The organism is Pseudanabaena yagii GIHE-NHR1 (assembly GCF_012863495.1).
In the GTDB taxonomy this organism is placed as follows: Bacteria; Cyanobacteriota; Cyanobacteriia; order Pseudanabaenales; family Pseudanabaenaceae; genus Pseudanabaena; species Pseudanabaena yagii.
Genome location: NZ_JAAVJL010000001.1, coordinates 2847501 through 2962843, shown reverse-complemented (window position 1 = coordinate 2962843; position 115343 = coordinate 2847501). Strand labels below are relative to the sequence as shown.

Genomic DNA, 115343 nt, shown 5'->3' with positions numbered 1-115343 from the left:
TATTAGGCGATCGCGTTTTGCTTGAGGAAGTATTTATCAACCTCATTTCCAATGCCTTTAAATACAATGAGCAAGCTGATAAATGGGTAGAAGTTGGCTGGCTCGAGTCTAATTCACAAGATCCTAATTTTGTGACTATCTATATCCGCGATAATGGCATCGGTATTCGCGAGAAGCATTTAGACTCGGTGTTCCGCATCTTTAAACGATTACACGCTCCTAGCAAATATGGAGGTGGTACAGGTGCGGGATTAACCATTGTCAAAAAAATTATTGAACGTCATGGAGGGAAAATTCAAGTACAGTCAGTTTATGGACAGGGATCTGTATTCTCGTTTACTTTACCAATTGAATCAAATACATCAGTCATACCTGAAATAGCGACTGATATTACATCAAATCCTCACCCTTAGTCTCTATCCCAAAAGCGAATATGTACACACAAGTCTCACTGTCTATGTTTCAGGGTGTAGATCCCCCCCAGCCCCCCTTAAAAAGGGGGGAGAATTTTCTTCTCTTTTTAAGGGGGATTGAGGGGGATCATTAGCAACTAACTTAGCTGATAACTTGTGTGTACACCTTAGCTCTCACTAAGGGAGAGGTGAACAAGAAATAAGTCTTACTCCTCCTCTCCCTTAGCAGGGGAGTCTGGGAGGTGAGGGGCTTGACAACTTCAATGTAATATCAAGTTGTAACTTAAACTCATACTTATGCAAAAGCTATTGAATTCTCCTTGGGAAAATCTCACCGATCCTGTAATTGCCATTATCGAAGATAGTGACGAAGATTTCTATAGTTTTTGGCGAGCTACTCAAAAGCTCAATCTACTAGAGAGATTGACTTACAATTTCCTAAGATTTGAAGATGGGGATGAAGCCTTGGAATATCTATTACGACAAGGCGAATATCAAGATCTCAATGCAGCTTTTCCCGTTGCTATTTTGCTAGATCTCAATCTCCCCAACACCGATGGGCGAGAAGTAATCCGCACAGTTAAGCAAACTCCTATTCTGCAAATAATTCCAATTATTGTATTGACTACTTCCAATAGTCTGCAAGATATCCAAACCTGCTATCAGTACGGTGCAAACTGTTACATGCTTAAACCAATGGGGGTTAGTGAAATGCAGCAGACTGTTCAAATTCTATTTCAACATTGGTTTCAATTTACGGTTTTACCTAGTTATGGACAATTCACTACCTAACCCAACGATTAAGTCTTGGCAATCGTCTGTACAAAGCAGTTCCACGCTCAAAATTTTGATTGTGGATGATGCGGAAAGCGATCGCTTTAGTTTCAAGCGCTATCTCCAATCCGATCCAGAGCAGCAATATCACATTACCGAAGCAGAAACACTAGAGGAAGGTTTGGAACTGTGGCGATCGCAGCAACCAGATGTCGTACTGCTCGATATCAATCTGCCCGATGGCGATGGTTTGGAATTTTTGGAAGCTATTGGTACTGAGCAATTAATCAATAAATTGCCTGTGATCATGATGACGGGATCGGGCGATGAACGCATTGCAGTAAGGGCGATGAAGCTGGGGGCAGCCGACTATTTAGTAAAAAGCGATGTGACAGACATTTCGCTCCTCACCTGCATCAATCAGGTGCAAGAAAATAATTTACTTCTCCGCCAACTGCGGCGATCGCAACAGCAGCAAACAATAATTGCCTCAATGTCGCTCCACATCCGTAGGTCAGTTTCATTTGAGTATGTTTCTAATGCGATCGTCCAAGAAGTCCGCAGCTTTTTAGATGCGGATCGGGCGATTATTTACCGATTTAATCCTGATATGAGTGGGGCAATTGTTGCCGAGTCAGGACTTCCTGAATGGGAGACATGCTTGGATAGTCAGATTGAAGATACTTGCTTTCAGGAAAATCTTGGTGGGGAATACCAAAATGGCAAGATCTTTGTGGCGCACGACATTTACGAAGCTAATCTGACCGAGTGCCATATCCAACTTCTCGAAAGATTTCAGATCAGGGCAAATCTGGTAGTGCCGATCCTCCTGAATGGCACAAATGCTCTATGGGGCTTGTTAATCGTCCATCAATGCTCATCTCCACGCCAATGGCAGGAAGAAGATATTCAGCTATTGCATCAGCTATCTGTGCATTTGGCGATCGCCTTGCAACAGGCTGAGCTATATCAAAATCTGCAAACCATGAATTCCTTCCTAGAGGAGAAGGTACAGGAACGCACTCAAAAATTACAACTGCAATCTCAAGTTTTAGAAGAAATTCATGATGCCGTCGTGACGACCGACCTCGAAGGCGCAATTCTCAGTTGGAATCATGGAGCAGAGAGTCTTTATGGCTATACAGAGGCAGAGGTATTAGGGCAAAATGTCAACTTTATGTATGAAGATGCTGAAGCCCTACAAGCAGAGGTGCTTATACCTCTATTGACAAATGGGAAGCATACTGCGGAAGTTATTGTCATTTCTAAATCAGGACAACGCCTCTACGTTAGCTTGCGGCTTTCTGTGGTTAAAGATGAGCAAGGTCATATTACCCATTTGATTGGATGTGCGAATGATATTAGCGATCGCAAACTCGCTGAACTGGAACTCCAGCAACTTAACCAAGAACTAGAAGCTAAAGTAGAGCAACGCACTGCACAACTTAAGCAAATATCGGAACGGCTTGCCTTAGCCCTCAAATCTGGAGCATTTGGTTGTTGGCAATGGGATCTTGTTCACAAGACTAAAATTTGGGACGAGCGGATGTACGAGCTTTACGGAATCCCCAAACAAGCTGATGGCTCCATAGATTATGACGATTGGGCAAATAGACTCCATCCTGAAGATCGTGATTCTATCGAAAGCCTGCTCCAGCAAGCTATCTCAGGAGAAGTAGAATATGATACCGAATTTCGGGTTGTACATCCCGATGGTACTGTACACTTTATCAAAGCCTATGGGGTGGTAGTCAGAGACGAACAGGGCAATCCCCAAGATATGATCGGGATTAACTATGATATTAGCGATCGCAAGCGGATAGAATCTGCCTTAACGGAGAGCGAAGCAAAATTCCGTCGTTTAGTGGAAGGTGCTAATGACTTGACTTGGTCAACTGATGTTCATGGGATTTTTGACTATCTATCGCCCCAATTTCAAACAATCTTTGGCTTTGACCCCAATGACTGGATCGGAAAACCATTTGTTGATCTTGTCCATCCAGAAGATATCGATTGGATGACTAGCGGATATATACAGACTATTCAAGCTGGACAAACGGTTAAAAATGCTGAATTCCGCCATCTCCATCAAGATGGTCACTACATTTGGGCAAGCGTCAATACCACACCGATTATTAATGCTGACGGTATCCCCATTGGTGCTCAAGGAATTTTGGCAGACATTAACGATCGCAAAAAAGCAGAACAGGAAATTTTGGAAAATCATCGATTTATCACACAAATTGCTGATTCATCGCCAAATGTCCTCTATCTTTATGATCTCCAAGAACAACGAAATACCTATGTTAATCGCGAGATTTTAGCGACACTCGGTTACTCGGCGATCGAGATCCAAGAAATGGGAGCATCTTGGCTGCCTACTATAATCCACCCAGATGATCTCCTGCCAACCTTAGAACACTTTGAGAGATTGAAACTGGCTAATGATAGCGAAATCCTCTCCCATGAATATCGCCTTCGCCATGCCAATGGTGAATGGCGCTATTTACACAGTCGCGATTTAATCTTCAGTCGAGATGCAGAGGGACAAGTCAAGATCATTATTGGCACTGCTCAAGATATTACCGATCGCAAATATGCCGAAACCGCATTGAGAGAGAGCGATCAACGTTGGCAATTTGCCTTAGAAAGCGCTGGTGATGGTATTTGGGATTGGAATGTTCAAACCAATGAGGTCTTCTTCTCGCAGCAATGGAAAGCTTTGCTGGGATATGCAGATGATGAAATCGAAAATAGATTTGAGTCATGGGAAAATCTCGTTCACCCTGACGATATCGCCAAATGCTACGAGGATATCGACAAATGCCTTAATCATGAGGTTCTCCTCTATGAAAACGAACATCGACTACGTTGTAAAGATGGTAACTATAAATGGATTTTGGCGCGTGGCAAAGTGTTTGAGGTGAATGCCGATGGTCAAGCCTTGCGGATGATGGGTACGCATACCGATCTGAGCGATCGCAAACAAGCCGAAGCCCAACTCCAACAAATTAACAACGAACTACTTCGCGCCACCAAGCTCAAGGATGAATTTCTTGCCAATATGAGCCATGAACTGCGGACACCACTTAATGCAATTTTGGGTATGTCCGAAGCTCTCATCGATCAAGTTCTTGGTTCGATCAATGAACGGCAACAAAAAGCGATCGGCAATATCGAAAGAAGTGGACGACATCTATTAGATCTGATTAATGACATTCTCGATCTATCAAAAATCGCATCAGGCAAAATGGTACTGAATCGCACCTCCACTTCCATCACCAATCTATGCAGTTCTAGCGAGGTCTTTGTCCGTCAACAAGCATTTCAAAAGAATATTCAAATCATCAGCAATATCCCGCCCAATCTCAGGGATCTGAATGTAGATGAACGTCGCATCAAACAGGTACTAATCAATCTCCTCACCAATGCCGTAAAATTCACGCCGAATTATGGGCTGATTAACTTCTCCGTTGCTGTTGGCTATGGCAATACATGGCTAGGCGAAGCGCAAATCCCTAATCAAATCCGAGCTGAAAATGCGCCAATGATCCTATTTCAAGTCACAGATACGGGCATTGGCATTGCTGCCGAGAATTTACCACGACTCTTCCAACCCTTTGTGCAGGTGGACAGCAACCTCAATCGTCAATACGAAGGCACTGGCCTAGGGCTAGCGATGGTCAAGCAGATCGTCGAACTGCATGGTGGACAGGTTACGGTCGAGAGTCAACTTGGACAGGGAAGCTGCTTTACGGTGGCTCTACCCTACGAAACGTCAGCTCCATCCATCTTGCAACCAACAACGGAGTTAACCACTACTGTAATGGCATCTTCAGAAAATGCGATCGCCCCGCTTATTTTGCTTGCCGAAGACAATGAAGCTAATGTCTCCAACTTTACAATCTACCTTACGGCACTCAATTACCGCTTGATTGTGGCTAACAATGGACAGCAAGCGATCGCCCTTGCCAAATCCGAAAAACCCGATATTATCCTCATGGATATTCAAATGCCGATCATGGATGGACTAGAGGCAACCCGCTTAATTCGTGCTGATGCCGAGATAGCAAATATTCCGATTATTGCCTTGACAGCCCTAGCCATGCAAGGCGATCGCGAAAGATGTTTAGAGGCAGGGGCAAATCAATATATCAGTAAACCTGTTAGGCTAAAACAACTGGCTCTAAAAATTGCCGAATTATTGGGTGATTAACTTAGATTATTGCCGTTTAACATTGACTAATAGAATTTCACTCAACTGTCTAGCTATGTCGCCTTCTCCCCTTGGTTCTACAAACAATTCTTTGCCATCAACGATCGCTGTTTTGATCATTGATGACTCGGAGGGCGATCGCGATAGTTATAGGCGCTATCTCCAATCAGATAGGGATATCACCTATCGCTTTCTCGAAGCAGAAACCCTAGAAGAGGGTCTAGAACTATGGCGATCGCAGAAACCTGATATTGCCCTCGTCGATCTAAACTTACCCGATGGCGATGGCTTGGAATTTCTAGAAGCAATTAATGAAGTTGCTAGGAGTGAGCGTACTCCTGTGATCATGTTGACTGGGCAAGGGGACGAGAAAAAAGCCGTACAGTCGATGAAATCGGGAGCCTCAGATTACTTGGTTAAGGCAGATGTCACCACTAACTTGCTATCTAGCAGGGTCAAGCAAGTACTACGCGAAACCACTCTCAATCGTCAACTATGGCGATCGCAACAACAGCAAACAGTCATCGCCGAAATAGCATTACGGATTCGCGAATCTCTAGACTTAGCCGAGATCTCGAATGCGATCGTCAAAGAAGTACGTCAATTTATCAAAGCCGATCGCGCCGCTATTTATCAATTCAACCCCGACATGAGTGGTGCGATCGTTGCCGAAGATATCATTGCCCCTTGGCAGCCCTGCTTAAATGTCCAAGTTGAAGATACCTGCTTTCGAGACAATCTAGGCGGCGCATATCGCGATGGTAAGTTCTTTGTTGCCAATGATATTTATCAGGCAAATTTGACCGATTGCCATTTGCAACTGCTCGAAAGATTTCAAGTCCGCGCCAATCTCGTTGTCCCAATCCTATTGCCAAACGCAGACCAGCGTATTTTGTGGGGTTTGCTGATTGTGCATCAATGTTCGACTGCACGTATATGGCAAGATTCCGATATTCAGTTGCTTCAGCAGTTATCAGTACAGCTAGCGATCGGCATTCAGCAAGCACTGACCTATCAACAAGTCCAAACTGAGTTAGCAGAACGCAAACGTGCCGAAGCTTTACTCTTAACCAAGCAAGTAGAGATCGAAGAACGCAATGCTCTCCTAGAAAAAACAAGTGGCGACTTGGAATGTACGATCGAAGAACTGAGGGTCAGCACTGAAGACCTGATCTATCAGCAACGCCAACTAGAGTACGAACAGATTCGCTATCAAAATTTATTTAACTTTGCTCCTGATGGTTATCTGGTAACAGATCCAGTTGGCAGGATTTTAGAAGCAAATCAAGTCATCTTAGATCTGCTCGGAGTTAACCGTGAGTATATTGTAGAAAAATTTTTAGCGATCTTTGTTGCCGCTCGCGACCAAGAAATTTTCTTTAACCAACTCGGCTATATGTTATCCAATGACAATTCAGCCGTAACTTGGGAAATCACCTTAAACCCTTATCAGAGAAAGGCTTTTCCTGCGGAAATCATTCTCACCAAAAACATCAATCCTGCAAACAAGCAGATTCAACTGTTGTGGATCATTCGCAATATTAGCGATCGCAAACGAGCAGAGCAAGAACTGCTACAGCTCAATCAATCTCTAGAAGCAAAAGTCATAGAACGTACCCAAGAACTATGGCAAGTCAATAAACTGCAACGCGCCATTCTCGATGGCACAGACTACGCGATTATCTCCACTGACCTCAATGGCATCATTCAGACTTTTAATGCTGGTGCGGAAAAAATGTTGGGCTACACCAAGGAAGAAGTAGTTGGAAAGGTGACACCCGAAATTTTCCACGACCCTCAAGAGATCGTCAACAATATCACCAAGGCATCAAAAATATTGGGCAAAGATATTGGTGTGGGGTTTGAAGCGTTAATATCTATGGCGAGTCAAGGCTTGATTGATGAAGAGTGGATCAATATCCGTAAAGATGGCTCTCGCTTCCCAATATCCATATCGGTGACAGTCCTTAAGGATGACAACGATCAACCCATCGGTACTTTAAGTGTCAGACAAGATATTAGCGATCGCAAACTCGCCGAAGAAAGTCTCAGAGAGAGCGAAAAACGTTTTGCGAGTCTAGCGTCGGCGGCTCCTGTGGGGATTTTCCAAATTAATCCAAATAACGAATGCACCTACGTCAATGGGTTTTGGTCTCAAATTACAGGACAAGAACCCAGTATGGCTCTAGGCTATGGATGGCTTCAGACCATTCATCCCGATGATCGCGAACAGATCCATCAACAATGGATTCAAGCGATCGAGCAACAGGCACATTACCAAGGTGAAGGAAGATGTATCAAATCAGATGGAACAACTTGCTATTACTATTGCCAAGCTATACCTGAAGTAGATCAAGATGGCGTTTTTACGGGCTACATTGGCACATTAACCGATATTAGCGATCGTAAGCAGACGGAACTGCAACTGCAAGAAATCAATGACCAGCTCCTTCGTGCCACCAAGCTCAAGGATGAGTTTCTCGCCAACATGAGCCATGAACTCCGCACGCCGCTAAATTCGATCCTAGGACTCTCAGAATCTCTTCAAGAACAGATTTTAGGTTCACTGAATGAAAAGCAATTAAAGGCGATTCGCATAGTGGAGTCAAGCGGCGAACACCTCCTAGCCCTAATTAACGATATTCTCGATCTATCAAAAATCTCATCAGGGACGATGGTACTAGATATTGCATCAGTCTCAGTCCAAAATATCTGTAATGTCAGTCTGGTCTTCGTCAAACAGCAAGCATTACAAAAGAATATCCAAATTAATAGCTATATTCCTCCGTATATAAACAGCATCAATATCGATGAGCGTCGGATCAAGCAGGTATTAATTAATCTCCTCACTAATGCCGTCAAATTCACTCCCAGACAAGGGCAAGTCAGTCTGCTCGTATCTGTCGGTAGCGGTGATACATGGCAAGGAGAGGCAACCATTCCCCAGCAATTGAAACTCCAAAATGCTCCAATGATTGTCTTTCAAGTAGTAGATAATGGCATTGGCATTGCCGCCAAAAACTTATCACAACTCTTTCAACCCTTTGTCCAGATCGATAGCAGCCTCAATCGTCAATACGAAGGCACTGGACTAGGACTCGCTCTAGTCAAGCAAATCGTGGAGTTGCATGGCGGTCAAGTCATGGTTGAGAGCGAAATCGGCAAAGGCAGTGTCTTCACAGTTGCTTTGCCCTATGAAATGTCTGAGCCGATTGCGCCTGCCCCCTCCGAATCCACAAAGTTAGAATCCCTAGAAGTCAAATCTGAAGAAGCGATCGCTCCGCTCATTTTACTTGCCGAGGACAATGAAGCTAATATCTCCAACTTTAGTATCTACCTCACTGCACTCAATTACCGCTTGATCACCGCGAAAAATGGGGAAGAGGCGATCGCCCTTGCGAAATCTGAAAAGCCCGATATCATCCTCATGGATATTCAAATGCCGATCATGGACGGACTAGAGGCAACCCGCCTAATTCGTGCCGATGCCGAAATTGCCGATATCCCGATCATTGCCTTAACAGCCCTAGCAATGGAGGGCGATGAAACCCGATGTCTAGAAGCAGGCGCAAATGAATATCTCAGCAAACCAATCAAACTTAGGCAACTCGCCAACAAAATTGCCGAACTACTAGCTCCTCCCTAAGAATCGTATGGTTTGTGGAAGCACACCCCGAAGGAGTGCACTTCCACAAACCCAGAAATCTATCTATATTTAAAATTTATGCTTGCCATATATCCCCAAACCTGTTATAAGTTTTAGCGTTCTGAACTAAACAATCACTATCAATATTTAATCGTTAATATGTTTACATTCATGAGGGTTAAGTCAAATTTCTACATCAGTAAGTTTGAAAATCTTCTAATAAAACATTAAATTACAGTAGTTTTTGTAGCCTAGAACACTTAGCAGACAACCTAAACTTATAACAGCATAAAGTTAGCAATTATGTTTAGTTCTAAGCCAAAATTGCTAGACAATTCTATGTTATGTTTTTAATCTTTTGCGACGATTAATACAAATGACTCTCAAAGTTTGCCTATTTGAGCCAACCTAAATCGTGATGTCATATCCTCCTATTATCATCATTTAGACTCACATAGACACTCTTAATGCGAACCATTTTAATTGCGTGAATCCTTGATTAGTAACTAGGTTTACCCAATTATTAAAAACTTGTTAAGTATTAAAAGGATATCTTCATAGGTAAACACTTTACTGAAGTAGTTAAGTCCTATATACAACAAGGCTTTATGAACGAAAAGTCGTATTTTGTCGTATTTGAAAAATTTAACAAGTTTATCTATCTTTTTTCCCTGTTATCGGTTAAAGTTTGCGGGTAAACATTTTGTCAATACTGTTTTAGACAGTAAAAACAATCCAACATACCTAGACAAAGCAACTCTTTGCTTGATGAGATTGCTTTAAATAGATAGATTGCACTCCTCATCTAGTCTAGAAGTATGATGTTTCGGTTTCCGAACCAAAACTGAGGAGCAAACACTAGGAGTTAATTACGATGGGAATTTTTACAAAGCTCAAGGATTTTGTTGGTTTGAATGAAGCTCAAGAGTACGAATATGAGTACGATGAAGCATCTAGCAATGAATACCAAGGTTTGTACCAAGAAGAAAATGGTGCGATCGCAGCCCCAGAGCCAGAAGAGCCACAAACTCGCCGCACCCGTGAACGTCCTACAACATTAAGAGCTACTTCTGACGGTATGAGCAATGTAATTGGTATGCCTGGTGCAGCAAATGGTCTGTCCCAAGTAATGGTTATGGAGCCTCGCAGCTTTGAAGAAATGCCTCAAGCGATCCAAGCATTACGTGAGCGTAAATCAGTTGTACTGAACCTCACCATGATGGACCCCGATCAAGCACAGCGTGCTGTTGACTTCGTAGCAGGCGGAACCTATGCCCTCGATGGTCATCAAGAGCGTATTGGCGATAGCATTTTCCTCTTTGCACCTTCCTGCGTTCAGGTTACTTCACAGTCTTCCGTATTAAACGAATCTCCTATGTCTCAACCTCGTGTAGCACGTCAAACTGCTGCACCTGCTCCTGCATGGTCTGCTGAAGCACCTGTGAGCCGTTTCGCTCAATAATTAACTTAATTACAACAATCGCCGTTATGATTAAAAACAATCAAACACCAATAGGGTAGATGCGGCGCTTAGCGCTACATCTACCTTGTTGGTTTGTAGTTAGTTATTGGTGGATTCTTGAAATTTCAACTTGGTCTTGTCGGTGGCGGCGTGATGGGTGAGGCAATTTTGTCTCGTCTGATTGCCAGTAATGCTTACTTACCATCCGATATATGCGTTAGTGATCCGATGCCAGAGCGTCGCGATCTCCTTGCTAAAAAATATGGCGTGCAGGTTACGCCAAATAATTTAGTGGCTGCCGAAGCAGAGATAATGCTTTTAGCAGTAAAGCCTCAGTCGTTAAACGCGGCGGCGATTGGTCTAGCTGATTCTCCTGCACCTTGTGTTGTGTCAATTTTAGCTGGTGTAACTTTGGCTCAGTTAGAGGCGATGTTTCCCTCTAAGGCAATTATCCGAGCAATGCCAAATACACCCGCGCAGGTAGGTGCAGGAGTAACTGCGATCGCGGCAAACGCCTTGGCGACAAGTGAGCATCTAGGGTTAGCCCGAAAGATTTTTAGTGCGGTTGGCACGGTGGTAGAAGTTGCCGAATCGCTGATGAATGCTGTAACTGGACTATCAGGTTCAGGGCCTGCCTATGTAGCAGTAATGATTGAAGCTATGGCAGACGGTGGAGTTGCCGCAGGCTTGCCCAGAGCGATCGCGCTGCAACTCGCGACCCAAACCGTTTTAGGGACTGCCCAATTAATTACCGAAACAAAGCTCCATCCCGCGCAGTTAAAGGATCAAGTGACGAGTCCTGCGGGTACGACGATTGCGGCGATCGCCCAGTTAGAAAAAGCGGGCTTGCGTTCCGCTATGATAGAAGCCGTACTTGCGGCAACTCGTCGTGCTGATGAGTTAGGCAAATAGTAGTTTTTTAAGCCATTGCGTTGCAATGGCTTGGTCGTGAAATTTGGGAGTTAGAGGTTTTGGATTATCGTCAGGCGGGTGTAGATATTGAAGCAGGTCGCACCTTCGTGGAAAAAATTCGGGATTCAGTGGCAAGAACCCATCGTGCAGGTGTATTAGGCGATCTCGGTGGTTTTGGCGGCTGTTTTGAAATTCCTGCTGGCTATCGGCAACCCGTTCTGGTTTCAGGTACGGACGGTGTAGGTACAAAGCTCAAAATTGCTCAAGCTGCTAATAAGCACGACACCATTGGGATTGACTTAGTAGCCATGTGCGTGAACGATGTGCTGACCTCTGGAGCCGAGCCATTATTTTTCCTAGATTATTTAGCTACAGGCAAGCTCGAACCCGATCAACTTGCTGAGGTGGTGAAGGGGATCGCTGATGGTTGCCAGATGGCAGGTTGTGCCTTACTTGGTGGCGAAACTGCGGAAATGCCCGGATTTTATGGCGTGGGCGAATATGACGCAGCAGGTTTTTGTGTGGCGATCGCTGAAAAATCAGAAATGCTCAATGGCACACAGGTGAATATCGGTGATGTGGTCATCGGTCTAGCCAGTTCGGGCATCCATAGCAATGGTTACAGCCTTGTCCGTAAGATCATCGAAACTAAAGGTTACAGTTGGGGCGCGAAGTTAGCTATTTCTCCCGAAACCGCAGACTCAACCCTCGCCGAAGTATTTCTCACACCGACCCAGATTTACGTCAAACCCGTTTTGGCTGCCCTCAAAGCTGATTTAGGGATTCATGGGCTTGCTCACATCACAGGTGGCGGCTTACCCGAAAACTTGCCCCGTTGCCTCGGAGAAGGTCAAGCTGTGCAGATTACTCGCAATAGCTGGCAAATTCCGCCACTATTCCAATGGTTACAAGCACAAGGGGAAGTTCCAGAATCGGATATGTTCAATACCTTTAATATGGGTATTGGTATGGCGGTAGTCATTGATCCCCAAAAAGCAGATCAGGCGATCGCCTATTTTCAAGATCAAGGATTTACCACCAATCGCATCGGTGAAGTCATCGCGGGAGAGCGATCGCTGAGCTTTGTATAAAATGCAGTTAGATTGCTAAATTTGGTTCACCTCTTTAGCATTTATCTTGGGAATTAATTTAAGCGGCGATCGCCACTTTTTCGAGATGCCAACGCTTGGTAGCTTGAGCAATGCGTTGCCCGAAATATTCTGCGGTTAGGCGATCGCCTGAGTCTAGAACTGGATTTCCTCCAGACATATTCATAGGGGTTTGCCCCATAATGCCAAGGAAAGAGCCTAAGCGATTGACTCCATCGGTTTTGCCTTGGTAATGACTAGGCAACTCACCTGCACTTACCCATACCATGCCATGCTGTGCTGCATAGATTGATAGATACATCAGAGTTCCCTGCTTATCGCCACTGAGCGAACTAGAGTGGGTAAATCCCGCAGCGATTTTATCTTTCCATTGTTGAGTAAACCAAGCAGAGCTTGCTGCATCTAGAAATGCTTTGAATTGAGCAGCGACTCCGCCCATGTAGGTTGGGGAACCAAAGATGATCGCATCGGCACGATCAAGTTTTGCCATAATCTCGTCATTTTTCCAGCGTCCATTGGTAATTTGCTCTCCAGTAATGCGAAGCAAGTCCACTTGATTACCAACTTTGCGAACTCCCTCAGCGATCGCTTCGGCGGTTAAGTGAGTGTGACCAGAACCAGAAAAATAAACAATGGCGATCGTTGTCATAGCAACCTCTGTGAGTTGTTTATGTGGGTTATGATTTAGATACTAAAAGTAACTACCTACGAAAGTAAAGTAGGTACTCTTTCGTAACTAATAGGCACTTTCAGGTAACTAGTCATGGTGCAGCGATCGCGAGAACTTAATCCTTGTCCCGTGAGTACTTTGACGAACTTATTGTCAGGTCCTTGGACTATGTATATTTTGTGGGTGCTCTCAAATTCGGGACCAACAAGGTTTGGAGCCTTGAAACGCAAAATCGCAGGCATCTCCACAAAGATGCTAACCGAACGCCTGCGGATGTTAGAACAGGAAGAGATTTTATATCGTCACTACGAGCCCACGGTTCCACCCCAAGTAACCTATGGATTAACAGAAAAGGCAAAGGAACTTATTACTATTTTGGAGCAATTAGATGATTTAGCTCAGCGTTGGTATGGTTAGTAATTGCTCCCCAAACAGCAGAGCAGGCAAGCCCAAGGCTTGAGTAACAATCGCCTCACTGAGCTTCGTATAAAATGAAAATAAACTGTTGAATTTAGCGCATCCCTAAAGACGCTGACAAGAACTGAAGCGATCGAGGATTGATATATGTCGGCAATGAACTTTAATACATCCAATCAAACCTTGCGTCAGTTATTAGGTAATGGCTTACTCTATCGTGTGCCCCCATTTCAGCGCGATTACTCTTGGACAGACGAAGAATGGGATGACCTGTGGCAAGACATTCTCGGACTATTTGCCGAAGATGGCGAAACAGCTCATTACATGGGCTATCTAGTGCTGCAATCCTCTAATAATAAGCAATTTGACATCATCGATGGGCAACAGCGCTTAACCACAATTAGCATTCTTATTCTCGCAGCTCTCGATCATTTGCAAAAATTGGTTAACCTAGCGATCGAGCCTGAAAAAAATCAAAGACGTAAAGAAAACCTCCAAAATAGTTACATCGGTTATGTTGATCCTGTATCACTCGTACCGCGTTCCAAACTAGAACTAAACCGTCATAACAATCGTTTTTATCAGACCTATCTAGTACCGCTTGTCGCCATGCCTGTGCGTGGATTGAATGCTTCAGAGCATCAACTTCGGAAAGCATTCAATTGGTTTCGCGACAAAGTTGCTGCCCATAGTCAACAAAGCGGTGAAAATGTAGCGATCTTTGTGGACACGATTGTTGACAAACTTTTTTTCACAACTATCTCCGTTACCGATGAGCTAAATGCTTTCAAAGTATTTGAGACTCTAAATGCTCGCGGAGTCAGACTGTCCTCAACCGATCTACTCAAAAATTATCTTTTCTCGATTATTGCTGCAAGTAATACCCATGAAGCTGAACTAAAAGCACTAGAAGAACGTTGGCAGAGAATTGTAGAGGAACTGGGCAGCGAAAGCTTTCCCGACTTTTTGCGTGTGTATTGGAACAGTTGTCATCGATTGGTGCGTAAAGCGGATCTGTTTAAAACCATTCGTCGTCATGTTGTCACCAAGGAGCAAGCCTTTAGTTTACTGAGAGAACTCGATCGCTCAGCGTCAATCTATGCGGCGCTACGGAATCCCCATGAGTCAATCTGGCAACCAGAGGAAAGAAAAGCGCTAGAGCAACTGTTGATGTTTAATGTACGTCAGCCAATGTCAATGCTAATGGCTGGTTATCGCCAATTTGCCGATAGTCAACGGGCTGTATTTACGCAGCTACTTCAGGCGATCGCGGTTATCTCCTTTCGCTATAACGTGATCTGTAATCTCCAAACCCAAGAGCAGGAGAGAGTCTACAACATGGTTGCTTACAAGATCGATGACCAGACACTTAAAAACTTGCCAGAAATTTTAGGGGAACTCCAAGAGATCTATCCTGACGATAAAGTGTTTAAAGCTGCCTTTGCAGATAAGGAACTCAAAACCACCAACTCACGCAATAAGAAAATTGTTCGATATATCCTGTTCCAAATTGAAAAGCAAATTTCAGGTCAGGGATTTGACTTTGAAAGCGATACATATAATTTGGAGCATATACTCCCCGAAAATCCTTCCGAAGCTTGGTCATATATCGAAGAACAAAATCAAGATAAATTTATTTATCGTATCGGGAATATGACCCCGATCGAGAGGAAGGCTAATCGGAAGATTGGTAATGAGGGTTACTCAGAAAAAATTGAGACATTTAAGACAAGTTGCTTCAAAATTACCTCAGCTATTCCCGAACATTACGATCAATGGAATGAGGCAAAAATATCAGCAAGACAAACCCAATTTGCCAAGGTTGCCACAGCCATTTGGAAGATTGATTCTAATCTTTAAATCCTACTATCTTTGCAAGTGGCAGGTTTTTCGTGTATTTTGATTGGCATAATCACACACTTGTAATGTGCATTTTGTCCGTTGGTTAAGAGGATCTCCTGTATGCGGTGCAAGCCTAGTTTCTTCAGTGCGATCGCCACAAGCATGACGATTTTAGCGATCGCGCCTCCGATGTTGGCGCGACCAGAGCCGCTACCAATACAGGATCAGAGTTGGAAAATTAGCCAAACAGATAATAGCTTGCCCCAAACGGCAACACTAATTTATGTTGCCCCGCGTGCTAATGGTGATGGCTCCCCGAATAATCCCTATCCATCGATTACGGCTGCCCTTGCAACTAAACCTGCTGCTGGCACGGTAATTCAATTGCAACAGGGAGTCTATAGTGCTGCGACAGGAGAAGTATTTCCGATTAAACTGCCTACGGGCGTAACGCTCCGAGGAGAACCGACAGTGAGAGGGGTAAATACCTTTATTCAAGGTAGTGGCAAGTTTATTAGCCCCTCCTTTGCTAGTCAAAATATTACAGTGCTGGCGAATGATGATGTCAGAATTGAAGGACTGACTATTACTAATCCGAATACGAGAGGGACAGCAGTTTGGGTGGAATCTGGTAAACGAGTAGCGATCGCCAATAATACATTTATCAATAGCGATCGCGAGGGGCTATTTCTGACAGGAACGGCAAATGCGATCGTTACTGAAAATGTGTTTAGAAAAAATGGTGCGAATGGACTCTCGGCGGTAGGCAGTAGTACAGGAGAGATTCGCAATAATATTTTTGAGAGTACGGGGTTTGGCTTAGCGATCGGGCAAAAGTCAAGCGTTAATGTCAGTGATAACAATATTCTCAATAATGTGGATGGCATTGTGATTTCTAATCTGTCCGCACCTACATTACGCAATAACCTGATTGCCGATAATCAACGCAATGGAGTGGTAATTCTCAGGGATCGCAAGGGCTATCCCACTCCTGATCTCGGTACTTCAACTAACTTAGGGAAGAATACCTTTCGGAATAATCTAGGCAAAGACCTAAACAACAATTCAGGAGTGACTCAAGTTGCGGTAGGGAATACACTCGATCCAAAAAAAATTGCAGGCGATATTGCGTTTGTTGGAGAATCACCAACGACTCCCGCACCACAGATTGCGAGTAATCCTGTACCATCAATATCGCCAAAAATATCTCCAAATTTGAGATCACCTGTTCCGAACAATCCGCCTGTAAATTCCTCTACAAATACTATTCCTAACACCGTTGATAGCGTAGAAATTACGCGATCGCCACAGACTCGTTTTACGCCACCCGCGTCTCCGCCCAAGGCTTTACCACCTTCTAATAACAGCACCCTAATTGAGCCTTTGCCCGATGTCCCTCAGCCGATCTCCTCAAGTAAATTCGTGCCAAATGGAACACCTACTCAGCTATCCTCTGTACCACCCAATTCCAAACCCAAAACAACTCCTATCCGACCTTCTCAAAATATCAATAACGATATTCTGATTGATCGCGATCCTGTTCCTGTCATCCCCCCAACACCTGTTACGCCAACGCAATCTAAGTTTATTCCCACTACCCCACAAACTACGCCCTCAATCCCAAACAATACTAGTAATTACGCAACCTATATTCAACCTAGTCCTGTTCCTTACAATGCTAAGGTTGCAGCGCTCGTCCCACCCCCAGCCCGTGAAGCATTTCCCTATTTGGTGGTGATTCCATCGGCAGATAGTGATGTGCTTAGTCGAGTGCAGAGCGCTGTCCCTACCGCCAAAATTATTCCTTCGCGATTTGGGAATATCATTATGGTGCAGGGCTATCCCGATCGCAATCGCGCTGAAGTTTTAAAAACAATTATGCGATCGGAAATTGGTCTTGATGCCCGTGTTGTCCATCAAAATAACCTGTAGAAGATCAATCTGTTTATAAAGCCAACAATTATCTTCTCTTTAAATTAAGCCAAGGCAAGTAACCATCATGCAAGAAACATCAACCCCGAATCTGACTGAGCCGATGATTGTCGCGCAAAATGTGCATAAGTGGTATGGCAGCTTCCATGTGCTTAAGGGTGTCAGTCTGACTGTGAATCGTGGTGAGGTGGTTGTGATTATGGGACCTTCGGGTTCAGGTAAATCCACTTTTGCCCGTACTTTTAATGCCTTAGAAGAATATCAACAGGGTAAAATCTTTATTGATGGATTTGAGTTATCGCCTGAGAATCATCGCAATATTGATGCGATCCGTCGTGAAGTGGGAATGGTGTTTCAGCAGTTTAATCTCTTCCCTCACCTCACGGTTTTTCAGAATATTACCCTTGCACCATCATGGGTTCGCAAATGGTCAAAGACTAAGGCTTCAGAGGTGGCGACCCAGTTACTAGAACGTGTCGGTATTGCTCAGCAAGCTCATAAATATCCCTTACAACTATCGGGTGGGCAGCAGCAACGGGTAGCGATCGCCAGAGCTTTAGCGATGCAACCAAAAATCATGCTCTTTGATGAACCTACTTCTGCTCTCGATCCTGAAATGGTACGCGAGGTTTTAGATGTGATGCGATCGCTTGCTGATTCGGGAATGACGATGGTGGTAGTTACCCATGAGGTTGGCTTTGCCCGTGAGGTTGCCGATCGCATTGTGTTTATGGATGGCGGTGTGATCGTTGAGGAGGCAACTCCTGAAGAGTTTTTCCAAAATCCCAAAGAAGAACGCACTAAGAAGTTCTTGTCACAGATTTTGTAGCGATCATCCTGCTCATATAAGGTTTTTGCGAAAGTTCCTAATGTAGAACCTGATGAGTGCGATCGCTTGTACGCGATCGCCATGCAAGTAATCCTCTTCGAGATCCATAGATAAAGTGTCCCTACATTGCTATGCAGGGCTAAAGGGTTTTGGTTAAATTTTTTGTAATTACTGATTGGTTGGGGGAAGCCAGATTTATGCTTTGGAGTAGGCGATCGCAGATTGAGATGTCAGTGTGAGGATTTTGGTGATGAATAGGGTAATCGGTTTGGTGATGGTGGCTTTGTTGTCTGGTTTGCCTATGCCGATCATCGCTGAAAGCGTCCAAGCGCAAACAACGCAAGACCGCAAAGCAGAGGCGGTTCGACTCTTAGAACAAGGGAATCAGTTATATCAGGTTAGCCGATATCGAGAAGCTATGCAAGCTTGGGAAAAATCTTTAAAGATTTATCACGAGATTCAAGATCGCAAGGGTGAAGCAAATTCAATTAATAATCTAGGCATTGGCTACAAAAGTCTCGGACAATATCAGAAAGCGATTGAATATTATCAGCAATCTATTGCGATATTTCAGCAAATCGGCGATCGCAATGGTGAAGCAGATTCAATCAATAGTCTAGGACTTGCCTACAGAAACTTCGGACAATATCAGAAAGCAATTACATACTTTCAGCAATCTATTGCGATATTTCAGCAAATCGGTGATCACAATGGTAAAGCAAATGCAATCAATAATCTAGGACTTGCCTACGAAAATCTCGGACAGTACCAAAAAGCGATTGAATACTTTCAGCAATCCCTTGCGATCTCTCAGCAAATCGGCGATCGCAATGGTAAAGCAAATGCAATCAATAATCTAGGCATTACCTATGACAGGCTCGGACAGTACCAGAAAGCGATTGAATACTATCAGCAATCCCTTACGATCTTTCAGCAAATTGATAATCGTAATAATGCAGCAAATGTAATCAATAATCTAGGCTATGCCTACTACAGTCTCGGACAGTACCAGAAAGCGCTTGAATATCATCAGCAATCCCTTGCGATCAAGAAGGAAATCGGCGATCGCAATGGTGAAGCAGGTTTAATCATGAGTCTAGGACTTGACTATAACAGTCTCGGACATTACCAAAAATCAATTGCTTTCTATCAGCAATCTTTAGAGATCTTCAAGAAAATCGGCAATCGCAATGGTATAGGACGTTCAATCAGTAATCTAGGCAATGCCTATAACAGTCTTGGACAGTACCAGAAGGCGATTGAATACTATCAACAATCCCTTGCAATCCTTCAGCAAATCGGCGATCGCGCTGGAAAAGCATTAGTAATCGGTAATCTAGGCTATGCCTACAACAGTCTCGGACAGTACCAGAAAGCGATTGAATACTATCAGCAATCCCTTGCGCTCCTTCAGCAAATCGGAGATCGCGCTGGAGAAGGACGTACACTCAGTAATATGGGTGCAATTTTTAACAAGCTCAACCAAACTGAAATCGCCATTCTCTTCTATAAACAATCCGTCAACGTGCGCGAATCCATCCGCAAAGACATTAAAAAACTAAGCAAAGAAGAACAACAATCCTATCTCTCTACAGTTGAAAAAGATTACCGTAACCTCGCCGACCTGCTACTCCAACAAGACCGCATCATCGAAGCCCTACAAATCCTCGACCTTCTCAAAGTCCAAGAACTCGAAGACTATCTCAAAACCATCAAAGGTAGCGATAGATCGGCGCAAGGTGTTCAGCTTTTAGAACCAGAGAAAGCTCTTAGCAATAAGCTATTAGCCGTTAGCTTTGACAATAGCAAAGAAATCAGTAGCCAACTTGCTAATCAAATCCAACAACTTCCCAAAACAGAAATCAACAAAGTCCCCGACTATCTCAACCAAATCCCACAGGGAACCGTACTACTCTATCCATTTATTTTAGGCAACAGACTCGAAATCATTCTCTTCTCACCCAACAACCTCCCCATTCACCGCACTGTCAAAATTACTCAAGACAAATTAGAATCCCTCGTCACTGAATTTAAAGCAGGGCTAAGGGATGAAGGTTCTGAAGACTACAAGGAACCTGCTAAGGCAATGTATAACTTATTGATTAAACCCATCGAAGCCGAACTTGCCCAAACCAAAACACAGACAATTCTTTATGCTCCTGATGGCATCTTAAGATATATCCCACTTGCAGCACTCTATGACGGCAAACAATGGTTTGCGGAGAAATATCGGATTAGTAATCTCATTGCTTATACGCTGACAGATTTTTCACCTCAACCTAAATCTCAACCCAGTATTCTTGCAGGAGCATTTGGGGGTAAAGCTGGAGAAAGAAAATTCGGGCAAATTGCCTTACCTGCCACAATTAAAGAAGTCCAAGCGATCGCCAATTCTTTCGATAACTCTTTGGCTTTACTCGAAAATGACTTTAGCCGTGCGACTACTGAAGCAAAATTCAAAAACTACAATATCCTCCATTTTGCTACCCATGCTGAGTTTAATCTTGGTGTACCTGACAACTCTTTCATCATTTTTGGCAATGGCGATGAAATCCGTTTGAGTGAAATTACCGATTGGCAAATTCCTAATGTGGAGTTAATCGTACTCAGTGCTTGTCAAACTGGAGTAGGCAAACTGGGCAGTGGGGTAGAAATTTTGGGCTTTGGCTATCAAATCCAGAAGGCAGGGGCAAAACAGGCGATCGCCTCACTCTGGTCTGTCAATGACGAAGGCACTCAGGCTTTGATGGAAGCATTTTATCAGGAACTCAAAAAAGGCGATGTCACACCCACCGAGGCATTACATAGGGCGCAAGTTACTCTAATCAAGTCATCGGAGTTCAAGCATCCTAGTTACTGGTCGGCGTTCTTTGCGATCGGCAATGGCTTATAAGTGACTAAGCATAATGACGGAAAAATTTTTAAACGCGGGACGAAACCGCGCCTTTAAAAATCACCTAAAAGCCTCAAAATATGAGGATTGTGGGTCTTCGATTTGGCGGCTTTATATTTATTGCGCTGAGCCACTTAGAAAATGCTATATAACTTTTTTATAACTTTTTATAACTTTTAAATCGTGATTGCAACCTATAATCCAAAGTAATGGAGTTGAGAAGTTATGCAAGCGCAATATTCAACTTATCGCACATTGCTTGCCCAAGTATCTGGGCAGGGAATTTCTGAGGCGGAAGCACAAGATATCTTGCGTCAAATACTCTCTTGTCTAAACGACTTGCACGATCACCAGCAAGCTCATGGGGCAATCTCCTTAGATACAGTTGCCTATGATTACAAGCGGATGGAGATTATTCTGCTAACAGCAGATGCGGAAAATCATCCAATTTATCTAGCTCCAGAAATTTCACAAACACAACAAGTAACCCCCGCAGCCGATATTTACGCACTCGGCATATCGCTCATCGAGTTACTAACAGGCTTACCCCCAGAATCACTAAAAGCTGAAAATAATACATGGACTTGGCAAGAACATTGCAACGTCAGTGATCAATTACAGCAAATTCTTAATACGGCGCTCCTAGCTGAACCTGCCTTTCGCTTCGTCAATGCAGGACAAATGTTGCGATCGCTCCAACCAGAGATGAGCCATGCCCCATCAACCCTCACTCCTCTCACTAATCCAACACGCTCATTAATAGCCATTCCTGCCCAAACTTCAGCAGTACAAAAGTCTCTAGCCTCAGGTTCACCATCTGCGGAAACCCATTCCCTAGAAATATTAACTTTAGAACCGAACCATAACAAAACCCAAAAGCCTAAGGACAAAAAACTTAAGATCAATTTCCCCAATTCACAGATTTATAGAAAAGCAAGATTTGCCCAGAAAGCACCGCAAGCAGCAAATCCTAAACGGGGCATACCCATCTTAGTTGCGATCCTGTTAGGCTTTGGCACAACTATTAGCGGCGCTGTTGGCTCTTATTTTTATATGAAGCCCAAAATTGCTAATAATGCCAAGAGTGATGTAGAGCTTGCCAATGTGGTCAATCAATCAATGGATAAAGCAATTGCCCATGTGTATGAAGCAAAAAAAGCTGATGTCAACAAAGATCAACTAGTTGCCCTAAGCAAAGATAAGGATGCCAATATAGGTAGTTTGAGTAGCTCAAAAACGATCTTACAAACAATCCCGTTTGGTAGTCGGATGCGTGCCAAAGCTGAACAATTTTTAAACCAATCGACAGAAGCTAAGAAAGGCAGTGACCTTATCCAAAAATTAGGTGCAGCAGTCCAAACTGAGAAAGTACAATCCGCGCTCGATACTTTTAAAAGCATTTCCCCATCTCCTGATTGGCAGTCCCGTGGCAAGAATGTGATAGAAGAAGCCAAGCAAAAACTGCCTGAGCCAACAGTTGCACTATCAACCACATCTGCGACATCCTCCTCATTAACAACCACAGATATTCCTAGCAGTTCAACTACGGAAGCCTATGTCCCCCCCGCAGAGACATCTACCCCTCCCGTAGAAGCCTATGTACCTCCTGTAGAGACATCGTATAAGCCTACCGTAGAAAGATCGTCAGGCTTGCCGATACCACCAGCACCCCGTGTAGCTAATTAGCCTTAAACCCAGAGAGATTTTTGAAAGTGTGGCGATGCTACACTTTCAAAAATCTCTCTGGGTTTAACGGGCTTTACAAGGGTTAAGCAAAATCTTTGATACCCCATTTGAGTCTTTATTTGCTAAATTAACATCTTGAAATAGCCTATTGGCAAGGCTTTGATTTAAGGCTGTTAGAAACCTGTCGCAAGTCGGGATCGCATTATAATGCAGGTTCCCAGACTTTCGCGACACCTATAAGGCAACGTAGCGTTCAAACCAAAATGTACTCTTCTCCCAAAATAAAGATGATCAATGTTCAATCTTTAATTCTTAGGTCGTTCACTTATTACTTGCTTTTGTCAGGTTTCACCATAGAAATTTTTTTAATAGCCAGCAAAGATCAAGCTGCCTATAGTCAAACACAGGTTTGTAATATTGGCTCAAGTCCCAAGCATCCTGGTAATTACAAACTATTAGGCAATATTTTTTTGAAACAGAACCTTTTTCACGATGCTCTTGATTGCTTTGAACTAGCTTTAAAAGATGAACGCGGAATGAAAGATCCTGAACTGTGGAACAATCACGGTTTAGCTTTAGCTGGGTTAAAAAAGTTTGATCAAGCGATCGCTTCCTACGATAAAGCCTTGCAAATTAAGCCGGGGGCAACTTTTGTTGATCGCGTTGAACCTCCAGTAAAAGCCGAAGATTATTATCTATGGTGGTTTAATCGCGGGACTGCCTTAGTGGATCTCAAGCGCTATGAAGAGGCGATCGCTTCTTTAGATCAATCCATCAAGATTCAGCCTAACTACAGTTTTGTGTGGTTCTTTCGCGGACTCGCATTATTCCGATTGGAACGCTATGAAGAATCGAGAGCTGCTTATCGCCGCGCTATCTTACTATCTCCCAATACTCCCTATATCGCTTCTAAAGATCTACTCAGTGTTCAAGACTATGTAATTTACTATGGCGAAGCTGAGGCAAAATCCCGACTTGGTAGTTATAAAGATACTATTCAAGCCTTTGAGCGAGGTCAAAAAATTCGTAGCGAAAACCCTCAAGTTAAGTTCTTTGACGACAATAGCAGTGAAAATTTTTATGAGACTTACATTGATGGGATTCGACTGCTCGATCAAGGTGAAAACAAAAAGGCGTTAACTGTTTTTGAACAATTGATTGCCCAAAATCCAAGTTACACCAATGCTTGGTATGGCAAAGCAGATGCCCTAACTGCTTTAAAGCTTTATCCTGAAGCGATCGCTGCCTACGAGCGGGTTATTGCCCTTGAACCTGATGACTATCCCTCTTGGTACAAAAAGGGTAATGTACTGCGGAAGTTAGACCGCAAGGAAGAAGCCCTAAAAGCATATGAGAAGGCGATATATTGGTCAGGTGGTTTCTCTGAAGTCTGGCACAATCGTGGCGTGATTTTTTACGATCAGAATAAAGATGCAGAAGCGATCGATGCCTATACGCGCTCTCTCAAAGCAAATATATTATGGGGAGGCATTGCCAAGATTGATACCCAATATGCTTTGGCGGCAACACTATACCGTGCAAGACGTTATAGTGAATCGCTTTTGGCAGTGGAGAAAGTATTAAAAGAACAGCCTCAATACCAAGAAGCTTTGGAATTGCGTAAGTTAATTAAAAAAATCCTGAACAATGGTCGATAAAGCGATCGCTTGAACTGCTACAGAGTATTTCGCCCTGACAAAATCAGGTTATAAGCCCAAAAGAAAGGCTTTTGTTTTTGGACTTTGAGAGGATTTGTGTAGCAAAAAAACTCTCAAAGCCCATTTTCACTTGTATCAAACCCAAATAGTGTAAGGCGGCACGAAGTGCCGCCTTACACTATTTGGGTTTGATGTCCTAAGCAAAACTTACATTGCTATATATAAATGTGGTGTGTTACTTTGCCCCACACCACTAATCTTCTTTGAAAAGTGAATATGTGAGGGTATGGAAAGATCCAGCTAAAGAAATATCAAGTAAAAGTACTTAGTTGCGCTAACCTTAATGTAGTTTTGTAAAATCACCAATTAATCATTTTCCCTAAGCGCATTTTTTGATGACAACCTTAAACCTTTTGCAAGCTCCGAATGTTTCTCCTCGCAGTCAGCAACCTCTAAGGGTGACAGCTTTTGGCGACAGCATTATCTATGGCTACGGCGATCCTGTTAATGGTGGTTGGGTAGAACAACTGCGGCGGCAATGGATGGGAACAGCAACTGGTCATGTTCTCTATAACTTAGGAGTCAGAGGTGATACATCTGCCCATGTCAATCAACGCCTAGAGCGAGAATTTTTACTGCGTGGCGAACTTCGGAATAAAATTCCCGATTTAATGATTTTGTCCGTTGGGGTCAATGATTCGGCACGGGTGGCTAAGCGTGACGGCAAAAGCATTACGGATTACGATCGCTTTACCCTAGAAATCGGTAACTTACTCGACAAATCTCAGAGCCTCTGTCCCGTCATCTTTGTGGGCATGGTTCCCGTAAATGAATCAAAAATGCCGTTTCTCGATTGTTTGCATTTCAATCACGAAGATCAATTTCGCTATAAAGAATTCACGAAATCGGCTTGCCAAATACGCGATATTCCCTACCTCGATATATTTGATCTATGGCAAGAACGGGGACAAACTTGGATGTGCGATCACATCTGTGCAGATGGTTTGCACCCAAACACAAAAGGGTATCTATCACTTTTAGAGGATATTCGCAACTGGCAACCATTAATGCAATTACAGGTTGAGGCTTGAAATATTCCAGAGAAATTTTTGAAAGTGCGGCTTCGCCACGCTTTCAAAAATTTCTCTGGGTTTTAATTCAGTGCAACGCGCTGTAAGGCAGTCTTCCATAAGCAAAAAGTCGTTAAACGTTAAAATACCGACGGGGATCTAGTCTGCTAGAATCAGGGCTAGGTATTTACCCTCCTATTTAGTTAATACCCCACTTGTAGGACATCCCACTTGTAAGGAATCATATAGAGCCACGTCACCGCCATGATGCAATCGGAAAATCTTCGTCAACGTGCCGCCGTTTTAGGTTTGCAGGTCTTTAGCAAGCGATCAGCCATTCGGCTTGGCATCGTCACGCAAATCTGGCTAGATGTCGATCAGCGTCGTGTTACGGGTGTGACTGTCGCTGAGCGCTTTGTCCCTGGCACGCCGATTGGCATTGGTGACACATTTTTCATGGCTCTTGACAATATTGATTTGTTGGGACCCGATGCGATTTTGGTTGATGATGAATCAGTCCTTGAAGATATTTTAATCACTGAGCGTTATACCACTCTAATTAATAACGAAGTGGTAACTGAGTCAGGGGAATTGCTTGGTAAGGTACGCGATTTTAAATTTGATCCTGAAACAGGGGATCTCATGTTCTTGATTGTGGCTTCGGTTGGTAATCCGATTATTCCTGCAAGCTTAATCAGCACCTACGAAATTGATGTCAATGAAATCATTGCCGTGGGACGCGATCGCATCATCGTTACAGAGGGCATGGAAGATCGGATGACCCAACTGAGCAAAGGCTTATTGGAGCGTCTCGGTTTAGGCAAAGCACCTTGGGAAGATGATTTCGATGATGACTATCTGCCACCCACCACCACCATTCGTGATAATGCCCTATCATCGGGAGCCAGAAGCACCTATTCGCCACCACCACAGCAACAACGCCCCGTCTATCGCCAAGAACAATCATGGGATGATGGCGACAATTGGGCAGAGGAGCGCGTTCCCGTAAATCCACCACAGCAACAACGTCGTCAAGCTAGAGCCGAATTCCGTCCTGAGCCATCGCGCCCGATCGCCCCACCACCAAAGCCCATCGATAATTACGATGACGATTACGATGATTTTGAGGATGACTATCCCACCACCTCAAAGCCCGATTTCCGTAATGAAACCCAACAGCAAATCCGTGATGCTTGGGGCGAACCTAAAATTCCTGACAAGTCCAAACAACGTATTCCCGAAGAGGAATTTGACGAAATCTAATGCTACCCCGTGACCTATTGAATCATGTTGAAAATCGCGACACCCTTAGCCGTTTGCTAGATTTGGGTGATCGCGCAATTCAAACATGGGAAGTTGTATGTAGTGATTTCCTATCACCACCCGAAATTACCGAAGCTTTGCAAGTATTCGGCATGATGACCGAAATCCATTGCTTAGCATGGGGTGGCTATGAGCAAGCCGAACGCCAGAGATTAGCGATCGCCCGCAGTGAGTTACCCCTCGATCCATCGCAAGTCAGCCTCACACCAATCTCAATTTCAGGAAATTTCCTATTTGATACCGCAACCCATCGCGATTTTTTGGGAGCATTGCTAGGTACGGGACTAGAACGCCAAAAAGTAGGCGATATCAATGTCTTAGGCGAAAAAGGTGCACAGGCGATCGTCGTGCCTGAATTAGTGGAATATTTGCAACTGCATTTCAATCAGGTGCGGACAGTTCCCGTGAAGGTCAATGCGATCGCTTGGGAAGAGTTAAAGATTCGCATCCCTGTAACTAAAGAACTAACTTCTACTGAGGCATCCTTGCGTCTCGATGCGATCGCTTCTTTCGGTTTTGGTATGTCTCGCAGCAAAATGGTGGACTTAATTAATGGCGAAGATGTGCGTGTCAATTGGAAAACTATTTCCCAGCCAAGCTATCAAGTGAAAACAGGTGATCTGATCGCAATTCGCGGTAAAGGACGAGTCACCATCGGCGATATTATGATTACTAAGAAAGAACGCTATCGAGTGCAAATGACGCGATCAGTTTAATATCAAAATTCAATACCAAAAAGCGGAGGTAATTCATGAATTACCTCCGCTTTTAAGACTGTTAAGCAAAATGTGTAAAGTCTAGAAGCTATAGCAATGTAAGGTTTGCTTAGGACATAAAACCAAAATAAGTGAAGGCGGCACTTCGTGCCGCCTTCACTTATTTTGGTTTTGATTTGTCCTAGCTATCTCTTACACTGCTATAGATGTGGAAACGATCTTCAAAGAGGATGGCAAAGCGATTAAGAGCAGGCTTCCAATCACGAATCGACATCGTCGGTTTTGATTGATCGTCGTGTTCCTGTCCCCTACAGAACAGTCAAACAATCTTCTGGTGAGAGCTAAATTTATGCCTGACTCATCTATAAAAATCATGTCCTTGGCAAGGATTCCTCTCAAAATTTCTCAGCTAACTTTCGTTGTGATATTTTACCTTCTTCATACAGTTTGATTATTTTTGCTCTTACAGCGTTTTGCGCTCAAAACCAAACCAAGAAAAATTTTGAAAACGTTGCAAAGCAACGTTTTCAAAATTTTTCTTGTGGTTCGTTTGATCGGAAATTGCGGTAAGTCTATTGAATAGGCTTTCATACTCAGTTATGGATAAAAAATCCTCTCTTTCTTTCTACAATTTATCTCACTAGTATGATATTTGCTATAGCTGTCATATGTACTAACTTTCTGATAACTTTTTGGTAGTGACAACAGCTTTATGATTGAGTTACCATGCATACGCAATCAAATCTGTTAGCTATTAATTTAGTTAATTCACATGAGCTTTTTGGACTGTGTCTTTAATGGATTGATGTTGGGGGAAAACTAACTTAAAAATTTGGGGTCAGGATAGTCATGCAATTTAATTTCACATATGCACCAAGTGCTTCTCAGACTCAAATCGCTGCATTTGAGATGGCTGGCAAAATCTGGTCTTCATACCTAACTGACAACGTGACCATCAATATTGCTGTTGATGTCCAAAAAGACTTTGTTGGCAATACCATCGCTGGCGCTATTGCTCGAACTAACGATTACTCGTTTAGTACCTATGCTAATGCCCTTAAAAATGATGCTGATCCCACCAGCACCGATCAAACAGTAGTTAGATCACAGACTGTTAATAGCAGTTCATTTGAAGCAAGATATGATGCTATAGTCTCTAATCAGCTTGTGAGTTCACAACAGACTGGCTCCAAACTAAGTATCAACAGTGCTAACGCCAAATCAGTGGGGTCAGTAGGAAGAGGAATAGATACTAAAGCCAGTAATGTACTTGATGGCTACATTGTCATGCGTGACCTGACTGGGACGAATACGAGTTGGAGTTATAACTTCAACCGTCAAAATACAGTTCCAGCCACGTCAGTAGATTTTATTGGTGTAGCCGTTCATGAAATTGGTCATGTTTTAGGCTTTCAAAGCAGTATCGATAGCCCATGGGTTGGTGCTAGTAATTTAAGTAGCTTAGAATATAATTCAGGGCTAAAGGAGCGTGTTAATGAAGCATCTCCTCTAGACCTTTTCCGCTATTCCAATAAAAGTAGGGTTGGAAGCAAAACAAACATAGATTTAAGTGTTGGTGGCAATCAATACTTTGGACTTGGGACTAATGGTACGACTTTTGTTGGTAGCTTTGATAATGGCGTGGATAAGACCAGAGGTGGCAATGGCTTTCAAGCAAGTCATTGGCAGTCTGGCGGAATCATGGATGCGGAAGTTCAGCGTGGTCAGACCACCGCAATCACAGGTTTAGATTTGATTGCTTTTGATGCGATCGGTTGGGACATTGCCACAGGTGGTATTAATAAAACCATCAATTATGCTCAGCTAGAAATAGAATCCAAGCAAATTGCTAGTCAAAAGACAACGCAAAATATCAATAGTGCAATGGCATTGATGTTTGACAACTCTGACATCTACATGCCTAAAACGATCGCAAATCCATCTCTTCAAGCCCGCACAGGTACATGGTGGCAAGAGTTTTATGCTCGCACAGGCGGCTGGTGGCAAGAATATTTTGCCCGCACAGGTGGCTGGTGGCAGGGAGTTAAGGGAGCTTTTGGCGAAGAAGCGATTTTCGACTCCATTGAGGGTGGTGATATCGAGTCTTTGCCACTTTTTGATGGCAATGCTCCTTCCAATAGCCAGACTGTTAATGATTTGATTTCCCTTACTGGTAATTCTGAAACTGGAATGTTAGTTGGTGCGGATTTTTTTGCTAACTTTGACAGTTTTGATTCTTCTCAATTCATCAATACTTCAGGATTCCAATCCTATTCAGATTTTCAAAACTCTAATTTATCTGTGTTTGACCTACAACAATTCAGCTCTGATTTTAGCTTTGATGTCTCATCTATAAAGTCTAGTGTTGAGCTTGGAGCTAGTAGTAAGCCCAAATTAGTTTCCATTTCTCGTAGTAATGACTCCCTTACTGACTCATTTACTCCTTGGTGGTTGGGCGGTGCATCTTCTTTATGGGCTGTACACTAGATTGATCTTCTTTTGTTTTTGTTAGACTGAGGTGTCAGCACTTAGGACTTATGCAAGACAATCGAGCTTATTTGTTCTTAGGTAGATGTGGCTTGGACTATAGATAATTCAAATAAAAAATAGGGCTTCGACTCCGCTCAGCCATCTATATACGTTGGCTGAGCGGAGTCGAAGCCTCTTTTAACTTATTTAGAACTGCTATACTTGTGTTTCATATCTGCTAGATATGTGATCCCTAGCACTCAATTCTCAATAGGTGAAAAGTCAGGAGAATAGGGAGGCAGATAGATGAGGGTAGCACCAGCCGCCGCAATCAAAGTTGAGATATTTTCGCCCTTGTGGATGGAGCAATTATCCACAAATACATATAGACATATAATTGCTTTAAATAACTTGCACATGGGCTTCGACTTCGCTCAGCCCTCGGTGTAAGCTAGCTGAGCGAAGTCGAAGCTGTAGTTTTTATTTGAATTATCTATAGCCCAAAGATCCTAATTTTACAATAAGGAATAGAGCAATTGGAAGATGAGGCGGAAGGCTGCCATCAGAGCGATCGCACTAAATCCTGCAATTCCACAATATTGAGCAATTTCGATCCAATTTGGGAAGTTCTGAAACTGAACTTTGGCAAATATTTGACCTCCCCAGACTGCGGCAAAACTTAGCAAATTGACGAATACAAATAGATCTTTATTGTCGAGAATAGAACTAATTCTCAGCAGAATGATGCCTAGTAATACAGCCGCAAAAGAAATTAAATTAGCTGGAGTACCGATCACAGCTATGCCAACTGTTGTACTTACTTGCCATAGCAACATCGCCTCTACACCTAACAAAAAAGCGCCAATAAATTGAGTAGGAATCGATGCAGATAGTAACCAAGGCGTTTTTTGCGATCGCGAGGCCGCAGGTTTGGGGACTGCGGGGGCAAAATTAGGCAGAGGCACAGGAACAGGAACTTGGATACTGGTCTGATGCGCTGGTTTTACAGGTGTTTGTACTGATGGTTGCACCATTGGTACTGATGCTTGAGAACTCAGGGCTTGGAGGACATCTGCTGCCGAAGTGAAGCGATCGCTGGGAGCTGACTCCAACATTTTATGTAACACATTATTAAAATTAGGGCTGAGCTTGACAAAGCGATCCCACTGCCATTTGTTGTAACTCACATCGAATAATTCGTCTGGCTCCTTGCCTGTTAATAAAAAGAGACAGGTCACGGCAAAGGCATAGAGATCCGTTGAGGGAAATACAGTATCGCCGCGCATCTGCTCAGGTGCGCCATAGCCGGGGGTAAAGATGCCCGTAGATTTTTGACCTTGGGCAACTCCTGCCACTTGTTTAACCGCACCAAAATCCAAGAGAAAGTAGGACTGATCGGACTTACGAACCATGATATTGGCAGGTTTAATATCACGATGGATCGAGCCTTTGTCATGAATAAATGTCAAGACAGGCAAGAGGCTGTGCATAATTTCTAAAACATCTGCCTCGGCGATCGCCCCATGCTGCTCGACAATTTGCTCTAGGGTAAAGCCATCGACAAATTCTTGGACTAAATAAAAAAATTCATCCTGTCCCGACTGCACCTCAAAATAAGCAAGCAGATCAGGGATTTGGGGATGTGTCCCCAAATCTTCTAAAACCGTTGCCTCGCGCTCAAACATTTGCTTAGCAACCACCATCTGAGCGCTCGTAAAACCAATGGGCTGCAATAGCTTCACCACACAGCGCTTCATCGCAGGCGTATAGCGATCGCGGGCTAAAAAGGTCGCACCAAAACCACCTCTGGCGATCGGACTTTCGACAATATAGCGCCCACCCAGCAATAGGGGCATCCCGCAACTCGTACAAAACTTTTGGGTAATTGTTTTGAGGGTATTGCCACTATCAAGGTCAGCAAAGGAATTTAAAGGCTTAGTACAATTGGGGCGCGTGCAGTAAATATCCACTGTGCAAACGTATGAGTAAACATTTTTGGCATACTGTATTAGAGTCTACCTAAGTTTTCCCCTCCTGCACCCATGAGTTCCAATTTTTTGCATCATCTCAACCCTACTCAACAAAAAGCAGCCAGCCATCTTCACGGGCCAATGCTAGTAGTTGCAGGTGCGGGGTCAGGGAAAACCAGAACATTGACCTATCGTATTGCCAACTTAATGCTCAATCACGGTGTTGCACCTGAGCAAATCCTTGCAGTGACTTTCACCAATAAAGCGGGCAAAGAAATGAATGAGCGAATTCAATCTTTGTTAACCCAAGAAATAGCCCAAAGAGAATTAGGTAAGGCTTTGAGTGAAATCTCTGACTTAGAACAGGAGAGGCTACGGAAGAAAGTTTATAAGCGCTATGTCAATAGTTTTGCTGAAGATGGTCTCTGGATGGGGACTTTCCATAGCATGTGCTGTCGAATTTTACGGCTAGATATTGATAAATACAAAGATAGCAATGGTAGAAGTTGGGCAAAGAATTTTTCGATTTTTGATGATTCGGACGCGCAATCTTTAGTCAAAGATATTGTGGTGAATCAACTAAATCTGGATGAAAAGAAATTTGAGCCAAAGTCGGTACGCTTTGCGATCGGCAATGCTAAAAACAAAGGCTGGACTCCTGAGGAATACGAAAAACAAAGCGATGATTCTCCCTATCGCAAACGGGCGATCGCGCAAGTTTACAATCTCTATCAAAATCAGCTCGCCACCAATAATGCCCTCGATTTTGATGATTTAATCTTTTTGCCAGTGCGACTGTTTCAGCAAAATCCTGAAGTCCTTAAATATTGGCACGATCGCTTTACACATATTCTCGTTGACGAATATCAAGATACCAATCGCACCCAGTATGATTTGATTCGCTTACTATCCACCAATGACGATCAGCCCACTTGGGAGAATCGTTCTATTTTTGTCGTCGGTGACGCGGATCAATCGATTTACAGTTTCCGTTCTGCCGACTTCACAATCTTGATGGAATTCCAAGAGGCTTTTGGCGATCGCTTGCCCGATGCCCATACCAAAACGATGATCAAGCTCGAAGAGAATTATCGTTCTGTAGCGAATATTCTCGAAATTGCCAACCAACTGATTGATAATAATTCCCAACGTATTGATAAAGTTCTCAAAGCAACCCGTCCCGATGGCGACCTGATCGAGCTATATCGTGCCGATGATGAAGTGGATGAAGCCCAGTTTGTAATTGAACAAATTCGTCGGGTTAAGTCCAAAACTCCAAGCGCCAATCTTGGACATTTCGCCATTCTCTACCGCACTAACGCCCAATCCCGTCCCTTTGAGGAAATGCTAGTGCGTTGGAATATCCCTTACAAAGTCGTAGGTGGCTTACGATTTTACGATCGCAAAGAAATTAAAGATATTCTCTCCTATTTGCGCCTGCTATCGAACCCATCCGATACCCTTGGCTTGATGCGAATCATTAATGTTCCTAAACGCAGCATCGGCAAGGCAACCCTCGATAAGCTGCAACAGGCTGCCCAAGAACTCAGCGTCCCCATCTGGGAAATCATCAGCGATGAAACTACAGTTAAAACCCTCGCAGGGCGATCGGCGCGTGGTGTTCTCTCCTTTGTGGAATTGATGCAGAAATGGCAAGCGAAAGTACCCGTCACTCCTGCGGCGGATATCATTCAAGGGATTCTCCAAGAATCTGGCTATGTCGATGAACTGAAGGCTCAAAGCAATGATGAGGCAAACGATCGCATTGCGAACTTACAAGAACTCTATAATGCGGCTGTGCAATTTGCTGAAGAAAATGAAGATGCTTCCCTTGATGCCTTTTTAGCTAATGCTGCCCTAGCCTCTAGCCTCGATGACAGTAGCGAGAATGCGGAGAAAGTGACACTGATGACACTTCATGCCGCTAAGGGTTTAGAATTTCCTGTAGTATTTCTCGTTGGTTTAGAGCAAGGACTATTTCCGAGTTTTCGTTCCATTAATGATCCAATGGCATTAGAAGAAGAGCGTCGCCTGATGTATGTGGGCATCACTCGCGCCCAAGAGAAACTCTTCCTGAGCCATGCTCAAGCCCGTCGTCTCTATGGCAATCGCGAATATGCTATCCCTTCCCAATTCCTTGCCGAACTTCCTAAAGAATATCTCACAGGACATGGCATCGATAAATTTATCAGTAAGGCAAGTCAACGCGCCGAAGCTACTAGTGTGCGTGGGTCTCTCCGTACTGTCGCACCACCTAAGGTCAATGCCGTCAAACCCAAGCCTAGTGTTAATTGGCAAGTAGGCGATCGCGTGATGCATGATAAGTTTGGCGAAGGTCAAGTCGCGAATTTGTTAGGTACTGGCGACAAGATGTATTTAGCGGTTTCCTTCGCAGGTCAAGGCAAAAAAATTATTGATCCCAAAATTGCACCAATTCAGAAAATATAGATATGGCAAATGCTAAGCCTGCGCTACATCATTTTCTGGAGTTAATTCAGGAGTCAGTGTGAGTCCTCGATAAATTTGAGCGATCGCAAAGGTGAGATTAATGCTCTTTAGCTCGATCATGTCACCCTCTTCATAGTTAATGATTATCCATTCCCCATTATCTTTTTTGTGATAGAGGTCTATTTCGATGCTGGTAGAACTAACTAGCAAATAATCTATTAATGCAGGATTGTTGCGATATAGTCTGAACTTCCCACCGCGATCGTAGGCTTCGGTACTTGGTGATAAAACTTCAACGATTAGGGATGGATATACCTTAACAGGGAATAGACTTAACATTATCAAAAGACTGAAAGCGCAAAGTCAATAAAGAATCCAAAGCTGCTTTATGAGTAGTGCGGGAATTCTCAAGGCAAGAAGCAATAGCAAACTTGAAAGAATCAAAATCAGGGTAATAGACGGAGTAGAGACACTGTTTCTTCACAAATTTCCAAAGACGCTCAATCAAGTTTAAGTTTGGAGAGTAAGTAGTCAAATAAAGAAGCTCGATATTTAATGACTGAGCCAACTCAAAAACTAAAACACACTTTTGATAACGAGCATTATCCAAGACAAGAGTAATGGGTATAGTCAAACCCAAAGCCGCAAGTTTGTGGAGTAAGTCACAAACACTTTGAGCATTGATGTAAGAATCATTAGTCACAGTAATCAACTCATGAGTAACAGCATTAAGTGCACCGAGGACATTAAAACGCTGTCTTCCCGTCCCAGATTTAAGAAACAAGCGTTCAAAACACCACAAAAAGCCTAAATAGGCTCCAAGGACAAAGTGAGCAGCATCAACAAAGAAAACGGCTCTTTGTCCAGATTTAGCTTCCTCTAAGCGCGGTTCTAGTTTTTTTTAAGAAATTCCTCTTGTGCTGCTGGGTCAGCCTTTGCAGGTATTAGCCCCACTCGACGACAACTCATTCCCATCGATTTCAGGAAATGACGCACCTGTTCTCGACTACGGACAATCCCTGTCAACTCAGTAATTTTTGCTGCTGCATGAGCCAGCGTTTTAGGTGGATGTTCTCGAAAATATATCTCTAAACTTTCTTGATGCTTTTTTAGTTCACTCTGGGGGCGATTAAAGGTCAGTTCTTTCAGTTTGCTTATCCCACCTTCTTTATAATCTCGTAAATAGTTCAACAGTGTCGGTTCACTGATTCTTAGCAGTTTCGTAATTTCCTTGTGTGGGTATTTCTGGCTTTTTAGGTATAGTGCTTCCATTTTTCTCTGCACTCGTGGATGCGGGTGATGGAATCTTTCGTAATGTAGCGCATCTATTTCTTCTTTGGTAAATGTTATTCGGAGCATCTTGGAGAAAAGTTAACGTTTCTTCCATCTTTACTCTTATAAAAAATAAAGTCTACCCCCTGTCAAGGTATAGGTAATGTATTGAGTGGTAGTTTTGTCGCGATCGTCGCAGGTGACACTGACATCAGGATAAGTGTATTTTTCGGCTTTGACAATCTTAATCTTGATGTCAGAGTTTCCGATGATGCAACTGCTACCCTCTAAATGAGAGTCAAACATGGAAGTAAATCGGACAGCTATCCGTCCATGATTAACACTACCGCCACTCTTGGCATAGACTTCACCTTCGATATACTCATGCTTATGTAGTTGCTTTTCTTCCCAAGCAAAGTATTCTTGAGGGGTGAGCTTGGGAAATTTTTCTCTAGCCGCAATCATGTTTTTAGGGAACGGGAGATTTTTTATATTTTAACAAATGCGAATCCTGATTTCCTATCGGTAAGTCTCGCAGGTAGTAAAAGCGATCGCTTTTTCTCGCATCACTCTTATCTCTTCTCAAATGTAGATATTGTCTATGTTAATTTTCTAGTCATCACTTTGCTGATAAATACGAATGCGTCCACGTTGAATGATCCAGAGTTTTCCTGTAATATCTTCACGTTCTAATCCATTAACTAGAGTCTGAATCGCATCTGTCAGATCGTCTATAGTTGCTCTAGGAGGTAATCTTAAAACAGCTATTCCTTTGTATTGTGAAGGTACATATTGGAGAGGATTGCTAAAATCTAAGTCGAGAGTAACCAGACAGCGATCTTCTTGCTGGCAAACTTTTATGACGGTGGGATCTGAAGCTGAAGTTAGTCCTTGCTCAAGGACAGTAGAAACATCGTAGCCTGCTTGTTTTAGTTGGTTTATGCCCCTTTGACCAATATTCTCATCTAGTTTGAATTTCATGCTGATTTTTCGATGGGAATATCAACATAGCGATCGCTTGACATTGCTGCCCCATAAGCAATACAGGCATAAATATCTTCTGATTGCAGTTGGGGATATTCTTCTAGCAGTTCAGGGATGCTAGTACCATTCGCTAGAAAATCAAGGATTAGGGATACCCAAATGCGATGTCCTCGAATACAGGGTTTCCCAAAGCAGATATTTGGATCGACTGAGATGCGATTGAGAAGTTCTACTCGTTTCATAGTTGTATTGTTCTTTGATTTTAATCGAATTGCATAAATTACTAAATCGTTATTTCTCTAATTATTTCACATAACATTGTTGCCTATCTAATCGCCAAATTAACAATTCAGATCACTAAGTCTCGCAGGTAGTAAAAGCGATCGCCTATTTTCCCATCACTTTTATCTCTTCCAAAATATCCAACTAATGGCGAAAAAGTTAGGTTCTAGAATTAGGCGGCGTAGCTATAAACAGGTGTTTGAATTACACGCTTTGGTTCTTGTCCATCCAAAATAATTTTTTGTAACAACATCACAGTTGACGGAGCAAAGAATTGTTCTCCTGTTTCTTCATTTACGCGAGCAGGAACGTTCTCAATCAGGATGAATTTACCATTTAGTTCTAATGAGTAGGTTACATACTTTTCGACAAGTTGCTCTTCATTATTCATTGTTTTTTCTCCTTACTGTGAAATCGTTATTCCATTTATTCGGATCAGGTTCATAGACTGTAATGATTTTAACCAATGGGCGGCTAGGATAGCTGGTTTGGATATGAATCTACCAGTTTGAGTTATGCCACAAATGAGACAGCTAGGAGCGTATTTGTCGTTGGGATATTGACCATTAGCGATCGCTTCTACGATCTCGTGCAAACGAATTTGGCGAATAATGGATTGCTCGACGGCATGTTTAGAAAACTCATATTGTTCGTTGGCAATTTTGGTCTGAATATCTTCAATCATAGGCATGTGTAAATATTGAGTAGTATTTTAAGTCGGTAAGTCTCGTAAGTAGTAAAAGCGATCGCTTTTTTCCCATTCTCTTCAACTCTTCGCAAATATCCCGCCAATGGTGAACATAACTCGTTGCTATTATTTCCGTTAAACAATCATAAATTAATGCTATTTTTAGAGAAGGGGTGTAGAAATCAGTAAAATGATTTTTAGCTATAAATGTTTAGGCAATTAGTTTTTAAGCATGACAGAAATAACTAACTCGAATCAGGCTACTCCAGAGGCTCAACCAGCTAAACCTGTAAGAACTCTTGAAGCCTTACTTGAACTATATCAACAAGGACATCGCAATTTCTCTGGCTCAGATTTGCGTGGGGTGACAGTAGATATTGTAGACAAGGAAACTAAATATCTTGACTTGCGAGGAGTCATCCTTACAGGTTCAAATCTTACTGCTATCGTATTTAGCAAATCAACTTCGACTTTTAAAGTTGATTTAACTGGCTCTATTTTTAAAGATTGTAATCTTCGATTAGCCAATTTATCTTATTGTCGGCTTGATCAATGCAACTTTAACAATACAGATTTAAGTGGAGCTAATCTATCAAATTCCTCTTTTAGAAAGCATTTAAGAATTGACAGCAGTAAGATTTTTAAGCATTTTTCGGATCAAAGCTATATAAATAAACGACTCTGAGATATTCTCATAAAATTCATAGTCCTTGCTAAGTCTACGATATTTGTCTATCCAAGCGAAGGTTCTCTCCACTACCCAACGCTTTGATTCAACCACAAACCCTTTCTGCGCTTCAGCCCGTTTGCTTACTTCCCAAGTGCAACTAAAGTTGTCTTTAACCCACTGGGTGATATCCTCGCCAGAGAATCCCTTGTCAACTAATATCTTTTGTAAGCGTCTCAGTGGATACTTGAGATTTGCTAATAGTCTCATCGCTCCTGCTCTCTCGCCAACATTTGCTGGGCAGACGAGAGCACCGAAGACTAACCCTAACGTATCAACCATGATGAATCGTTTGCGACCCTTAACCTTTTTTCCACCATCAATACCACGACTACCTGCACTATCCATTGTTTTAATACTTTGACTATCGAGACTGGCTAGACTCGGTGTTGCTTCTCGACCATCTGCTAATCGTACTTGTGTGCTTATCTGGTAATTGATTTCAGCTATAACTCCTGTTTTTGTCCATCTTTGAAAGTAGAAGTAGACCGTTGAATATGGTGGCAAATCATGGGGCAGATTTTCCCATGTACAACCATTCTTGGCTATGTAGAAAATTCCATTCATCACTTCCCGAAAATTTGTTTTTGGTGGTCTCCCCAATTTTGATGGTTTTGGCATCATTGGTGCAATTATTTCCCACTCTTCATTGGATAAATCGGTATTATAGGGTTGGCGCATTTTGGCTGGCTGATACTAGACTTCATCAGTATTCATACCTGTTTTAGTCCGCCCTTGCTTTCTTAAATGCTTTCTTAGGGGATAGGAGTAGCCAAACCTTTGAAAACTTGTGGACATTGATTAAAGTTTGGTAATGCTATTTCTGGGTTACTGATGGTTACTGCGTCTACAAAATGTTTATCAACTTGGAAGACCAAATTATCAGCAAGACCTACATGACTAGAATTGAGGGTGAGAATACGAGACTGAGACATTATTTAGACCGATTGCACAGAAAAACTTTATGTTATTCAAAATCGGAAGAAATGTTGCGGTATTCAATTCGTTTGTTAATTCACTATCTTAAGTACAAATCATTTCCTTCTTTTGCTTGATTCATCTTTCATTTGTGCAACGCCTGTTTCTTTTCATTCTTTTCATCTACTTTAGGTAGCTTGTATCTCTTTTACTCTGCCTTGCTTACATTTTTTAGTCTAAACTCCAGTAAAACAGATAAGTCATCAAAAAGCTTGCTTCGCAAGCTTTTTGATGACTTATCTGTTTTTAAGAAAGTGCAAAGCGTTGTAATTAAAAATAATTAAGCAGATTGTTTCTTGTTTTTCAGCAAACGTGAACCACCTAATGCACCTGCTGCCATGATTCCAAATAACAGGCTGGGAACAGGAACAGGTTTAGTGGAAACGTAAGAATCGCTGCTATTAAAGACATTTTGTAAGTGATAGCCAACTCGGAATGTACCGTTATTTAAACCATCAACAACACTGGTGTAATTTGTACCTACACCAGCAAAAGTTATACCAAGAGCTTCACCGCTTTGAATAGCATACTTATTGCCACCACCATTGTTAGCATCAAAGGCGTAGTCGGTGCTAAAACCAATGATGTTTCCTTGAGGGAAGTTAGCGTTACTGAGACCGCCAGAAAAGCCTATGTTGGTTCCAGTAATTGGGGTACTTGCATTAAAGAAAGAAATATTATTGTTGCTAGCACCTAGAAGAGCAGGCACAGCATCAATATAGATTGTGCCAATAAAGGTATTTGTAGGGCTGGTGATGTTGTTGAAGAACTTGAAGGTTAAATCAGTACCTATTTGTTCTACACTCAGTGACAGCCCTCCATTTAGTGTATCTCCAACTGTGTCGCCGCCATTAATATTGCTAAAGCTAAAAGAAGCAGCGTTTGCCATCAGAGGAGAGGAGAGCACTGATAAAGTAACAATCCCCGACAAAGTGAAAGTGCTACCTATCAATTGAGAAATTTTCATTTTAGTACCCCCGTCTTTCTACCAGAAAGAACTTTTTTATACTTCTAATGATTATCGCAGGCTATATTAGGTAAAACAACTTCGTAAATACATCAATTAGTTATACAAAAGTTATAAATGGACGAGAGTAGTAAAACAACCTTAGGAATTAAACAAGTAACCCGTCGCTTTGGTGGCTTGGTAGCGGTCAATGAAGTATCTTTTGATGTGCAGGAAAATGAGATCTTTGGGGTGATTGGTCCTAATGGCGCTGGCAAAACTACATTGTTTAATACGATTACAGGATTAATTGCTCCTAGTAGCGGTCAAGTTATCTTCGATGGACAAGAAATCACTAATCGTCGTCCTCATCAAATTGCGAAATGTGGCATTGCCCGCACGTTTCAAAACATTCGTTTGTTTGGTGAACTTTCTGCTTTAGAAAATGTGGCGATCGCTAGGCATTTGAGTACTACTACGGGTATTTGGAATGGAATTTTAGGTTTACCACCCACCCATAAAGAAGAAAAGCAAACCTACGATCGCGCCTATGAATTATTAGAACTTGTAGGACTAAGCGATCGTAGTGATGTCAAAGCCAGAAACTTCTCCTATGGCGATCAACGCCGCCTTGAGATTGCGCGTGCACTTGCCCTGCAACCCAAGTTATTACTTTTAGACGAACCTGCCGCAGGGATGAATCCTAGCGAAAAGGGGCAACTAAGTGATTTCATTCGGAGCTTACGAGATCGCTTTAATCTGACGATTTTATTAATTGAGCATCATGTTCCTTTAGTGATGGGGCTATGCGATCGCATTGCTGTGTTGGATTTTGGACAACTAATTGCGATCGGTCAACCTGAAATTGTCAAAAGCGATCGGGCAGTGATTGAGGCATATCTTGGCGATGAGGGTTAAAATTAATAAAGGTGACGCTCACTTTTGTGAGAAAATAGCGAAAACAAGAAGAAACTTATTGGCAGTTCTGATTGGACATTTACTAAAAATGGTGATATCAGGCAGATTTTCGGAGTAATATTAGGAGAGTTTGGATACAATAACAATGTAATCGTATCCAAACTCTCCTAATTGAAAATCCTAGTTTGAAGTCATATTTCAACTAATCAATTACAGATATTTTATTTGCAATATTCTGTAATACTGTGATATGTTGTGTATATATAGGGTTTTATGGCAAGAAATAAATTCCTAATAACGGGTGGGTTACATTCAGATATCTAAATAGTTAAAGTCCTTAGGTTCCTCACTGGTCACTTAGCTTTATCTAACTAAGTGCTGCTTACGCAAACAAAAGTTGCGATTTATATTGTTTTTCAAAGTTATTAAATCTCCTTGAAACTTAGATATATCTAGGTGCTTACGCTACTTAGATAGCGGGTGTTAGTTATTTCATACCTATTTCAAAGCTAAGAAAACGTAAACAACTCATATACAAAACAAAAATAACTTATTACAAGCATTTAAGTGATTGTTAGCAATAAGTGTGAGTTTGCCATATCTAGAAATAGACGTTAATTGTAGGTCTGAATATATACGGACAAATAATTTTAAACATATGATTAAATCACGCAATAAAATAAATAATATTGTCTATAATTCTGGACTCCAGAAGTCCAGCATATCAGTAAAGTTTTTTAAAAAATTTAAAGTATTTAATAAAATTGGAAAAATTGTCATATTGATAAATTTTTTGCAAGAAGGGTTTGATGATTTTATAGATAGGTATTGATATGTTTGAGGAGTTTTATGATGACTGGGAGGGTAAAATGCAAGGAAGGATTATTAGTTTTGACACTCATACTCAAGAAGGATTAATTCGTTCTGATTCGGGTAATGTTTATAAATTTAATTGCTATAACTATCCTTCTCTATCGCCAACTCTTGTAGGTGAAATTGCTAGCTTTGAAGTTGATAAAGATTCATCCAAAATACACTCACTCTATGTGGTTTTATTAGCTAGATATGTAAGATTAATGACTGAAACTCCTGATTCGTAATTATTAATTAGGAGATAAAATGCAGGGTAGAATTATTGGATTTGATTATGAATCCCAAGAAGGATTAATTAAATGTGATCTTGGTAATATTTATAAATTTAATGCACATAATTGTCACAATTTACCCAATCTAGTGGGGGAGAAGGTTATTTTTCAAGTTTCTGGAAACTTATCTGATGTGCATTCAATCTATGTGATTTTGTCGTCTAGATTTGTAAAAATAGGAAATGATAAAAATCTTGAATCTTATTAAAACTATGGTTAATAAATTTATTGTTAATTAAGTATTACAATGCAAGGCACAATTATCAAATTTAATATTGAAACTCAAAGGGGATTTATCCGTGATAGCTTTGGCAAAGTCTATCAATTCAACGCCTATAATTATTATGGATTATTACCAATTACTGTAGGTATGTCAGTTGATTTTGAAGTTGGTAAAAATCCATTTTATGTGCGCTCAATTTCTATGGTTTTACCATCTAGATATATAAAACTAGAATCTGATAGGAAATATGATCTAGATATGGATAGATACTATAAGTTAAAAAGTAGTAACGATGATTTCGATGAATTTATTGAGAATATAAACAATTTCGACTTTATTGATGATTATAGTTCCCCTGACAATCAATCATATAAAGAAATTAAGTATAAATATTTTCAGCAATCCAAATTGAAAATAAGAATCAATACTTTAATACAGGTTGGCATATCATTTTGTATATTATTTGTTGTTTCTGTCTGCTTAGCTATAAATAAAATTTTATCATCCTATCTAAATAGGCTAAACCAATTACTTATCGAAAGCAATGCCGATGAGTTTAGTACGTCACAATTTGTGATTCCATTTACGATGCAATGCCAATTATTTATATTTGTTTCCACTTCCGTTATTTGTAGTATTTATACTCTTTATATGATACAGAAACAAATTGCTGGAAAAGGTAGTTTAAAAAATGTAACTTTGGTAGTGGGTGTCTGTCTATTCCCTATGACAATACTTTGCTTTTTTGTTTTTTCTTATTTTGCGTTCTAGGCTGTCATTAATGGTTTTATAATAATTTTCATAGAGAATTAATCATAGATTTAAGAATTAGTAATATATAGATAAAAATAAATTAATTACTCCTGCAAAATGCAATTTTTTTGTTTGTAGATGTTTAATAATTATAAAAAATATGATAATATCTTAATGGGAATAGGTTTAAATATGTAAGCTTGTAAATTATTCTTGCGTGTTTTATGATCTTACTAATTGAAATATTTCCATTACAAACTACTAGTAAATAAGGGAGGTAAATCATATCATTAGACAGACTAGACTATTTAAATGTCTTAGGCACAGTTTAACTCTTACCCATCTGTAATTAGTTTAATTTGCTAAACTAATTGCAATTATTTAACTACCCCTGTATGAATGGTTTTCTACTATTGGATGACCATTCATTTTTTTGTAAATTAATTTCAGATTATTAAAGCCTTGGAAAAGTTTTAAGAATTAAATGCTATAGACTTTTATTTAAAAGTCTAGGAATATACTCCTCTAAGCCTCCCAATTCTGGGTACTTAAATCTGTTTTATCCACAGAATTGGAGCAATAAAGCGACAATTACATTAGTTGGGCAACAGCAGCATTACTCAATAAATTTTGCTTGGTTAGTAAATCAGTAACCGTAATTCGTAAAGTACGCTTTTCGTCAACTTGGAAAAAGACTTTAATGCGATCGCTACCTGTTTGACCCAGAGGATCGAGATTGGCAATCACTTTACTATTTTCATTGAGAATCTGGACTGCAACTTGCTTGCCCTCTAGCACACGGGTGACAAGGCGTTGATCTTCAAAATAAACTTCCACATTGGTTTCTCCTAATTCACCAATGACTAGCTCAATGCTTGGCTGATTGGGAACTGATGCACCAAGAGTTAGTTCGACTGGCTTTTCTAAGGGATAGGTTGTACCAGATTTCACGATAGTATGCCAGTTATGTTTTTTATATCGCTTATCCCAATAGCGAATCCCATAGCTATGATAGAGAAAGTCTTTGAGTTCCCAACCTTGGGAAATTGCACCATGTGCGATCGCTTCGAAGGGTTTATCTGCTTTTACTTTCTCGCTAGGGAAATGTTTTAATGCCCATTCCTTTACAGCAGGGATTTGGGAAGTTCCACCCACTAAGAGAATCGCATCAATCTGATCTAGATCAAGGTTTTGGCGAGTTGCTTGTTGACGAATGCGATCAAGGGCAAGATCAAGATTTACAAAAAATTGCTGTTGTTCTAGAATTTGGTTGAATTGCGATCGCGTCAAAGTTAAATCATAGGACTCAAAGGTTTGATCATTAAAGAAAACTTCTATCACAGATTCACTACTAGAAAGAGCTATTTTAATCCGTTCCGCTAAACGAGTTACGAGAGAATTTTTCGGTAATCCTAACTCTCGATGCAAGTAATCAATAATCCAATTATCGATATCAATGCCACCGAGATTTTGCCCTGTTTTTGCGAGGACTTTAGCAGTTTGGGAACTTTGGTTATGAGATGTAGCAGTATTTTTGATAGTGCGATTGCCCCATTTTAATAGAAAACCAAGCGGAGATTTCGGCTGATTAGATTCTATTTGCACTTGAGCAAAGGATAACTTCACTAAAGATAAATCTAAGGTTCCACCACCAAAATCTACTACTAATAGAGTCTCCCCTCCACCATTAATGCCATAGCCCAGCGCTGCCGCAGTCGGTTCATCAATGATTCGCACCTGATTGACAGTTAGCTTCTCGCAGACCCCACCGAGCCAATTGCGATAGGACTCAAAACTATCAACGGGAACCGTAAAAATCAACGAATCTACATCAGGTAAGCGCTCAATAATTCTCTTTAAAAACCATTCTCCCACTAGTTCAAATTCGACTTCGCGCCCATCAAGTTCTGGGACAAACATCGAAACATTAGAACCGATCGCTCTTTTGAAAGCCTTAAAAAATCGCTGTTCGCCTTTAGAATTCTTGCTATCTAAACCGCGATCACTTACCTCCTGACCAATTAATACTTGCTCTTTGTTGGCATCCTGCACGTAAACAAAGCTAGGAACTAATGATGGATTATTCGCAATGAGACTACTGTAATCAGCTAACTTAACAGTCTCAATCACCCCATCCTCATTAATTCTTGCAACAACAGTATTACTCGTACCAAAGTCGATCGCATATTCCATGAGTGTTGTCTTTTAATCTGGTAAATAATCTATATCTAAGCTCTGTTCTGCTGTAAAGGGACTAATTTCAGGAAAATCCGACATCATTAACCCAGTTTCAAGTGATGCCATCTTTCGAGCAGTTTGGTAACATTCTGGAAAAACTTCTTGATAGTAACGTTGCAGGCTAGGACTACGTTTAAAGGCTTTCTTCAAACGATTACGATGCTCAAAAATTGTTAACAGCCAACTACGAGATCGTAATTGTGGCTGAAAGCGATATTTTAATAAGTGCATCAAAACTATTTCTAAATTACTTTCCAGAGCATCTCTTTGACTACCACTCATATCGTCAAGTTCTTCTAATAGATTCGGAATATCTAGTTCCGTGAACTTACCTTCTCGTAGAAATTGGCTCATGGATTCAATCCATACACAATAGTCAAGATCATAGAGAGAGGTGTTTTCTAAGTTTGTTGTTGCTAATGATTCATTGGTAATTGTCAGACTCATCGCTAGAAATCCTGTAGTTACATACTTTTAGTATAAACGGTGCAAAAAAATAGCATATTAGTTTCTAATTCTCATACTAATATCCAGCCAATGCGATCGCGTAACCATTGCCGACGTGGAAATATAATCTACTCCTAACTCTGCTACCTGTGCGATCGTATTGAGCATAATATTGCCTGAAGCTTCAATTTTGGTATGTGGGGTATGTTGGCGAATGAGCGCGATCGCCTCACGCATCATTGACAAGGACATATTATCTAACATAATCACATCTAGATTGAGATGCATAGCTTCTTTTACCTGCACGATTGATTCCGTTTCTACCTCAATCGATGTTGTAAATGGAATATGTTCCCGCACTCGTTGTACTGCTTCGGTAATGCCCCCTGCTGCTGCAATGTGGTTATCCTTGAGCATTACAGCATCATCTAATCCATAGCGATGATTGATTGCCCCACCAATAAATGTGGCATATTTTTCGAGTAGTCTCATGCCGGGGATGGTTTTGCGAGTATCGACCAGATGTGTTTTGGAACTAGCGATCGCTTTGACATATTCCGCAGTCGTGCTAGCAATTCCCGATAAGCGCATCACCAAATTTAAAGCAACTCTTTCACCCATTAGTAATGTGGCAAGACTACCATTAATTTCAGCAAGTAGATCGCCAGATTTTACAGGTTGTCCATCCTGTGCGATCATCACAAAATTTACTGAGTCATCTAGTAATTTAAAAACCCTCGCAGCGATCGGTAATCCTGCCACCACACCATCCGCCTTAGCAATCCACACCGCTTTACCAATGGGTGCATTACCATCGGGAAATAAACCACTAGTACTGCGATCGCCACGTCCAATATCTTCGCGCAACCAGTCTTCAAGGATAGGATCTAAAACAATAAAAGGGGGGAGCATAATTTGCTGCTTGTTTAAATATGACTCTTTATAACAGTTTTCAAATGGACATACGCTCATTTGAAAACAAAAAATGTAGATGCAATCTTACATCTACATTTTTTGTTTATCTATTAATTAGCTAATTAGCAATGTATCAGTTGAGGAACTATACAGAAGCCAAGAAAGTTTTCTTGTATTCAGTAATTGCTTCCTTCAAGATTGCTTCAGCATCCTTAGTCAAGGTCTTTTCAGCCTTCACGATTTCAGAGTACTTAGGCTTGCTAGTTGCCAAGTAGTTGCGAAGTCCCTTGTTGAATGCGCCAACTTGCTCAACTTCTAGTTCATCAAGGTAGCCATTAATTGCGGTGTAGATAATCGCAACTTGATCCCATACGGGTAATGGAGAGTATTGTGGTTGCTTGAGAATTTCGCGAAGACGCTGACCACGAGCAAGCTGTGCTTGAGTGGTTTTATCCAAGTCCGAAGCGAACTGTGCGAAAGCTACGAGGTCATCGTACTGAGCCAATTCTAGCTTGATCTTACCTGCAACCTGTTTCATTGCCTTAATTTGTGCTGCGGAACCAACGCGGGATACCGAGATACCAGGGTTGATCGCAGGACGAATACCAGCGTTAAACAAGTCGGAAGACAAGAAGATTTGACCGTCGGTAATCGAGATTACGTTGGTAGGAATGTAAGCAGATACGTCACCAGCTTGGGTCTCGATGATTGGTAATGCGGTCATCGAGCCACCACCGAGTTCATCACTCAACTTCGCTGCACGTTCGAGCAAGCGAGAGTGTAAGTAGAATACGTCTCCAGGATATGCTTCACGCCCTGGTGGACGACGGAGCAAGAGAGCCATCTGACGATAAGCTTGAGCTTGCTTGGACAAGTCATCATATACGATCAAAGTGCCTTTGCCTTTGTACATGAAGTACTCAGCTAATGCTGCGCCAGTGTAAGGCGCAAGGTATTGCAAGGTAGCAGGATCGTTGGCGCTTGCCATAACGACGATCGTGTACTCCATTGCGCCGCTTTCACGAAGTTTGTTAACTACGTTCGCAACGGTAGAAGCTTTCTGACCGATCGCTACATATACGCAGATACAATCCAAACCTTTTTGGTTGATGATGGTGTCTACGGCAACGGAGGTCTTACCTGTTTGACGGTCACCAATGATCAATTCGCGTTGACCACGACCAACAGGAATCATTGCGTCGATCGCAGTAATACCAGTTTGGAGAGGTTCAAATACGGATTTACGAGCAATAATGCCAGGAGCAGGAGATTCGATTAAACGAGTTTCGCTTGATTTGATGTCGCCCTTACCATCGATAGGTTGAGCCAAACCATCAACAACACGACCAATGAATGCTTCACCTACAGGAATCTGTGCAATTCTACCAGTTGCCTTTACGGAGCTACCTTCAGCGATTTTACGACCTTCACCCATCAACACAACACCAACGTTGTCTTCTTCAAGGTTCAGCGCAATGCCGACAGTACCATCTTCAAATTCCAGCAACTCGCCAGCCATGCACTGTTCCAAGCCATAGACACGAGCGATACCGTCACCGACTTGCAGGACAGTACCAACATTGGAAACTTGCAGCTCTTGGTTATAATTAGCAATTTGCTGCTTGATAATATTGCTTATTTCGTCAGGTCTGATGCTAACCATAGTTGTGTTTTACCAGTTATCAGCGATCGATTTTGTTTTTAATATTTGAGGGGTTAGCTATTAGTGATTAGCTGTTAGCTATTGGGAATTGGTGATGGGTAATTGGTGATTGCGGATTGGTAATTACTTTTTCCTTATGCCTTTTACCCGTTTCCTTACTAGGCAGCAGCTAGGCTGCTCTTAATACGGCGCAGTTGTCCACGAATGCTGGCATCTACTACCTGAGAACCAACTTTAATGATGACACCACCAATTAAGTCGGAATTAACTGTAATTGAAAGTTCGACTGCCTTAGCACCTGTCAGTTTCTTGACTCGATCGCGTAAGGAATCTTCTTGCGCTCTACTCAATTGAAAAGCAGAGGTAACTTCGGCAAGAGCAACACCATCAATCACGCGCAAAAGAGATTGGAACTGCTTAACGATCTCACTTAAAAAGGCGATGCGTTTGCGATCAACTAATAGCAGTAAAAAGCTTTTGGTCAATGCACTTACTTGCGAACCAAAAACACTTTCAATTACGCCTTTCTTGACATTTTCGCCAATAAGAGGACTTGCAAATAGTTGACTTAATTCAACGGAATCACTAAGAGTATCGCCAATTAGTCGCACATCTCTAGCGATCGCATCGAGACTATTTTGCTCTTGAGCCAAAGAGATCAAAGCGTCGGCATAGGGGGCAACGACTGCTTGACTAACAGAATTAGATTTCATGTTTTCTCCTAGTCAGAACTCAAAAGGGCAATGCTACGGTCAATTAATTCGATCTGCGTATCTTCACTTAAACCGCGATCAAAATAAGCCTGTACACTGGCAAGAGATTTCTCAGCAACTTGCTGACGCAATTGCACAATGACACGTTCTTGCTCAGTAGCAATTTCTTGATCGGCAGCTTCATGCAAACGTGCAATATCAGCATCAACCGTCGCTAAAATTAAATCTGCCGCATGTTTTGCATCGACTTCAGCTTGCTGGCGCAATTTGTCTGCCTCAGACTGAGCCTGAGCCAATTTATTTTGCTGTTCGGCAAGCTTAGCCGAAGCTTCACTTTGACGCTTCTCTGCATCACCAATTGCCGATTGAATCGACTCTAAACGTGATGAAAGAATTTTGCCAAGAAACCCGCGACCCGCATATACCAGAAAAGCTAGGACAATTACTAAGTTAATTACATTAGTTTCAAGAATATCGGTATTTAACCGAATTCCTGAAGACTCGCCTGCTTCGCTAGCAAGTAAAACGAAATTGCTAATCATAAACGTTATTTCTATTACTCAATATCAGCCAGAAGCCAGACAGAAACTATCATAGGATTATGAAGACTAGGATCTTACTAAATTACCTAGTAGCTTTTCGAGAACTTGGCGACTGAGTGATTCTACTTCTGCATCCAAAGATGCTGTGGCATCTTGCTTTTGTTTTTCAATTTCAGCTTTAGCGCTAGCAACTTTTGCTCTTGCTTCTGCTGTAGCTGCATCAATACGTTCTTTACGAATTCTGTTTGCTTCAGCCTGAGCACTAGCCAAAACATTTTGAGTTGCCTTACGAGCAGTAGCTAGCTCTTGCTCATATTGCTTTACAACTAGTTCTGCCTTTTCTAGCCGTTCCTTCGCGGTTATAATTTGTTCTCTAATATAATCATCACGATCATCGATCGCTTTGGTTAGAGGCTTAAAGAAAATAGCGTTAAGGATAGCTACAAAAACGATGAACTGCACCGCCATTATCGGGAGAGTGGCATTAACATCAAATAAGCCACCCTTCTGCTCAACAGCTTCCGCAGCAAGCAGGACATTTGAGACAAAGTTCAAAAGTATCATAGGTATTTTGCCAAAAAAATTCGGTTGCTAGGTCAATTTAAGAAGCTAAGAGCATTGGCTCATAGCTTCTTGTGAATTAACTCTTAAGCAAAAGGGTTGGCAAAAAGTAAGATTAGAGCAATAACTAGACCATAAATGGTAAGAGCTTCCATGAACGCAAAGCTCAAAAGCAAAGTACCACGGATCTTGCCTTCTGCTTCGGGCTGACGTGCAATACCTTCAACAGCGCGGCTAGCAGCAGTACCTTGTCCGATACCAGGTCCAACTGCGCCAAGACCTACAGCGATACTAGCGGCGACTACAGAAGCTGATGCTACTACTGGATCAATCATTTTTTTCCTTACTTTTTAGTTAATTTGTTTGAGAGTAGAATTTACGAAATTCAGGAGCAAAATACACTCGTGAAGTTATAAATGATGAAAAGTTAAAATTGAAGACACAAATAGAGAATTAAATGGCAAGAATGCGATCTAATGCTCGTGATGTTCATCTCCATGACCTTCCATTGCTTCACCAATGTAAGAAGCTGCCAATGTTGAGAAAATTAGTGCTTGGATGGCACTGGTAAATAGTCCCAAAACCATTAATGGCAGAGGAACAAATAAAGGTACTAGCAGAACCATAACACCTACCACTAGCTCATCAGCGAGGATGTTTCCGAAAAGACGGAAGCTAAGGGATAGAGGCTTGGTGAAATCTTCTAGAACCCACAAAGGAAGAAGGAACGGAGACGCTTGAACGTATCTGGTAAAGAATTCCAGTCCACGTTTCTTCAATCCCCCGTAGAAATAGGCTAGGGAGACTAACAGAGCCAATGCGACAGTGGTGTTAATATCACCCGTAGGGGCAGAAAGCTCACCTTCTGGCAATTTAATTAGCTTCCAAGGAATTAGTGCTCCAGACCAATTTGATACGAAGATAAACAAGAACAGACTACCAACAAATGGTACCCATTCTCTATAATGCTTCTCGCCGATTTGGTCTTTGGCAATGCTCTGGACATACTCCAGAGCATATTCCATGAAGTTTTGAAAACCTGCGGGGACGCGCTGGTCAGCTTTGGCGGTGCTGGACCCAATGATTGCAGCAACGATGACTACGCCCATTACAATCCAACTCACGATTAATACTTGAGCGTGTACCGCTAGGTTACCGAACTGCCAATAAAGGTGTTTGCCCACTTCTAGCGCGGCAAAACTGTTTTGTTGGCTAAAAATTAATGGATCGATCATGTTCGATATGTTACAACCTATAGGAGGTCAAATCAGCGAGAATCGGACTTACTTGTCAAATCTTGAGCAAGAATCGCAATTACAGCGACTTTATAGGTCATAAAGCCAAAAAAAGCGGGTAAAACCTGCAATTGTTCGGACTTGGCAGCGATCGCAATCAGGATGACAAATACAGCAAATCGAGCATAACCGAGACGCTTGGACTGCTTTCCAAGCCGATCTACTCCTTTAGCCAGCATTCTGAGATAGATAGCACCAAACAATGTACCTATAAAATAGCTAAGTGCGATCTTTTGTCCATACACGCACCAGACCACTAGACCGATAATCAATCCAGAGGCAAGGGTTAGCATTAACAGCTTCCTCTTAAGGCGGTTATACTCTTCCAGAGCATCAGTAACTGATACGGAGGAGTTTTCGACAACCGTCTGCGAAGCTGCACTGTTTTTTGCGGGGATAATCTTCACTGTTGACTTTTAGCGAAAATTGCTGATTATTTTGAGTGAAGAACCAGTACTTAAGACAGTACTCAAATGGGTATCCAAAACTTGGATGTAGCTGCCTACACCGTTGCTAAGCATATCACGCAAGATGTCACATTTGCTTTACAACTCTTCAACAAAATAAGTGATTAGGGGGCTGAAGCGCGCTCCTATACTTTTTGACAGATATGACGGATATTTTTAACTAGGTATTTCGTCTATGTTGGGGTGTTACCATAACAAAAAGTTTTAGACTAAGGCTGCCAAGTTTTCTAAAGATTTCTTAAAATTTTTCTTGAGAAATTTTTTAAGGTTTGAAGTATTCTCAGCCATCATCTAAAACTCATTACTTTTTGTGAGCATCCAGAATTTGCAACCTATGTCCACACCTTTTGCTAAGCCCCGCTCGTTTCAGTTTGCTTTCCAAGCCGCAGTTTTGTCTGTTATTTCCTCTGCTGCTTTGTTGCCTTTAGGGGCGATTGCGCAAAATGCTTCCCCGCAGAAGCCTCAAGCTCAGCCTGTAGAATCTACTAAACCCAATGCCCTTGAAAGTAGTGTGTTTAGCATTTCAGGTGGGCAGCGTTTGATGTCAGAAGCAACCACCGCAGTTAGTCAGCAAAATTATGATCTGGCTGTCACCAAGCTGCAAGATGCTCGTCAAGTATTTAATCAATTATCAAATTTTTACCAAGAGCTAACCACTAGCTTTTCTGGAATTGATAATCGCATTTCTGATAGCCATCGTCGTAAAGCTTTACAAACGGCTCAATTACGAGATGAAGCAACCTATCAACTTGCAGTAGTCTATCGGGCTAAGAATCAGCCTGAGCTAGCTGTGCCGTTATTAATTCAATTGATCCGTAGTCAAGCCCCAACCCGTGACTTAGGACAACAAGCTTATCAGCAGTTGTTTGAATTAGGTTTTGTCGATGCTCAGTATGTGCGCCCAAGCGCTGCTACTCCATAAAAAAGGCGATGCTTTGCATCGCCTTTTAAGTAGCTGGGCGCAATTAAATATAAAGCCCAGCTACTTAGACGATTTTGTGAGTTTGTTCTATACAAATTTTATCTATTGCTTAAGGATGAGTTGAGAGTATTTGTGGGAATAGTAGATAGGGACTTATCTTGAGAAACTACTGTCACAATTGTTTCGATGGATTGGGTAGTCTACGCCATTAACTTTTTCAGCTAATTAACACTACGAAGCGTTATGAAATTTCCCCTACTCCAATTTTTGTCATCCCCCCTATTCAAGGTGGTTGGATGCTTAGGTTCAATTGTTGCATCTGCTAGTTTTATGACTATGATCGAGCCTGCCCAAGCACAGTTGCAGGTTTGTAATCGCTCTAACAAGACTGCTTACATTGCAGTTGCCTATGGTGTTGGAAATGATCGATGGCGCTCTGAAGGATGGTTTGAAATTACTCCTCGCCGATGTGAAGTAGTAGTGGAGACTGCTTTAACTTCTGGGGACTATTACTATCTTTATGGTGGCGATCGCGGGGATAACTGGGTATGGGAAGGTACAACTGGTCAAAATTTCTGCGTACATCCCACTGATAAGTTTAATTACATTGCTACTGGTGAGGGATGCGGACGAAATGGTTCGGAGTTACGCCCATTTTTTGAAGTTCAAGTAGATAGTAGTAATTACACTATGAATTTGAAATAACTACCTTTCCAACTTGTCAAATTAGCCATTAAGATTTTGCCCACCAAGCCAACCCATAGCGTTGACTTGGTGAGTTTTTTTGCGGAGATTTAAATACTACGCGGAGCTTGTATTTATCTGTAGTAGGGATTTTGATGAAAATATGCTGTAGGTTGTCAACTTGGCTAACTGATGACCAAATACTTTGGGAAATATCGGTATCTTGCGATCGCATTAAATACAATTCGAGTTTATTAAAGCCTTCATCGGTAAAACTTTCACCAATATCAAATAAACCATTGCCATTTTTATCGTTGAGTTTGACCTGACGATCCCAAGTTAAAGTTGCTGAGATATAGCTATCAGCTTCTAGAGATTTGGCAAAAATATAGTCTTGATACTTATCAACTTCGACAATATTGGTGTCCCACCCGATCGCTTTGATATTTTCTAAACTTTTGTTTTCAGGACTAGTGGGTAATTGTTGTCCTGCTTGGTATTGCAGAAAAGCACGATGGGCATTGAGTTGTCCTGCCCCAAGATGACGACTGAGGGGAATATTTCGACTAGTATAAGCTTCGGTGTCAATCCATGTTTTACCAAAGGCATCGAGAATAGTTTTGGACATACCGAGAATTTTGCCATCTCCTTGATCTTGGATTTTGTCCGCAGAGTTGATCAAGATAGCTTTGATTAATTCGTGACGACGCGCATCAATGCTCCAGTTGCCAGCTTCAACTTGGCGATTGGCATATTCATGTAAAAGGGCGATCGTGCCTATTACATGGGGCGCAGCGAAACTAGAACCATTGACATTTTTAAATTTACTTTGCAGGGTGGGGAGCTTGAGGTTATTCCCGGGGGCAAGGAGAGCAAGCGATCGCCTGCCATCAATGGGGCTTTCTACACCTGCTGTCCATTTACCATCTTTATTTAGATCGCTGAATACTTCCCCTTGATCGTATTTGCCATTGTCATTGCGATCGATGAAGGGTTCATCAATGAGATTGCCGCGATCAACTTGGCGATAAATTCCATCGACCTCGCGAGTAAAGCCGACTGTAAAACCGTTATATAGATCCGTGGGAATGGGTATCCCTCCTTTGCCTTGATTGCCTGCGACGATGGGCAAGGTATTGTAGTTGTTTGATACCCAATCAACGCAGAGAGTAAGTAGGGCGTTACCATCTAGTAGAGGCTTTGGGCGTGGATCTTCGCTGAGGAGTTCGCCAAAGCTAAAGTTGATGGCGCGAACGGTGCTGTTATATTGCCGAGCGACATACTGAGCTGCTAAACAAGCTTCGGGCTGTCCATCTTGCCGACGTTGGGAATATGCTGAAGAAAGCAATTTGGCATCGGGGGCAATTCCTCGCCGAATTTTGTCTTGACTAATGATCACGGCTGCAACTTGAGCCGAGTGATCGTCTAGATTTTTATTGGGGATAGCTTTACCATCACGAAAAAATACTTCGTAGGGTTGGACGATCGCGCGATCGATTTGCAAAAGTTTGTTCGATATTTTATCGACAGCAAATCGAGTGGGGCGGCTGAGTTCAACTTGTCCGATAAAGACATTTTTGCCTGTGAGGTTATAAGGTGGTTTCTGTAAAACACGGGCATCAATCCCTTGGCGATCGACTGATTTGTCTAAAGCCCAACTGGTGGGGCTAGTGGCAATATGGGAGGAAATATTGAGCAAAATCCAACCGACAAACCAACCTAATCTACGCATTTTAATTTCCTTATTTTTGCCTACAGGATTTTGCACCAAACATTTACTAGGATAATCACAAATTTCCATATCTAAGCAGCACTTAGGGTCGCACAGTAAAATAAAGCCCCGATTTTTGGAGTGAGACGAATCCTTGCAGTAAAATCGGTTTTTTATTAAATCGCTTACCCCTGTATTGCATCGTCCAATGTTTACCGTAATTAGATATGCAGAAATTGACTCGACTAATAGCGAGGCATGGCGACTACTTGAGCGTCATCAGGCTTCAGCAAATACTGTAATTATTGCCAAACGTCAAACTAAGGGGAGGGGGCAACGCGGACATATTTGGCAGTCAGATCTCGGTGGGCTATTTATGTCCGTGATCTTGCAACCTAATTTAGCTGCATCTCAGGCACATCAAATTACGCTATGGACAGCTTGGGGCATTGCTAAGGCTCTGAATGAGACAGGGGCAAATGTGAAACTGAAATGGCTCAATGATTTGTTAATCGATCGCCGCAAGTTGGGAGGCATTCTCACCGAGACCAAGATTGAGGCAAACAAAATTCTCTATGCGGTAGTGGGGATTGGAATTAACTGGACAAATGAAGTTCCTGATGGCGCGATCGCTTTAGGTGAATTGCCAACGACTTTATCGAGTATGGATGAATTGATCGAAGTGGTGCTGATGGGTATTGAAATGGGGCAAACTCGTTGCGATCGCGAGGGGATCACAGGCATTTTGGCGGAATATTTAGAGATGCTAAGCGATCGTTATGTGCGTAAAACGATTGATGGACGGGAACTTCAAGGTCAAATTATCGACATTAGACCAACAGGCGAACTGGTAGTAAGATGGGAGGGCAACCTCAAAGACGCGATCTATCAGCCTCAAAATTTTTCTGTCGGCTATCAGTAGACTCAAATATGCGAAAATCAACTCTTTCCACGATTACCTTAGCAACCCTGCTGTGCTTCTCCACAAATAACTATGTTCTAGTTAGCTCAGCATATGCTGCTACTAAGTCGGCAATTTCTCCCGATGTAAATATTTCGCAGCCTTCTTCTCCAACACCGAGTCAACCTGCGATCGCCCCTGCTCCCACTCGTGTTGAAATTAAAAGCGTTGAAGTTAAATCAGAACGAAATGCTCCTGCCCTAGAAAATCGTGAGTCTGTCCAAGTCAATATTGAGACTCCATCTAGAGTTTCATCGAAAACGCAAGTAGAGCGATCGCAACCTGTGGAAATCGTGCTAGAAAATCGTTCCACTGGTTGCCAAGCCAAAGCTAGTGATCTCTCAGGACGCAATACTAATCTCTGTGCTCCCGAGGTTACTGTCGGTTCGCAGAAGCAGTATTACCAAAATGGGAATGTTCTCTATGCTGCCTCCTCAGGTGAGACAGCTTTACAGGTACGTCGCTTGACCCCTGAGGAAATTGCGGCAATGAGTTTGCCTAGCAATGGTGATAAGCAGATGCTATTCCCATTGATTGTCCCATCGACAATTAGTTCCCTATTTGGCACTCGCGTACATCCTGTTACGGGGCAAGTCCGATTTCACCAAGGAACAGACCTTGCTGCTGCTGAAGGTACTCCTGTGGTTGCCGCCTTTAGTGGTCGTGTAGAAATTGCAGGTTGGCTTGGTGGCTATGGCTTAATTGTGGTGATTTCCCACGGTGATACCCATGAAACTCGTTATGCTCACTTGTCTGAGGTACTAGTCAAGTCTGGTCAGGAAGTAAAGCAGGGAACTGTGATTGGTTTAGTGGGAAGTACTGGTTTAGCAACGGGACCTCACTTACATTTCGAGATTTGGCAAAAGATGAAGGATGGTCTCGTCGCGATCGATCCTACGCCTCATTTGATGTTGGCAATGGAACAACTTCAAAAATATCTAGCTCAATCTCCCAAGTCTCCTAATAAGGCTTAATACCAAAACACAAAATGGCATAGCCATTTTGTGTTTTGAAAATCCTTATAACATAGATAATTCAAATAAAAAATAGGGCTTCGACTCCGCTCAGCCAACGTATATAGATGGCTGAGCGAAGTCGAAGCCTCTTTTAACTTATTTAGAACTGCTATATCAGTCTGTAATGCAATTATTTGTTAGTTCCTGAATTGGATTTTAAGACTAAGTTCAATATGATCGCCTTTTACTTGCTGATAGGTTTATGAGTGTGGCGATCGCCTATTGATAGTTGCTAGAATATTAAATATATCTAAATATCACAAATTTATGTTTAGAGACTCAAAGTTTATCAGTAGATCTCCCGATGTTATGGGTGGTACGACTGTATTTACAAATACCAGAGTTCCCGTGCAGACACTTTTGGATTATCTCAAGGCGGGAGAATCGATTGATGATTTTTTGGATGGATTTCCGACTGTAAAGAGAGAACAGGTTATTTACTTTTTGGAAGAGTTAGGAAGAAGTTTGTTGACTGTGGCGGCGTAATATGAGGATTCTTTTGGATGAGTGTATTGATCGCCGATTTGCTAGAGAAATCATTGGCTATGAAGTAAAAACAGTTCCGCAGATGGGATGGGCAGGAGTAAAGAATGGAAAGCTTTTAGCTCTTGCTGTAGAGGAATTTGATGTATTTGTGACGGTTGATCGCAATTTGTCTTTTCAGCAAAATCTATCTCAATTTGATATTGCAGTAGTAGTTTTACAAGCACCATCAAATAGTTTAGCGGCGCTCAAACCTCTAGCCTCAAAGCTTTTAGTAGTTCTGGATTCTGCAAGTAAAGGTCAGGTTACGATTGTTGCAGAATGAGATCGCCTTTTACTTGCTGATAGGTTCATGAGTGTGGCGATCTCTGAATTTTAAAGAATAATGCTTAACTTCTTTCTAAGTTAATCTTGATTGCTAACTCAATCAATTGATCTATGTTGGTGTTGGACTTATCTAAACCAATTTCATCGAAATATCTTTCCGCAGGCATTGGTGTCTCAAATGATGGTTGACGGCTAGTTTGGCTCCAATAAGAGATAGATTTACACTTTGAAAATTAGGTTCAAAATCTAGGTACATTCTGCCAATACTTGATTTATTTTCAAAATTGGGCAAGCATTTGGGGACTGGTAGCCACAAATAGCACTGAAATTCATAAACCTGAGAAATCCTAGAAAACTGAAGCTGCTTGCTTTTACTTGGTGGAACTAACTTGAACTGACAACATGGTTTTGTTTTTCCACGACCATACAACAAGCTTCTTGTTTCTTTAATTTCTTTAATTCTTTTATTAGAACTAAGTAGCTTTTCTCGAAACCGCAAGATCTCGGCTTTAGCTGAAGGTAAAAGTTGATCGAGCGTATTGATTAACATTCTTGGGGGCGTTGGTACGTCAATATTATTTTGAGATTGAGATAATATTTTTCCCTCTGCAATAAAAGGAATAGGAGTTGAAATAGTTAATTCTTTTCTTCCTTCAAGATGAAAATGCAAATAAAAATTATCTGTTTGATTGAGGATTTCAAAGCGAATAAACTCAAATTGCAGCAAATTATAGCGGCGATCAATAAAATTGTGTCGATGAAAGTCTGGTGCGATCGCAATTAGACGAATTGGCTGCTCATAATCCACAGAATCTTTAAAAGGTTTGGTTGTTTTGAGTCCGTGATAATAGCGAGTAAGTTGATGAATAATGTAGCGATCGTCAAGCGATGTGCAACAAAGAATTAAGAATCAAGCAAATCTTCAAACTGTAAAGGAAGAAAAGAATATCGGTTGAGCCAAAAACACATAGTATGAGCAAGGATTTTGCGATTAAGGCGACTAGAAAGATGCCAGATATCCCTAGCCCAAACTTTATCAAGGTGAAAGCGTCCAACTAACTGACCAATGACAGTCTCAATCAAACGCCTTACCTTGACAATCAAACGTACCCACCAACGAGGACGAGAATCATGCATATTCGAGCGCAAAGCTGTTTGTAAATCAACGACAAATGTCTGTAAATCTTGCTTGAGAGGTTGACTTAGATAGCCTTTGTCACCAATCAGGAAACCATGAATATTGGAGACTAAATCCCAGAGAGTTTCCCGTTCATTGCCATTAGCAGGAGTAAGCGCAAACTGGGTAATTACACCGCTACCACTAATGAGCACATGACCATGAAAGCCATAGTAATGCATATCCTTAGCAGCACAGTAACCATAGTCCGCCATATCTGAAAAGCTACGACAACGGGATGCACGGCAGAGGTAACACAGTGGTATGGGGACACCATCAATCAGATGCACGTCATCATCTAAAGCACCTAACTGTTCAGCTAGTTTTTGTTGGAGTATCGCTTTGTACTGCCACAGATTGGCGGCTTGTCGGACAAAGGTGGTACGACTTTTTAAGGCTGGAAACCATTCCCTCCAATGCTTACGAAAATATTTCCAGATCCCTATGTCAGTCTCAATACCCTGATACTCAGCTACGATTTCCATTGTCATCACTTCGCTGTCACTTAGGGCTGGCTCAAATCCTTTGGCTCTGACCCGTTGCTCGGTTGTTATTTCTTTGAGTAGTTCATCGATTTTGCAAAATACCCCAATGATAAAATATTCTATAGAAAACATAATGCTCACCGCTAATGGCGTTAGTTCTATTTTCTAACACTTTCGGCTGTGAGTTTTTTTTGCCTTTTCTTAGTTGCACATCGCGTATTATACTGAGCGGTTTAACTGTACGAAGCGACAACGTGTTTCTCGATTGGTTCGTAAAACTCTCTCCTTCTCTAAAAAACCAGAAAATCACATTGCTGCTATCTGGTTCTTTATTCATCACTACAACTCATCCTTACTTGTTTAGGACTACCCCTAAAACAAAAAAGAGGGGGACGCTAAGCGTCCCCCTCTTTTTTGAATGGCAATTACATCATGCCACCCATACCGCCCATACCACCCATGCCGCCCATGCCGCCCATACCAGCAGCACCAGCGTCAGATTTCTTCTCTGGCTTCTCAACCACGAGAGCTTCGGTGGTCAAGACCATACCAGCTACGGACGCAGCATTTTGTAATGCAGAACGGACAACCTTCGCAGGGTCAATAATACCAGTAGCGATCAAGTCAACATATTCGCCCTTAAGTGCATCAAAACCATGATTGAAAGGAAGTTGCTTAACCTTTTCAACTACCACAGTACCTTCGAGACCAGCGTTGTCGCTGATTTGACGAAGAGGTGCAGAGAGAGAACGAGCAACGATATCAGCGCCGATCGCTTCTTCGTTCTTCAAGGTTGCCTTGAATTCTTGCAATTCAACTGACAAGTGAGCGAGGGTCGCACCACCACCGGGGACGATACCTTCTTCAACGGCTGCACGAGTAGAGTTAAGTGCATCTTCGATGCGAAGCTTACGATCCTTAAGTTCAGTTTCGGTTGCTGCACCGACCTTGATTACAGCTACGCCACCAGAGAGCTTAGCAATACGCTCTTGCAGCTTTTCCTTGTCGTAGTCAGAGTCGCTGAGTTCCAATTCCTTGCGGATTTGAGCAACACGCTTGTCAACATTTGCCTTGTTGGAAATGTCAGAAACAATGGTGGTCTTGTCCTTAGAAATGGTGATCTTACGGATTGTACCAAGCTGTTCCAAGGTTGCAGCGCTGAGTTCCAAACCAGCATCTTCAGAGATGACCTGTCCATTGGTGAGAACAGCGATGTCTTGCAACAATGCTTTACGGCGATCGCCAAATCCGGGAGCCTTGATAGCAGCGATATTCAGAGAACCTCTGAGCTTGTTCACAACTAGAGTTGCGAGAGCTTCACCTTCAACATCTTCGGAAATGATGACGAGAGGAGAACCAGAACGAGCTGCCTTTTCGAGAATTGGAACGAGATCTTGGATGACGTTAATTTTCTTGTCGGTGAGGAGAACCTTAGCATTCTCAAATTCCACCAACTGACGCTCGCTGTCGGTGACGAAATAAGGAGAGATATAACCGCGATCGAGTTGCATACCTTCAACAACTTCCAATTCGGTTGTGAGGGACTTAGACTCTTCAACGGTGATTACGCCATCTTTGCCAACTTTGTCCATTGCATGGGCAATCATTTCGCCAACTTCAGGATCATTACCTGCGGAGATAGTGGCGATTTGCGCGATTTCTGCATTGGAATCAACAGCCTTAGCCTTGTCTGCAATGACACCAACCAAGTGAGCAACTGCCTTTTCGATACCGCGACGGACACCCACTGGGTTAGCGCCTGCGGCAACGTTACGCAAACCTTCACGAATAAATTCTTGAGCCAAAACGGTAGCGCTGGTAGTACCATCACCTGCTACATCATTGGTTCTAGAGGCAACTTCGCGAATGAGTTGTGCACCTGCATTTTCTAAGGGATCTTCTAATTCAATTTCCTTAGCGATGCTCACACCATCATTGATGATTTGAGGAGCGCCATATTTCTTTTCGATAACTACGTTACGACCTTTAGGACCAAGGGTGACACGTACTGCGTCAGCAAGTGCATTGACACCACGCTCAAGGGCGCGGCGAGATTCTTCATCAAATACTACGATTTTAGACATTTTAGTTATTAAGGGTAATGGGTGATTTTGGGATTGGTTATTGGGCTGTTAGCTTTTAGCAATTAGCTTTTAGCTCTTTTCGATTGCTTCTGGATGAAGAGTTTTGAAGGCTAATGGCTAAAAGCTAACGGCTAATAGCTATTAGCTTTATTCAACGATCGCGAGAATATCTCTTTCTGCAAGTAGCAAATAATCTACGTTGTCAATTTTGACTTCAGTACCTGCGTACTTGGAGTACAGTACTTTATCGCCTGCTTTGACTTCTAAAGCAACGCGAGTACCTTTATCGTTGCGTGTACCAGGTCCAACGGCAGTTACTTCACCGATTTGGGGCTTTTCTTGGGCTGTGTCTGGCAAGAAAATACCACCTACAGTTTTTTCTTCTTTAGTTGCTACTTTTACCAATAGGCGATCGCCTAAGGGTTGCAATGTACCAGTATTTAGGGTTAACGATGCCACTATGCCTATACCTCCTTAAAATCTAATCAGAGTGGACTTTGCAGGTTGTGACTTAGGTGGAAATTTGTCTCGCCTTGGTCACACATTGCGTGCTTTAGCACTCTGTCTCACTGAGTGCTAATATACTGCGAAAAGAGTCAGTAACTAGATCGGCTTACCGTACAAACAAAGAACCGATTTTTGGTGGCGCGGTGCAGCCGTGCCACCAAATTTGCTATTCAGGTAGATATTCTTCATCTGTGACTTGATCGGGCGTAAATGGGGATTCTACGGGAAAAGTGTGGCTTGGTAATCCTGTTTCGATCGCAGCAAGTTTTTTGGCATCTAGATAAACATCAGCAAACTCTTGCAAAAAATGTCTCTTGAGGCTAGGACTATTTTTGAAAGCTTTGCGGATTCTCTGGCGATGTTCAGCTAGGGTATATAGCCAACTATTAGAGCGTTTTTCGGGTTGGTATTTGTATTTGAGTAAATGCATGAGAATAACTTTTAAATTGCTCTCTAGTGCTTGTTTTTGACTACTACCCATGTCTTCAATTTCTTCGAGCAAATTTTCCAAGTCCAAATCCCTAAGGTTGCCTTGACGCAGCAATACCAATGCTTGCTCTATCCATAGACAAAAGTCCTCTTCATAGAGTTCATGATGGGATTTGATTTGCGTTTTGTCTGATGCGATCGCCATATTTAACCAGTTGAACGCTAGAGTAATCCTAGCATTAAGGCTTTTGAGTCGGTAAAGATGGCATCTAATGGTACATCCCAAGGATCATGGGGCAGATCATCTACATAAAACTCATCGAAAATAATTCCTACTTTCAATCCTGTGGAGTGAGGCAGCCAACGATCATAAAAGCCGCCGCCATAACCTAAACGATAGCCTTGTCGATCGCCAGCCACCGCAGGTATCAAAATTAGATCAATATTTGCTAAATCCATCAGTGGTAAATCGGGATGCGGCTCAAGGATATTAAAAGCTCCTAATTGCATCTGATTGGAGAAATCAGCGATCGCTACTTGATGCCACATCAAACCCTTTTCGATACAACGCGCAAATCCCCAATTCTTTTCAGGAAATCTTTGCCACAATGTACTCAAATCTGGTTCTTGCCGAAAACTGGTGAAGGCTAAGATATTTTGGGCTTGTTGGAATATTTGCCAATTGGAAAGGCGATCGCATAGTGCTAAGCTTTTTTGCTGCCAAACTTCATGGGGAATTTGGCGACGTTTAGTAAGTAAGTCTTTTCTGAGTTGTCTTTTAATTGGTTGCTTGTCTTGCTGAGCATCTGTAATCGATTCAATCACACTATCGTAAACCTGCATATAAACAAAAATTAGGGACGCAGAGCGCCCCACTAGTCTATGTAATACCTAAAATTGCTTTTTTGTAAGCAGGGCGATCGCTAATACGTTTAATGTAGGCATCAACAGCAGGATAGTCATCGTATGAGATTTTGAGCATCAAAATTGCATAGCCAAGGATTGTCCCCACGGCTACATCCGACACAGTGAAGTTGTCCCCAGTAATGTAGTTTTGATTTTCAAGAATCTTGTTTAAACCGCCGAGTAGTCGTGGAGATTCTTTTTCGCGAGTGTCTGCGCCAAATATACCTGGTCCAAGGGTCGCATTGGCAAACAATACCCATTGAGAAGCGATCGCTCTTTCTTCGAGGGTTTTCACCTGTTCATATTTATCGGCAAGGTATAGCAAAATCGCTCCAGATTCCCACAATTGGAAATCACCTTCAGTAATTGCAGGAACCTTTCCGAAGGGATTAATGGCTAAAAAGTCAGGTTGTAAGTGTTCACCTGCCTGCATATCGAGAAGTTGGAACTCATAAGGAGCTTGCAATTCTTCTAAATACCATTTCACGATTGAAGCACGACTTCTCGCACCACCATAAAGTTTGGTCATAGGTTTTCTCTAGTGATTGTAACTGGTCAGATTAATACTATCGATGCTATAAACACCTTAAATTCACCCGATAGTATAGCGGTTTTCAGATGAAAGCATACTCATTTGAAAACGCTCTAAATAATCCCTATAAGTTGCATTAGGGACTTGCTATTAATTTAAAGTACGTGTGTCTTCGACTCCGCTCAGCCAACGTGAGCTGAGCGAAGTTGAAGCTAGATAACTTTGGTGGGACATTTTTAAACGCAAGATCCTTATTCCTAACAAACAAAGGATTTATTGTAGGTAAGTGGTCAGCGCATCGCGCCGACTACTTACCTATTTAGCACTACTTAAATTGCGTAAGGGAGTTTCCTGCCCGTAGATAAACTTACGCTCTAAGTTATTGCAGATGAACCAAACGGCGATCGCTATGACCGCAGCCGCAGAACCTACAGCAATTGTCAAGAGGTTTGTAGATAGGAAATAACTAATTAATGGGGTGACTGTCCATGCGATCGCCGCAGTGATGATACTTGCGGTTTTGAGCGATCGCACAGTTCGTAAAGACTGACGACAACTGGCACATTTAGAAGTGTGAGAGTGATAACGCTCTAAAAGAACTTCTTTAGCAATCGGCGGAGTTAACCTCTGTCCTACAAAGGGATCAGCTTCATAGCGATTTACCCATTTGCGTAATTCTGAAACGTAAGTATCGGCAGATGTTGGTAAATAGAAAGCCTTGGCATAATTACCATCATTTTCGGGTTGAGCAAGTGCCTGTTCTAGATAACGCTCTTGATAATGTAGAAAGATTTGATCATCTTCAAGAATTCCATTCTGTCCGATATGGGAATACCAACGGGGCATGATGCTTATAAAAAATCGAGGAATTGCTGAATTGAATTGAAAAGGGAAGCGAGCAAACATCCGACATTCGCCTTTGCGTGTGGGAGTAGCATAGACCACTGTCATTGTTCTACCAAATTGTTTGGAAGTGAGGTCATGCCACATCAATGAAGGTGCAATAAAAGTCGTATCCTGTCTTCCTAATTTGCCACGGCGAGGACCTTCTGCCCATGTGCCATTAAAGCCATGTTTATGAGTTTCTAGAACTTCTAAAAACATTGGTGCAGCGTTAGCCCGATTACCGACAGACTTGTGATGGGTAAAGGGTAGATGACTAGCATCAAGGACATTTTCTAGAAGGGTAATTGCATCATAGGGAAGATCCCGAAAAGTACCAAATAGAGTCCATTTTTCTGGCTCAGCTTCAATAGGATCGACGATGGGGATTTTGACATTGGAGGCATTTTCAGGTTTGCCAGCGTAAATGAAGAGCATTCCCTGACGCTCGGCGGTAGGAAGTGATTTCACACAAGCGCGTTTTGATCTGTGGGCATCGCCATTTTCGGGCTGTTGAGGGATGCGATCGCAACTGCCATCACCCTTAAATGCCCAGCCATGATAGGGACATTCCAATAAGCCATCCTCAGCAATTCTACCTTCCGATAGAGGCACAAGGCGATGGGGACAGCGATCGTCAAAGGCTTTCCATGCTTGGCTATGACAATCCCACCAAATTACGAGATCGCGTTCTAGTAAGGTAAATTTGTTGGGTTTCTTCTTATCCAAATCTTCTAGATAAAAGACGGGATACCATACCTCTTGCCAATCAAAGCGCTCAGGATCTTGACCTCCCGCAGCCAAAGTTTGGGACTGTGAATTGTTAGCTGTGGTATTTCCAGAGTTAATTTCATCTCGCAGCAAGGTATTTGCAGTCATAGGTATAGCTAAACCTGTCAAATTGTAAAGTTATGTATAGTTTAGCCTGCGATCGCCAAAAGCAGTGTTTCACCGATGCAAGGAGCTAGGCTTTTTAATCGGGATGATGCATTTGTTACAAAAAAATGATAATCTTAATAAAAAGTTAAGTTTTGTTGCTCCCCCAAATCCTATGCTTCGTCTCGAACACATTCAGAAAATTTATCCCACTGGCGAAGTCCTCAAAGACGTTAACTGGGAAGTCAAAACTGGCGATCGCATTGGTTTAGTCGGTGTCAATGGTGCGGGGAAATCAACACAACTCAAGATTATTGCAGGGGAAATCGAACCAACCGCAGGGCAAATCGTGCGTCCTTCGAGTCTGAAAATTGCCTATCTTAGCCAAGAATTTGACATCGAAGAGACTCGTACCGTCAAACAAGAGATGTGGCAAGCATTTCAGGAAGTACGCGAAATTCAGAAGGAATTAGCGATTATTCATCATCACTTGGAAAACCTCAAGGATGGTGAGGACTATGAGCCGATTCTCAAAAAGATGGATCGTTACCAGCGTCAGTTTGAAGATCACAATGGCTATGAATTGGAAAGCCGTATCGATAAACTATTGCCAGAACTAGGTTTTAAAGCTGACGATGGCGATCGCTTGGTCAGTGAATATAGCGGTGGTTGGCAAATGCGGATGGGCTTAGGCAAAATTTTGCTGCAATCGCCAGACCTATTGCTATTGGACGAACCGACGAACCACTTGGACTTAGAAACCATTGAGTGGCTAGAAAAATACCTGCGATCGCTAAGTACACCGATGGTGATCGTCTCCCATGACCGTGAATTTCTAGATCGCCTCTGTACCTCAATTGTAGAAACTGAGCGTGGCGTATCCACCACCTATTTGGGCAATTACACCTCATACCTCAACCAAAAAGCTGAAGCCAAAGCTGCCCAGAGTGCTGCCTTTGAACGCCAACAAAAATATATCGAAAAGCAACAGGTATTCGTCGATCGCTTTAGGGCAAGTGCTACCCGTAGTACCCAAGCCAAGAGCCGCGAAAAGCAATTGGACAAAATCGAGCGCATCGAAGCTCCTGACAGTGATGTGCGGACTCTCAAGTTCCACTTCCCCCCAGCATCTCGCAGTGGGCGCGTCACCGTCGAAATTAAAGATCTCACCCATGCTTATGGGGATCAGATTCTATTCTTGGGCGCAGATCTAGAAATCGAAAGAGGCGATCGGGTTGCCTTCCTTGGTCCTAATGGCGCAGGCAAATCTACCCTACTCAAAATGGTTGTGGGCAAAGAACCCTACAACGAAGGCGAAATCAACCTTGGTCACAATGTCCTCATTGGCTATTTTGAGCAAAACCAAGCGGAAGCCCTCGACTTGCACAAAGACGTATTTCATACCATCCATGACGATTTTCCCAAAATGACCCATGAAGAAGTGCGTGGCGTATTGGGTAAATTCCTATTTAGTGGAGACACTGTATTTAAACTAGTACGCGATCTCAGTGGTGGTGAAAAAGCAAGACTTGCCCTTGCGAAAATGTTGCTTACTCCAGTCAATTTCCTGATCCTCGATGAGCCGACTAACCACCTTGATATCCCTGCTAAAGAGATGCTAGAAGCGGCTTTGCGTGAGTATGAGGGTACTGTAGCGGTGATCTCCCACGATCGCTATTTCATCTCCCAAGTTGCGAACAAGATTGTGGAAATTCGTGATGGCGATCTCGTCGTATATGCAGGTGACTATGCTTACTACCAAGAGAAAAAGGAAGAAGAGGAGCGAGAAGCTAAATACAAGGCGGAAATGGCAGCTAAAGCAGCTAAAGATGCCCTAAAAAAAGAAAAGGAGCGTGTAAAGCAAGCAGAAAAACGTCAAGAAAAGCAACTACAAAAGGCAAAAGCCAAGTAACAGGCCATTCTAAATAGGTAAGTATGGGCGGCGCAAAGCGCCGCCCATACTTACCAAAATAAATCCTTTCCTTATATGCTTCCTGTAGTTAGTCTGAACTACCCAAAGCTAGAAGCTGTAATTTTATGTAGTTATAGTGCAAATAGTTTTTACTTCAGTAATATAACGGCATAAAATTAAACTAAGGGTTTTCTGATGAACGAAAGAGACGCAGTCGTTCTTTTAGATATAAGCACAATTCCTATGTTGGATCACTTTGCTAGGAAACGCAAACTGATGGAACGTTATTCCCAAGGAGAAAGAAACTTTGAGGGAATGGATTTGATGGGATTAGATTTAAGCAAGGTTGACCTGAGTAATGCAATTTTACGCAATACCAATCTGGTTTTTGCAAATCTATGGGAAGCAACTCTTTGTAACGTTGATCTATCAGGTGCGAACTTATCAGATGCTGATCTATGTGGTGCTTCGCTCTTAGACGCAAACCTTAATAATGCCAATATCACACGTACTAACTTTAGTTATGCTGCCTTGAGTGGGACTAGTTTTGCTAATGTGAGCTTAGATGGCGCAAATTTACAGACCTCTATTTTAAACTGTACTAATCTGCGTAGCATGAGTTTTGTAAGAGCCAATCTGCAAAAAGCTTATCTTCTAGAAGCCAATCTTTCTAAATCAGATTTGAGTTACGCTAACTTGCATCATGCTTTTTTGTTTAGAGCCAATTTAAGTCGTGCGAATTTACAGCACGCTAATCTCAGTGAAGCAGATTTGAGTGAAGCCAGTCTCCACGGAGCAAATTTAAAAGGAGCAAATTTAAGTGAAGTAGATTTGCGTGAAGCTGATCTTGATCGCATTGACTTTAGTGAGATCAATCTGCGTCTGGCTAATTTGAGTGGATTAAACTTGAGTAATGTTAATTTCAGTGGTAGCAATTTAAGTAAAGCAATTTTACGCGGAACGATTTTACGTGGGGCTTGTTTCAATGCCGCTAATCTATGGAATGCGGATTTAACTAATGCAGATTTGACTAATGCAGATTTAACTAATGCAGATTTATATGGTGCTAACTTTGATGGTGCTAATTTAAAATATGCAGTTTTAGATGTAGGTTGGAAAAATGGTGTCAAGATTTGCCAGACGACTTTGCCAGACGGACATGTCTCAATGCGAACCTGTCAATCTTAGATTACAGTGCCTTGAGCTGACTTGAAATACAGAGAAATTTTTGAAAGCGTGGCAAAGCAGCGCTTTCAAAAATTTCTCTGTATTTCTTCAAGCTTCAACAGTCTGTAACAGTGATTGCTATATTTAGAGACAATGAAAGAACTGTTTAGTTTTCACGATCCCAATTTATTGCGAATGGCATTAACCCATCGCTCCTATGTCCATGAAAATCCGAGTGTAGGTGAGGATAACGAACGTCTAGAATTTTTGGGGGATGCTATTTTAAATTTTCTAAGTGGTTCCTACCTCTATCGTCAACATCCTGAATTAGGTGAAGATGAGTTGACCCGTCGGCGTGCGGCTCTGGTGGACGAAAAGCAATTAGCTAATTTTGCGATCGCCCTAGAATTAGACACGCAAATTTTGCTAGGCAAAGGGGCACTACGTGATGGGGGCAATAAAAGTGATAACCTTCTAAGCTGTGCCTTTGAAGCGATGATTGGCGCTTTATATCTAGATCGTAATTGTGATGTGGAGTTAGTTCGACCTGCGGTAGAGGCACTGTTTACATCAGTCCCACCTGAGTTGGTAAATACTCGTTCTGATCTGGATGCGAAGAATCGACTACAGGAATGGGTGCAGTCCTATATTGGTCACACCTTACCGCGCTATATCACCGAAAAAGTAGGTGGAACTGATCATACGCCCGAATTTGCGTCTAAAGTATATGTTGGAGATCGCTTATATGGTCAGAGTCTGCGAAATTTTTCTAGCAAAAAAGAAGCAGAACGTGCCGCCGCGCTTGACGCATTAGAACAAATAGAGAGAATGTTATGAGCCAATATTTCCATTGCGTGACAATATTGGCAAGGAAAAAGTTATGGCAGAAGATTGGTTGATTATTGGCAAAATTGTTTCACCGCAAGGACTCAAGGGTGAGGTAAGAGTTTTATCCTATTCTGATTTTCCTGAGCGCTTTGAAACTGCTGGCAAGCGTTGGATTGCACCGTCAGAGAAAGTAGAACCCCAAGAAGTAAAAATGTTATCTGGTCGTGAATTGGCTGGTAAAAAGAATCTATTTGTGGTGCGTCTTGAAGGAATTAACGATTGCGATCAAGCTGAGGCTCTGCGTAACTATGTAATGATGATCCCCACTAGCGATCGCCCTTACTTAGAACATAACGAATACATGATCGCTGATTTGGTAGGTTGCAATGTTTACCATCAACCGACAGGTAAGCTCTTGGGTGAAGTGATTAGTATTATTGCCGCAGGTAACGATCTGCTAGAAGTTCGTAATCCTGACAATGAAGAAATCGAATTAATTCCTTTTGTCGAAGCGATCGTTCCCTTTGTAGATATCCATCAAAAAAGAATTGAAGTTACTCCTCCTCGTGGACTCATCGATAAGTGGCTAAATGCTGCCTCTTAAGTTTACGGTATGATTGAAAAGTATAGCTATGTAATGCTTTCTAATTAATAGAGCAAATAATCATGATTCCAGAATCGGGCGAAGGTTTTAAATCGGGCTTTGTTGCATTAGTCGGGCGACCTAATGTGGGTAAATCGACATTACTTAATGCTCTCATTGGTCAAAAAATTGCGATTACTTCGCCTGTTGCCCAAACGACTCGCAATCGTTTACGCGGAATCCTGACATTACCCACAGCGCAAATCGTACTAGTAGATACGCCCGGAATTCATAAGCCGCATCATTTGCTAGGTCAAACCATCGTCAAAAATGCCATTGGAGCGATCTCTTCCGTTGATGCTACGGTTTTAGTAGTTGATGGTAGCGATCGCATGGGAACTGGTGATCGCTTTGTTGCTGAAAACATCTTGCAGAGCAAGGTTCCTGCCATTCTTGGTGTCAATAAAATTGACATGTTAGAGAATTCTACTGCGAGTGAAATCTTGGCAAGCTATGAGAGCTTTGCCACCGAGCATGGTTGGCAAGTTGCCAAGTTTTCGTCAGTGACAGGAGAGGGATTAGAAGTATTGCAAGCCATGATGTGCGATCGCTTACCAGAAGGTCCCTACTACTATCCACCAGATTTAGTTACCGATCAGCCTGAACGGTTCATTATGGGCGAATTAATTCGTGAACAGATTCTTTTACTAACTCGCGAAGAAGTTCCCCATTCCGTTGCCGTCAGCATTGATCAAGTTGATGAACAGCCTAAAATTACTAGAGTCATGGCGACTGTCCATGTTGAACGTGATTCACAAAAGGGAATTTTGATTGGCAAGAAAGGACAAATGCTGAAGGAGATTGGTACTCAAGCCAGACAGCAAATGCAGAAATTAATTATGGGTTCTGTCCACTTAGAGATCTTTGTCAAAGTTCAGCCTAAATGGCGCTCATCGCGATTCCAACTATCGGATCTGGGATATCGTGTGGAATAAAGTGCGAATTCCTATTTAAAATTCATTGCCATAGTAAATTCTGACTCCCCACATTCCGACAAGAAGGATGAGTAGAGCAATATCACGGGGAAGTAGTCTTAGCGGATTCCACACGACAAGGTGAGTGTTGGGACTTGTAAAACCACGTACCTGCATAGCACTGGCAGTTTGCTCAGCACGGATGAATAGATTGTCAATCAGGCGTTCCGCAAGGATTAGCCAAATTTGAGTGGTACGTTTAAACCCTAATCTTTTCCAATTAATGGAACGGGTACGCATTGCCCTAGCGAGGTTCTGTACTTCTTCTAAAACGAGGGGGACAAAACGTAAGGCAAGGGTGAGCGTGAGTACTACTTCAACAACAGGGATTTTGAAGAATTTTAAGGGTGAAAATATAGAAGCGATCGCTGCTGTAATTTCTTCGGGAGCCGTAACCAAAAGAAATAGCGTTGGTGCATAGAGATAGGTAAAAATCAATGTACAGACCCGCACACCTAACTCACGGGATCTGCGAGTAATAGTGATACTACCTGCTTTCCAGAGTACATAGTTATAGGAAGTTGGTTGTGGTAATTTGAGGGTTAAGGGCGAGGTAATACTCGGTTTATCATTACTAACATTCACTTCAGGAATGGGGCGGCGTGGCTGCACTGTGGCATTGAATCCATCGGGGGAAATCGTGGCGATCGCAAGGGTCATAAAAGCCAGTAACAGCAAAATCCCCATCTGCTGTTTCCATACGCGCATGGGAATTTTGGAAGCAAGGGTGAGCAGGATCAGTAAAACAGCGATCGCGATCCTCCAAAACTCATTAGCTTGAATTGGTGTTAATAAAAATGTTAGTAACCCAAACAGTTTAATGCGTGGATCAAGCCGATGTAGCCATGTGATGGGCTGTTCGAGGTAAAGTCCGATAGGAAGCGATCGCAGTATATCCACTATATTCTGATATTTTTCGAGGATTTTGTTCGTGCAATTTACAATATACCAATTAAGAGCAACAGCACTTCCTATAGCAAGCCTAAATGGTTTGTGGAAGCGCACTCCTTCAGGGTGCGCTTCCACAAACCCAAAAATCTACCAATTCGTGTACATACCCTCTAAACAATTAGCTTAGGCTGAGTTAATAAGGGACTTGCTATTAATTAAAGTACCTGTGGCTTCGACTCCGCTCAGCCAACGTTAGCTGAGCGAAGTCGAAGCTAGATAAATGTGGTGGGACATTTTTTATCCGCAAGGCTTAATGCCTTTTTGAGGGTTAGAGTTTGCTAGGTGCGCTCGAATCAACTACTCTAATTCTTCCCGACTGAATTGCGGCAAATACTGAATTAATTTGATAAAGTTCCTGCTCGTTGAGTCCGATATTCTCAAATAAGCTATTGTAAATTGCCTTACTAAAATATAGATAGCTTTTACGATTAATGATTCCTGACTGCATAATCCGCAGTACAACCTCATCAATAGTAATTGTATTCGTGGATCTCCCACGGGTAGTATTTTCAGGTAAGTTAAATCCAGTAATCTGATCGCTCGTATTCACAGATGTCGCTTTTGGAGCATCATTAGGTTTGTTAAAGTTAGGTGGTGTTGATGGTGTTGTTCTACTGGATAAACACCGATTAACTGCGGACTTCAGCATTTCAGGATCGAAGGGCTTAGTCAAATAATCATCTGCGCCGATTTCCATGCACTGCATCACACTATCCATTTCTTCAAGAGCAGAAATGATGATGACAGGAATATTTCGTAACCTTGGGTCTTTTTTTAAATATTTTAGTACTGCATATCCATCGATCTCAGGCATCATGATATCTAGAAGAATCAAGTCATAGCGATTTGCCTGAATCATCGATAAAGCCGCACGACCATCTACTGCCATTGATAGATTAAAATCCTTTCTATGTAAGCGCCTTGCCAACATATCTCGATTTATTTCATTATCATCAACAATTAATATTTGGAAGTTTTGCATTGCCATGTTGCTACCCTTACTTACGAATTGTGAGACCATAACTTAACGCGATTTCGCCCTTCTCTTTTAGCTTCATATAGAGCGAGGTCAGCTTCTTTGATTAATTGCTGGGAAGTTGTCAGTTCGGCAGAAGGGTTAATTGTTGAGATTCCTAGGCTGGCGGTAACGTAGGAATTAATCTGTGAAGATATATGAATAACATGAAGATTTTCTATCGCAAAGCGAATTTGTTCTGCACAAAAGCTTGCCCCCTTCAAATCTGTATCTGGTAAAATTACCGCAAATTCTTCACCTCCATATCTTGCTAATGTATCTCTTGGCCGTTTAATAACTCGCGATGCGGCGATCGCTACTTGGCATAGACAGTCATCCCCAGCAAGATGCCCATAGGTATCATTGTATTTCTTAAAATAGTCTATATCAAATAGGATGAGGGATAGAAATTTATGTTCTCTTTTCGCTGCATTCCATTCCCTTTCTAAAACTTTGTCGAAATAGCGACGATTAGCAATTCCTGTTAAGCCATCACGGTGAGATAGCGCTTCTAATTCATTTTTGATAATTTCTAGCTCATAATATGCGACTGCAAGTTCTTTGTAAGCCGCCTCAAGTTTTTGCTTATTTAAAAATTCGCGATCGTGTAACATTTTCTTCTCAAGGCAGGCTCTAACTCTAGCTTTGAGAAGGACACGATCATAGGGTTTGATTAAATAATCTTCGGCTCCCTTTTGAATGCAGGTAAGCATCATCTCTTTTTCGTCTAATGCTGAGATGATAATTACAGGAATAATTTGCCATTCTTGGTGAGATTTGAGATGGTTTAGCATTTCTAATCCATTCATCACTGGCATCATCATATCCAGCAAAATTAAGTCAATTGATTGTGATGCGACGATTTCCAGACCTCTTTTGCCACTATCAGCCAAAATAATGTTGGTATATCCTAAATTTTTTAAATGGCGATAGAGAAGCTCTCGATTCATCTGAGCATCGTCAACAATGAGTAAGCTAGATTCACTAATTTCTGGCATACTTTTCCAACAATCTCTCAATTTTTTCTAATAATCTTGCAAATTCAATTGGCTTAGTGTCGTAATCATCACAACCCGCCTCAATCCCTCTTTCGCGATCGCCTACCATCGCATGAGCCGAACAACCAATAATCGGAATATTGCTAGTTGCATCTATTTGTTTTAAGCGTTTGGTCGCTTCCCATCCATCTAAAATTGGTAAGCTCATATCCATCACGATTAAGTCAGGGAGTTCTAACTCGGCTGTGGTTATGCCCGTAGCTCCATCGACTGCTATGACAACTTCAAATCCCCTACGCCTCAATCTTCGCGATAACATATCGCGATTCATTTCATTATCTTCAACCAGTAGAATTTTTGCCATATCGATTTAGGTCGTCCTAGTTGTATGCCCCTAGCAAATTAAGTTCTACGGATTACTCCCCCTGTAGTATTGATTATAGATACTTTGCACTTTCTTAAACACTAGATCAATTTACAAAAAAACTACAAAGCAAGACTTTTGTAAATTTACCTATACTACACAAAAAACTAAATATGCTGTAAATGAAAATTTAAATCTTCATTTAGTAATTTACACAGTAGATGTAATACCTTAACCATAGTTTCAATATTACCCTGATCTTTTCTAGAAAATTACAATGATTCAGATATAAGTAGGACTTACGCAAGTCTAGCGAGTTGAAAAGATTTTAAGTAAGTTTGTGTGCGTGAATTCATGCTCAAATCTACTCACTTCAATAGCATTCCTAAATCATTTGTAGATTTTTGGTTTTGTGGAATCGCACCCCAAAAGAGTGCGATTCCACAAAACATTTAGGATTGCTATATGCTTATTTGAAAACTAAGTAATCAAACCTATTAAGATGTTTGAGATTTTATTTTGCCGTAGGCAAAAAAGAAGTTGGCTATGATTCAGTTTGTTCGCCAATTAATGCAAAAAGGCAAGAAAGACTTGGTATGCCAAGTCTTTCTTAATTTAGGCTATTTGCCCATGCCTAGTTGTTGTGCTTTTTGGTAAACCTTTCCTTCGGTCAAAAGTGATGGTGCAATGACCACTTCCACTTGTTGCATTTCACGAATATTAGCTGCACCTAAAGTTCCCATACTAGTTTTGAGTGCACCTAAGAGGTTGTGTGTACCGTCGTCAAGCCCCGCAGGCCCGCGTAAAATTTGCTCTAGGGAACCTGTTGTCCCCACCTTGATGCGAGTACCACGTGGCAATACAGGGCTAGGTGTTGCCATACCCCAGTGAAAGCCTCGTCCGGGAGCTTCAGATGCTCTCGCGAAGGGGGAACCAATCATCACAGCATCAGCACCACAGGCGATCGATTTACAAATATCTCCCCCCGTAATCAGGCCACCATCGGCAATGATGGGCACATACTTGCCAGTTTCTTTGAAAAAGTCTTCACGGGCAGCAGCACAGTCAGCGACGGCTGTGGCTTGAGGAACCCCAACACCAAGTACACCTCTAGATGTGCAGGCAGCACCAGGACCAATGCCCACAAGTACACCAGCGGCTCCTGCTCTCAACAATTCTAAAGTGACATCGTAGGTAACACAGTTGCCCATGAGTACTGGAATTGGCATTTCTTGGCAGAATTTGGCAAGATCGAGAGAAACCAATCCTTCCGCCGCAATGTGAGTGGTAGATACTACTGTGGATTGCAAGAAAAATAAGTCACAACCTGCTTCGGCGGCGATTAACCCATATTTGAAGGCATTAACAGGGATGCTGCTGGCGCAAGCAATACCGCCCTTCTCTTTGATTTCGCGGATACGTTTTTGGATGAGTTCGGGTTTAACTGGCTCAGCATAAAGCTGTTGCATAAGTGAGACAAACTCGGTAACGCCCACGGATGCAATTTTTTCTAGGATTGGCTTGGGATCGTCATAGCGGGTTTGGATACCATCAAGGTTAATTACACCTAATGCTCCTAGCTCAGAAAGTCTTACAGCCGCATCGACATCGACAACGCCATCCATAGCGCTGGCAATAATCGGAATTTCTCGACGAATTCCCCCAACTTCCCAGAATGTATCGGCAACGTTGGGATCGAGGGTTCTTCCTCCTGGTACTAGTGCAATTTCGTCGATGCCATAGGCTCTGCGTGCAGTTTTACCGCGCCCAATTTGAATGTCCACTGTTTGTACTCTCTTCTCTAGAATTTAAGTTTAGGTTAGTGCTGATTGTAACTACATGGCACGAAGTGACACACAGTTACAAATTCACCATTTGCCAAGGTTGACGTAAGAATCTCGTGTTCAAGATTTACGCGAAGGGTTGATGTTTTAAGCAGCGATCGCTTGGTAATTGCCACTAAAGTTGTACTTAGTGTTACAGAAAATCTTAATACTTTCTTAAGATACTGTTGCTTATTGACTAATGATAGCTAATTAGTGCTATGGAAGGTTATTTTTTAAGAGAAGTGCTAATATCCCATCTTAATAAAATAACAAATCTCACCGATGGCTGAATTTTTTAATACCTATGGTTTTTTGATTGTATCGGCAATTTTTGGGGCAATCCTAGGGATTTCCGTTTATCTACCATTAATGGCAGGTCAGTTATCGCTAGCAACATCAGGTTTTTATGCCTTGGGTGGATATATCGCCGCGATCGCCTCTACTAAGATTTTAACTACGACCACAGGAACTGTAACAATTTGGTGGCTATTACTCGAAATGTTGCTGGCTGGTGTCGTATCAGGAATATTGGCGATAATTTTGGGGATTCCTGTATTACGTTTACGGGGAATTTATCTAGCGATCGCCACTATTGCCTTTGTAGAAATTTTGCGAGTGGTATCTCTAAACTTGGAGATCACTGGTGGTGCGATCGGTATTTTTGGTATTCCTCAGCCATTTCAATCACCTTTGGAGTATTTATGGATTGCGTTGCCATTGCTAGGCTTAAGTATGGCATTTATGTATCGCCTAGAAAAAATTCGCGTTGGACGAGCCCTAATTGCCATTCGGGAAGATGAACTTGCTGCGGATTCTATGGGGATCAATCCTACTTATTACAAAGTTTTAGCCTTTACCCTTGCAGCGATTTTGGCAGGTATGGTTGGAGCCGTGAGCGCCCATTTCTTAAATACATGGAATGCTCGTCAGGGAACTTTTGATGCCAGTATTATCTTCTTAGCTTTTGTATTAATTGGTGGTTCGCGGACATTCTGGGGACCCGTGATTGGTGGCATTGTGCTGACCGCTTTGCCTGAAGCTTTACGAGGTATCGCGAGTACTGGTGTTCCTGTATGGCTAGGACAATTTCTCAAGGATGGACGTTTAATCATTTTTGGGATATTGATTGTGGTTGGTACAATTTTTTATCCTAAAGGAATCATTACACCCGAATTTTTAGTCTGGTGTAAAAAGGCTACTCAAAAAATATTTGTCAAAGATAAACCTAAAGATAGACAAGGGGCTTAAATTCCTCGTCTCTGCGATATAGAGTCAATATGTCACCACGAGAAATAGATAATCGCCGATCTCTAACAATCTTTGGCTCCTTTGCATTATTGGTGAGTCTATTGGGATATGAGATCGCAACACCTCAGATATTCCACAATTTGCCCTGTGTGGTTAATTGTGAAGCAAGTGCCGTTAATGAATTGCTCAATAAAGATAAAGCGATCTCTAGTTTGATTAATCTCAAACAACTTGATAAAAAGGCAATCTCCCTTGTGATCGAAAAATCTAAATATAAGCTCACGGTTTATTATCAAAAAAAGCCGATTAAATCCTATGCGATCGTTTTGGGAGCAAATCCTAAGGATGATAAAGTCCGCCAAGGCGATAAGCGCACTCCTGAAGGCATCTTTCATGTACAGGAACTGTACTACCATTCCGAATGGTCGAAGTTCATTTTGCTAGACTATCCCAATCAAGAATCATGGCGCAAATTCTCTCAGGCAAAAGCTAGAGGTGAAGTAAAAGCTAATGATGATATTGGAGGTGAGATAGGTATTCATGGGGTTGAGAAGGGCAAAGATTGGCTCATTGATCGCAAAATTAACTGGACTTGGGGTTGTATATCTTTAAGGAATAAAGATGTTGATGAAATTTATCCCCTATTACAACGTGGAACAACTATTGAAATTTTGCATTAGAAGAAAGAGAGAGCCACTAAGTGGCTCTCTCTTTCTTATCTGAATACCGTATATTTAGTTTTTTTAAGTAGTTAGGCAGAAATAAATATAAAACTTTCGATGGGATAACCACCTAAAGAACTGTGAGCTCCGATACCAGCGATGATAGCAAGAGCTAAATCATACTCATTGTCAAATATCTGACCCGCAATTTCATAGGTTTTCAGTTGGAGCCACTCGGACTCAATCAGATTCATTTCCGAACAATAGGTAGGCAAAAAGAAAAAGTATACCTGCCAACGAGTCCATTGTTGCTGAGATAACAGACTGGTATGTAGAGAGCCATTGTCTTTGATTTCTAAAGTAATTCGACCAGTCTGAGCTAAGGCATGAGCCGTTTTCTGAGCAACCCAATCCATCACTTTAATGTAACTCTGACTATTGAATCCACCTTGAGCTAGAGCATACTCGAATCCTTTGTCTGGTTGCCATAGTCCGAGAATACTAACGCGCTTTCTATTTTTTTTCAGGGGTTGCTCCATCCGCTTTTGTTGACCTATTTGGCTGTAACTATAACTACTAACAGCACTTTCCAGACACCAACCTGCTTCATCCAAATACTTTAACTCGATTTCCCCTGCTTCAGCAGCTCGTATCAACATCTGTAAGTAAGCTTGTTTCAGGTTTTTTTACAGAATCTTGTTTTCCTCTATGATTTGCTCTTGTTCATTTCCACTGATAATTTTTTTAGGATTCGCCTTAATCGGTCACTACTCAAATCAATCCCTCGCTCTTCCTTGAGTTTATGCGCTAATTGCTTACTGTTGTACGTACTTGGGTCGTTCTCTAAACAATAAATTAAGTATGCCATGTCGATGTCTTGCCATTTTGCTTTTGCTCCTCTTCCCTTGATTCCAGATAACCCTGCTATACCTCCTGCTTGCCAACTCTCAACGTTGTACTCACTCTATGCTCATGGCACTTGAATATTTCTGCTATCTTTGGTGCGTTCCATCCTTGGGCATTCATTCTCACTATATGCGCTCGGTCGCGAGTCCTCTGTGGTAAATTTTCTGCTTCACTCATCTCGCTTAAGGTAACTTCTTGCTCTGCTGTGAGTATTATTCTTATTGGCGCTGGCATTGTATTGTTTGTAGGTATCTCATCTTATATTTAATTCTGCCTACCTACTTATCTAAAAATAATTTATATGACTCACTTAACTGACCCGATCACACTTCCCAACAATTTAGAAGATACGACTGAACAAGCGATCGCTGCTACATATCAAGCGATCGCTGACGGTGCTACCCGTATCCTCGTAGATTTGCGCTTTCCTGAACTCAAATCTATGCCGATCGCCTATGAATTTGCCCGTAGTTTTAATGAGCGCTATGACAACGCATGGCAAGCAATTTTTTCCGATGCAGGGGCAGCCGCATTAGCAAAACGGGAATGGGCAGATCTCGATGTGTCAGTGCGTGGAGTCAATGAAGGTCGTAGAGCTGTTCGCGAAGAAGACAAAGCCTTTTTGTTGGTGGAGCCAAGCTCCGTTGAAGTCGATCAGGTTGAGAAATTGGTGCAACTAGCAGGCGATCGCCCCTTTGTGATGCTCAATCCTCGTCTTGAAAATAGTGAGGTGGGTTTGGGACTTTCCGCAAGACGACTACGCGATCGCTTTTTAAGTACTTTCGAGACTGCCTACTACATCAAACCTCTAGAGCTTGGCGCATTATGGCGTTGCTATCCGCAAACATGGCAGGTGTGGGTGAATACTGAAGAGGGAATGCAATTTCTTTCAGAAGTAGAACAGCGTCCTTCTAGTGACGATATTGACCGCCTCTTCCGTCAGAAAACTGGACAGAAGACGGGTTCTTTTTTAGGACGTTTACAAGAGTTATTTAGTGCTTTAGGCAGATAAATACTAAAAAAGGATGGGCAGCGCTTCGCGCTGCCCATCCTTAAACTAAGAGGAGGCGCTATGTGCCTCCTCTTTTATGCAAGACTAGCTGAATTGGAAGATCGTAGGAGTTGAACCTGCGAGAATATTGTCGTTAATATTGCTAGACGTAAATCCGTTGACTCCATTCAAAGTTAGTAATAGAGAACCACTGCCAAAGTTATTGTTGCCAGCAATACCATCGCCTAAGCGGAACTGAGTGTTTCCATTGACAGTACGCACATCAATGGCAGCAATACCATTGAATTGGAGCAGATCGCCGCCAATGCCGCGAGTGAATTGATTAACCACATCGCTATCGTCACCAAGGTTATAGACGACCCTATCGGTAGCGCCATCATTGAGACCGAGGAACAATGTGTCATTGCCAAAGCCACCAACGAGGATATCTGCGCCCAACCCACCAGTTAGAGAATCATTACCAAATCCACCACTGAGAGTATTGTTGCCATCATTGCCTGTAATAACGTTATTGCCGCTATTGCCAGTACCATCGATGTTTGCGCTACCCGTTAGAGTCAAGTTCTCAAGGTTTTCGCCGAGAGTCCATGAAACGCTTGATTTTACCAAGTCAGTACCTTGGTTTAATGCTTCCGTAATTGAATCACCCAAGTTATCGACAATGTAAGTGTCATTACCCAGACCTCCACTGAGGGAATCTGCTCCAATACCACCATCGAGGATATTATTGCCGCTGTTACCGATAATGATGTTGTTCAGGTCATTACCCGTACCATTGATTGAGCTATTACCTGTCAGCATCAGGTTTTCCACATTGGCTTCCAAGGTGCGAGTGACTCTTGAAAGAACTGTGTCGATTCCTTCATTCGCCAACTCAGTAACTACATCATTCGTGTTATCGACGATATACGTATCATTGCCAGCACCACCCACAAGCGAGTCAGCATTACTGCCCCCATCAAGGATGTTGTTACCAGTATTGCCCACGATCGCATTTTTGAGGCTGTTACCAGTGCCGTTGATATCACCATTACCAATGAGGGTGAGATTCTCAAGGTTGTTACCCAATGTCCAGCTAATGCTAGAACGGACAGTATCGATACCAGAGGAATCTGTAATGGTGTCATTGATGTTGTCAACAATGTAGGTGTCGTCACCTGTACCACCTGTCAGGCTGTCAGCACCTAAACCACCATCGAGAGTATCGTTACCAGCACCACCACTGAGAATATTGTTGGCATTATTACCAATGATGATGTTGTCCAGCCCGTTGCCAGTTCCTGAAATAGCGCTACCTGTCAGGGTCAAGTTTTCGAGATTGTTACCCAAAGTCCAATTGATGCTGGATTGAACGGTATCAATACCTTCGTCTGCTAGCTCAGTGACAAGGTCGCCTGCGTTATCCACAACATAACGGTCGTCACCCAAGCCACCTTTGAGATTGTCAATACCCGCTCCACCATCGAGAAGATCGTTACCAAATCCCCCAAAGATTTCATCGGCTTGACTGCTACCTGTAGCATTGAGACTGCCAAGGAAGTTAGAGAAGTCAAAGCGCTCGAAATTGTTAATGGTAGTTCCACTGAGTCCTGCAAGCCCTGTGAGTAAATTGGCTCCATTGTCAGTGATATTTAGTGAGAGGTTATCCGAGGCATTGCCACCGAAAACTACCAGCCGATCGCTACCAGTACCACCATCAAAAATATCGTTTTGTTGGAGATTGAAGATATCGGCAATGACGCGATCATTACCCGCACCGAGTAGGAATTCATCGGGATAAGGTGTTGCCGCAAAGGTATTGTCGCCACTTGTACCGATCTGGGTGTTGTAGATGTTGAGCGCGATCGCTTTGCTGTCAGTTAAGGAACCACCGCTTCCAGTATTGCCGAGGTCATTAACAGTGAGGTTAAACGTATCTGCTCCAAGTCCAAAGACATTAGGATTGCCCTTGTAGGAGAGAGTTGCTAAGGCAGCATTGATATTGGCGATCGTGCCACTAAAGGTAATGTTGCTGCCACTGGTCGCACCCGTTAGTCCCGTAGTAGTACCTAAAGTGAGTACACCCTTACCTGCTGACAAGGTAACTTGAACTGGGGCATTAAGTGTTTCACCCGCATCGATATCGCTAATGCTAATACCAGTAATTGGTTGACTGATATTGCCACTGATCTTGCGGGTAAGCGATCCAGCCGTGAGGACTGGAGCATCATTTACCGCCGCGATCGCAAGGGTTTGGGTTGCGGCGACTGAGCCTCCTTTGCCATCAATGACGTTGTAGCTCAAATTAACCGTGCCATTGAAGTTGGCATTGGGTGTGAAACTGTAGGTGCGATCGCGATTGTCGATTAAAGTGCCATTGGTAGCAGTTAGCCCAGATACGGAGAGAACATCGTTGTTTGCGTCAGTAAATCCAGCGAGCAAGTCTGCGGCGGCGATCTTGTAAATTGTGTCCTCTTTTCCAGCCGTAAGGATTGTAGGAGTGCCTGTCAGAACTGGGGCGCTATTGACATCATCATTGACAATCGTCAAAACCGCCTTGGGTTGATTGATTCCGATTAATGTTCCTGAACTAGGATTTTTGAGACTCAAGTTGATGGTTTCATTACCTTCAGGATTGGTATCTCCCACAATTGGAATCTGCACATCCTTAAAGGTTTCACCAGCAGCAAAGGTTACGGTAATGGGCTTGTTGTTGTAGTCCAACAAAGAAGCCTTGTAGGTATCGGGATTGAAGAAAGCAAGAAGCTGACCACCTTCCACGAGTTCTCCTGGGATACTGTAGTGAGCCTGAACATCGAGCAAGAACCAACCTGCACCAAGAATATCTTGAGCATCGATAATGCCAGAAGATTCTTCGTCTTGGGTTAAGAAATTCGCTGAGCCAGAAACGAATCGACTGGGATCGTGCTGAGCAATTTGTGTAAGTTTATCCGTGGCGATATCGTACTGCCAGATTTTGCCAATAGCAGCTTGGTTGCCGATATCCTCTTGGAGCAGAATATGCCCGTAGCGATCGATGGTGAAGTTGTCAAACATTCTCTGACCTTCCGTACCATCAAGCACCATTTCCACGGTTCCACCTGCCTCAGGATTAGTCGGATCGTCAAAGCGCAATCTCCAAAGACGGCTGGGACCTGTAAAACTGTTGGTAGTAGTGAAGTAAAAATCTCTTGGGCTAGAAGGATCCCATGCGCCATCTTCAGGTCGCAAGAAACTAGTGACTCCTGCGGCTTCACTCGCAGCATCTAAGGTAGCCCCAGTAGTATTTTGCACAGAACCCAAATCTACGAGACTGAAGCGGTTTCCAGCCGCCAAAGTGGTAGTGTTGGCTTCATCTACTAGACCATCGACTTTAATGCCAAATAGCTTACCGTTAGTTAGACCAGCTTTTTCAATTTCAGTACCCGTATTGGTCTTAGTACCGACATAGAAGTAAACCTGACCGTTCGTGCCATCATCCATTCCTCCAATGACTGTTTTGTCGCTTGCAGTGGGACTAGCCACTGCATTTTCATGACTAAACTTTCCAAGTGATGGTAACTCATAAGATGTCCCTGCATTTAAACCAGTAGCAATATGTCCAACAGCACGACCTTCAACCCCACTTTCCTCACCATTCAAATAGATTCGTTCAGTAGTTCCTAAACCTGTAGCACTATTGTAGAAGGCAGAAACTGGAGCGAGATCGGCTGAACAAAAACGACTAAATGCGGCTAAGGGAGACGGATTGGCAGCATTGTATGTGGTATATCCAGAGCCATTCCAGATATTCATATTCTGGGTGAGGTCGCTACCACTCACAACGGATAGGTCGGACTTATTGATAATCCATTTGGATACAAAAGCACCCTTAGAGCCATTTGCCCGAACAATACCACTCGTATTTCCCAGCTCATGGTTCATTAGAAGCGTGAAAGTTCCATCACCATTGTCAAAGGAACCCAGACCATCGGGAATACCAACCATCTTATAGCCACCGATGCTATCGCCTACCGTCAGGATTGAGGTGAAGCTAACACCTGCTGCCGTGGGAACTAAATAGGGAGTTGCAGAGCTGCTAGCACCTTGGGTTTGAGCAAAAGTTGGCGGAATCACGCTGCCCGTTGCCGTACCGTCATTCAATTGCAGTTCTACAGTACTTGTTCCCGATACATCCCCTGTTCTAGTGATGCGAACGGTTGCCGTTGTAGAACCATTGCCTTCGGTAACTGTGTAGTTAGCGCCACTGAAGTCGATCGCTGAAACAGGTAAGGTTTTGCTGACCTCCAGAATTCCCAGTTTTTCAGGGGTTGCCGTTCCTGCAACGTTAAAGTCGTTGTCATTAATGAGAGCAAGTTGGTTAGGAGCAATCAACGCCAGACCTTCGAGCTTTTCGACACCTGTGTAGCCATACTGAGCAGCATTGGCAATTAGGCTCTTGGAGACTACATTAATACCTGCGCTGGCGAGTTCGGCAGAAGTGAGTTGCTCGATCGCAGTTTTACCAGTGGGGAAGGTAAAGTTGGCATTGTAGATATTGGTTGCCGCACTCAAATCAATTTGATAAATCAATTTGTTAGATGCAGAAGTGGCAAGATCATCGCGTTCGACCACAGCGAATTTGCCATTACCAAGGGAAACAGCATCACCGAGTTTGTCGGTTTTGGCATTACCACTTGCAGAAATACTGTCTAAAAGATAGATATATTCGCCAGTAACAGCTTTAGAAGCAATATCGAATTCCAAAATGCGGAGATTGCGCGAGTTTCTGGAAGTCGTATCGCCAGCATTATCAGGATTATCGATCGCACTCTGAATGAAGGCATAGAGTTTATTACCCTCTAGGGCAATAGCTTCAAAACCTCGGTTATTGCGGCGTTGGGCATAGACTGCGGGTAATGCTTCTGTACCAAAGCTGCCAGCAGGTGCATCGGGATTGGGGGCAGTTGCCGTGCCTTGAGGAATAAAGCGATCGAGCAGTTTTCCATTCACATCAAAGTGATAAATGGCGGGACGGTATTCATCCACCATCCAATAGTCACCATTTGCCGCAACCGCAATTCCCTCTAAATCCGCACCCAAAGGATCGTTGGGCAGAACATTACCATTGAGATCCACAGCGATTTCATCGGTGTAAGCAGTTCCATTAGCTCCTGCTTGGAGGTTAGGCAATCCCGTTAAGGGAGTTGTACCATCGGGACGGAATAAACCCGTGCGATTGGTAATCGTGATATCGCCTGTAGTGCGGTTCAGCTCAAAGCTGACGATTTCGGGTTGGAAGTTAGGCAGATAGAATGGTCTTTTTGCTCCCGTTGGATCGCCATTCGGTCCGCGATCGGTGTTAGTGACAAACTTGAGATTGCCATTGTCGGCGAGTCCTTGGAAATACAAGCCAGAGAAGCCACCTAACGAGATCTGTTGCCCATTCGTAGTTGTCCCAAGGGTTGGGAGGTTTGAGAAATTGTAGTTCGCTACATTGGTGAATACCTCGTCTTGTCTCACACTCAAATTTTGAATGCGCTGATCGAGTGAAGCAGAGGTATCGGCGACGGAGTAGGCAGTTTGCGGTGTGCCGTGGAATGTGCGGAGGAAATCCTCAAAGGCTTTCTGTTCCCCAAGAGTATTGGTAGGCACATTTGCAGCAGCAGTGAAGTCTAGAGTCTTGCTAATCGGTGCGGATAGAGTGCCATCACTTAGTAAATAGCGGAAGTTATCGGCATTTGCCTTAATTGGATAACCATCGCCACCATTTGCCGTGAAGTTAAGCACGACAGCACTGATGGTTGCGGGTGCGGTTGGTAATATCACCCCATTGTCCACGACCTTGGCAACCAGACTACCGTTAAGGTCATAGATCGCCACATCCTGTACTTTAGAGCCTGCGGGTTTGGTGGGATCGTAGGAAAATCGAATGCCGCCAAGCTGGGCATAGCCGCCATTTCCAGGGGCAAGTCCAGCCGCATAGTTCAGAATGTTTAGCAGTCCCTGCGCGGTCGTATCGAACACCATCAGTTTATTGTCAAAGCGGAGTGCATTTTCCACATCGAGTTGGGAGATTGCACCCGCAGGTTTCACGCTGGAAGCGGCTGGTGGTTCCTTCCCGCCATCTTCACCGATCGCACCTATCGAAGCACGTAAACCACCACCATTCTTTAATGAAAAGAGGATGGCATTATTGCCAAGAGCTGCTTTTGCCTTAAATAGATTGGCATCGGCAGTAATGTCGCCAAGGTTGACTTCCTGCGCTCGACCAAAGGCGCGATCGCCTTCCAAATAGACATTGGTGTAGCCAAAGATGTTGCTGTCCTTGGAGATAATTACATTGTTAATTGCCTGTGTGATGGCATTGACATTAGAGCCGATCACACTACTGGCAACGATCTGAGCTGCTGTCTGTGTCGTGCCATAGGCAGCCTGAAGGTTAGCCTCAGTTGACGCATAGGCTCCATTAATTATTGGATTAAGATTGGGAAGGATAATCTCACCATTCGCATTGAAATCCACTACGAGGCGACCGAGATAGGAATATTCGGTGTCAGTGGTGACGATTAAAGTTGGCTTGCCGTCAGATCCAGCAGTGACAATGGGGTAGGTATCGACGAAGTTGGCGGAATGACCGTTAAAGCCAACAGCCGTATCATTTGCATCGCCCAAGCGCTCATGTCCACCACCAGCAATCATCACATCAATGCCAGAAACTAAAGGCGCAAGCGCTTTGTTGCGATCGATCGTGTCGAGCTGATCGACCATCACGATCTTGTTAATACCTAGTGCTTTGAGCGCATCCACTGAAGCCTGAATATATGCCGCGACCTCCTGTAAATCGTCAGTTGATGGAATGCCATCGTCCTTTGGTACAGTGCCATTCGGCGAGGTCTTACTCAACAGATCGTAAGTTGTAGCGCCAACGATACCAATCTTCTCTCCGCCTTGAGTTACTACGGTATAGGGCGCAATCTTACCCTTGATTGTGGAGGCTTCTTTGCCAGCGAATGCGTTCGTTGCCGTACCACCGAGCGAGGCATCGGCTAGACCACGCAACGAGCCGTCAGCACTGAAGTTTAAATTGGATGTAATCAGAGGGAACTGTGCACCAGTCCAAGCCCCTGAGGGTGCGATCGCACTTTGCAACACTGGCGAACCAAGATCGAACTCATGATTGCCTAGTGCTGAAACATCGGTTCCAAAAGCGTTCATGATCGCAATGTCAGGACGACCGAGTGCTGTACTGCCAATTCCAGATACAGCATTTAAGGAAGGGTCGGAACCACCAACCAACCAAGGACCGGGAATATAACTATCCCCTTCACCAATGACTAAAGTATTGCTGTATTGGTCATCAAACTTGTCGATCAGCGCACCCATGATTGGCGCAGTTTCCACACCAAGTAAGCCACTCTCACCATAGTAATGAAGCAGTTGCAATGTATAGGAAGCTTGATTGGGAGATGGGAGATTGAACCTTGCCACACTGGGATCGTGGTCGCTAACTTGATCGGCAAACTCAGAATTAATATGTACGACATCAAACCCATCGAGTTTGCTACTGAGATTGTTGCTCACCAAAATCTGATCTAGCGCTTGGGCATTGCCTTGAAAGTTATAGGTATAGCGCTCGTTGACTGGCAGAGTTTCGATGAGAGTATTCAATCCACCACTTTCTAAAGTACTGAGGGGATTAGAGAACTCGAAATCATTTAAGTCACCTGCCACAACAATATTTGCCTTGGGATTGGTTGCGAGCAAACCTTGCACGTAATCTTTGACGATCGCAGCTTGTTGGTTGCGTTGTACTTCACTATTTAATGTCGGTGGTTGATTAGGTCCAAATAGAGGTTGATCGCCGCCTTTAGAGTTGAAGTGGTTGCCAATGACGGTCACTTCCTGTTGGTTAAAGACAAATTTACCCACGAGCGGTTTACGGCTGCTAGCGAAGGCATCACCATCAGCCAGATTGGTATCGGTCAAGCGTTGCAACGATCCTTCAACAAAACTAACGCGATTGGGGTTAAACAGAAAAGCTACGCGGATGTTGCCACCAGGTTCGCCACCATCTTGATTGTTGACTGGATTAATTTGGCGATATTCGTAAGTAGGTCCACCTGCAGAGGCGATCGCATTAATCAGCGTTTGCAAGGTGACATTCGCATCAACCGTCCCATCGTTAGTTGCACCATTATTGTCCTGAATTTCTTCAAGATTAATGATGTCGGGCGACTTCATGTTGCTGACAATGGCACTCGCGATCGCATTAAATGTCGTATCGCTAGGATCGAGGTTTTCTACATTGAAGGTTGCCACGGTCAATTGCGTAGCACTGCTGGTTAGGTTCGTAACCTCTTTTTGTAAAGTCGAGGGTTTTACTACTGTTGGTGCTGTTGAAACCAAAACTTCGTAGTTGTTGAAATCATAGTTAACCACGCCAGTAACGGAGCTAAGCTGAGTGCCAACATTTACATCGGGCAATACAAGCGAATTGTTCAGATCGTCGATCTGGATTCTTTCAGGATTGAAATCACTGGATGTAATCAGGCTGCCGCCTTTGCTGGTGAGACTGGTAGCATTGGTTCCATTGTCAGCTAACACCCAAATTTCTTCCGATGTTCCGAATTTTGCCGTGGGTGAAGTTGCAACAGGATTGTTTACTTGCACCAGCATTCCTTCTAGGCTTTCGTAGAAGTCGATACCATCTTGTGCGGGATCAAATACAGTACTAGCATTCTCCACATTGCCGCTAGCTGCATCATTACTAATAATCTGATTGGGAATCGCTCGTCCACCATTGCCGAGAATCGTTGCGGCAGGTAAAGCATTGCCACTGGAGAGTTTTGTAATTACAGGACTAACAATTTCCGTAACGGTGAGGTTATTCGCTGAGCCTCCAGCACGAAACTCGGTTACTGTTCCGTTAACTAATAAGGAATCTCCTACTTGTACCGTGGGCGCAGAAGATGTAAATACAAAAATCCCTTCTGAAGTAGCATCATTAGTATCAGGGTTAGGATCTTGCAGGTAGAAACCATTCGAGGCGATCGCTGTGACGATACCTGCAACACCTGTTACTGCTTGTCCTGCATAGGTGGAAATATGTCCCGCACCTTGAATATCGTGAATCCGCACATTAGGGCTGACCACAACATCGTTATCAGCGATCGCGATATTTAAAGAAGTAGTACTACCTAACGCAATTCCTGACGATGGATTGCTAATGCTTAATGTAGCGGTTTCTGTACCTTCCACTAAAGCATCATCGACAACGGTAAAAGTGACCGAGCCTGTCGTCGCCCCATTCGCGATCGTGATGACATTATTGCTAAGCGTATAGTCTCCTGTAGTAATCCCCAGTCCATTCACCGCAACGGTAACGCTTTGATCGCCAGTCACAGCACTAGATGCGATCCCTGTCAGGGTAATTACGGTTGTGCCAGCTTCTGAGCCTGTATTCGTACTTACAGATAGGTTAACTGTAGGATTTGAGGAAGCACCAATACTAAAAGAACCACTGAAATTAGTCGTCACCGTATCGCTTCCAGTCCAGTTACTAGGATTATTAATCGCTATTCTTGCCTCCTCTGCTGAGGCAAAGGTAGTTGCTCCTGTGTAACGTGAGTTATCAAATTCAGCCGTAGCCTGACCAACCGCAACAGCATTTAGTCCTAGTGTCAAACCATTAGGAAGGGCGGTAGTATTTGAATTAGTTGCATTCGCATCGAACGTAGAACGGTTGATGGTTACTGCCGCTAAAATATTGGGTGAAGTACTAGTTGTGGCGCTGCCAGAGCCAGTCAAATCTCCCTGAAAAGCAATTAACGAGTCACCTGAAGTTGATAAGGCAAAGTTTGTCCCGCCACTGATGTTCGTCCACCCAGTATTTGCCACACCATCGACATAGGTGATTACAGTTCCGACAGTCTGAGCAGTGGGTGCAACATATTGCAAAACACCTTCGCCAGTTCTAAAACTACCTGACGATAACCAACCATTATCTGTAACGTTGATAATAGTTCCTGCCTCAATATCTTTAAGTAATACAAAAGAGAAGGTGTCAGGATTATCGGCAATAAGACTTAGAAATGCTACATCACCAGAACCAAGAATTGAAGCTGCCATTGTTAACTATTTCTCACTAGCTTGTTTTGACGTTTACCCATAGAAAATCAAGCCGCTAACACAAGAACTTCAGCGCACCAAGTACACAAATAGAAGCATTCTGTTAATTGTTTGCGGCGCAAAGCATCTCTAATCGCAATTGCAAAGTAGATAAAGATACTTCATCGAAAATAAAATTAATATTTAGTAAATATTTAGCGTTTAGATATTTACTAATAATCCCAACAACTCCTATATTCCTAGAGTATTTTGGGTTTTCTAGATTTACAGCACTTTGCTCTCGAATCTGAATCAAGAATTTTTTAAAAGTATTGATTTTTAATGCTTTCAAAGAATTTTCTTGGGCTTCATTTGATCCAAAATCGCTCTATGTTGGGACACAACTAAAGATTGCGCTCCTCCGCAAATCATTTAGGCATGGAATATGTTTTTAAAATTGATAAAAACGTTGCCTTAAGTAGATTACATGAAACCTTGACAAGGTTAGGTTAAGAGAAGAATACAGTTTTGGTTAAGGAAAGGATAAATATTTGAGTGGTACAAATCAAAAAGTTATAAACCAAGTTTAATTACATCTATAGCAATCCTAAATAGTTTGTGGAAGCGCACCCCGAATGGTTAAGCTTCCACAAACCCAAAAATCTACCAATGATTTAAGAATGCTATAAATATAGCCGTCGCGATTCTTGTTAGGACATAAAACCCAAATAGTGTAAGGTGGCACGAAGCCCCACCTTACACTATTTGGATTTTAATTTGTCTTGATACAGGCGAATATAGTTATAGTTAGATTAAGTTTAAAAAATTTACACGTTTAGGCTCTTGCGGATAGAAAATGTCCCACCAAAGTTATCTAGCTTCGACTTCGCTCAGCTAACATTGGCTGAGCGAAGTCGAAGCCACAGGTTTTAATTAATAGCAAGTCCCTTATAAGTTTCGAGAGAGGTTTTGCTATGCAAAACCTCTCTCGAAACTTGTTTTAAATTATCTCGAATTCGCGTTTTATTAAGTAGCGAAATTCAATATAAAAAATGTGACGCACGTGCAGCGTGCGTCACATTTTTTTGAAGTTTTAATAGGGACACACAGAAAAAGATCAGTTATCTTTAAATCGTACCTTTAAATAATCCTTGCGGCTTGAAAAGTAACACTAAAATCATAATCACTAGACCTACACCTAGCTTGTAGTCAGTGCCAATACAGTATTTTTGTAATTCACCTAACGCTGCTGGACAGGTCGTCGCCACCTCTTGGGAAATACCGACGATCAATGCCCCTGCAATCGCACCATAGGGATTACCAATACCGCCCAAAATTACTGCCGCAAACATGGGCAAAATCAAGAACCAACCCATATTTGGGCGCAAGTTGGTAATTAGTCCATACATACTGCCACCAAAAGCAGTCATGCCTCCCGCAATTACCCATGTCCATAAAATCACGGCATTGACATTAATACCTGCAACCTTGGCAAGTTCAGGGTTATCGGCAACTGCTCGCATCGCTTTACCGATTTTGGTGTTTTGGAGTAGATAGTAAAGTCCTGCAATTACAGCGATCGCTGCCACGATGACCACGATTTTATTGCGGGTGATTGCTAAGCCAAATACGTCAATCGCTGGGAAAGTTGGCAAATTATATTTCTGTGGTTTTGCGCCCCAAGCAAGAACGATCGCATTACGAATCACCAGTGCTAAACCAATGGAAACGATCATCATCGTGGTTGCAGTAGCGCGTTTAGCCCGTAATGGCTGCCAGAGGATTTTTTCGCAAAGTAAGACTATGGCGATAGAGATACCACTACCCAAAGCGATCGATAGCCAAATATCAAGTTTGAGGGTGGTATTGGCGAGAAAGGCAAGATATGCACCGAGGGTGAGAATGTCGCCATGGGCGAAGTTGGCAAGGCGCAAGATGCCATAGGTGAGCGTTAAACCAACTGCGGCAAGGGCAATAATGCTGCCGACAGCGATACCATCAATGGTTGATTGCAGGACTTCCAGCATTAAGAAATTGTGATAGAGCTTGATTGCTATTCACTCTAGCTAATTTCCTCCATATTTAAAAGCGATCGCCTCTAGCAATTAAAGAATTTGATGATATGCCGTAGTATGCGTAGCATAATCATCACAACAAAATCAAATATTATTGGATGACATTGAAAGGCAACTTCTACCAATCAAATTTACAATTAGGAGTCACAAATGCAAGAAATGAAATCGCTAAGGGGGATCATATGGCGAATGCAAGTACTAGGAATTATCGGCTTTGCAATGATTCTTGTTGGCATAATAGGTGCGATTCATTTTAAAGGAGGAACAGCATCCTTTATGCCATCTAGCTTGAGTATTTCAGTTTTTTTGGTTGGAGTAATTCTATTTTGCATTTATTTCTGGTTGTATAAGTATCTACGTTGCCCAAAATGTAAGGCATTATTAAGGAAGCCTAAGAAGCAATCAACTGATACGTTTATTTATACTTGCTCTGACTGTCATACTAAATGGGATACGGGGATTCGCAATGACGGTTGGTTATAGTTTTTACAGTTATAGCTGCCAAGAGTATTAGGATATAAAACCCAAGAAGAGAATGGCGGCGCTTCGCGCCGCCATTCTCTTCTTGGGTTTTGATTTTGTTCTGACACAAGCACCGACAGCTATAAAATTAGGACTCATGCAAAACTGCCTTAAAACCCTTGTTTTATCGTAGGGAAAATTCACAAATTTCATTTACTCAGTCTGTTATTTGTTAGAAAATTTGCCCTCGGTGATCGCAGAAGCAATGATAACTAGAGTGGGTGTAGAATAGCTAAGTTTCTGATATTTTGAGCTTGACATGCTAAAAACTCTCGGTATTATTCGTCAAACTGTAATTGTGACTGTTTGTTCGTTGACGCTGACTGCTGGTGAACTGGTACAAGCTCAAACTGAAACTAATCCCATTTTAAAGATTGGGATCGTACAACGTTTTGGGGAAAGACCACAGGATCGGCTCACAATTCAAGCGCCATCAGGCGGGAAACTCACCCTCACCTTTCCGTCAGCCGATGGCAAAAGTACCCAAACCTTAACTAGCGATCGCTTTGTAATCGAAATTGCTTCACAGCCCTTAACCCAACCAATCCTCGAAGAAAAGTTGGTTCTCAGTAATCATCGCAGTTTTGAGAATGCTGCTGCCAGTGCCTTTCATTGGAATGAGAAGGGAGTGCAAACGGAAATTGCTCAACCTAGACGCTGGCAAGTCTGGGCAAAGCGAGATGTCTATGATTCAATGCTATTGCGCTATTTAATGTTTTATACCCTGCGATCGCAAGGCAATGTCACCGTCCAACTGGATCGCCGCATCCTGCCACAAAAAGAGATCGCTTCATGGACAGTGGGCGACTTCAAATATAATCGCGATCGTCTTGATGTGAGCAGCAGTTCGGGAATTGTGGAAGTTACCTATCAGCGCGAGAGTAAAGCGGAAATTAGTAATCGTCCCTATGCTGGCACACTCAAGCTCCAACCCAATGCCCATCAAAGTTTTACCCTTGTTAATAACGTTCCTTTAGAAACCTATGTGCGCGGAGTCGTTCCCCATGAAATTGGCTATAACGCTCCCTATCCTGCGGTGCAAGCCCAAGCGATTTTGGCAAGAACCTATGCTCTAGCCAGTTTACAAAGATTTAAGGCAGATGACTATGAGCTTTGCGCCAACACTCAATGCCAAGTTTATCGCGGTTTAGAAAATACCACTGAAGTTGCCGATCGCGCTGTAGCCGATACCAGAGGCTTAGTTTTGACCTATAACAATCGGGTGATTGATGCTCTCTATTCCTCAACAACGGGAGGAATTACCGCCAACTATAATGATCTGTGGGATGGCACACCCCGCCCCTATCTCCAATCAGTATTGGATCTTGCTAATCGTCCTGAAAATCAGCGATCAGCAGATATCTCTGACAATAAGAATTTAAAAGCATTTCTAGATCGACAAGAAGGATTTAATGAAGTTGGGTGGCGGACGCTCCGTTGGCGCAAAAGTGGCTCACTGGATGAATTACAAATATCCTTGAAAAAGTTTTTGCGATTCTCAGGTGATACCTCTACCAACTTCAATGCAATTAAACAACTGCAAGTAACTAAGCGATCGCCTTCAGGTCGTGTCCTAGAAATGGAAGTCACCACGGATACAGGCAAAATCTATGTCAAAAAAGATGAAATCATTGATGCCTTCGATCCACCCGATAGCACTTTCTTTAGCCTAGAGCCAATCTATAAAGAACAAGGCAAAGAGAAAGTTTTAACTGGATACACCTTCATTGGCGGTGGCTTGGGACATGGTGTAGGCATGAGCCAAACAGGTTCCTATAATCTGGCACGGATGGGATTTACTTACGATCGCATTCTCAACTTCTATTACACCAATACCCAATTACAAAAATTGCGTCCTGAGCATTATCAATAAAATGATTATGATGAGTAGCACTTCGTGCTACTCATCATAATTTCTAAACTCCACAAACCTATGAAATCTGGTTACACCCTACCTGTCTTTGCGATCGCTGCTGCCAAAGCTGCTATCCTTGCATTGCGCCAAGAGACTTCATCTTCTGTAAATCTCGATTTATTGGAATCTGGAAATGGAGAAGTAGCGATCGCGCAAAGTGCAATGATTAGTGAGAATACTGCCCTAGCGATCGCTATTAGTGACCCCGGGGATAATCTCGATCTCACCGCAGGCACACCTATCTGGGCATGGGTGCAATTGGAACCTTTAATAGAAGCATCGACACAAAGAATCATTCTCGAAGCTGGTGAAGGGTTAGGTAAAACCGCCAGTGGTGAGCCTGCAATTTACAAACTGGCAAGGGATTTAGCTGAAGTGAATTTATTACCTTTGCTAGAGACCAATGTGACCGCAAGGATTCGGTTTATTTTACCTGAAGGGCGAGCGCTAGCAAAAAGAACTTCCAATGCCGATTTTGGAATTCTTGACGGTTTATCATTATTAGGAACTTCCGCTATATCTAAACCACTCTCAGTAGAGGATAAACTCGAAGAATTTCGCGCAGATTTACGCATTAAAGCTGTTAATTCCCATGCGATCGCATTTTACATCGGTGCAAATGGCTATCAAGTCGCCCAGAATCTAGGGTTTCCTACTTCGCAATTAGTGCAAACTGCTAATTGGGTAGGAGCGATGTTAGTAGAAGCAGCACTCTTGGGAGTAACTTCCATCACATTAATTGGTTATCACGGCAAATTACTTAAACTAGCAGGCGGAATTTTTAATACTTCCAGTCACTTAGCAGATGCACGTATCGATATTCTCGTAAGAGCGGCAGTCCATGAGAATTTATCCATTGAGCTTATTCAAGCCATTGAGAAGACTCCCACTGCGGAAGCCGCACATAAACTATTAGTGAGAAATGGTTGCGATCGCCCAGTTTTTCAATATATCACCGATCAGATTACGCAAAGGTCGATCGCCTATGTCCAAAAATATACAGATCTGAAGGTTGATATTAAAACGGTATTATGCGATCGACTAGGAAAGTTAGTGCTATAGATCAACAGAGAGTTACGGCGCTTCGCACTATAACTCTCTGTTACTGGAGACGGTTCCAATGACATAATAGAGAACGTGCAAAGCACACTCTCTATTTGTTAAATTTAATGCTCGAACCAGTCTATATTGTTGGCGCAGGACCTGGTGATCCTGATCTTATTACCGTAAAAGGACGCAACCTCCTCACCCAAGCCGATGTCATCGTCTATGCGAACTCCCTTATCCCCGACTCGATGCTGCAATTTTGTCGTCCCAATGCCGAAATTATTCCCACAGCTAGCAAATCCCTCGAAGAAATAGTCGCAATTCTGATCGACAGAGTGCGATCGCATAAATTAGTAGTCCGCCTCCATGATGGCGATCCTAGTCTCTATGGTGCAATTCAAGAACAAATTATCGCCCTTAGTGAAGCCGAAATTCCCTTTGAAATAATTCCGGGGGTGAGCGCTTTCCAATTAGCCGCCGCCCGTTTACAAGTAGAGCTAACAGTTCCCGAAATCGTACAGACAATTATTCTCACGCGGATTAGCGGACGTACTCAAGTTCCTGAAAAAGAAGAATTATCAAGACTTGCCGCCCATCAAGCTTCACTATGTCTTTATCTCAGCGCTCACCATGTCGAGAATGCCCAATCAAAACTCATCGAACATTATCCACCTGATACTACTGTCGCGATTTGCTATCGCTTAGGTTGGGAAGATGAAAAGATTTTAACGGTTCCTCTATTAGAAATGGCTACGGTCACTCGCGAGGAGAATCTCACTAGAACCACGTTATTTGTGATTAGTCCCGCATTAAATCACGTAAAGAAAAGCACGACCAAAGGTACTAAATCGCAGTTATATAGTTCTCACTACAAACGACTATTCAAAAAATAAAGAGCCAATTTTTGTTGGTGCGGCTTCGCCGCACCAACAAAAATTGGCTCTTTATTTTAAGGCTTCAGTAACTCCACACCATCCCGATCATCACCTGCGGAACTTAGAAATACTTTGACCTGCTCATCCTTAGAAGTTGGCAAAGTTCGCCCCACATAATCAGGATGGATCGGTAACTCACGATGACCGCGATCGACTAAAACCAGTAACCTCACCACTTTAGGACGACCATAATCATGGATCGCACTCAGCGCTGCTCCAATTGTCCGCCCGCTATAGATCACATCGTCTACTAAGACCACCGTTTTACCATTGAGGTCAAAGGGAAGCTCTGTTTTACTTGGTGTCCGCAAGCCAATGCGATCAAGATCATCACGATAAAAGGTAATATCTAGCGCCCCCGTTGGCACTAGCACACCTTCAAGGGTATGAATCTGCTTAGCGATCGCTACACTCAAAGGTACACCACGAGTATAAACACCGAGCAGGACGACATTGGCTAAATCATCACTAGCTTCAACAATTTGAGAGGCAAGACGATTGATCGTCCGACGTAACTCGTCAGCAGATAAAATTTCGACAATCTTAGATTGCGGCACAACTTAGTTTCGTGAAATGAACTTGATTGATCTAAATAATACCAAGTTTCTGAAATGTAAGCAGATCTCTGTGGCGCACGCTCAGTGTGCGCCACAGAGATCTGCTTACAAGAAAGAGTGGACGCAATGCGTCCACTCTTTCTTGTAAGCAGATCCGAAAAATTAGTTAACTATCTAAATGCTTTTCAATAGTGGTAGATAGTGTTGCCTTAGGGACAGCACCTACAACCACATCCACGCGCTGACCACCCTTAAATAACATGAGCGTGGGAATACTGCGAATGCCATATTGTCCAGCTACGCTAGGATTCTCATCGGTATTAAGTTTGAAAACTTTGATTTTGCCTTCATACTGTGCAGCTACTTCTTCCACTACAGGAGCAACCATACGGCATGGTCCACACCAAGGTGCCCAAAAATCTACTAGAACAGGGATGTCACTTTTAAGTACGTCCTGCTCAAAGCTAGCATCTGTGACTGCGATCGCTGATGACATGCTTTGCTAACTCCCTAAATACTAAAAACTTTTAACTGTCAAAATTTATGTGTAGCTAGTATAACAGTTAGCATCCCAAATTTGATAAAGACCAGAATTGTAACATTTATGCTTACCATAGAGACTAGCTTGAAATTACCTTGCCAAGCTCACTAATACAGTGACAGTAAGGCGAACCGCAACATAGGATTTGCCAAAAACAACTTAGTGCAAAAAATAAGAAACTACTTTTTTGCCTATAAACTCAGGCAACACCCAAATTTGCCTCCCATAGGTAAAAAATAAAAAATCACCTTTTGCTTCTTATAAGCTCAGGCAACACCCAAATTTGCCTCCCATAGGCAAAAAATAAGAAACTACCAACTACCTTTAGCTGCTCACAAGCTCAGGCAACACCCAAATTTGCCTCCCATAGGCAAAAAATAAGAAACCGCCTTTGCTGCTCATAAGCTCAGGCGGAATGTGGTGTGAGGAGTGAACGGAAACTTGCGTCTCCGCTTACATATATATTGTAGTCTAATTCTTTAATATGAATACGATCGCCCAATTTTTTCGGGTTTTTCAGAGTCGCAAAATGGCGGCTCTTTTGGCATTAGGATTTGCATCGGGTTTACCCTATGCTCTCACTGATGATGCGTTCCGCGCATGGCTTACCAGTGCTAAGTTTGACCTCAGTACGATTGGTTGGCTAGGCTTAGTTTCACTGCCATATTCCCTCAAGTTTTTATGGTCTCCTTTAATCGATCGCTTTGTACCACCATTTTTAGGACGACGACGCGGCTGGATTTTGTTAACGCAGGGCGGTTTAGTCCTCGCAATTGTCGCGATCGCTTGGCAAATGTTTACAATCGGTAATATTTTACCGACAGAGCGCGTAGGAGCTTTGCCAATTTTAGCGATCGCGGCGCTAATTCTTGCCTTTCTCAGTGCTACTCAAGATATTGCGATCGATGCCTATCGTACCGATGTTTTAGAAACTCAGGAGGTGGGAGCAGGGATTGGGATTTGGGTATTGGGCTATCGAATCGCGCTTCTATTTGCAGGATTCGTCGGATTTAATTTGGCAAGTAGATTAGGTTGGGCTTGGGTATATGTATTACTAGCCATTGTGATGAGCCTTGGACTAATTGCCACTATTGCTGCACCTGAGCCGCCCGAAGTTGAGGCAAGACCAGCCTCCTTAGATGAAGCCGTAGTTAAACCTTTTCAGGAGTTCTTTCAACGATTAGGTGTGACCAAAGTATTGCTAATACTAGTGTTTACGATCTTCTATCGATTTAGTGATGCGATGGTTGGCAAAATGGCAGTTCCATTTTTAAAAACTTTGTTTGATGATGGCACGATTGGTACTGTGCGTCAGGGAATTGGATTAGTCGCCACGATTGTCGGAACTTTAGCAGGGGGCGCAATTTTAAGCAAAATTGGGGTCAATCGATCGCTATGGGTATTTGGATTTTTGCAAGCGATTAGTAATATTGGCTATTACGCCATTTCCGTAGTTGGCAAAAATGATTATGTTTTGCTTGCTGCTATTAACGTCGAGAACTTTTGTGGAGGACTAGGAACCGCAGGCTTTTTAGGCTTTTTAATGGTATTGTGCAATCCTAGTTTTTCCGCAACTCAGTTTGCCTTACTATCAAGTTTGTTTGCCGTCGGGCGCGATCTCTTAGCTTCGCCATTTTCTGGAGAGTCCGCCCAATTCATTCAGCGCAATATACCCTCATGGGATGCGATCAACCAAGTCGTATGGTTTGCTGGTAGCGATGGCAAAGGTTGGGCGCTATTCTTCCTATTGACGCTGGTACTAGCAATTCCGGGGATGATGTTCTTACCATTCTTCGCACCTTGGAATGGAGAATTTAAGAAAGTAGATTCTTTACCGATGGATTAGATATGTAAATTTCACCCGATCGCGTGAGGTAAGAGTAGAATGCGTTCGAGTAATCTACTTAGCAATGAAGCCTTAAACTGACTGCACCCAGCGCACCAAACGCTGGGTTTTTATTTGCCTAAAATTAAAAGAGAGAGGGCGCATAGCGCCCTCTCTCTTTTAATTTTGGATTTTAAAACCACAAAATGGCGTTGCCATTTTGTGGTTTGGGATTAGTTGACGATCGCCACAATGAAAAAGATTAAATCGACAAAAATCGTTCCTAGCACTGCGCCACCAAATGCCCAATACCCAAGCTGCGGCGATCGCATGGCGCGATTACCAGTCACTAAGAGCAATGCGGCAAGAATACAAGCCCATGTCATCCCCCAAGGCGTTTCGACAAGAGCTAAGGCATTTTTTAAAATTGGCTGAGCGAGACTCAGATCTGACTCCACCTGCATCAATGCTTGCCAATGGGGGAAAAGATGGGTGATGTAGAAGTAAAGATCGGTAATCGCTGTTCCCATTAATGAGCCAATATAAAACCAACCACCAACGCGGTATGTATCTTGGCGAGTTGCCCAAATTGCCCAAGGTAAGGCTAAAGCTTCGACAGGCACATGATATGCAGGCTCCCAGCGTAGCCATCCCCAATACAGGGAACCACATAACCAAGTAAGGCTAAAACCCCAGACTAGGCTGCCCCATGTTTTGGTTTTGGTTTCTTCTCGGAGATGCTTGGCGATCGCGAGCCAACCAACGGTACAAATCAAGCTCAACCAAGGGGCATAGCGCACAAGGGGAGCTTCAAAGAAGACGGGGACGGATACTAAAAATAGAGCAGCAAACCAGACGCGCCAATGCTGTAACAGTGAGGCGGCAGCTAGCAAATATTGTGATAAATATTGGGGAAACGCGGACGTAACCTTGACAGTTAAGGGTAAAGCCTGAACTGTTGATGTAGAACGTGCTAAGGTGCGCTCCTCTAGTTCAACCTTGTCAGGATTTAAAAACAAAGTATCTTAAAAAGTTATGTTAATTATTATTACTTAACATACTAACAGGCTTTGGGAATAGGCTAAACCAGACTCTAGCTTTTTTTAAGGTTATCGCCTACATCTTCTAGCAATCGCTCAAATGTTTGCCAACTGATGTTTTCTAGCCAGATCCGTTGTTCAGCAATAGGTCGAGATTGATCAGTGTGAGTTGTTGATATTTCAAGAGGTTTAGGGATGGCAATCATGACGACTCACCTCGAAAATTTGATATTAAAAATCTAGGGTTCTAAATAAATCACTGAGAGCAACCTTGAAATCGGGAATTACGTCTTCGCCATCCAAAATATCATCGCCGCGCAGTAGTCGATCGGGTTGGGGGCTATGGTAAACCAGTACATATTGTTCATCGGGATGGATGATCCATAGCAATCGCGTTCCACTGGCAAAATATTCTTCGATCTTGGTATGGATTTCTTCAAAGGTATTTCCGGGGGAAATAATTTCCACAACTAAATCTGGCGCACCGTCAAAAAATCCTTGTGGCAAACGTTTCAGACCCGTTAGACGTTCTTTGCTTACAAAGGAAATATCAGGCGATCGCTTGTTACCACCTTTCATTTTAAAAGCGGTACTTGAGTCACAGGTAACACCAAGACGGTGCTGTCTGACAAAAATTTCGATTAAGCCGCCGAGGAATATGCCGATATTCCCATGCTCCATTCCAGAGTTACCCAAAGTTACCAACTCCCCATCAATAATTTCGTAGCGATCGCCGCGATCGGGCAAAGCCATGAACTCTTCATCAGTCCAAATTTTGGCTTTAGCTTTAGCTTTTTCTGTGGCGATCATCATGGCTTTAATTTCTTTTATCTAGTGTGAACCTGTGCCAAGTCTGGTGCTAAATAGAATTTTCTATTGCTAGACATTTAACTATAGAATCATGCAATTTCTTAAATGATTGCCTCAATTCTTCTTTAACAAGAAACTCTTGTCGCTCGCCAGTAGCAAAATCTAGAAGACAATATGCAATATTTTTCTTGTCTGGTCGATTAATATTTTTCTCCTGACACCAATCCTCTACTGCCTTTGGACGATTGATGTCAGGTAATTCTTCCAAAAGCATGATAGGTACATTTTGATTCCAGTCCTGAAGAACTTTATTAACAGCTTCTAGATATAGTTCTTTGCGAATACAATCTTCTAAAACACAACCTTCAATGCCACGCAGTTGAAAAATCTGAGACTCATCAACTCCAGCATTTTGGAGCTTTTCAGAGAGTTTTTCCCCAGCTTTATCATTGTCAACAAGGAAGGCTACCGTTGGGGCTTCATTTTTTAATTGTCTCAAAAATGAATTTTTAGTTTCTGAGAGTCCTGGTGCAATCTGAAATCCTAAGTATGACTTATTAATTACTTGGCGTAGCATCGTTGGCAAAAGAAGCATGTCTGTGGCTCCTTCTACGAAAACAGCTTTGCGAATTGGTATAAAAGCTAAACTACTTGCTCCCATGCTGAATAGAAGTGGCGAAAATCCAGCACGTTTATCTTGCTTATCTATTGCCCAAAAGTTGTTTTCAATCTTACTTGCTTCTTTATCTTTTATCGGTAGAACACATCTTACGCCATTGCCAAGGTCTTCAGGTAAACAGCCAGCAGAATGAGTTGTGTATATAATTTTTGCAGCTAGTTGCTGCTCTGCAAACATATTCATTAAATCTGCCTGAGCATCATAATGTAAATGGGTTTCTGCTTCATCAATCAATAAAATAGGTCTTTGATCGGCATGTTCAGATTCAAGAAAGTTTATTAATGCTACAAATTGACGTAACCCATCACTCCGATCCTCAAGGTTAGTACAATCCATCTGTTCATTTTCAATATGGACATGTAATGTTAAGCCATCAGTACTTAAACTGACTTTTACTCTTGATTGCGACCATTTATATTTAACAACATTAGTGATTTGAAAGTTTGCCTTCTTCAAAAATGTTTGAACTTTAGCTTGATCACCTGCTGAAAGAGCAGCATGAAGACTGACAAGATCTAATTTTGCTAAACTTGCCAAGTTACGGAGTGCTGGAGGCGGAAATTTAGCAAAATTAGATAATTCGTAGGTAGATTTTAAGTCTCGTTGTTCTTCATCAAAAAATAGTATTCTAGGAATTCGCTGAGTCAATATTTCTTCTATTTCTTTATATGGATCAGTTAATTCCTTTGAAAGATCACTTAAGTTTTTTGCATCACTATTATATTGTTTCGCTATCCGATTTGGCTTAGGTATAATTTCCCATTTTCTTGTTCCATTGAGTAGTTTTATAAGCTTAAACCGTCTGACATTATCCCCTTGGAATAAGTGTGAAATTGCTGCACGATCATTATCATCAAGCAAGAATCCAGCCTCTATTACTACATCTTCATCATTTTGAGAATCATTGCCACGACTTAATTCATTAGGTTGGAATCGTCGCTTGTTATCATGATTAATATGCTGAAGTGCTTGTAAGATAGAGCTTTTCCCTACCTCATTTGAGCCAACAATCGCTACAACTTTCCCCGATGTATTAAGAGTAGTTGATACTAAGCGCTTATATCCTTGTAGTTTTACCCAATTTAAATCCATATTAGAAAATACCTTTGCAACTTGCTAATCAAATCATATAGCGGGAAAGACTAAATCAGTTGATATGCTAGCTACTCCTATATGATTTGTCCAAAATCAATAAGTGATATCACTTGATTTGCTAAATATAGCAATATAAACGATTAATTAGTTTAACAAACAGCCCGAACACCGTAGAGTTTAGTAATGTCACACAACACCTAATTTTTGTATTAGTTATAATTTATTTGGAGCCTTTCCCATTCGCTTATAATGCCAAATAAAGCTGCGATCAAGGAAAATTCAAATTATGTCAGTCCGTCAACCGCGCTATAGCAAAGAAGAATTTGCCCAACGAGGCGATCTGATATATCAAACGCAAATCCGTCCACAGGTCGAAGCAGATAATCATGGCAAAATAGTTGCGATTGATATTGAAACAGGGGCATTTGAAATTGCAAATGATACGATGACCGCTACTCGTCGTCTTAGAGAACGCTTGCCTGACTCCCAAACTTGGGTTGTCAAAATTGGCTACCGCGCTGTCCATCGTTTCGGTGCGCGGAGCTTAAAAGAAAAGCTATGATGCAAGGATACGTTAATAAGAATTGTGAAGCCACGATTCTTGTGGTCGTCCGAAATAATAACAAACTAAAATCTATCAATGCTGTCATCGATACAGGCTTTACAGGTTTCCTAAGCCTCCCAAACGAAATCATTACTGAATTGGATCTGCCATGGAGTTATCGCGATCGCGGAACATTAGGAGATGGTAGTGAGGTTTTGTTTGATATTTACGATGCAGTAGCCATTTGGGATGGTAAATCTCAGGAGATTGAAGTCAATTCAGCAGAAACAGATCCACTAATTGGAATGAGTATGCTTCGTGGATACAGACTGCAAGTAGACACAATTGAGGGTGGGTTAGTGATAATTACAGACTTATCGGGAATTTGCTAGTAGGTAGGGTGCTGTTAGCGCTAGCGTAACGCACCAATAAACAAGACTTGGATGCGTTACGCTAGCGCTAACACATCCTACGGATAAGCTTACAGATCAAAAAGGAGGTCGTACTACTGGATACTACGACCTCCTTTTACCTTTCAATAAATAGCCAGAAATATTACAGAGTTAAAGATTGAGGATTGGTTTCAATCAACTTGGCTAGATCTTGCAAGAACTGTGCCGCATGAGCGCCATAGATCACACGGTGATCGGCAGTGAGATTGACTTGCATTTGACTAGCAACTTTGATTGCACCATCCTTAGTTGCCACAACTTGAGGACGAGAACCACCGATCGCTAAAATCGCACCAGTTCCGGGAGGCAAAATCGCATCGAAGCGATCCACGCCAAACATACCTAAGTTGGAAATGGTGAATGTGCCAGAGTTGTATTCATCGGGTTGTAATTGCTTCGCACGGGCGCGATCGACTAAGCCTTTCCAATTACGAGAAAGAGTATATAGATCCGTTTGATCAGCATTTTGCAATACAGGCGTAATCAAGCCACCATCATCCATCGCCACCGCAACGGCAACATTAATATTGCTCTTGTACTCGATCCCGCGATCGCTAAGGCTGGCATTCACTAAAGGATGCTTTTGTAGAGTTACCGCTACAGCCTTAGCCAAAAGCGCCGTCATGGTCACACCCTTAGACTTGACTTGCTTGTAGAGAGCATCCAGAGCATCGGTGGTAATCGTGTAGCCCACGCGGAATGTAGGCACTGAGAGGCTCTGATTCATATTATTGATGACAGCCTTTTGCAAAGTCGTTAAGGACTGAGCAGTACCTAAAGCCACAGGAGCAGCAGCTTTAGCAGGGGCAGGGGCTGATACCTTCGCAGGTGCGGCTGCCTGAACAGGAGCAAGTGCAGAAGCAGGACTTAGGAAGGCTTCAACATCAGCAGCAGTGATCCGACCATTAGGTCCTGTACCTGCAATCTTGGTGAGGTCAACACCATTATCTTTGGCGATGCGCTTGGCTCTGGGGGAAACAATCTGACGACCTGAAGATGCTGCGGGGGCAGATTTACGAGGAGAGGAAACCACAACATCAGGAATTGAGGCGACAGATGCGGCTGTGGGCGCGGAAACTAATTTAGAGGGTGGTTCTTCAGATTTCTTCGGTGCAGGAGCAGCAGATTGTCCAGATGCTTTTTTCTTGGCTTCTTCAATTTCTTCTTTAGTCTCTGCAACATAGGCGATCGCCGATCCGACGGGGGCAGATTCGCCTTCGGGGGTAATGATTACACCGAGATAGCCTTCGTAAAAGCTTTCGACATCCATATCGGCTTTGTCAGACTCTACGATCACGACAGTTTCGCCTTTTTCCACCTTATCGCCAGGGGATTTCACCCAAGAGGTGATTTTACCTTCGGTCATGGTGGAGCTAAGCGCGGGCATGAAAATTTCGTAAATCATAGGGAATTTATCAGGGTCTGTATAAAATCTGTTTTACAGCGAACAAAGTCAATGGCTGAAGTCGCAATGCCATCTCAAAACGCCATCATAAATCTTAACGTGTTTTGGTTACAGCGCTTTGCGCTGAATTAAAAACCAGAGAAAATTTTGAAGGCTCGGCTTTGCCGAGCCTTCAAAATTTTCTCTGAATGTGGTACGGGATGCGCGTGCATCATAGCTTTGGTTTTACTGCTTAAACTAAAGGGGACGCTTTGCGTCCCCTTTAGTTATTGAGTTACTCGTTCATTTCTCGATAAATTGTTGCCGTAGCAGGTGAAGCTTGGGTCAGATATTGGAAAATCCAAAATTTGAACAGACCATCGAGAAATACAGGCACAGTGGAAATAAAAGACTGGGCTAAAACTTTATTTTCAGGTAGTCCGAAATGCTCAAATACAACTGTTAATAAAGCATCCCAGCCTTCGCTAGAGTGGAAACCCACAAAAGTATCAGTAGAAATAATAATTAAAAAGGCTTTGGCATTGTCATTGAGGCTATAAAGAATCTCATCGAGAAACTCTTTAATAGTTCTAATTTCCTTGCGTCCTGAAAGCAGAAATAGATAAAAGACAAAGGCAGCAGTTAGGTCAGCCAGTAGGTTTTTAACACCATTCAAACTTTCCTCATTATATTTCTTTAAAATCCTGACCGATTCCTGTTGGATTAGAGCTTCGACTTCCTCCGATGCAGATTTTTTTTCTGTTTTTTCATTGTTTTTTTCTTCAGGTTTACTAGCTTCGGGCTTAGCACCTTCAGATTTAACAGCTTCGGATTTAGTACCTTCAGATTTAGCACCTTCCTTGGAAACAGCTTCTTGTTTAGAGCGTGTTTCTTCAAGCACAATTGATTTGATCATGTAATCAAATTCAATTTTCTCTTTAGCCGCCTGCAATGCTTTAAAAGCCTTTTCTTCGATCGCAGGACTAAACTTGATGGTCATACTATTGGTATCTACCAAGCTATTGATCATGGGGCTAAAGACAAATGCTTTGGACAAAAACTGGACAGCAATGACGGAAACAATGAGGATAGCAATGTAGCGCAAAGCCTGATTGATCCGTTCGCGTGATTGCCGCAATTCCTCAACAATATCTTTTTCGTAATCAGAATATGAGCCACTGAGATTACGTTTGACACGATCAAAAGCTTTAAAAAATGAACCAGGGAGAATGCTTTTTTCAACAGGTGTCGATTGTTGAGGACTGCGTTTAAAGTTTTTGGGCTTGTTTTTAAACATCTGAAACTTGTCATCCTCTTCAGCCCCATTCTCTGCGGCTAAGTCTGACTTGAGATCGCCATAGTTATTACCTGACGGCTTGAAATCCACATCAATAACGCGATCGCTTGCCTTGTTGTACCTATCAAGGATGTAATCAATAAATGCAAGTTTCTGATAGATCGAGAACTTGCGGCTATTGCCACCCAGTTGATTTGCCGATAAATCACCATTGCTGACAGGATCAAGATCTTGGTTATTGGGAGCATATTTAGCGATCGCTGTATTTGCTCGATTGGTTGAGCTTTGCGTTTGGAGATAAGGCAAGGAGGCACTGACCTTATAAAAATTGAGCTTGAGATTAATGGTTCGGAGATTTTTCTGAAGTTGAATCTCAAAAACACTAAATACGCTGCTGCTAAAACTGCCATCATTAGCAATTTTATTGCCATTAAAGTTTTCTTCTTCAATCCGCTTGATATTAACAGCCGCCTCGAAAGCCTCGTCAATTGCTCGCTCAGGAGTATTCTTGACCCAAGAGAAGATATTTTGTAGAGGTGATGCGTTACTGTCGGAGGAATTTTGTGTCATGGTGGGGCGATCGCGTTAAGAGCGCAAGATGATGCAATGTTGAAGGGATTAACAACGAGTCTAATGAAGCCTTTGACTAAATTTAAGAGGAAAATTTATCTAAGAATGTTCTTGAAGATCTACTAAGTTAACATCTTGAATCTTACTCAGGCATTTTTACGATTAGTTTGATCTTATCGTAGTCATCACTATTCACCATCAGAAAGCATAGTTAACGTCAGTTCGGGTTAAGCTAGCAAATTTTAAAAGCCCAAAAGTAAAAGCCTTGCTACGCAAGGCTTTTACTTTTGGGCTTTGAGAGAGGGTTTGCGTAGCAAACCCTCTCTCAAAGCCCGTTTCAAATTATCCCGAACTCGCGTTAGTTAGCGTTCACACCTTTGTGGGGCAATGCCAGTCAGCTAGGATGGCGTGCTAATCGGAATTGCAATCCGAAACTCTGTACCTTGGCCGAGCGTCGAAAAACATTCCAGCCTGCCCTGATGCTTTTCGACCACAATTTGATAACTAATCGATAGTCCTAGTCCCGTCCCCTTACCGACAGGCTTAGTCGTGAAAAAGGGATCGAAAAGCTTCTTTAGGATATTTTCAGGAATGCCTTGACCATTATCCGCAATCCGTACTATTACCATTGGCTCCTGAGTCTCTGAGGTGGATGGCTGAAACTCCGTCATAATCGAAATCTCGCTAACTATATCCTTTTGATTTAACCCCTCATCGATCGCATCGATCGCATTGCTTAAAATATTCATAAACACCTGATTGAGTTGCCCCGCATAGACATTGACCAAGGGAATATCGCCGTAATGCTTGGTTAAATTAATGGCAGGGCGATCGCCATAGGCTTTAAAGCGATTTTGCAAAATTAATAGGGTGCTATCTAAACCTTCATGAATGTTAAAGGGCTTGCGTCCTTCCTGATCAGTACGGGAGAAATTTCTTAGGGACAACACGATTTGGCGAATCCGCTCCGCTCCAATTTTCATAGAGGTCAGCATTTTGGGGAGATCCTCTTGGAGAAACTCAAAATCAATCTCCTCTAAGAAACTAGCAATTTCGGGAGTTGGCTCTGGATAGCTCTGGTGATATAGCTCGATCAGCCCCAATAAACTTTGGACAAAGCGATTCGTATAGTTGAGGTTGCCATAGATAAAGTTCACAGGATTATTAATTTCATGGGCAACACCAGCCACCAATTGCCCTAAACTTGACATTTTTTCGGTTTGAATCAGTTGACTTTGAGTACGTTGCAAGTCATCAAGGGCGTTTTTGAGTTGGACAGCTTGGGCTTTGGCGGCGGCAGCATTGGCTTGAGCTGAGTCAAAAAGTTCTGCTTGGTCGATCGCGATCGCTAGTTGATTGGCAACCGCTTGCAAAAGCTCCACTTCATCGGCAGTCCACGGACGGCTACCTTGACAATGAGCCGCCACAATCACGCCTAACTTTTGCGATCGGGTTTTAATCGGTACAAGCAACTGAGATGTAAATCCGTGATCGGAGAGGATAAGGCGGCTGATATTATCTAGTTCGGAGTTGGTATAGATTGATTGGATTTGAATGACTTCTTGTTTTAGCAGTCGATATCCCAGCTTTGGCAACTGTGTGAGCGGATAATGATGGGTGGTAATCATCGCTCTATGACTCGTCGCAAAATGCACTAGCTGAAACTCTGGGGGATCAGTATCAGGAATGTGCCAAAAGAAATTACATAGATCAATCAGCAATAAGTCCTGTACCTCATTGACAGCCGTAGCAATCGTCGTATTCAAGTCGAGGGAATTGCGAATTTGGCTGGCTAGACGACGGTTGAGCATTTCCTCCCGTCTCACCAGATCTTTATAACTTTGACGCGATCGCTCTAGTTCTCTTTCTGCACGGCGACGCTCCCACTGATCCAGTTTGCGATCGCTAATATCATGGGCAACAATCACAATATTTTGAACATTGCCCTGCTCATCACGCATCACACTCCCCGACGATTCAAGAATGCGCCAAGTCCCATCCTTATGCTGCATTCGATATTCTAAAACCTTGCCCACACCCGTTCTTAAAGTCTCTTCCGCCGCTTGCAATACCTTTTCTTGATCCTCAGGATGGATTTTGTCGTAAGCCCATGTCCCTTGCAATTCTGCGGAAGAATATCCCAAAACCCTTTGATATGAAGGACTATTGTAAATGCGATAGCCTCGCGCATCGATGACAGCAATCAAATCGGCAACATTTTCCATAATCGACCGAAACAAGCGATCGCTTTGCAAAACTGATAGATCAGATTCATCGGTCTGATGAATCTGATCTGGATGCAAGTTGTGATCTACCTGAGATTCAAGATCTGCGTCCGTCATAATGAAATTTTCCCCATAGGACAGCATTAAATCAGAATAAGTTTGCCAAACAGTGCAACCAAATGAAATAGCATTTTAAGTGGCTAGTTTAGTTTTGGGTGCAATGTTGAATCTTAATTTAGATCGTAAGTTAGATCGAGTAGATCTTAATTGTTATAGAACTGCTTGGTTCAAAAGCGCGACAACCTTCGTCGCCTCTTTGATTGTGACATCGTTAATGATGGTATTGGCAATTACAGTGCAGCCCAGTATGGCAGCATTACCAACAACAAGCGCCATCAAAGATCCTCGGATTATTTTGCGGAATGCGCTCCCAATTGATAATGACCTCTTGCGCGATGTGCAGCGTAATTTAGAGCAAATGCCCCGTCAAGCAAATCTCAAGCGCTGGAGCAGTCTAAAAAGAGATATCGAAAAGGTTTCACAAACCATTAGTCAAAATAAGGCAGATTTAATTGCCGCCGCTAATAGCGAGCGCCAAGCAAGTGTCACCGAACACCTAGCTAGTTTAGAGAAAGCACTTGTACCATTACAAGAAGCGATCGAAATCAAGGATCGGAATAATGTCAAGGCTTTATCCGAAAAGTCTTTGGACTATGTAGGACTGATCGAATCCGATCTGATTAAAGAGTTTCCTTTCAAAGTTCCTGATCAATACGCTAATCTGCCTCAACTCAAAGGACGTGCGCTCGTCGAGCTAGTCACCGAAAAAGGTAATGCCATCATCACCGTAGATGGTTACAACGCTCCAGTTAATGCAGGTCAATTTATCGATCTTGTTCAGAAGCACTTTTATGATGGACTGAGCTTCACCCGCGCCGACGAAAATTATTATCTGCAAACAGGCGATCCTGAGGGTGCAGCCAATGGCTATGTTGATCCCAAGACCAAACAATATCGCACAGTGCCCATCGAAGTGCGTTTACCCGATCAAAAAGCACCCACCTACGGCAAAACCTTTGAAGAAACAGGTTTATCGGGAGTTGTGCCTGTGTTGCCTTTTGCTGCCTTTGGTACGGTGGCAATGGCACATCCTAACGACAATCCCAATGCTGGTTCCTCCCAATTTTTTATCTACCTATTTGAGTCCGAACTGACTCCCGCAGGTTTGAATTTGCTCGATGGTAACTACACCGTTTTTGGTTATGTCACCGATGGCAAGGAAACTTTGGATAAACTAAGGTTAGGTGACAAAATTTTATCTGCCCGTGTAATCAGTGGTGCGGAGAATCTTGTCAAATAATCTTTGATGGGCGCAATGCGCCCATCAAAGATTATTTGTTGAACTGCCGAGTGCGGTTCAACAAACCTCTATAAGGCTCTTGCGGATAAAAAATGTCCCACCAAAGTTATCTAGCTTCGACTTCGCTCAGCTAACGTTGGCTGAGCGAAGTCGAAGCCACAGGTACTTTAATTAATAGCAAGTCCCTAACTTGCTTCCTTGAAAAGCGCTATATATCTAGAAACCTTAGAGGACAATGAATTTAATGGGTACTCCCCGCAACGAACCATACATTTTGAGTCTGCCAACACAGAGTAGTGCGATCGCCCTTGCAGGCAATCGTGAGGAAAATCTCAAACTATTAGCCGACGAGATTGGGGTAAAGCTAGTAATGCGGGGACAAGACCTATTGATAGATGGTTCAGCCGAACAGATTGCTCTGTGTGAGCAAGTGATCAAAGCACTCAAGCCCCTATGGTCACAGGAAAAAGCGATCGCTTCCGTCGATATTCGCGCTGCACAACAGGCGATCGCCGAGGAACGCACTACCGAATGGCGCGATCGAGCGACCATTTCGCGGAACCGTCGTGGTGACTCAATCCAACCCCGCACTTACCGCCAACAGCAATATGTGCAAGCCATGGAAACCCATGACCTAATCTTTGGGGTTGGGCCTGCGGGTACTGGCAAAACCTACCTTGCTGCGGTTGCCGCAGTTAGTGCCCTACAGAGTAATAAATTTGAGCGCATTATCCTCACCCGTCCCGCCGTTGAAGCAGGCGAAAGTCTGGGCTTTCTGCCTGGGGATTTACAACAAAAAATCGATCCCTACTTGCGTCCCCTCTACGATGCGATGCACGAGATGATTGGCTCAGAAAAAGTTCCTCAGCTCATGGAACGCGGCATTATCGAAGTTGCCCCTCTTGCCTATATGCGCGGACGCACCCTCAACAACTCCTTCATCATTGTTGACGAGGCGCAAAATACGACGGCAGCGCAAATGAAAATGGTCTTAACCCGTTTAGGCTTTAGATCACGGATGGTGGTGACTGGCGACATTACCCAAATCGACTTACCCCGCCACCAAAAGTCTGGCTTGATCATCGCTATGAATATCCTCAAAGGAGTGCAGGGAGTGTCTTTTAATATGTTTGATAAGACTGATGTTGTCCGCCATCCCCTAGTTCACCACATCATTGCCGCCTATGAAGATGCCGAAAATGCCAATGCTCACGAATGATAACCAGATTCAGGTCACAGTTAAATTATTTGCGATTTTCCAAGAAGTATTTGCTACCGATGAAATGCACATAGACATAGAATCAGGAGCAACTGTATCACAAATATTCGATCACTTAGTCACTCAGCAACCAAGTCTCGAAAAATGGCGATCGCTCACCCGTTATGCAATTAACTTAAACTTTGTGGAACCACATACCCTTTTGAATCATGGTGATGAGGTTGCACTGATTCCCCCTGTCAGTGGTGGCTAATAACTAGTATCCATCCGCCCGTGACCAGACCAATCCAACAAACCACTAAATTGCTGTAAATCAATAAAACTAAGCTGTAACAAAATCATCAGCAAGGGACCTTCTTGGCGTTCTTGCCAACGTTTAGCCACTGCCAACTGTTCTCGATCTACCACTGATGCCTCAAGTAGGTGTCGTTCTAGATCTTCTTGGCGACTAGCGATCGCGTATGTCTGGGATTGATAACTCATTGAAATCAAATAACTATCTACTTAAGCGATTTGGATTAATAGCGTAGCGCACCTTACCACATCTATCAACGCCCGTCAAAGTTATTTTTAAGGCTATAGTTATAGTGATCACCCTAATACTTAAAAAAATAAAAGAATAATGAGAAAGCATAGGCAAATATCCTGTAGATTTTCGGATTTGATGTCTGTTCTCTAGACAGAGGCACAATGTCAAAATGCTTACGCGCGTTGCATTATAGAGTTGTATGATTCACACAATTTAGCAATATATCTAGACTTTGCCCCAAAGTCATTAAACAGAGACATCTAAAGCACATAATAAATTTAAACAATCTTTTAGGATTACTTGAAAGCTTGTAATCATTTGACCCGATGTAAGAAATTTGTCCCCATGAACACACCCAAAATTTCTGGAGAAACATCTATTCAAGACTGGCAAGCTCTTCAACAAGAGGTCAAAGAATTACGAATAGAAGTCAGCCGACTTCAGATGGAAAATTCCGATTTAGAAAACTCTCTATTAACAGCAATTGAACATGGCGATCTTGTGGAAGAAGAATTGCTAGAAGTTAATAAGAGATTAAAAAGTGAAATTCTAGAACGCAAGATGGCACAGGCGACCTTGCAATCGATCTTAGAAATTGTCTATCGCGATAAAAGTGATCTCGAAATCATGTTAGCTACAGCTACTGAACATGGTGATGCGATCGAATACGAGCAATATAATCGCGCCGTCGAGACGATGCGCCAAAGCGAAGAACAATTCCGTGTCATTGCAGAATCAACTAGTATGGCTATGCTCGTCAGCAGTCTCAGTGATGGTGTAATTTCCTATGCTAATACCAGCGCAGGGACAATGCTACAAAGGGATTCCTACGATTTAATTCAACATTCCATCGCCGATCTTTTTTATCTAGAATCAGAATGGGAACTATTGCAACAGGACTTTGCCGAGAAACAGAGTATCCGTGATTATGAAATTCGTCTCTGCAAAGCCAATCAGCAACCTGTTTGGGTACTTGCTTCACTCCACCTACTCTGGCTAAAAGGGGAGCGCGTGCTGCTAAGTACTTTTTATGACATCACGCTACTTAAAAACACCGAAATAGCCCTACGCGAATCAGAAGCAAAACTAAGAGAACAGGCGAATCTATTAGAACATCGAGTCAAAGAACGTACCCGCGATCTCCAACAAGCTAAGGAAGCTGCCGAAGCTGCTAGCCGATCTAAAGCAGCATTTTTAGCCAATATGAGTCACGAATTGCGAACTCCACTCAATGCAATTCTAGGCTTTGCTCAATTAATGTTGTACGACCAAGAACTAAATGAGCAACATCAAGCCGATCTCCAGACCATCTGTAATAGTGGCAATCATCTATTAACAATGATTAACGACATCTTAGAAATGTCCAAACTAGAAGCTGGCAGCGTTATGTTGCGCGAAAAGGAATGCTATCTCTATGACATTGTTGATACCGCAAGAGATATGCTCTCTCTCAAGGCTCAAGAGAAACATATATTATTCGATTTCAAAATTGATCCCCATGTTCCTAGCTATATTTGCATTGATGAAGGTAAGTTACGCCAAATTTTGATCAATTTGATTGGGAATGCGATCAAGTTCACCAATACAGGTCATATTTATGTACGGATTTTTCCAGAAGAATTCAAGCAAGATCAGAGTTTAAGTTCTGAAACAAAACAAAATCTTTATTTTGAAGTTGAAGATACAGGTCTAGGCATTTCCGAATCAGAACAAAAAACTCTATTTCAACCTTTTGTACAAACAGCATCTGGTCGGCGATCGCAAGAAGGCACAGGCTTAGGACTATCCATTAGTTATAACTATGTCAAACTCATGGGCGGCGAGATGTCTGTCATCAGTAAATTAGGTGAAGGCTCTATATTTAAGTTTCATATTCCTGTTAAATCTTTAGATTTATTCATCACAGATAATACGACTAAGACATTAAATCGGGTAATTGGGATTAAGGGTAGCT

94 protein-coding genes and 7 pseudogenes (2 of these 101 cut by a window edge) are annotated in these 115343 nt (G+C 42.6%); 49 read left to right on the top strand and 52 right to left on the bottom strand.

From position 1 onward, the window contains the following. The 7 genes from HC246_RS13530 to purM form a co-directional block, all read left to right on the top strand. A protein-coding gene (locus tag HC246_RS13530; protein ID WP_169363837.1) for an ATP-binding protein crosses the window boundary here: on the top strand, positions 1-413 show its 3' portion. It extends 1933 nt beyond the left edge of the window; only the last 413 of its 2346 coding nucleotides appear in the window; its start codon lies off the left edge, out of view; the stop codon is at positions 411-413. A 297-nt stretch (positions 414-710) separates the two neighbouring features. Next, positions 711-1205, top strand: coding sequence for a response regulator (locus tag HC246_RS13525; protein WP_169363836.1), 495 nt, complete (start codon positions 711-713; stop codon positions 1203-1205). Further along, entirely contained in the window at positions 1186-5403 is a 4218-nt protein-coding gene (locus tag HC246_RS13520) for a PAS domain S-box protein (protein WP_169363835.1), read from the top strand. The genes HC246_RS13525 and HC246_RS13520 overlap by 20 nt, the downstream gene beginning before the upstream one ends. 55 nt (positions 5404-5458) lie before the next feature. Next, a complete protein-coding gene (locus tag HC246_RS13515; protein ID WP_169363834.1) occupies positions 5459-9049 on the top strand; it encodes a response regulator in 3591 nt (1196 codons plus the stop codon). 874 nt (positions 9050-9923) lie between these two features. Beyond that, the gene (locus HC246_RS13510) at positions 9924-10511 is read left to right on the top strand and encodes a cell division protein SepF (protein WP_169363833.1); all 588 of its coding nucleotides are present in this window, start codon (positions 9924-9926) and stop codon (positions 10509-10511) included. A 117-nt stretch (positions 10512-10628) separates the two neighbouring features. Further along, positions 10629-11423, top strand: coding sequence for a pyrroline-5-carboxylate reductase (gene proC, locus HC246_RS13505; protein WP_169363832.1), 795 nt, complete (start codon positions 10629-10631; stop codon positions 11421-11423). 59 nt (positions 11424-11482) lie between these two features. After that, positions 11483-12514 (top strand): phosphoribosylformylglycinamidine cyclo-ligase, encoded by a 1032-nt coding sequence (purM, locus tag HC246_RS13500; protein WP_169364592.1) that lies wholly within the window; start codon positions 11483-11485, stop codon positions 12512-12514. Positions 12515-12572: 58 nt separating this feature from the next. Here the strand turns inward: purM and HC246_RS13495 are convergent, their stop codons facing one another. Continuing rightward, a complete protein-coding gene (locus HC246_RS13495; RefSeq protein WP_169363831.1) occupies positions 12573-13181 on the bottom strand; it encodes a flavodoxin family protein in 609 nt (202 codons plus the stop codon). Positions 13182-13295: 114 nt separating this feature from the next. Between HC246_RS13495 and HC246_RS13490 the strand changes: the two genes are divergently transcribed. From HC246_RS13490 to HC246_RS13440, 11 genes are all read left to right on the top strand, one after another. Then, positions 13296-13619, top strand: a complete 324-nt coding sequence (locus HC246_RS13490; protein ID WP_169363830.1) for a winged helix-turn-helix transcriptional regulator — start codon at positions 13296-13298, stop codon at positions 13617-13619. Between the two features lie 147 nt (positions 13620-13766). After that, entirely contained in the window at positions 13767-15479 is a 1713-nt protein-coding gene (locus HC246_RS13485; protein WP_169363829.1) for a DUF262 domain-containing protein, read from the top strand. A gap of 102 nt (positions 15480-15581) precedes the next feature. Beyond that, positions 15582-17393, top strand: coding sequence for a DUF1565 domain-containing protein (locus HC246_RS13480; RefSeq protein ID WP_169363828.1), 1812 nt, complete (start codon positions 15582-15584; stop codon positions 17391-17393). A gap of 67 nt (positions 17394-17460) precedes the next feature. Further along, on the top strand, positions 17461-18222 hold the full coding sequence (locus HC246_RS13475) for an amino acid ABC transporter ATP-binding protein (protein WP_318655936.1): 762 nt from the start codon (positions 17461-17463) through the stop codon (positions 18220-18222). Between the two features lie 301 nt (positions 18223-18523). Further along, complete coding sequence (locus HC246_RS13470; protein ID WP_169363827.1) at positions 18524-21115, top strand: CHAT domain-containing protein; 2592 nt, start codon at positions 18524-18526, stop codon at positions 21113-21115. A gap of 225 nt (positions 21116-21340) precedes the next feature. Beyond that, entirely contained in the window at positions 21341-22801 is a 1461-nt protein-coding gene (locus HC246_RS13465) for a protein kinase domain-containing protein (RefSeq protein WP_169363826.1), read from the top strand. A gap of 263 nt (positions 22802-23064) precedes the next feature. After that, entirely contained in the window at positions 23065-24459 is a 1395-nt protein-coding gene (locus HC246_RS13460) for a tetratricopeptide repeat protein (protein WP_318655935.1), read from the top strand. Positions 24460-24854: 395 nt separating this feature from the next. After that, positions 24855-25550, top strand: a complete 696-nt coding sequence (locus HC246_RS13455; protein WP_169363824.1) for a GDSL-type esterase/lipase family protein — start codon at positions 24855-24857, stop codon at positions 25548-25550. 243 nt (positions 25551-25793) lie between these two features. Next, a complete protein-coding gene (locus tag HC246_RS13450; protein WP_169363823.1) occupies positions 25794-26792 on the top strand; it encodes a PRC-barrel domain-containing protein in 999 nt (332 codons plus the stop codon). Beyond that, positions 26792-27568, top strand: a complete 777-nt coding sequence (locus HC246_RS13445; RefSeq protein WP_169363822.1) for a photosystem II S4 domain protein — start codon at positions 26792-26794, stop codon at positions 27566-27568. The genes HC246_RS13450 and HC246_RS13445 overlap by 1 nt, the downstream gene beginning before the upstream one ends. A gap of 849 nt (positions 27569-28417) precedes the next feature. Continuing rightward, a complete protein-coding gene (locus HC246_RS13440) occupies positions 28418-30055 on the top strand; it encodes an NF038122 family metalloprotease (RefSeq protein WP_169363821.1) in 1638 nt (545 codons plus the stop codon). Positions 30056-30300: 245 nt separating this feature from the next. Here HC246_RS13440 and HC246_RS13435 read toward each other — a convergent pair. Both HC246_RS13435 and HC246_RS13430 read right to left on the bottom strand, forming a co-directional pair. Next, positions 30301-30420: pseudogene (locus tag HC246_RS13435) on the bottom strand (transposase); the annotation flags it as partial. Between the two features lie 132 nt (positions 30421-30552). Then, a complete protein-coding gene (locus tag HC246_RS13430) occupies positions 30553-32007 on the bottom strand; it encodes a protein kinase domain-containing protein (protein WP_169363820.1) in 1455 nt (484 codons plus the stop codon). Between the two features lie 72 nt (positions 32008-32079). On the opposite strand from HC246_RS13430, the gene pcrA reads away from it, so the two are divergent. Next, a complete protein-coding gene (gene pcrA / locus HC246_RS13425) occupies positions 32080-34455 on the top strand; it encodes a DNA helicase PcrA (protein WP_169363819.1) in 2376 nt (791 codons plus the stop codon). 12 nt (positions 34456-34467) lie between these two features. Here pcrA and HC246_RS13420 read toward each other — a convergent pair. The 7 genes and pseudogenes from HC246_RS13420 to HC246_RS13390 form a co-directional block, all read right to left on the bottom strand. Further along, positions 34468-34767, bottom strand: a pseudogene (locus HC246_RS13420) (Uma2 family endonuclease); the annotation flags it as partial. Between the two features lie 4 nt (positions 34768-34771). Further along, a pseudogene (locus HC246_RS13415) lies at positions 34772-35814 on the bottom strand (IS630 family transposase). A gap of 69 nt (positions 35815-35883) precedes the next feature. Further along, positions 35884-36192, bottom strand: a pseudogene (locus tag HC246_RS13410) (Uma2 family endonuclease); the annotation flags it as partial. Positions 36193-36339: 147 nt separating this feature from the next. After that, on the bottom strand, positions 36340-36708 hold the full coding sequence (locus HC246_RS13405) for a DUF5615 family PIN-like protein (protein WP_169363817.1): 369 nt from the start codon (positions 36706-36708) through the stop codon (positions 36340-36342). Then, on the bottom strand, positions 36705-36953 hold the full coding sequence (locus tag HC246_RS13400) for a DUF433 domain-containing protein (protein ID WP_169363816.1): 249 nt from the start codon (positions 36951-36953) through the stop codon (positions 36705-36707). Before HC246_RS13400 ends, HC246_RS13405 begins: the two co-directional genes overlap by 4 nt. A gap of 212 nt (positions 36954-37165) precedes the next feature. Further along, complete coding sequence (locus HC246_RS13395) at positions 37166-37384, bottom strand: hypothetical protein (protein WP_169363815.1); 219 nt, start codon at positions 37382-37384, stop codon at positions 37166-37168. After that, a pseudogene (locus tag HC246_RS13390) lies at positions 37377-37678 on the bottom strand (DUF4258 domain-containing protein). Before HC246_RS13390 ends, HC246_RS13395 begins: the two are co-directional and overlap by 8 nt. A 235-nt stretch (positions 37679-37913) precedes the next feature. Between HC246_RS13390 and HC246_RS13385 the strand changes: the two are divergent. Next, positions 37914-38366: a pentapeptide repeat-containing protein gene (locus HC246_RS13385; RefSeq protein ID WP_169363814.1), complete on the top strand. Its 453-nt coding sequence runs from the start codon at positions 37914-37916 to the stop codon at positions 38364-38366. Here HC246_RS13385 and HC246_RS13380 read toward each other — a convergent pair. Next, complete coding sequence (locus HC246_RS13380) at positions 38298-39089, bottom strand: IS5 family transposase (RefSeq protein ID WP_169363813.1); 792 nt, start codon at positions 39087-39089, stop codon at positions 38298-38300. The two genes, HC246_RS13385 and HC246_RS13380, sit on opposite strands and share 69 nt — an antisense overlap. A gap of 74 nt (positions 39090-39163) precedes the next feature. Between HC246_RS13380 and HC246_RS13375 the strand changes: the two are divergent. Then, positions 39164-39463 (top strand): annotated as a pseudogene (locus HC246_RS13375) (IS1 family transposase); the annotation flags it as partial. A 203-nt stretch (positions 39464-39666) separates the two neighbouring features. Here HC246_RS13375 and HC246_RS13370 read toward each other — a convergent pair. Beyond that, a complete protein-coding gene (locus tag HC246_RS13370; protein ID WP_169363812.1) occupies positions 39667-40353 on the bottom strand; it encodes a hypothetical protein in 687 nt (228 codons plus the stop codon). Positions 40354-40470: 117 nt separating this feature from the next. On the opposite strand from HC246_RS13370, the gene HC246_RS13365 reads away from it, so the two are divergent. The 3 genes from HC246_RS13365 (at position 40471) to HC246_RS13355 (ending at position 43389) form a co-directional block, all read left to right on the top strand. Further along, a complete protein-coding gene (locus HC246_RS13365) occupies positions 40471-41250 on the top strand; it encodes an ABC transporter ATP-binding protein (protein ID WP_169363811.1) in 780 nt (259 codons plus the stop codon). Positions 41251-42119: 869 nt separating this feature from the next. Beyond that, positions 42120-42350 carry a hypothetical protein gene (locus tag HC246_RS13360; protein ID WP_169363810.1) on the top strand — a complete coding sequence of 77 codons (231 nt, stop codon included), beginning with the start codon at positions 42120-42122 and terminating at the stop codon, positions 42348-42350. A gap of 292 nt (positions 42351-42642) precedes the next feature. Further along, the gene (locus HC246_RS13355; protein WP_169363809.1) at positions 42643-43389 is read left to right on the top strand and encodes a hypothetical protein; all 747 of its coding nucleotides are present in this window, start codon (positions 42643-42645) and stop codon (positions 43387-43389) included. 573 nt (positions 43390-43962) lie between these two features. Here HC246_RS13355 and HC246_RS13350 read toward each other — a convergent pair. The 10 genes from HC246_RS13350 to HC246_RS13305 all read right to left on the bottom strand — a co-directional run bounded on the left by HC246_RS13350 (position 43963) and on the right by HC246_RS13305 (position 52152). Further along, positions 43963-45564, bottom strand: a complete 1602-nt coding sequence (locus HC246_RS13350; protein ID WP_169363808.1) for an Hsp70 family protein — start codon at positions 45562-45564, stop codon at positions 43963-43965. Positions 45565-45576: 12 nt separating this feature from the next. Further along, the gene (locus HC246_RS13345) at positions 45577-46056 is read right to left on the bottom strand and encodes a DUF29 domain-containing protein (RefSeq protein ID WP_169363807.1); all 480 of its coding nucleotides are present in this window, start codon (positions 46054-46056) and stop codon (positions 45577-45579) included. Positions 46057-46113: 57 nt separating this feature from the next. Continuing rightward, the gene (nadC, locus tag HC246_RS13340; protein WP_169363806.1) at positions 46114-46968 is read right to left on the bottom strand and encodes a carboxylating nicotinate-nucleotide diphosphorylase; all 855 of its coding nucleotides are present in this window, start codon (positions 46966-46968) and stop codon (positions 46114-46116) included. A 148-nt stretch (positions 46969-47116) separates the two neighbouring features. Further along, the gene (atpA, locus tag HC246_RS13335; RefSeq protein WP_169363805.1) at positions 47117-48634 is read right to left on the bottom strand and encodes a F0F1 ATP synthase subunit alpha; all 1518 of its coding nucleotides are present in this window, start codon (positions 48632-48634) and stop codon (positions 47117-47119) included. Positions 48635-48792: 158 nt separating this feature from the next. Continuing rightward, entirely contained in the window at positions 48793-49347 is a 555-nt protein-coding gene (gene atpH, locus HC246_RS13330) for an ATP synthase F1 subunit delta (RefSeq protein WP_169363804.1), read from the bottom strand. A gap of 8 nt (positions 49348-49355) precedes the next feature. Next, positions 49356-49889 (bottom strand): F0F1 ATP synthase subunit B, encoded by a 534-nt coding sequence (locus HC246_RS13325; RefSeq protein WP_211167708.1) that lies wholly within the window; start codon positions 49887-49889, stop codon positions 49356-49358. A 66-nt stretch (positions 49890-49955) separates the two neighbouring features. After that, the gene (locus tag HC246_RS13320; RefSeq protein ID WP_169363803.1) at positions 49956-50453 is read right to left on the bottom strand and encodes a F0F1 ATP synthase subunit B'; all 498 of its coding nucleotides are present in this window, start codon (positions 50451-50453) and stop codon (positions 49956-49958) included. Positions 50454-50536: 83 nt separating this feature from the next. Then, positions 50537-50785, bottom strand: coding sequence for an ATP synthase F0 subunit C (gene atpE / locus HC246_RS13315; protein ID WP_211167707.1), 249 nt, complete (start codon positions 50783-50785; stop codon positions 50537-50539). A 138-nt stretch (positions 50786-50923) separates the two neighbouring features. Further along, on the bottom strand, positions 50924-51685 hold the full coding sequence (gene atpB, locus HC246_RS13310; RefSeq protein ID WP_169363802.1) for a F0F1 ATP synthase subunit A: 762 nt from the start codon (positions 51683-51685) through the stop codon (positions 50924-50926). Positions 51686-51717: 32 nt separating this feature from the next. Further along, on the bottom strand, positions 51718-52152 hold the full coding sequence (locus HC246_RS13305) for an ATP synthase subunit I (protein ID WP_169363801.1): 435 nt from the start codon (positions 52150-52152) through the stop codon (positions 51718-51720). Between the two features lie 394 nt (positions 52153-52546). On the opposite strand from HC246_RS13305, the gene HC246_RS13300 reads away from it, so the two are divergent. Next, on the top strand, positions 52547-53134 hold the full coding sequence (locus tag HC246_RS13300; RefSeq protein ID WP_169363800.1) for a hypothetical protein: 588 nt from the start codon (positions 52547-52549) through the stop codon (positions 53132-53134). Positions 53135-53377: 243 nt separating this feature from the next. Further along, a complete protein-coding gene (locus tag HC246_RS13295; RefSeq protein WP_169363799.1) occupies positions 53378-53839 on the top strand; it encodes a DUF1036 domain-containing protein in 462 nt (153 codons plus the stop codon). A gap of 28 nt (positions 53840-53867) precedes the next feature. Here the strand turns inward: HC246_RS13295 and HC246_RS13290 are convergent, their stop codons facing one another. Next, a complete protein-coding gene (locus tag HC246_RS13290) occupies positions 53868-55550 on the bottom strand; it encodes a S8 family serine peptidase (protein ID WP_169363798.1) in 1683 nt (560 codons plus the stop codon). A gap of 187 nt (positions 55551-55737) precedes the next feature. On the opposite strand from HC246_RS13290, the gene HC246_RS13285 reads away from it, so the two are divergent. From HC246_RS13285 to HC246_RS13270, 4 genes are all read left to right on the top strand, one after another. Next, positions 55738-56451 carry a biotin--[acetyl-CoA-carboxylase] ligase gene (locus tag HC246_RS13285; protein ID WP_169363797.1) on the top strand — a complete coding sequence of 238 codons (714 nt, stop codon included), beginning with the start codon at positions 55738-55740 and terminating at the stop codon, positions 56449-56451. A gap of 8 nt (positions 56452-56459) precedes the next feature. Next, positions 56460-57464 (top strand): M23 family metallopeptidase, encoded by a 1005-nt coding sequence (locus tag HC246_RS26410; RefSeq protein ID WP_211167706.1) that lies wholly within the window; start codon positions 56460-56462, stop codon positions 57462-57464. 309 nt (positions 57465-57773) lie between these two features. Next, on the top strand, positions 57774-57992 hold the full coding sequence (locus HC246_RS13275) for a DUF433 domain-containing protein (protein WP_169363795.1): 219 nt from the start codon (positions 57774-57776) through the stop codon (positions 57990-57992). Between the two features lies 1 nt (position 57993). Next, entirely contained in the window at positions 57994-58314 is a 321-nt protein-coding gene (locus HC246_RS13270) for a DUF5615 family PIN-like protein (protein WP_169363794.1), read from the top strand. 132 nt (positions 58315-58446) lie between these two features. Here the strand turns inward: HC246_RS13270 and HC246_RS13265 are convergent, their stop codons facing one another. Beyond that, positions 58447-59043, bottom strand: a complete 597-nt coding sequence (locus tag HC246_RS13265) for a hypothetical protein (protein ID WP_169363793.1) — start codon at positions 59041-59043, stop codon at positions 58447-58449. Positions 59044-59219: 176 nt separating this feature from the next. Continuing rightward, the gene (locus tag HC246_RS13260; protein ID WP_169363792.1) at positions 59220-60110 is read right to left on the bottom strand and encodes an IS982 family transposase; all 891 of its coding nucleotides are present in this window, start codon (positions 60108-60110) and stop codon (positions 59220-59222) included. Positions 60111-60198: 88 nt separating this feature from the next. Here HC246_RS13260 and HC246_RS13255 point away from each other — a divergent pair. Then, positions 60199-60342 (top strand): annotated as a pseudogene (locus HC246_RS13255) (IS1 family transposase); the annotation flags it as partial. A gap of 61 nt (positions 60343-60403) precedes the next feature. On the opposite strand, the gene groL reads toward HC246_RS13255, so the two are convergent. From groL to HC246_RS13225, 6 genes are all read right to left on the bottom strand, one after another. Beyond that, positions 60404-62062, bottom strand: coding sequence for a chaperonin GroEL (groL, locus tag HC246_RS13250; RefSeq protein ID WP_169363791.1), 1659 nt, complete (start codon positions 62060-62062; stop codon positions 60404-60406). Between the two features lie 147 nt (positions 62063-62209). Continuing rightward, on the bottom strand, positions 62210-62521 hold the full coding sequence (gene groES / locus HC246_RS13245) for a co-chaperone GroES (protein ID WP_126388628.1): 312 nt from the start codon (positions 62519-62521) through the stop codon (positions 62210-62212). 214 nt (positions 62522-62735) lie between these two features. Continuing rightward, complete coding sequence (locus HC246_RS13240; RefSeq protein WP_169363790.1) at positions 62736-63203, bottom strand: DUF29 domain-containing protein; 468 nt, start codon at positions 63201-63203, stop codon at positions 62736-62738. A gap of 17 nt (positions 63204-63220) precedes the next feature. Continuing rightward, complete coding sequence (locus HC246_RS13235; RefSeq protein WP_169363789.1) at positions 63221-63841, bottom strand: 5-formyltetrahydrofolate cyclo-ligase; 621 nt, start codon at positions 63839-63841, stop codon at positions 63221-63223. 37 nt (positions 63842-63878) lie between these two features. After that, positions 63879-64433: a glutathione S-transferase family protein gene (locus HC246_RS13230; protein WP_169363788.1), complete on the bottom strand. Its 555-nt coding sequence runs from the start codon at positions 64431-64433 to the stop codon at positions 63879-63881. Positions 64434-64751: 318 nt separating this feature from the next. After that, the gene (locus tag HC246_RS13225) at positions 64752-66197 is read right to left on the bottom strand and encodes an aromatic ring-hydroxylating dioxygenase subunit alpha (protein WP_169363787.1); all 1446 of its coding nucleotides are present in this window, start codon (positions 66195-66197) and stop codon (positions 64752-64754) included. 172 nt (positions 66198-66369) lie between these two features. On the opposite strand from HC246_RS13225, the gene HC246_RS13220 reads away from it, so the two are divergent. The 5 genes from HC246_RS13220 to era all read left to right on the top strand — a co-directional run bounded on the left by HC246_RS13220 (position 66370) and on the right by era (position 71679). Continuing rightward, positions 66370-68106, top strand: a complete 1737-nt coding sequence (locus HC246_RS13220) for an ABC-F family ATP-binding cassette domain-containing protein (protein ID WP_169363786.1) — start codon at positions 66370-66372, stop codon at positions 68104-68106. Between the two features lie 195 nt (positions 68107-68301). Continuing rightward, a complete protein-coding gene (locus tag HC246_RS13215) occupies positions 68302-69294 on the top strand; it encodes a pentapeptide repeat-containing protein (RefSeq protein ID WP_169363785.1) in 993 nt (330 codons plus the stop codon). Positions 69295-69426: 132 nt separating this feature from the next. After that, complete coding sequence (gene rnc, locus HC246_RS13210; protein ID WP_169363784.1) at positions 69427-70110, top strand: ribonuclease III; 684 nt, start codon at positions 69427-69429, stop codon at positions 70108-70110. Between the two features lie 43 nt (positions 70111-70153). Next, positions 70154-70705 carry a ribosome maturation factor RimM gene (gene rimM / locus HC246_RS13205; protein WP_169363783.1) on the top strand — a complete coding sequence of 184 codons (552 nt, stop codon included), beginning with the start codon at positions 70154-70156 and terminating at the stop codon, positions 70703-70705. 62 nt (positions 70706-70767) lie between these two features. Beyond that, complete coding sequence (gene era, locus HC246_RS13200; protein ID WP_169363782.1) at positions 70768-71679, top strand: GTPase Era; 912 nt, start codon at positions 70768-70770, stop codon at positions 71677-71679. 15 nt (positions 71680-71694) lie between these two features. Here the strand turns inward: era and HC246_RS13195 are convergent, their stop codons facing one another. From HC246_RS13195 to HC246_RS13175, 5 genes are all read right to left on the bottom strand, one after another. Then, positions 71695-72618 (bottom strand): energy-coupling factor transporter transmembrane component T family protein, encoded by a 924-nt coding sequence (locus tag HC246_RS13195; RefSeq protein WP_169364588.1) that lies wholly within the window; start codon positions 72616-72618, stop codon positions 71695-71697. 319 nt (positions 72619-72937) lie between these two features. Further along, on the bottom strand, positions 72938-73657 hold the full coding sequence (locus HC246_RS13190; protein ID WP_169363781.1) for a response regulator: 720 nt from the start codon (positions 73655-73657) through the stop codon (positions 72938-72940). A 14-nt stretch (positions 73658-73671) separates the two neighbouring features. Beyond that, positions 73672-74682 (bottom strand): diguanylate cyclase, encoded by a 1011-nt coding sequence (locus HC246_RS13185; protein ID WP_169363780.1) that lies wholly within the window; start codon positions 74680-74682, stop codon positions 73672-73674. Next, the gene (locus tag HC246_RS13180; RefSeq protein WP_169363779.1) at positions 74669-75046 is read right to left on the bottom strand and encodes a response regulator; all 378 of its coding nucleotides are present in this window, start codon (positions 75044-75046) and stop codon (positions 74669-74671) included. The genes HC246_RS13185 and HC246_RS13180 overlap by 14 nt, the downstream gene beginning before the upstream one ends. Positions 75047-75666: 620 nt before the next feature. Beyond that, positions 75667-76830, bottom strand: a complete 1164-nt coding sequence (locus HC246_RS13175; RefSeq protein WP_169363778.1) for a GuaB3 family IMP dehydrogenase-related protein — start codon at positions 76828-76830, stop codon at positions 75667-75669. 324 nt (positions 76831-77154) lie between these two features. Here HC246_RS13175 and HC246_RS13170 point away from each other — a divergent pair, with 324 nt between their 5' ends. After that, positions 77155-78120, top strand: a complete 966-nt coding sequence (locus HC246_RS13170; RefSeq protein WP_169363777.1) for a branched-chain amino acid ABC transporter permease — start codon at positions 77155-77157, stop codon at positions 78118-78120. Between the two features lie 29 nt (positions 78121-78149). Then, positions 78150-78800, top strand: a complete 651-nt coding sequence (locus HC246_RS13165) for a L,D-transpeptidase family protein (RefSeq protein WP_169363776.1) — start codon at positions 78150-78152, stop codon at positions 78798-78800. Positions 78801-78871: 71 nt separating this feature from the next. Here HC246_RS13165 and HC246_RS25525 read toward each other — a convergent pair whose 3' ends face one another. Genes HC246_RS25525 through HC246_RS26930 form a run of 3 tightly spaced genes read right to left on the bottom strand, consistent with a single transcriptional unit; the run spans position 78872 to position 79808 of the window. Continuing rightward, positions 78872-79441, bottom strand: a complete 570-nt coding sequence (locus tag HC246_RS25525) for a transposase (RefSeq protein WP_211167705.1) — start codon at positions 79439-79441, stop codon at positions 78872-78874. Positions 79442-79488: 47 nt separating this feature from the next. Beyond that, the gene (locus HC246_RS26935) at positions 79489-79692 is read right to left on the bottom strand and encodes a hypothetical protein (protein WP_404822273.1); all 204 of its coding nucleotides are present in this window, start codon (positions 79690-79692) and stop codon (positions 79489-79491) included. A 14-nt stretch (positions 79693-79706) separates the two neighbouring features. Further along, a complete protein-coding gene (locus HC246_RS26930; protein ID WP_404822272.1) occupies positions 79707-79808 on the bottom strand; it encodes a hypothetical protein in 102 nt (33 codons plus the stop codon). A gap of 181 nt (positions 79809-79989) precedes the next feature. Here HC246_RS26930 and HC246_RS13155 point away from each other — a divergent pair, with 181 nt between their 5' ends. Beyond that, positions 79990-80700 (top strand): DUF1995 family protein, encoded by a 711-nt coding sequence (locus tag HC246_RS13155; protein WP_169363775.1) that lies wholly within the window; start codon positions 79990-79992, stop codon positions 80698-80700. 84 nt (positions 80701-80784) lie between these two features. Here HC246_RS13155 and HC246_RS25515 read toward each other — a convergent pair whose 3' ends face one another. The 3 genes from HC246_RS25515 to HC246_RS13110 form a co-directional block, all read right to left on the bottom strand. Next, positions 80785-90789, bottom strand: coding sequence for an esterase-like activity of phytase family protein (locus HC246_RS25515; RefSeq protein WP_211167703.1), 10005 nt, complete (start codon positions 90787-90789; stop codon positions 80785-80787). A gap of 103 nt (positions 90790-90892) precedes the next feature. Continuing rightward, positions 90893-91120 carry a hypothetical protein gene (locus HC246_RS13115; protein WP_169363774.1) on the bottom strand — a complete coding sequence of 76 codons (228 nt, stop codon included), beginning with the start codon at positions 91118-91120 and terminating at the stop codon, positions 90893-90895. A 775-nt stretch (positions 91121-91895) separates the two neighbouring features. Next, entirely contained in the window at positions 91896-92795 is a 900-nt protein-coding gene (locus HC246_RS13110; RefSeq protein WP_169363773.1) for a branched-chain amino acid ABC transporter permease, read from the bottom strand. An 829-nt stretch (positions 92796-93624) separates the two neighbouring features. Here HC246_RS13110 and HC246_RS13105 point away from each other — a divergent pair. The 3 genes from HC246_RS13105 to cobM all read left to right on the top strand — a co-directional run bounded on the left by HC246_RS13105 (position 93625) and on the right by cobM (position 97220). Beyond that, a complete protein-coding gene (locus tag HC246_RS13105; protein WP_169363772.1) occupies positions 93625-95238 on the top strand; it encodes a SpoIID/LytB domain-containing protein in 1614 nt (537 codons plus the stop codon). Between the two features lie 60 nt (positions 95239-95298). Continuing rightward, complete coding sequence (gene cbiD, locus HC246_RS13100) at positions 95299-96342, top strand: cobalt-precorrin-5B (C(1))-methyltransferase CbiD (protein WP_169363771.1); 1044 nt, start codon at positions 95299-95301, stop codon at positions 96340-96342. 107 nt (positions 96343-96449) lie between these two features. Continuing rightward, complete coding sequence (gene cobM / locus HC246_RS13095) at positions 96450-97220, top strand: precorrin-4 C(11)-methyltransferase (RefSeq protein ID WP_169363770.1); 771 nt, start codon at positions 96450-96452, stop codon at positions 97218-97220. Between the two features lie 56 nt (positions 97221-97276). Here cobM and pyrR read toward each other — a convergent pair whose 3' ends face one another. Both pyrR and trxA read right to left on the bottom strand, forming a co-directional pair. After that, positions 97277-97819 (bottom strand): bifunctional pyr operon transcriptional regulator/uracil phosphoribosyltransferase PyrR, encoded by a 543-nt coding sequence (gene pyrR / locus HC246_RS13090; protein WP_169363769.1) that lies wholly within the window; start codon positions 97817-97819, stop codon positions 97277-97279. Between the two features lie 166 nt (positions 97820-97985). Beyond that, the gene (gene trxA / locus HC246_RS13085; protein WP_126388501.1) at positions 97986-98315 is read right to left on the bottom strand and encodes a thioredoxin; all 330 of its coding nucleotides are present in this window, start codon (positions 98313-98315) and stop codon (positions 97986-97988) included. A gap of 529 nt (positions 98316-98844) precedes the next feature. On the opposite strand from trxA, the gene HC246_RS13080 reads away from it, so the two are divergent. Next, positions 98845-100206, top strand: a complete 1362-nt coding sequence (locus HC246_RS13080) for an AmpG family muropeptide MFS transporter (RefSeq protein ID WP_169363768.1) — start codon at positions 98845-98847, stop codon at positions 100204-100206. A 212-nt stretch (positions 100207-100418) separates the two neighbouring features. Here the strand turns inward: HC246_RS13080 and HC246_RS13075 are convergent, their stop codons facing one another. From HC246_RS13075 to HC246_RS13060, 4 genes are all read right to left on the bottom strand, one after another. After that, positions 100419-101204 (bottom strand): DUF3120 domain-containing protein, encoded by a 786-nt coding sequence (locus tag HC246_RS13075; RefSeq protein WP_169363767.1) that lies wholly within the window; start codon positions 101202-101204, stop codon positions 100419-100421. A gap of 74 nt (positions 101205-101278) precedes the next feature. After that, complete coding sequence (locus tag HC246_RS13070; RefSeq protein WP_169363766.1) at positions 101279-101431, bottom strand: hypothetical protein; 153 nt, start codon at positions 101429-101431, stop codon at positions 101279-101281. Between the two features lie 25 nt (positions 101432-101456). Beyond that, complete coding sequence (locus tag HC246_RS13065) at positions 101457-102038, bottom strand: Uma2 family endonuclease (protein WP_169363765.1); 582 nt, start codon at positions 102036-102038, stop codon at positions 101457-101459. A 46-nt stretch (positions 102039-102084) separates the two neighbouring features. Beyond that, positions 102085-103806, bottom strand: a complete 1722-nt coding sequence (locus tag HC246_RS13060; protein WP_169363764.1) for an ATP-dependent nuclease — start codon at positions 103804-103806, stop codon at positions 102085-102087. Between the two features lie 289 nt (positions 103807-104095). On the opposite strand from HC246_RS13060, the gene HC246_RS13055 reads away from it, so the two are divergent. After that, the gene (locus HC246_RS13055) at positions 104096-104371 is read left to right on the top strand and encodes a hypothetical protein (protein ID WP_169363763.1); all 276 of its coding nucleotides are present in this window, start codon (positions 104096-104098) and stop codon (positions 104369-104371) included. Then, entirely contained in the window at positions 104368-104745 is a 378-nt protein-coding gene (locus HC246_RS13050; protein ID WP_009628847.1) for a clan AA aspartic protease, read from the top strand. Before HC246_RS13055 ends, HC246_RS13050 begins: the two co-directional genes overlap by 4 nt. Positions 104746-104908: 163 nt before the next feature. Here the strand turns inward: HC246_RS13050 and HC246_RS13045 are convergent, their stop codons facing one another. From HC246_RS13045 to HC246_RS13035, 3 genes are all read right to left on the bottom strand, one after another. Continuing rightward, positions 104909-106210: a dihydrolipoamide acetyltransferase family protein gene (locus HC246_RS13045; RefSeq protein ID WP_169363762.1), complete on the bottom strand. Its 1302-nt coding sequence runs from the start codon at positions 106208-106210 to the stop codon at positions 104909-104911. A gap of 274 nt (positions 106211-106484) precedes the next feature. Then, positions 106485-108056: a hypothetical protein gene (locus tag HC246_RS13040; RefSeq protein ID WP_169363761.1), complete on the bottom strand. Its 1572-nt coding sequence runs from the start codon at positions 108054-108056 to the stop codon at positions 106485-106487. 398 nt (positions 108057-108454) lie between these two features. Next, the gene (locus HC246_RS13035) at positions 108455-110398 is read right to left on the bottom strand and encodes a PAS domain S-box protein (protein ID WP_169363760.1); all 1944 of its coding nucleotides are present in this window, start codon (positions 110396-110398) and stop codon (positions 108455-108457) included. A 79-nt stretch (positions 110399-110477) separates the two neighbouring features. Here HC246_RS13035 and HC246_RS13030 point away from each other — a divergent pair, with 79 nt between their 5' ends. The 3 genes from HC246_RS13030 (at position 110478) to HC246_RS13020 (ending at position 113113) form a co-directional block, all read left to right on the top strand. Beyond that, positions 110478-111641: a peptidylprolyl isomerase gene (locus HC246_RS13030; RefSeq protein WP_318655932.1), complete on the top strand. Its 1164-nt coding sequence runs from the start codon at positions 110478-110480 to the stop codon at positions 111639-111641. Positions 111642-111885: 244 nt separating this feature from the next. After that, a complete protein-coding gene (locus HC246_RS13025) occupies positions 111886-112860 on the top strand; it encodes a PhoH family protein (RefSeq protein ID WP_169363759.1) in 975 nt (324 codons plus the stop codon). Beyond that, positions 112841-113113: a MoaD/ThiS family protein gene (locus HC246_RS13020; RefSeq protein ID WP_169363758.1), complete on the top strand. Its 273-nt coding sequence runs from the start codon at positions 112841-112843 to the stop codon at positions 113111-113113. The genes HC246_RS13025 and HC246_RS13020 overlap by 20 nt, the downstream gene beginning before the upstream one ends. Here the strand turns inward: HC246_RS13020 and HC246_RS13015 are convergent. Further along, positions 113110-113343, bottom strand: coding sequence for a DUF2949 domain-containing protein (locus HC246_RS13015; RefSeq protein ID WP_169363757.1), 234 nt, complete (start codon positions 113341-113343; stop codon positions 113110-113112). The genes HC246_RS13020 and HC246_RS13015 overlap by 4 nt on opposite strands. A 391-nt stretch (positions 113344-113734) precedes the next feature. On the opposite strand from HC246_RS13015, the gene HC246_RS13010 reads away from it, so the two are divergent. Then, positions 113735-115343, top strand: partial view of a PAS domain-containing hybrid sensor histidine kinase/response regulator gene (locus HC246_RS13010; RefSeq protein ID WP_169363756.1) — the 5' portion only. It continues 407 nt past the right edge of the window; 1609 of the gene's 2016 nt are visible here — the first part of the coding sequence; it begins with the start codon at positions 113735-113737; the stop codon falls past the right edge of the window.

Bases quoted from the DNA above. Each gene is read 5' to 3' on its own strand.
- HC246_RS13525 (WP_169363836.1), top strand. From the start codon at position 711: ATGCAAAAGCTATTGAATTCTCCTTGGGAAAATCTCACCGATCCTGTA.
- HC246_RS13520 (WP_169363835.1), top strand. From the start codon at position 1,186: ATGGACAATTCACTACCTAACCCAACGATTAAGTCTTGGCAATCGTCT.
- HC246_RS13515 (WP_169363834.1), top strand. From the start codon at position 5,459: ATGTCGCCTTCTCCCCTTGGTTCTACAAACAATTCTTTGCCATCAACG.
- HC246_RS13510 (WP_169363833.1), top strand. From the start codon at position 9,924: ATGGGAATTTTTACAAAGCTCAAGGATTTTGTTGGTTTGAATGAAGCT.
- HC246_RS13495 (WP_169363831.1), bottom strand. From the start codon at position 13,181: ATGACAACGATCGCCATTGTTTATTTTTCTGGTTCTGGTCACACTCAC.
- HC246_RS13490 (WP_169363830.1), top strand. From the start codon at position 13,296: ATGGTGCAGCGATCGCGAGAACTTAATCCTTGTCCCGTGAGTACTTTG.
- HC246_RS13485 (WP_169363829.1), top strand. From the start codon at position 13,767: ATGTCGGCAATGAACTTTAATACATCCAATCAAACCTTGCGTCAGTTA.
- HC246_RS13480 (WP_169363828.1), top strand. From the start codon at position 15,582: ATGCGGTGCAAGCCTAGTTTCTTCAGTGCGATCGCCACAAGCATGACG.
- HC246_RS13475 (WP_318655936.1), top strand. From the start codon at position 17,461: ATGCAAGAAACATCAACCCCGAATCTGACTGAGCCGATGATTGTCGCG.
- HC246_RS13470 (WP_169363827.1), top strand. From the start codon at position 18,524: ATGCCGATCATCGCTGAAAGCGTCCAAGCGCAAACAACGCAAGACCGC.
- HC246_RS13465 (WP_169363826.1), top strand. From the start codon at position 21,341: ATGCAAGCGCAATATTCAACTTATCGCACATTGCTTGCCCAAGTATCT.
- HC246_RS13460 (WP_318655935.1), top strand. From the start codon at position 23,065: ATGTACTCTTCTCCCAAAATAAAGATGATCAATGTTCAATCTTTAATT.
- HC246_RS13455 (WP_169363824.1), top strand. From the start codon at position 24,855: ATGACAACCTTAAACCTTTTGCAAGCTCCGAATGTTTCTCCTCGCAGT.
- HC246_RS13450 (WP_169363823.1), top strand. From the start codon at position 25,794: ATGATGCAATCGGAAAATCTTCGTCAACGTGCCGCCGTTTTAGGTTTG.
- HC246_RS13445 (WP_169363822.1), top strand. From the start codon at position 26,792: ATGCTACCCCGTGACCTATTGAATCATGTTGAAAATCGCGACACCCTT.
- HC246_RS13440 (WP_169363821.1), top strand. From the start codon at position 28,418: ATGCAATTTAATTTCACATATGCACCAAGTGCTTCTCAGACTCAAATC.
- pcrA (WP_169363819.1), top strand. From the start codon at position 32,080: ATGAGTTCCAATTTTTTGCATCATCTCAACCCTACTCAACAAAAAGCA.
- HC246_RS13405 (WP_169363817.1), bottom strand. From the start codon at position 36,708: ATGAAATTCAAACTAGATGAGAATATTGGTCAAAGGGGCATAAACCAA.
- HC246_RS13400 (WP_169363816.1), bottom strand. From the start codon at position 36,953: ATGAAACGAGTAGAACTTCTCAATCGCATCTCAGTCGATCCAAATATC.
- HC246_RS13395 (WP_169363815.1), bottom strand. From the start codon at position 37,384: ATGAATAATGAAGAGCAACTTGTCGAAAAGTATGTAACCTACTCATTA.
- HC246_RS13385 (WP_169363814.1), top strand. From the start codon at position 37,914: ATGACAGAAATAACTAACTCGAATCAGGCTACTCCAGAGGCTCAACCA.
- HC246_RS13380 (WP_169363813.1), bottom strand. From the start codon at position 39,089: ATGCGCCAACCCTATAATACCGATTTATCCAATGAAGAGTGGGAAATA.
- HC246_RS13370 (WP_169363812.1), bottom strand. From the start codon at position 40,353: ATGAAAATTTCTCAATTGATAGGTAGCACTTTCACTTTGTCGGGGATT.
- HC246_RS13365 (WP_169363811.1), top strand. From the start codon at position 40,471: ATGGACGAGAGTAGTAAAACAACCTTAGGAATTAAACAAGTAACCCGT.
- HC246_RS13360 (WP_169363810.1), top strand. From the start codon at position 42,120: ATGCAAGGAAGGATTATTAGTTTTGACACTCATACTCAAGAAGGATTA.
- HC246_RS13355 (WP_169363809.1), top strand. From the start codon at position 42,643: ATGCAAGGCACAATTATCAAATTTAATATTGAAACTCAAAGGGGATTT.
- HC246_RS13350 (WP_169363808.1), bottom strand. From the start codon at position 45,564: ATGGAATATGCGATCGACTTTGGTACGAGTAATACTGTTGTTGCAAGA.
- HC246_RS13345 (WP_169363807.1), bottom strand. From the start codon at position 46,056: ATGAGTCTGACAATTACCAATGAATCATTAGCAACAACAAACTTAGAA.
- nadC (WP_169363806.1), bottom strand. From the start codon at position 46,968: ATGCTCCCCCCTTTTATTGTTTTAGATCCTATCCTTGAAGACTGGTTG.
- atpA (WP_169363805.1), bottom strand. From the start codon at position 48,634: ATGGTTAGCATCAGACCTGACGAAATAAGCAATATTATCAAGCAGCAA.
- atpH (WP_169363804.1), bottom strand. From the start codon at position 49,347: ATGAAATCTAATTCTGTTAGTCAAGCAGTCGTTGCCCCCTATGCCGAC.
- HC246_RS13325 (WP_211167708.1), bottom strand. From the start codon at position 49,889: ATGATTAGCAATTTCGTTTTACTTGCTAGCGAAGCAGGCGAGTCTTCA.
- HC246_RS13320 (WP_169363803.1), bottom strand. From the start codon at position 50,453: ATGATACTTTTGAACTTTGTCTCAAATGTCCTGCTTGCTGCGGAAGCT.
- atpE (WP_211167707.1), bottom strand. From the start codon at position 50,785: ATGATTGATCCAGTAGTAGCATCAGCTTCTGTAGTCGCCGCTAGTATC.
- atpB (WP_169363802.1), bottom strand. From the start codon at position 51,685: ATGATCGATCCATTAATTTTTAGCCAACAAAACAGTTTTGCCGCGCTA.
- HC246_RS13300 (WP_169363800.1), top strand. From the start codon at position 52,547: ATGTCCACACCTTTTGCTAAGCCCCGCTCGTTTCAGTTTGCTTTCCAA.
- HC246_RS13295 (WP_169363799.1), top strand. From the start codon at position 53,378: ATGAAATTTCCCCTACTCCAATTTTTGTCATCCCCCCTATTCAAGGTG.
- HC246_RS13290 (WP_169363798.1), bottom strand. From the start codon at position 55,550: ATGCGTAGATTAGGTTGGTTTGTCGGTTGGATTTTGCTCAATATTTCC.
- HC246_RS13285 (WP_169363797.1), top strand. From the start codon at position 55,738: ATGTTTACCGTAATTAGATATGCAGAAATTGACTCGACTAATAGCGAG.
- HC246_RS26410 (WP_211167706.1), top strand. From the start codon at position 56,460: ATGCGAAAATCAACTCTTTCCACGATTACCTTAGCAACCCTGCTGTGC.
- HC246_RS13275 (WP_169363795.1), top strand. From the start codon at position 57,774: ATGTTTAGAGACTCAAAGTTTATCAGTAGATCTCCCGATGTTATGGGT.
- HC246_RS13270 (WP_169363794.1), top strand. From the start codon at position 57,994: ATGAGGATTCTTTTGGATGAGTGTATTGATCGCCGATTTGCTAGAGAA.
- HC246_RS13260 (WP_169363792.1), bottom strand. From the start codon at position 60,110: ATGTTTTCTATAGAATATTTTATCATTGGGGTATTTTGCAAAATCGAT.
- groL (WP_169363791.1), bottom strand. From the start codon at position 62,062: ATGTCTAAAATCGTAGTATTTGATGAAGAATCTCGCCGCGCCCTTGAG.
- HC246_RS13240 (WP_169363790.1), bottom strand. From the start codon at position 63,203: ATGGCGATCGCATCAGACAAAACGCAAATCAAATCCCATCATGAACTC.
- HC246_RS13235 (WP_169363789.1), bottom strand. From the start codon at position 63,841: ATGCAGGTTTACGATAGTGTGATTGAATCGATTACAGATGCTCAGCAA.
- HC246_RS13230 (WP_169363788.1), bottom strand. From the start codon at position 64,433: ATGACCAAACTTTATGGTGGTGCGAGAAGTCGTGCTTCAATCGTGAAA.
- HC246_RS13225 (WP_169363787.1), bottom strand. From the start codon at position 66,197: ATGACTGCAAATACCTTGCTGCGAGATGAAATTAACTCTGGAAATACC.
- HC246_RS13220 (WP_169363786.1), top strand. From the start codon at position 66,370: ATGCTTCGTCTCGAACACATTCAGAAAATTTATCCCACTGGCGAAGTC.
- HC246_RS13215 (WP_169363785.1), top strand. From the start codon at position 68,302: ATGAACGAAAGAGACGCAGTCGTTCTTTTAGATATAAGCACAATTCCT.
- rnc (WP_169363784.1), top strand. From the start codon at position 69,427: ATGAAAGAACTGTTTAGTTTTCACGATCCCAATTTATTGCGAATGGCA.
- rimM (WP_169363783.1), top strand. From the start codon at position 70,154: ATGGCAGAAGATTGGTTGATTATTGGCAAAATTGTTTCACCGCAAGGA.
- era (WP_169363782.1), top strand. From the start codon at position 70,768: ATGATTCCAGAATCGGGCGAAGGTTTTAAATCGGGCTTTGTTGCATTA.
- HC246_RS13190 (WP_169363781.1), bottom strand. From the start codon at position 73,657: ATGGCAATGCAAAACTTCCAAATATTAATTGTTGATGATAATGAAATA.
- HC246_RS13185 (WP_169363780.1), bottom strand. From the start codon at position 74,682: ATGCCAGAAATTAGTGAATCTAGCTTACTCATTGTTGACGATGCTCAG.
- HC246_RS13180 (WP_169363779.1), bottom strand. From the start codon at position 75,046: ATGGCAAAAATTCTACTGGTTGAAGATAATGAAATGAATCGCGATATG.
- HC246_RS13170 (WP_169363777.1), top strand. From the start codon at position 77,155: ATGGCTGAATTTTTTAATACCTATGGTTTTTTGATTGTATCGGCAATT.
- HC246_RS13165 (WP_169363776.1), top strand. From the start codon at position 78,150: ATGTCACCACGAGAAATAGATAATCGCCGATCTCTAACAATCTTTGGC.
- HC246_RS25525 (WP_211167705.1), bottom strand. From the start codon at position 79,441: ATGTTGATACGAGCTGCTGAAGCAGGGGAAATCGAGTTAAAGTATTTG.
- HC246_RS26930 (WP_404822272.1), bottom strand. From the start codon at position 79,808: ATGAATGCCCAAGGATGGAACGCACCAAAGATAGCAGAAATATTCAAG.
- HC246_RS13155 (WP_169363775.1), top strand. From the start codon at position 79,990: ATGACTCACTTAACTGACCCGATCACACTTCCCAACAATTTAGAAGAT.
- HC246_RS25515 (WP_211167703.1), bottom strand. From the start codon at position 90,789: ATGGCAGCTTCAATTCTTGGTTCTGGTGATGTAGCATTTCTAAGTCTT.
- HC246_RS13110 (WP_169363773.1), bottom strand. From the start codon at position 92,795: ATGCTGGAAGTCCTGCAATCAACCATTGATGGTATCGCTGTCGGCAGC.
- HC246_RS13105 (WP_169363772.1), top strand. From the start codon at position 93,625: ATGCTAAAAACTCTCGGTATTATTCGTCAAACTGTAATTGTGACTGTT.
- cbiD (WP_169363771.1), top strand. From the start codon at position 95,299: ATGAAATCTGGTTACACCCTACCTGTCTTTGCGATCGCTGCTGCCAAA.
- cobM (WP_169363770.1), top strand. From the start codon at position 96,450: ATGCTCGAACCAGTCTATATTGTTGGCGCAGGACCTGGTGATCCTGAT.
- trxA (WP_126388501.1), bottom strand. From the start codon at position 98,315: ATGTCATCAGCGATCGCAGTCACAGATGCTAGCTTTGAGCAGGACGTA.
- HC246_RS13080 (WP_169363768.1), top strand. From the start codon at position 98,845: ATGAATACGATCGCCCAATTTTTTCGGGTTTTTCAGAGTCGCAAAATG.
- HC246_RS13070 (WP_169363766.1), bottom strand. From the start codon at position 101,431: ATGATTGCCATCCCTAAACCTCTTGAAATATCAACAACTCACACTGAT.
- HC246_RS13065 (WP_169363765.1), bottom strand. From the start codon at position 102,038: ATGATGATCGCCACAGAAAAAGCTAAAGCTAAAGCCAAAATTTGGACT.
- HC246_RS13060 (WP_169363764.1), bottom strand. From the start codon at position 103,806: ATGGATTTAAATTGGGTAAAACTACAAGGATATAAGCGCTTAGTATCA.
- HC246_RS13055 (WP_169363763.1), top strand. From the start codon at position 104,096: ATGTCAGTCCGTCAACCGCGCTATAGCAAAGAAGAATTTGCCCAACGA.
- HC246_RS13050 (WP_009628847.1), top strand. From the start codon at position 104,368: ATGATGCAAGGATACGTTAATAAGAATTGTGAAGCCACGATTCTTGTG.
- HC246_RS13045 (WP_169363762.1), bottom strand. From the start codon at position 106,210: ATGATTTACGAAATTTTCATGCCCGCGCTTAGCTCCACCATGACCGAA.
- HC246_RS13040 (WP_169363761.1), bottom strand. From the start codon at position 108,056: ATGACACAAAATTCCTCCGACAGTAACGCATCACCTCTACAAAATATC.
- HC246_RS13035 (WP_169363760.1), bottom strand. From the start codon at position 110,398: ATGACGGACGCAGATCTTGAATCTCAGGTAGATCACAACTTGCATCCA.
- HC246_RS13025 (WP_169363759.1), top strand. From the start codon at position 111,886: ATGGGTACTCCCCGCAACGAACCATACATTTTGAGTCTGCCAACACAG.
- HC246_RS13020 (WP_169363758.1), top strand. From the start codon at position 112,841: ATGCCAATGCTCACGAATGATAACCAGATTCAGGTCACAGTTAAATTA.
- HC246_RS13015 (WP_169363757.1), bottom strand. From the start codon at position 113,343: ATGAGTTATCAATCCCAGACATACGCGATCGCTAGTCGCCAAGAAGAT.